We start from the raw sequence: 114,296 nt of genomic DNA on the forward strand, positions 1-114,296 counted from the left end.
CTACAGTGCCACCACCGCCTGGTTCTTCTACAGTGCCACCACCGCCTGGTTCTTCTACAGTGCCACCACCGCCTGGTTCTTCTACAGTGCCACCATCGCCTGGTTCTTCTACAGTGCCACCACCGCCTGGTTCTTCTACAGTGCCACCACCGCCTGGTTCTTCTACAGTGCCACCACCGCCTGGTTCTTCTACAGTGCCACCACCGCCTGGTTCTTCTACAGTGCCACCACCGCCTGGTTCTTCTACAGTGCCACCACCGCCCGGTTCTGGCGCTAAATCGTTATCAGCGATCGCCACTGTCACGCCCGGAATCGCGATCGCACTATACTTACTATCAGCACTCTGGGCCGTATGAGAAATACTGGCTGTATGATTTCCTTCAACAACCGCATCGTCTTTCGCCGTTACAGTCACTGGTTTCGCCACATTCCAGTTAGTAGAGTCAAAAGTAACATCAGCGATCGCATTAATTTGATTGCCATTGCCGAAACTAATCGTCACTGGCGCACTCGGCACAGAAGTTAGTTGAACGCTGTAACTGCCATTGGCACCACCTTCGGTAGCAGTTGTACTCGTTGGTGAAATAGTCACACCTGCGGCATCGTTGTCAGCAATCGTGGCAGTCACAGGAGAAAGCGTCAGGTTGTTATACTTGGTATCGGTGCTGGCAGAAGTGTGAGCGATCATACCCGTGTGCGTGCCTTCGGCTTTGCTGTCGTCGGTAGCGGTGACAGTGACAGTTTTGGCAACATTCCAGTTAGTGCTGTCAAAGGTCATTGTCCCGATCGCATTTATTTCACTTCCGGCATTAAAGTTAATGGTAACAGGGGCGATCGGCTCCGACCTTAACTTAAGCTCATAACTGCCATTCGCACCGCCTTCTGTAGCAGTTGTTTGCGTGGGAGAAATGCTGACACCTGCTGTCTCGTTGTCGGTAATAGCTACATTTACATCCTGAATAGCCGTGCCGGTATACTTAGTGTCGGTACTGATAACAGTGTGAGCGATCGTGCCGCTGTGCGTGCCTTCGGCTTTGCTGTCGTCGGTAGCAGTGACAGTGACAGTTTTGGCAACATCCCAATTCGTGCTGTCAAAGATAACAGGCGCGATCGTATTTATTTCACTTCCGGCATTAAAGTTAATGGTAACAGGGGCGATCGGCTGAGACGTTAACTCGATCGCATAACTGCCCGCCGCGCCGCCTTCAGTAGCAGTTGTTGCCGTGGGAGTAATAGAAATACCAGCGGTATCATTGTCCTTATTGGTAATGCTAATATCCGCTACATCTTTGTTGCTGTAATTCGCATCTGTACTAACAGTAGCCGCCGTGACTATTTTGTAGTCAATATCGCCGTCAACAATGCTATCGTTAACCCCTGTTACTGTCACTGGCTGCGGTGTATTCCAGTTAGCAGGAGTGAAATTTAAACTATTAGTCGAAACTGTTCCTTCGGCAATATTGTCACTGATCAAACCGATAGTCACATCAGCAGTCGGCTGAGTATTTAGAACCACAGTAAAGTTAGCCTTGGTGCCATCTTCACCAGTAGTTAATCCCGCCGTCGGATTCACCGTAATTCCCGGAGTTTCATTGTCACTGTTGGTGACGGCGACATCATCAGGATCGAGGTTTTTGTAATTAACATCGGTACTCACAGCAACAGCCGTGACTATTTTGTAAGCTTGAGGGCCATCAGCTACCAAATCGTCAACACCACTCACCGTTATTGTTTGTTCACCGTAGTTAGCGGGAGTAAAAGTTAAGCTATTAGGAGAAACTGTTCCCTCTGCTGGATTGGAACTACTCAAATCGATGGTAACGTCAGCAGTTGGTGCAGCGTTTAATTTGACAGTAAACTCTGCCTTTCCCCCAGCTTCGGTTGTTGATATTGCTTTTGGACTGACAGTGATGCCGGCAGTATCATCATTAGTAATAGTTGTGGTAGCGGTAGCCGTCGCAATAGTCGGTGCGCCACCCGGTGAAACTGAATTTGATAAAGTAATGGCAACAGTTTCATCCGGTTCTATATTGCCATCTCCCAACACATCCAAAGTAATAGTCTTGGATGTTTCTCCCGCAGCAAAACTGATTTTGCCAGTAGCAGCAGTTGCGCCAGAAGTGCCGCCGATATTGTTGTAATCAGTGTCGTTTGTCGCAGTTCCAGTAATGGCATAATCTACGGTACTCCAAAGTTCCGTGCTACCGCTGCGAGTAATAGTAAATGTCGCAGGAGTTTTGCCAGTATTGCCTTCGGTAATGGTAGGATTGTCGGCGACAATTGAGTAAGAACTATTCCTGTCCAATATAGCCACTTTCACTTGACTCGTACCGCCGGGAACACCGCCTGTAATCGCACCAAAATTGAGAACTAACTGTTCGTTACTGTCAACGATATTGTCAGCTTTAATAGTGACACCAATATTTTGGGTGAGAGTAGTAGTGCCTGCTGAGAAAGTAAGGGATGTGGTTGAAAGAGTGTAGTCTGCACCTTGAGTAGCAGTGCTGCTGGTATCGATGACAATGGGTACATTTAAATCACTTAAGGGAGTGCCACCGCTGATAGTAACCGGGACATCAATTATTGTGTCGGTTGTGCCTTCATTGACGTTGTAAGTGTTGCCTATTTTGGGAGGAACGAAGGATACTGTAGTGGGTGTATTCAGCAGCACCGAAATGTTACCTGAACCGTTGTTCGCTACTGCCAAATCGGGGAGAGTGTCAGCATTAAAGTTGCCTGAAATAAGGGAAATTGGACTTGTCCCTGCAGCAAAGTTAATGGGTGAACTAAAACCGCCATTGCCGTTGCCTACTAAAATTGCAGCGCCGCTGGTTCCTGTAACTGCTAAGTCAAGTCTGCCATCTCCGCTAAAGTCTTTCACCACAATGCCGTTAAGCCCTGCCCCTGCGTTAACAGTAGTGGCCGGGCCAAAGCCACCAGTGCCATTTCCCAATAGAATTGACACACTGTTAGAACCGCCGTTAGCTGTGGCTAAGTCGAGGAAATTGTCTCCGTTAAAGTCCCCAGTGGCGATCGAATTTGGAGTTGGTACAGCCCCAACATTAGGAGCTGCACTAAATCCACCCGTACCATTTCCTAACAGAATTGAGACATTATTAGAGAAGCTGTTGCCAACCGCTAAGTCGGGGAAACTGTCAGCGTTAAAGTTGCCTACAACAATGGAACCAGGAATGGCACCAACATTGAAATTAGTGGCAGCCCCAAAGCTGCCAGCACCATTTCCCAACAAAATTGAGACGCTACCAGAAGCACCTTGAGGGTTAGCGTTTACCACTGCTAAATCGAGGAAAGTGTCGGCGTTAAAGTTCGCGACAGCTATTGAAAGGGGAGTATTACCCACATTGAAATCATTACCTACATAGAAGCCACCAGTACCATTTGCTAACAGAATTGAGATATTACTACTATTTACTACTGCTAAGTCGGGGAAATTATCATTGTTAAACAGTCCCGATGTGACGTAACCCGGACTTGAACCTACGGCAAAATTGGTAGCTGTGCCAAAACCCCCTGTGCCATTCCCTAACAAAATTGAAACGTTGTCGTCATTCTGGTTGCTTATTACCAAGTCGGGGAAAGTATCAGCGTTGAAATCTCCTACATTAATACGTCCGGGACCTGACCCTGCGCCAAAATTTGTAGCTGCACCAAAACTATTCAAAACATACTCGTAAGCTGCTAATACTTTGGCTTCAAATACTAGCGGCGTTTCTATTTCCCCAGTTCTGACTTCCAGTTCCCAGTCCCCACCCTTTGCTACACTTCCCGTGAGGTTTTGGGAAGCCGCAACCGACGCCCCGGTTAACTCACTCAAGCGTTTGACAAATGCTTTACCTGTCTTGCCTGCTGCTACACAGCACCCGTACAGCAGGATATTAGGTCGAGTGTCGCCGATTGAGTAGGTTCGTTGCGAAAACCACTGCTGTAGAGAATCCCGATCGCACTCTATATCATCTAAACTAAAGCGAACGTCGCCGAGTTGCAAGCTACCCGGAGCACCGTGAGAAACAATGTGAATGCTGTCAATATTGGTACGAAGAGCTAAAATTTGAGTAATTTGGTCGATCGCATCCCGGTTCCCATCCAAAACGACTACTTCCGTACCCGGTTTTACCCCAGCGACTAAACTTTGATAATTTTCTACTTGAGTGTCGATAAAGGCGATCGCATTTGGTGAAACTTGATTATTTAAATTTGGCATACTGCACCTACTAATAGCTAAAAAAAAGACAATGATTCCCCTGTTTCGCGAATTACATCGGAAACACTTTCTCAAGGTTGTAGTAACAATAACTGTTTTTTGAGAAAATCTATATAAAGTTTTCTTTATAAACCCCTATTTAATTAAAGTTTTGATAAAGTTGGGGAATTTTATTAAAAAATATTGCGGATGAGCGATATCGAGGTGGAGAATATGACACAAAAACCGTTCAATAGCAAGTGTGATTAGACTGAAATATTAAGAGCGGGATTTTTGATACAGATGTGCGATGGGATTCCGCCGTTAGTTTCAACCCCTGGCGGATTTTCGGGCAAGGGTGGGGGCGGGTTTACGAGATAATTGGTTTTAGGCAATTATTTTTGGTAAAACCCGCCCCTAAAACTTATTTCCTACCATCTTTAGGGGGGATTCCCTACGGGATAGCTTCGCTTCACGTACTTACTTTAAAGTCCGATAGAATAAGTGCTTGAACCCACATCTTTCTTAAAGCAATCCGAAATTAACCGCACTAATATTGCTAGCAGAAACACTACTGAGAGAAGCTAAAATCTCCCCTGTTTGGGCAAACCGAATTAAAGTTGAACCGCTATCTTCGGCAATTGCCAATTGCGAGAAACTCAACCCGTTACCCAATACTAACAAGTCTTGACCGACTTCAAAGTCATCAATTGTATCAATACCAGAATTGGTAGAGAGTAAGAATTTATCATTGCCTACATCCCCTACTAAGGTATCCTCGCCCAAATCGCCGCTGAGGAAATCGTTACCCTGACCTCCTAGCAGAATATCATTGCCTTGACCGCCGTAGAGGGTATCGTCGGCTTTTTCACCAATTAGGATATCTTCACCTCGATTGCCAGAAAGGAAGTCACTGCTGACACCACCAGTCAAAGTATCAAAACCTTTTCCGCCATAAAGCGTATCGTCCCCAATTCCACCATCTGTTAAGTCGTTCCCCTGATTGCCATTCATCCAATCATTCCCATCAAGGCTAAACAACAGGTCATTCCCTTTTTTACCGCGCAATATATCATCGCTAGCGCTGCCCATGAGGGTATCATCGCCATCGGTGCTTTCGGTAGTATTTTCCCCATCTTTAACGAATTCAATACCGCTTTCTGGGAATGGTTCATCGGGTGTAGATGGTGTGCTAGACTCATCAGTATCTAAGGTATTGCGGACTGTGGGATTGTTAGCTGTTGCCGACTGAATTTTGGTATTTAGAGATGCACCAGTATTTTCGGAAATCGCCGACTGAATCGTTTTATTTCCGGCTGCGACTTGCAGTAAATCTTGGGCTACTTCTCCTTGTGCGACTTTTTGTATGCGGGCGATTTCTGTCGCGGCATCTGAGGGCGAGGAATTGCTGGAGGCGATCGCACCAATTCGCTGATTTCCCTCGGCAATAATAGAGGCAACATCCGAAGCAATACTAGATACTTGCGGTACTTGCAGTTGGCTTGTCGCCGACTCAATAATGGCCTGCAATTGCGTTGAATTGCTTAAATCGACAGTGCCAGATTTAATTTGATTGGCAACGGCGGAAATTACGCGATCGGCAATCTCATTTTTCGCGGTATTTGAAGCACCGCTAATTAAATCAGTTATCAAAACAATGGTGTTTTGTAGCTGAGCGTGTGCTGCATAAACCGCCAAACCGTTCGGGTCGTTTTGAGTAATTGCCTGTAGCGGATCGTAGCTAGTCAAGTCAATTCCTGACGACACTCCCAGTGCAGATTTTACTTGAATTTGCGCCTGATTAGGGTCAGTACCTTGCTCGATTAACTCGGTCAATAGGGTAGTTAACGGAGTGACGACAGTAGCATCTGGTGTGGCAAATAGGGGCGTTTGCTGTGGCAAATAAGTAGAGGTATTGATGCCATCTATCAGTACAATTTTGCCTTCATCCGGTTCAAGGTCGCCGCTATTATTTTTGTCGAATTGGTCAAGAGAGACATCTAAGTCAAAGCTGCCCTCTGCGTTAGTAATTGAAAACGGTTCGTTTTCATCTTGGATTCCATTAAAGTTGGCATCGAAGAAGACTGTCGCCCCGGCCATGTAACCGTTAATTGCTTTGCCCCTAGTGCTAGAACTCGGCCCTAAACTAAACTTAGCTAACTCAAATGTGGCAAAGCTCTTATCGTAGACTTTTTTGTAATCTAATCCGCAGGGATAAGGTAGGTTGAATTCAGGGGTGATGGTTTTGCGACCGAACGGCGTCCAAACTTTTACTGCTGGAATAGTTTTCTTACAGATTTTCACTGAAATTGACTTAACTTCAGCACCCAAAAAAGCATTGACTTTTCCTGTTACATCAAACAGTTGCGAGGGTTTGCTGATGCGGGAAGTAATTTCCGATGTTCGGATTTTGCCGTCACCGCCTTTTTTGGGCTGAAATTCTCCAATATCTATCAAATCGATGCCGACTTTTCCTTGAATTCCACCTTTGACATAACCGGAGACAATTTTCGCGTCTATCCCAGCACCCACCGCAATACTAGCGTCAAGTGTGAGTTCGTCAACATCTCGTCCTGTGCCGTCAGCATTTTCGCGATCGCTTACATAGAATCCATCCAAAACTTTGCCAGCAGAACCCGCAGCAAAATTCGAGTTTTTCCACTGGTTTAATCCGTAGGTGTCGTACCCAAATCCTAGATGAGCTGAAGCACTAAACTTGCCTTCAAGTAAACCATTGATGGGCCCCCATATCGGAAAATCTTTCCGAATATTAAAGTTAAATCCCAGTTTGGGCATCTGATAGGTGAATACCGGAACATCCGGTTTACCTATCAGCAATTGAATCGCGGTTTGCGGTTTGGTCAAGAGTGGCACATCAAAGCCATCAATGTCTTGTAAAGCATTTAAAAATTCCTTGACCTTGCCATTTGTTTTGGAGTTAATTTGTTGCTTAGCGGTTTGCTGTACAGCAGTTTTTGCCACTGGGGAAGCATTCTGAAGATTAGCACTTTGAGCGGTAACATCTATATTCCCCAGAGTGTAGGAACCCAAGTCGATTTTATCGGGAGAGTTTGCTATTTGGTTTGCCAAATTAACAACTTTATCAACCTTGGCAACCGCATCTAAAAAGCGAGTATCGATATCGCGACCAGAGATTTTTGCTGCCAGTTCTAGTACGCTAACTTTGCCATCCTTATTTTTATCAAACGGCCCCGCTATCCCTAGTTTAGACAGTAACTTGGTGTCGGCATTCAGCAAGTTGATAACTGGTCGAAATGGTTTAATGACATCGGAAATTTTACCAATCACTGGTTTGGCAAAGTTGTTTACAAATGTCCCCAAATCTAGTTGCATATTGTTAAATGCAACTGCGGGCTTTTGCGGCCCGGTTAATTGACCGTTAGCGTAATTTAGGATCGGCCAATTAACTGCTAAGTCGAAGTTATAGGAGGGGAAGGCAGCATTGCCGTTGATGCTGGTCTTTGCGGTGAGACCGAGATTGGCATTGCTCTTTAAGTTGGCATTGAATAAGTCTTTGAACTGATAGTTACCTTGCAGTTCTGGCAGGGTGAGGCGAGAGCCATCATTGGGCCCACCAAGATTGTCTAAGTCCTTCAGCTTGACTTCGAGGTTGGCATCGACTTTAGTCGGTTTTTTGGGATCGTTGGCGAGGTCTACTTGGAAAAAGCCTAAGTTGCCTTTTGCCTTGAATTGGTCATTTAGGCCGAAGTCAATGTTGGCGGTTAACTTGGTTTTGTCAGTATCTATGTAACAGCCGAAATCTTTACTAACACCAACTCCTAGGGACAAGTTGTAGTTGTATTTTGATTTGGCTTTCCCATCTACATCTAAGCTTAATGCCGGTACTCCTAAGTTTTTAGAGAGATTGATGTCGGGAAACTGATATTGTTTGCCAAGGGTAATTAGCAACGTGTTTTCATCAGGTGTCGAATTCCCAGTTAGAGCGACTGTGAAATCTGGCCCAAGTGCTGTGCGGATGCTACTTTCTAACTGACTGATACTTTGATTTGCCCCATTTTTAACTGCATCGACTAGCTTAGTCTTGAAGTTGCTAATAAAATCTGGGGAAATGTTCTTCAGTGGGCCGACAATGGGTAGGTTAACTGCCTGTAATTGGTTGTCAAGAATTTTCTGAAGTTTATCCAATCCAGCTTCTACGCCGCACCAATTCTTCTGTGTGTCGATCGTACCAGCAGTTGGCGGTGGTGTCGGTGTCGGCGTCGGAGTGCCAGTTGTCGGCGTTGGCGTCGGAGTGACTGGTGTCGGTGTCGGTGTGACGGGTGTCGGTGTCGGTGTCGGTGTGACTGGTGTCGGTGTCGGTGTGACTGGTGTCGGTGTCGGTGTCGGAGTGACTGGTGTCGGTGTCGGAGTGACTGGTGTCGGCGTTGGTGTCGGAGTGACGGGTGTCGGTGTCGGAGTGACGGGTGTCGGCGTTGGTGTCGGAGTGACGGGTGTCGGTGTCGGAGTGACGGGTGTCGGCGTTGGCGGTGCTACATCGTTATCAGTAATCGCCACTGTCACGCCCGGAATCGGGATCGCACTATACTTACTATCAGCACTAGCAGCCGTATGAGAAATACTGCCTGTGTGCGGCCCTTCCACAACCGCATCGTCTGTAGCCGTGACTGTGACTGGTTGCGCCACATTCCAGTTAGTCGTGTCGAAGGTAATCGGTGCGATCGCATTTATTTGATCGCCATTGGCAAAACTAATCGTCACAGGGGCGATCGGCTGCGACATTAATTTGATGCCATAACTGCCATTCGCACCGCCTTCTGTAGCAGTTGTTTCCGTAGGAGTAATAGAAACACCAGCCGTATCATTGTCCTTATTGGTAATGCTAACATCCGCTACATCTCGGTTGCTGTAATTGGCATCGGTACTAACAGCAGCCCCCGTAACAATTTTGTAGTCAATATCGCCCTCAGCAATGCTATCCTCAACCCCTGTTACTGTCACCGGCTGCGGTGTATTCCAGTTAGCCGGAGTGAAAGTTAAACTATTAGTCGAAACTGTTCCCTTGGCAACATTATCCGTGTTCAAACCGATAGTCACATCAGCAGTTGGCTGAGTATTCAGAACCACAGTAAAGTTAGCCTTAGTGCCATCTTCACCCGTAGTTAATCCCGCCGTCGGATTCACCGTAATTCCCGGAGTTTCATTGTCACTGTTGGTGACGGTGATATCATCAGGATCGACGTTATTGTAATTAGGATCGGTGCTGACAGCAGCAGCCGTGACAATTTTGTAAGGTAGAGGGCCATCAGCTACTAAATCGTCAACACCACTCACTGTTATTGGTTGCGGTTGATCGTAGTTAGCAGAAGTGAAAGTTAATCTATTAGTTGAAACAGTTCCTTCGGCAACATTGTCACTGCTCAAATCGATCGCAACATCAGCAGTGGGTTGAGAGTTGAGTTTGACAGTGAAGGTACCAGTGCCACCGACTTCACTTGTAGTTAATGCTGTTGGGTTAATAGTAAAGCCAGCTTTGTCATCATTAGTAATAGTTGTGGTAGCGGTAGCAGTGGTAATTGTCGGTGTTACGCCTGGGCCTGTGGGACTTGAAATGGTGACGGCTATGGTTTCGTCGGGTTCAACTAGGGTGTCGCCTAATACATCGAGAGTAATGCTTTTGGATGTTTCATCGGCGGCAAAATTAATTGTGCCAGTAGCAGCAGTTGCCCCTGAAGTGCCGCCAATATTGTTGTAATCGCTGACGTTTGTAGCTGTTCCTCCTATTGCATAATTGACGCTACTTGCCCCGCCTGTGTTGCCGCTGCGAGTCGCAGTGAAAGTCAGAGGTTTTGTGCCGCTATTACCTTCAGAAATGCTTGCAATATCGGCGGCTACAGCGTAAGAAACACTACCGTTAGCAGCAATAGTTAATGTTGTTTGTTTTGTTGTACCTGCAATGCCTCCGGTGATTGGGCCAAAGTTGAGGATTGCGGTTTCGGCGTTTTCAGGGAGATTGTCGGGTTTTATCGTGACTGCAATATTCTGGGTGAGTGCGGCACCTGTTGCACCTGCGGGGAAAGTAACAGTAGTAGGCGAAAAGGTGTAGTCTGAATTTTGGATGGCTGTGCTGCTGGGGTCGATGACAATTGGTACTGTTAAAGCAGCGTCAGGAGTGCCGCTGATAGTAACGGGAATATTGACTACTGTATCTGCGGTTCCTTCTATTGCACTGTAAGTTGCAGCCCCAAAATTTACCGCCGGGGATGTATTCAGCAGAATTGAGGTGTTTTGACCGCCAAAGTTCGCCGTAGCTAAATCAGATAAGCCATCTTTGTTAAAATCGCCGACAACAATACCTTGGGGATTGGTTCCCACAATAAAATTAGTGGCAGTCCCAAAGCTGCCATTGCCACTTCCAAACAAGACGGAGACATCGTTCGATGTATTGTTGGCTGTGGCTAAATCGACTTTTCCATCTGCATTGAAGTCACCACTAGCAATAGCAAGGGGTTGTGTTCCAACGCTAAAGTTGGTAGCTCCACTAAAGCTTCCAGTGCCATCTCCTAACAGTATTGATACGTTATTTGAGGTTTCATTGCTGGTTGCTAAGTCAGGATTGTTGTCCCCGTTAAAGTCTCCTACAGCAATGTATTTAGGGCTATTTCCAACGGTAAAGTTAGTGGCAGCGCCGAAAGTGCCATTAGCATTCTGCAACAGGATTGATACGCTGTTATTATAACCAACGTTCGCTGTCGCTAAGTCAGACTTGCCATCTTTGTTAAAGTCGCCGACAAGCACAAAATAGGGATTTGAATAATAATCTGACCCCAAGCTCAAATTAGTGACTGCGCCAAAACTACCATTACCATTACCCGGCAAGATGGAGACGTTGTTAGAGGTTTGATTGACTGTAGCTAAATCTAAATTGCCATCCCCGTTGAAGTCTCCCACAGCGACGCTAGCGGGACCTAACACCCCACCAAAGTAGGTGGCTGCACCAAAAGTGCCATCGCCATTTCCTAACAGGAGAGAAACGTCGTTAGTAGAAGAATTGGCCGTAACCAAGTCAGAATTACCGTCTTTGTTAAAGTCGCCTACAGCGACAGACCAGGTAGTGAGAGCGCTTGGCGGACTCGTGTTAAGATTAGTGGCAGCGCCAAATTGGCCAGTGCCATCTCCCAATGCGATCGAGACGTTGCGATTCTCTCCAGTGGTGGCAAAGGCTAGGTCAAGATTGCCGTCTTTGTTAAAGTCCGCAGTGGCAACTTTACGGAGACTGTAGGTTATGGGAAAATTAGTCGCAGCACCAAAAGTAGACAGAACATACTCGTAACCCGCTAATACTTCGGCTTCAAATACCAGCGGCGTTTCTATTTCCCCGGTTCTGACTTCCAGTTCCCAGTCCCCGCCCTTTGCTACACTTCCCGTAAGATTTTTGGAAGCGGCAACTCTTGCCCCGGTTAACTCACTCAAGCGTTTGACAAATGCTTTACCTGTCTCGCCTGCTGCTACGGAACACCCGTATAGGAGGATATTAGGTCGATTTTTGCTCCTTGAGTCGGTTTGTGGCGAAAACCATTGCTGTAGATCCTGCCGATCGCACTCTATATCATCTAAACTAAAGCGAACGTCGCCGAGTTGCAAGCTACCCGGAGCACCGTGAGAAACGATGTGAATGCTGTCAATATTAGTACGAAGAGCTAAAATATCAGTAATTTGGTCGATCGCATCCCGATTCCCATCCAAAACGATTACTTCCGTACCCGGTTTTACCCCGGCAATCAAACTTTGATAATCTTCAACTTGAGTGTCGATAAAGGCGATCGCACTTGATGAAACTTGATTATTTAAATTTGGCATAATACACCTACTAATAGCTAAAAAAAGACAAAGATTCCCCTGTTTCGCGACTTGCGTCCGAAACACTTTCTGAAGGTTGTAGTAACAATAACTGTTTTTTGAGAAAATCTATATAAAGTTTTCTTTATAAACCCCTATTTAATTAAAGTTTTGATAAAGTTGGGGAATTTTATTAAGTAATATTGCGGAGGAGCTAAGGCGAGGTGGATATGGTAACACAAAAAGCATTCAATCGCAAGTGTAATGATAATGAAATATTAAGAGGGGGATTTTTGATATATGTGCGATCGGAGCGGCTTTACTGTATTATGGGTTTTAGGCAATTATTGTTGGTAAAACCCGCCGCTACGAGTTATCCGTGACAATCTTTAGGGGCGATTCCCTACGGGATAGCTTCGCTTCACGTACTTACCTCAAACTCCCATCTATCCCCGCTAAAATTTGCTCAGCTTGCCCGCACAAAGCAGCGTGACAGTAACCGTTACTCGCCAACAATCCCCCCCACTGACTCACATCTCCCCGGTTATATTGCAAAGTAGAACCGTCAAAACGAGTAAATTGGCCGCCCGCTTCCGTCAAAATTAATTCCGGTGCCGCTAAATCCCAATCTTTCGGTGCAGACTTTCCCGAAAGCGCAATATAAACATCAGCCTTTTGTTCGACAATTGTCGCAATTTTACAGCCGATACTGCCGACAGCTATTTGATTTTGACAAGGCAGTTTTTGTAACAATTGATTAAAGCGATCGCCCCGGTGACTGCGACTGGTTACTATAGATAAATCTGCCACTATATTTCGCGCCGAAACCTGCAATTTTACCGCAGAACCGTTCCGACTTTCCATAAAAGCGCCCGCCTCGCGGATTGCGTAATAAATCTTTTGCTGTTGGGGCCAAGCCACAACTGCTAATACCGGTCTTCCCTCGAACGCTAAAGCAATGTGAACTGCAAATTCACCTGTCCTGTCAATAAAATCTCGCGTTCCATCTAAAGGGTCAATAATCCAAACCCAACTTTGAGGTAAGGGAACTTGACCGTTTTTTTCTAAATAAGATTTGTAAGTTTCTTCGGTGAGATACCCAAATTCTGCATTCCCTAAAGCCGACTGCAATTCGTCGAGAATGTAAGAATTGACAGCGACATCGGCGGCGGTGACGGGGCCATCTTTTTTTTCTTGGATATCGAGGTTAGGAGTGTTGGAATCCTGCCGATAATAGGATTGTAGGATATCTGATGCACTCCAGGCGATCGATCGGGCAATTTCGCTGATTTCTTCGAGAGTTTTCATGAATTTCTTGTTTATGAACCGCAGATGAACGCCGATTAACGCAGATTTTTGTAGGGCGGTGTCCCCGTGCCCGCCCCTGGAAACCATACATTAGCAATTACCAATTAATATGAGGATATTTCCATTCATAATAATTAGGAAACACAAAATTAGTAAACGAAACCGAAATACTAACCTCCAATGATTTTACATGATGCCACCAACCGACAGGAATAAAGATAGCTTCTCCCGGTTCCAAAATTACTTCAATAATTTTCGCATCTCTGTAAAGCGGGTATTTGTCATAATCGGGATTTTCGCCGTCCACTTTGCTGAAAACACCGACGTGATTATAAAGCAGAGGTGTTTGTTGCGGAGAAATCAATTTAATTAGTTTGCGACCCGACACTTGAGCTAAAATTAAATTAACTGGGTCATGGTGGAGTGGTGTAATCGTGCCTTTCGGGCCGAACCAAAAGAAAACTCTGCCTTTTGTATCCGTTGGATTTAGGTATTCTGGAAAAATTTCAATGTCGTTGAATAGGGGTTTAAATTCCTCTCTTTCCAGAGTTTGGTTGTTAGCAACCATGTAGTAGTCGTTGCTAGGCCCGCCCTTGACCACCATCTCTACATATTTGCGGAACAAAACAATTTTTTTGTGGTTTTCTATCTTAATTTCGTAATTCGGGTCAGAGTTCCGGTTGGCTTGAATTTGTACCTCTGCATCGCCATATTTTTCTTGCAAATACTCCGGCGTCCACAACTGCAATGCTTTCCAGTTGTGCATGATATTGGTAATAATTACTGGAGTATTTTTGGCGTAGTAATTTTCAAGAAAATACTCTCTGGAAAGGCTGCTTTTACGTTCGATTGTGCCAAATTTGGAAGACAATGCGGCTAATTGATTGCTAATCCTAAGATGCGATTCTAATTTCTGCAATAACTGGACGTACTGACTACCTGCTTGAAAATAGGGATGAGATGATATTTCCCTAACTTCTGCGGTGGCTGTTTCTGCATCTATGCCGGTATTTATTAGTGCTTGAATAATTTCTGCGTCGGGTTGATTTAATAATTTGTTAGCCGCCACCCACTGTTTCATATTGTCGGGGATTTCTTGTTTGCTTGGGGTGAGTAGATTGGGCAAGTTTTGTGTCAGCCATTCTAGGTTAACTTGCTGTTGTTCTGTTAGGGTAATCCGCAAAGGGGGAAGGGTGATAGTTAGAGGTTGGGTGTCAGGCATGATTCGGGTATGTTGTTTTGGGAGTGTTTTGTGTGACTTTAACTTGTCTTACTAATATAGCAATTTGGTTAAGGAACCGCGAAGGCGCAAAGGGCGCGAAGGAAGAGAAGAGAGAAGTTCACAAATTTTGTCGAGGTTGCTGTCAGGATTTTAACTTAACAGGTGTTGCTAGTTCAACTTTTCTAGCTGGGAGGGGTTTTCCCCGGATACTTTGGTTAATTTTTAATTAAAATTAACCCTTATTCATCCAGCCGCGGGTTCCGAAGTTTTTGCAGGAATGGGAAGCGATTTTAGCTGCTGCAGTGAGAGTATCTGTAAAGTTGTTATTTTGCAAAATGTAGTGACAGAAAGCGCCGTGAAAGATGTCGCCTGCGCCTAAAGTGTCTGTGGCTTGAATTTGAGGTACTTGTATAGTGCCGTAACTGCCATTGCTGAGGTATAAAATTGATTTTTCGCCGCGCGTGATGGCAATATGGGAAATTCCGGCTGCTGACAGGTAAGCAAAGACTTGTTCGGAATTGTCGCAGTTGGGCGGATGAAAATTCTCGGAACATACAGCCCATTCAACGAAAGGCAATATTTCCTCTAATCCGGGTTTCCAACTGCCGCCGTCGAGGACAATGGGAATGTTTTTCGAGTGGGCAAGTTGAGCAATTTCTTTGCTGGCTGCGATTTGATGTCCGTCAAGCAGTACCATACTAACTGATGTTAAAATATCCTGGTTAATTGTTTGACTGTCAACTTGCGATTTCGTAGCATTGATGGAAATTACCGATCGATCGCCCGTTGCTTCAGTTACAATAATCGAGGAAACTGGCGGCGAGTGCGATCGCCCGGGTTCCAAATCAATTATCCTGACATTATACTCCGCTAAGTCTGCACGAATTAATTGGGCGATCGCATGAGTGCCCAAAACCCCAGCCCATATCGCCGCATTCCCCAAATAGCTAAAAGTGACCGCAGCATTCGCCGCCGGCCCGCCCGCAGCAATGGTACAATCAGAAGCAACAACTTTCTGATTTTCACCCGGAGGCTTCTCGGCCAAATAAACTAAATCTAAAGTCGCCAATCCCAAAAACAATCCCGTTTTCATATCTTCTTAAATGTGTGGCATGGGCGTCCCGCCCGTGCTTTATCTGCGATTAAAAACTTCAAAATATCAAAATGCAAGCAAATCCCAATACAGGAACACTTTACCTCGTAGGAACCCCGATCGGCAACCTCGAAGACATGACATTTCGCGGCATCCGAATCTTGCAAACAGTAGACTTCATCGCCGCCGAAGATACCCGCCATACAGGCAAACTTTTGCACCATTTTCAAATCAAAACTCCCCAAATCAGCTATCACGAACACAACCAACACCAGCGACTCCCCGAATTAATCGACAAACTGCTATTAGGGAAGAGTATTGCCCTCGTTACCGATGCTGGAATGCCGGGAATTTCTGACCCGGGTTCCGAGTTAGTCAAAGCTTGCGCCGATGCTAATATTAACATTATTCCGATTCCCGGCCCGACCGCCTGCATAGTTGGTATAACTGCATCGGGATTACCCACTGAGAGATTTGTATTTGAAGGTTTCTTACCCGTGAAAGGTCAAGAACGCCAACAAAGTTTAGAAGCTTTGCAAATAGAATCCCGCACTATAATATTATACGAATCTCCCCACCGATTGCGGCAAACTTTACAAGATTTAGCAAATAGTTTGGGAAGCGACAGACAGATTGTGCTGGCGAGGGAATTGACGAAAATGCACGAAGAGTTTTGGCGTGGTAGTATAGAAAGTGCGATCGCACTTTACACCAATCGCGAACCCCAGGGAGAATTTACCCTCGTAATTGCCGGCATCCAAACAGCAGCCCCAATATTTTCCGAAGACGCCATTAAAGCAGAATTGCAAACATTAATTGCACAAGGCATAAGTCGTTCCCAAGCCAGCCGTCAACTAGCGCAACAAACATCCCTCCCCCGTCGCCAAATCTACCAACTCGCCCTCACAATAGGCGACAATGAATCAGTAGAACAACCCGTCGATGACTTGTGAATAACTCTCTTCTCTTCTCCTCTGCGGTCTCTGCGGCCTCTGCGGTTAAATAAAAAAAGCTAGATACTCACACTCAGAATTATATGGTACGCGGAAACTACGATCGACAAAAGCCGTATTTACGAAACCCCCACATTAACAAACCAATCGCCGAAATTTATGCAGACTTAGACGCCTTTACCTGGGAAATATTTGAAGACCAACCCCACCGCTTCGATACCGTCAGTTTCTACGTCTTGCTTCCCCCGCTGTTTTACGAAGGACGTTTCATCAAAGGAATTTATTTCAGCGAAGCAGTCGAACTCATCAACAAACTATTTCCCCAACTTTCCTCAGTATTTTTATCCTTCGCCTATTCCCCCGGAATCTCCTATTCCTGGGCCCCCATAGCTGACGCCTACTCTAGTTTATACAAAAACTCGCAGCGGGATAAATGGTTTCGCGAAACTTATCCAGAGCGCGCTCACAAACCAATCATACCACTGCAAGACACCGACTTCATCAACGAATACTTAATTTCCCCGCGCAACGTCCCCGCCAAAGACATAGACTTGCTAGCCGTCGCCCGAATTTCCGAAGAAAAAAATTTGCCAATCATAGCCAAAGCCTTAAAAGTTTACCGCCAAAAATATCCGCAAAAACCGATTAAATTAACAGTCGTCACCGGCCACGAATTTGATGCTAGCAACCTGAAAACTCTCGACCAGTACGCCTTACAAGAATGGCAACAAGTGGAGGAAATTTTAGGCAATCCCTCCGACTACATTAACTTAGTGCCGAGAGTAGACTACTACAGCGAAATCCCCACATATTATTCGCGAGCCCAAGCATTCGTCCTCGGTTCCCTCCTCGAAGGAAAAAACCGGGGCATTACCGAAGCCATGAGTTGCAACGTACCAGTAATTTGTTTTGAAGAATTCAACCAATACGCCAGAGGAAACTCGCCAGTTTTCCCCGAAGGTGCGGGTCTTTACGCCAAGTTTGACCCGGAATCTCTCGCAGATACTATATATACAGTATTGGAAAATCAAACACAATTCAAACCCCGATATCAGTATTTAAAGCATTGCGGGCGCAAGAACTTTTTCAATACTTGTATAGACAGTTTTCCTTACTATCAGCACAATATTCCCGGCTACAAGCCCGGAGATGCAATTAACAATTTGTGGCTGGATTTAGCAGTTCAACAAAATTATCAAGTTAGTTTGAATAGCTTTTTGTACGGAGGTTCTCCCTTGTCTCATATTCGCGGGACAAATGCGATTCAGCACAATCTAGGTCAGTTAACAAAATTTTTATGATAATTGGAAATTAATTAACAGGATTTATGCAAAATCTGCGTTAAAAGACCCTTTTACCATTACCAATTACCCATTACCAACGTGTATCTCACTTGTTTAGTCGCGGATTAAAAGCCCAGTCTGCTTCAGGTTTGTAAACCGAATTTAGTATCACCCAGCTTACCCTGCTCCTATTAACAATAATTAACATTTTCTATGTTTATACTGATACACTAGAAGTTGTAAACTAAATGTGTACTTATATTCAGTATAAACATGAAAGCATCAGAAACCAGTCTACGCAATTTATTAGAAGGTACTAAGCAATTTCAAATCCCCCTTTTTCAACGACCTTATTCTTGGACAGAAGAGAAATGGGAGACGCTCTGGGAAGATTTGATGAAACTTTATAATGATGAAGTAGAAGGTTCGTATTTTTTAGGAGCTATTGTCACTCAATCAATAGCTGGAACAGCAGATGGCATATCTCCTTATCTAGTAATTGATGGGCAGCAACGTCTGATTACTCTCACTATTTTATTGGCTGCTATGTGGGATCATTTAATAAGAGAAAAAAAGACAGAAGTTGCTCAAGAATTATACAATCTCTATTTAATTAACAATATAAAAAAGGCGAAGAATTTTATAAAATTTTACCGACTCAAGAAGATAGAGAGGCTTACCAAAGTATTCTCCAAGATAAAAAACCCAAAAAAGAAGGATTAACGAAAAAAGATCAGATATATGCCTCTTATACGTTTTTTAAAAAGCAGCTTAAAAAGCCTAGTAAAGATGAAGATATTACACTCGATATACCCAAATTTAAGGCCGTCATTTTAGAGCGCTTAATTCTAGTCAATATCACTTCTGATGATAAAGACAACCCCTATCTGATTTTTGAAAGCTTAAACTATAAGGGACAAGAATTAACCCAAGCTGACTTAGTTCGCAACTATATTTTCATGCAATTGCCTCGTGAGAGACAAGAAGAAATATACAAGAAGGAATGGTTGCCTCTTCAAGATAAGTTCAAGGCTAATATGGCCCCAAAAGAATATGCAGGTGAGCTGACAACTGCATTTTGGTTTTATTTGCGTAAAGACGGCACATCAGTTGGGGAAAAAGAAGTTTATAAAGAAATTAAAAATGTTTTTGACCGTGAGAAAAATGATAGTGAAGTTAAGTTGAAAGAACTTGTCCAATTCGCTAATTACTACCAATGCTTAAAGTTTGATAATAATGAGCGTGAAGAGAGTCTGCAACGTTGGTTCGAGCGATTGCTCCGTTTAGACTTCACTACTTGTCATATTTTTCTACTCAACGTTTACCATCGCTATGAACAGAAAGAACTTTCTCTTGAAAACTTTGAAAAAATTCTACGTTACTTAGAATCTTATTTTGTGCGTCGTTGGTTTGCTAAGGTTCCCACAAGAAGCTTAGGCAATGTATTTAATAATTTGTACCGTGAAGTCAAGGCAGCAAATCCTGATGATTTGGTGGAGGGACTGCGGAAAGTTCTGGGTCGATACGAAAAAACCAAAATCTGGCCTTCAGATGAAGAGTTTCGCAAAGGTATTCTCAATACCCCTGTTTATGCCCCCAGGGGTTCTAACGACCGAGTTAAACTTATCCTGGAAAGTTTAACTGATTCACTTAGCAAGGAGCAGGTAAATAAGCAAAATCTAACCATAGAACACATTATGCCCCAAAATTTAAAAAACTCCCAGTGGCCATCCATGCTAGGTGCAAATTCTGCTGAGGTACACAAGCAGTTTTTACATACTTTGGGAAATCTTACCTTAACAGGGTACAATACAGAAATTGGAAACAAACCCTTTGATGAAAAGAAATCCATTTACCTAGAATCTAATGTTTCCCTGAATAAATACTTTCAGGAGATAACAATTTGGAATGCTCAGGCAATTAAAGAACGTGCTCAGAAGCTAGCCGACATAGCAATCCAAGTTTGGCCGCGATAGGGATGTCGATATTTATCAAAGATTTTAGTCTTAGGTTGACACTAATGGTCGCATTTGAGCCCCGCGATTAGAATTACAGCTAAAATCGACAATCCTTACAACTTTACCAGAGATTCTCAATGGTAAAACTAAAAAGTATGTTAATTTCATAAGGTCGAAATATCGCCAAAAATCTTACTTGCCAAAATTCTAGCCAAATTCACAGGAACAGCATTGCCGACCATTTTGTATCCATCAGCAATATACTTGTACTTAAAAATAAACTCATCCGGGAAAGTCTGAACTCTCGCACACTCTCGCACAGAAAGCCGACGGTAGGGCTGAGGCGAATTGGGGTCAAAAATGCGTTTGTCTTTGCCAACCAAAATCATTTTACTAGCTTGAGGATGGAGAGGCGCGTGTCTGCCGCTTGCCTGAATTGTAAAAGAAGGTTCTGACCAACTTCGGACTCGATTGCGCGACAGATAAATGCTGGAAAACCCCAAATCCGCACATTCGTGATTTGGGACAGAATCGTGATAATTATCTAATTTAGCCTTAACTGACATTGGCGCGATCGCCTGCAAATCAAAAATCGCATCTTTCAGCGTCAAAACATCGGTTCCAGGTTCGGGAAACTCAAAACCCAAACCCAGAGTTTCCCGATAGCCAACAACAATCACCCTTTGCCTATCTTGCGGAACCCCAAAATTTCTAGCATTCAACAACTTGTACGAAACCCGATAGCCGATGTCCTCAAACTGCGATAATATATAAGTAAAAGCATCCTTGTTTCTGGGAGCTAAGATTCCGCTAACATTCTCAGCTAAAAAAAACAAAGGCTGCTTGTCTCGCACAATTCTGATATACTCCCAGAAAAGTTGACCCCGACTGTCATCAATCCCTCGTTTCGCCCCTGCTTCACTCCAACTTTGACAAGGAGGCCCGCCGATTATCCCAATACAGTTGGGAATTTCATCAGAATTAATTTTTCTGAGATCTCTGCGATCTAAAATGGTTTCAGGATGATTGAAATTATACGTATCCCAAATAGACTTATCATATTCATTCGCCCAAACCGGATTAAACCCAGCTAAGCGGAAACCCAAATCCAACCCGCCACAACCAGAAAACAGAGAAATAATATCCAAAGCCACCTTTTTTCACCCGCAATAAATACACTAAATCAATTATAAACCTCTCTTTTCTTAGATATATCTCTCTTTCTTCTCTCACTCTGCGCCCTCTGCGCCCTCTGCGGTTAATAAAAAAAATCTAATTCACACACAAACAGAATTTATCATCCTCAATGAATGCAGAATCCATCCTCCAATCTTACCAACATTTCGGCGTCCATCTCGGCTTAGAAAGAATTCACCAACTTCTCCAAAAACTAGACAACCCCCACCAACAAATACCCATTATCCACATTGCTGGCACCAATGGCAAAGGTTCCGTTTGCGCTTATCTCTCTTCCGTACTAACCGAAGCAGGCTATCGAGTCGGGCGCTACACATCGCCGCACTTAATCGATTGGACAGAAAGAATTTGCATCAACCAAAAACCGATTTCCCCAACAGAATTGCAACAGTGTCTAGAACGAGTTGTCGCCGCCACCCAAAACAATACCGAAACTCCAACTCAATTTGAAATAATCACCGCAGCAGCTTGGCTGTATTTCGCAGAACAAAAAACAGACATCGCAGTCATAGAAACTGGATTGGGCGGTAGATTAGACGCGACTAACGTTTGCGAAACACCTCTCGCTAGCGTCATCACTTCTATCAGTCTCGAACACTGGCAAATACTCGGCCCCACCGTCGCAGATATTGCTGGGGAAAAAGCGGGAATTCTTAAAGCAAAATGTCCGGCAGTTATCGGAGAATTGCCAGAATCCGCTAGAATAGTAGTAGAAAAACGCATTCAAGAATTAGACTGTCCGGCAACTTGGGTAAAACCAGCAATAGATTTAGGACAAGGATTCGCAGAATATCAGTTTAATCAAAATGCGGATAAAATAAAATATCAATTGCCACTGCTGGGAAAAATTCAACTAATGAATTCAGCAATTGCGATCGCAACTTTGCAAACTCTCCAAAACCAAGGATGGCAAATTTCCCCAACCGCCCTCGAAAACGGTATCGCCAAAACCCAATGGCCCGGAAGACTCCAGCAGACAACTTGGAAAAACCGCAATATATTAATTGACGGCGCGCACAACCCCGCCGCAGCGATCGCCCTGCGTGAATATGTCGATAATCTTAAAAGTTCCCAACCGATTAACTGGGTAATCGGCATTCTTGCGACTAAAGACTGCGACGATATTTTGAAAGCATTACTCAAAAAGGGCGATCGACTTTACTTAGTACCCGTACCCGATCAAAACTCATCATCCCCCGCAGAATTAGCCGCCCTAGCTCAAATTATCTGCCCCGAATTAACTCTCTGTCAAGCCTTCCCCGACTTAACAACAGCCTTAGATGCTGCTGTTACAGGTGACAACCTAACAATCCTTTGCGGTTCTCTTTATCTCGTCGGCTATTTTCTGCAACAACAATCCCAAGCTTAAACGAATCACAATTGTGTTTCTTCCTCCGTAAAGATAGGAGGCCACAATTCCGAAACGGGCAATTCCCAACCGGGAAAAAGTTCTGCTACTGTTAAGATATCGCCATTTCCTAAAACAGTCGGTTCACCTGTAGAGCGATAAATAGTTACTGTTTCTTCATCAGGATCTATCAGAATTCCGACGATCGCACCCAATTCTATAAACTTCAAAACCTTGGTTTCTATAAGCTTAATGCGATCGCTCTGAGATTTAATCTCAACCACCAAATCCGGGACAAGTTCTCCAAAATAACGCGGACTTTGGCGCAAGCGGGCGGCCCGCACAAAAGAAACATCCGGTGCTTTGACATTCGTATCCGGCATGATGAAACCGCCTGCGGAGTCAAAGACTCTCCCCAAGCGACGGGGATAAACCCAGTTACCCAGCAAGCGAATCAAAATACTGCTGATTTCACTGGATACGATGTCTGATGGGCCCACAATTGAAAGTCTCCCGTCTTCTAATTCAATTTTGTAATCTAAACCCGCTTCGGAAAAAAGGGTTTGAACTTGGTTTAAATCTTTGAGTGTCATCGCTGGCATAAGAATTTTCTCCTATTCCGATCTGAGCTTTGATTTTAACACGAGTCAAATTTCTGAATATTTGAGGAATTCAGGCTATATTCCTACAAATCATCAATCACGCTGCATTGAGAAAGGCGATCGCACGGGATAAATAAACCCGGTTTCTGGGATGAGCGATCGTTCTTATCAACAAACATTTATCTCTAAAATAGTCGAGATTAACTTATCCAGACTTCTCCTCCGACTCCGCCTTGTGAAGAGGCGGTAATTTCATCATTCGATAATAATTTAAAAGGTTATATAGGGGCTTATATATGGCGGCACAGATTCCCATTATTTAATAATACGTCAACTGACCAAAAAAAGCAAGGGGCGAGAGCAAAAAAAATCCCGCCCCTGCTTAAATTCAAAACTACCTTTGATCCCAAGCCTTAGCCGCATCAGCCACAGCTTGGTCTACCGACTTTTCCTCCAACATTGCCGCCTGCAAATTGTCATAAATCGCCTTTTGCAACTTCTTAACATCCTTGAGAGGCGGAATCAATAGCTCGGCGGAAGTCAACCCAGAAGCACTAACAACCCGAGCTCGATCGGCTGCAGGAGCATCAGTAGGAACGCTCTTAAAATAACCGTCCTGCAAAGCCTCAACCGTAGAAGGCAAAACATTAGCAGCCTTAGCAAAAGCCAACTGATTTTGAGAATTAGTTACGTACAAAGCAAACTTGACAGCATCATCAGGGCGCTTGCTGTCGCGAGGCACAACCAAATTCATCACCGCCACAGTCTTCTTGCCGGTTTCCCCTGTAATTTGAGGCGCAGCAGCCGAAACAGCACCAATACTCGGAGCATTCTCAGCAATCGCCTTCAAAAACTGAGGCCCGGAAGCTAACAAAGTAGTTTCCCCAGCTTGATAAAGCTCGATCGCCCTACGATGTCCCTGCACCAAAACATCCTGCGGCAAAAGTCCGTTCTTGTACAAATCCACCCAATACTGAAAAACAGCTTTGCCCTTAGCAGTATTAAAAGCCGCCTTGCCTTTAGCGTCAACCAAAGGCACACCCATTTGCACGAAAGATTGCAAAACTTCCGCCGAATCTTCCGGCACAAAAGTCACAAAAAAAGCAAACTTACCAGTCTTCTCCTTCACCTGCTTCGCAACCTGTGCCAACTCGGCATAAGTAGCAGGAGGCTTAGCAATTCCCGCCTTCTTCAACAACTCCGTATTGTAAATTGTCACCCCAGTCGTGAGATACCAAGGAATGCCAAAAGTCTTGCCGTCGAGTACACTAGCTTTCCAGATATTTGGGAGATAGAGCTCACGAACTTGCTGCGGAATTCGAGAATCCAAATCCAGCCAAGCATTGCGTCCAGCCAACAGCGAAGCAAAATCGGGATTCAGGTTCACCACATCCGGCGCAGTTTTCGCAGAAACAGCCCCCAAAATCTTGCTTTCCATAGCCGACCAAGGAACGTCCACCCAGCGCACCTTCACCCCCGGATTTTGGGCTTCAAAACCGGCGATCGTCTTGTTGAAATACTCAGTAAACTGAGGTTGAAGCTGCATAGTCCAGAACTCGATTTCCTGCGTATTATTTGCCTGGGAATTCACAGCCGGCTTGCTGCAACTCACCACCGCAGCCAGCAGCAGTCCCACCAGCCCAAAAACAGCAAACAGTTGCCAAGATTTACGTTTCATAGAATAAAATTTGAGAGTTATGGGAACCGTTAGACAAAAAAGCGTGAAGCGAAGCTATCTTCCCGCAGGGGTTCCCGTTCCCCGTAGGGTAGGCTAGGGAATCGCCCGAATCAAGCGCGATGAGTCAGTAACAAAGTTTTGTACCTGGGCACGGCGAGCGAGATAGTCGGTTTTTCTGCAGAATCGGCAGGTTTTCGGTCGATCGAGCTGGAATTTATTGACATTCGCAGCAGAATAGCTATTGTCAAGTAAATTGGATAGCATAAAATCGGAACTAGCGATCGCGCAACACAGACGGAGCTGCGTAGCTACGGCGGGATACCGAGATTACAGCACTCTGGCGGCAGTTGGAAACCAACCCTCCGACACCGGGCGCGCTGAATCAGGCTGGCCAACTACAAAAGAAAAAAATAGCAATTATCGGCGACCCAATCACATGGTTAACTTTTTCAAAGGTCTACTTTCCCAACGCCAGCCAGGAATCGGGCTCGAAATAGCCCCAGACCGCATCAACATCATTCAGCTCGAAAAGAAAGCTCAGGCATTAAAATTAGGCATCCTAGCCTCAATAGAAGTTCCAGAAGACTATATACAAGAAGGACAAATAGTCGATCCGCCGGGAATGGCAGAACTAATACGTACCGTCCTCGCCGAAAACAAAATCAAAGCCAAGCGAGTAGCCACAGCCATTCCTGGCCGTGAAGCCGTCATCCGCCTCATCCCAGTTCCAGCAGAGCTCAACGAAGAAGAACTGCGGGATTACATGAATGCAGAAGCAGGACTTTACTTGCCGTTTCCCAGAGAAGACGCCGACGTAGACTATCAAAAAATAGGCCTATTTGTAGATGACGACGGAGTAGAAAAAGTGCAAGTCGTGTTAGTAGCAACCCGGAGAGAAGTTACCGATACATACATCGAAACCTTCAAAGAAGCCGGACTGATTATAGATGTACTAGAAGTAACCAGTTTTGCCCTAATCCGCACCCTCAAAGACCAACTGCAACAATTTTCCTCCCAAGAAGCCGCAGTTCTCACCGCCATAGAATTTGACAGCACCGAGTTAGCTATAGTAGTGGACGGCATACCTCAGTTCAACCGTACCATCCCGATCGGCACCTACCAAATCCAGACCGCCCTCAACCAAGCCATGAACCTACCGCCAACCAGAGACACCAGCGAACTGCAAGGCATGACCCTGCCCGTCACAGATACCATGGGCGCATCGGGAGACGCCAATCCCGGCACAAATGCGATGATAAAAGTATTGGGAGAACTAGCAGACGAACTGCGCCGCTCAGTAGACTTTTACCTCAACCAGAGCGAAGAACTCGAAGTAGCGCAACTGCTGCTAGCAGGCCCTGGAGCTGCGATCGGCAAACTAGACGAATTTTTTATGCAAAGATTAAGCTTGCCCGCATCTCAAGTCGATCCCATCGAAACCCTAGGACTCGAAATCAGCCAAGAAATTACCCCAGAACAGCGAGCAGGTTTAGGAGTCGCCCTAGGTTTAGGACTAAGGGAGGTTATGTGACCTAACAGTTTTAGATGAGAGAAAAACCGATTTGAGAATTTTAGGTAAAAACCCCTTCCAAAAGAAGAAGGCAGAAAGCAGAAGGTAGAATATTACAGGTAGAAGGTAGAAGGTAAAAGGTAGAATATATCTGAGGTAGAAGCAGCCCCTTCCTTCAGTAGAAGGCAAAAAGTTGTTTCTTTCTTCCCTAAATAAATCCTTCACTTGTACCAGCAATCTTGGGCTCTGTCAAAAATCTAAAATTTCCCATTTAAATCTATAGCAACAGCCAAGACTGTGAGGACATTCTTAATTGCTCAAACATAAGCGGTAAATCACTTTTTCCTTCTTCCTTGTCTGTTTTACCTTCTACCTTGTGCCTTCTACCTTATGCTATAAAATCGAGTGAAGCCATGTACAGCCTAGATATTAATTTTCTCAACGACCGTCCGGACTACAAACCCGTTGCAACCAAAAGTCCAGCTAAAAAAAGTTCCGGTGGAGTCAAAGACCAACTGCCCATATATGGAGCGGTGCTGTTTGCCCTTGGCATCAACGCCGCAGTCATGGGAGCCTGGTGGTGGGCGACTAACGAAAATACCAACTTGGCCACACAACAAGCAGCCATCGACCAAGAACTGGCAACGTTAAATACTCAAGCCAACACCATCAAAGCCATCAACGCCGAAACCGACCAAGTTACCGCCGAATACAAAGCATTAGCCGGAGTATTCGACCAAATTAAACCTTGGTCGGCGATGCTGCAAGACCTGAGTGCCCGTACTCCGGCGGGAGTGCAAATTGGCAAAATCGAGCAAATCGACCCGAGTCCCTCCCCCGTTGCAGCAGCACCCCCACCCCCTGCAGCAACTCCCGCCGCCTCCCCAGGGGCGAGTCCGTCTCCAGCCAGCCCCGCCCCTGCTGCTGCTCCCGTCCCCGTCGTCCCGCAGCAGCCAGCAAAAGTACAAATTTCAGGAATAGCCAGTACCTTTGCTCAAGTTAACGACTTTATGCTGCTAATCCAGCGCTCTCCTTTCTTCCTTAACACCGATACCAAACTGATAGCGGCCACATTAAAAAACAACCCCGCACAATTACAAGTGCGTAACCAAAACGCAGCACCACCAGAACTTCCCAAACTGCGACCAGTGGTGGAATATAAAATTGAAACGACGCTCAGCCCGACGGGGGCCTCCGAGTTGCTCTCCGAACTGCGAAGCAAGCAAGCAGACGGGCTCGCAATACGGATAGAAACACTTCAAGAAAAAGGAGTGCTAGAACCACAAAAACCAGAGGTGAAAAAACCATGACATCAGCAGAGTTTATTCAGAGCGGAAAAGCAGAAGAAACAGGGGATCAGGAAATATTCGGCATTAAGCTGACACCCCAAGTCCAAGCAATCGGCATCGCGGTTCTCGGCCTCGTCATTGCCGGCGGCCTCGGCTACCAGTTCGTACTGCCCGAATTCCAAAAAAAGGGCGACTTCGAGCAAAAACTTAGCGAAAGCAAGCAAACGCAAGTGCAATTGCAAACTCAAATTCAAAAAAAGGCAGAAGCAGAAGCAAAGCAAGAAGAAGCAAAACAGCGCCGGGCCAACGTGACGGCAATGTTTGCCAGCGACGCCAGCGCCAACACGCTTTTGCTTGACATGACCCAACTGGTTAATAGAATCAACGCCGGCGTGCAAGGAGATGACCTCAAGGCTAAAATTACCAAGTTTGAGCCGGATATGCCCCCAGCGGCAGCAACCGCCGCGCCGGGAGCTCCAGACCCTGATATTCTGGCCGATACCTCCTTCGGGCCGTCCCTGGCTGGCAAGCTCAGACGCAAAAAATTCAAGGTAGAGTTTGAAGGCACTTTCGCTCAAACCCGCAATTTTATGCGTAACTTGGAGTTGATGCAGTCGCTGTTGGTAGTTAGGAATTTGAAATCTGAATTGCTAGCATCAAATCAGCCAATTGAAGTTGATTTTTTGAAAGGGAAAATAGTTCCTGTGGAGCAGCCACCAACTAAAATTAAAACTGCTTTTGACTTGCACGCGCTGCTGCCGTTAAAGCAAGAAGAAAAACCGCCAACTCCGGCTCCGAGTCCTGCTGCTAAGTAGCGGTAGTTGGGCGGATAGATATTAGCTATTGTTCCCAAATGGCTCTTTCACAAGAAGTCAGAAGGCAGAAGTTTGAAATGGAAAGATTGAAGGTAGAAGTCAAAAAAGTATGAAGGTCAGAAAAAGATTTTTTAGATGGCAATCAAAAATTGGCTCTAAAATCTAATTTCTTCTAATACCAGTTTCAAAAAGTAATGGAACTGTATAGCAATCCTTGCAGGAGTCGTAATTTTTTTCCCCTACCCCAACCCTCCCATTTGTAAGAGGGGGAGTAAGAAATCCACAAATGATGCGAGGATTGCTGTAGGATAGCTTCTAACCCTTATGTCATCTGTTATTCCCAATCGAAAATTAAAAATCGAAAAGGGCATAACTTCTTCCTTTAAAAAGGCTCGAAGCGAGAATATTTTAGTCAGTTTAGCAGCTAGCGACAAAAGACTGCGAACAACAAATAACAAAGTGTAGTGGAGGAGAGAACGTGAAACAGCATCTACGGTTAAGTGGAGGACTCTTATGCAGTGTTGCAGGAGTTCTGATCGCCCAAGCCCCCGTCTTGGCATTGCCGACTCAGGTCACAGGAGTGCAAGTAAGTCAAGGTAATAATGGCGTAAATATTGTTCTGGCGACAGAAAAGGGCGATCGCCCGCAAGTTTTCGCCATCAATAACGGCAATACTTACCAAGCCACAATTATCAACACCCAGCTCCGCTTGCCACAAGGCAACAGCTTCCGTCAAGATAACCCCGCTCCGGGAATTTCTTCAGTAGAAATCAGCCAGGTAGAGGCTAACAGCATCCGCGTTGTGGTAGCCGGCACCAACGGAGTTCCCAACGGACAAATTGTGCCGGGACAAGGCCAAAGCATCGTCCTTAGCGTTGCCGGACAGGGTGGTACAGCACAGTCTGCCCAAACTCCACCCCCGCCGCCTCCGGGACTGCCACTGAGCCAAACAGCTCCCCCCCCGGCTCCCCAAGTCCGCACCTCGCAAAACCCAGGCGTGCTGCTGCCAAATCCCGAAGTTACTGTTACCAGGAACGATCGCCCGCCCCTCCCTAGCGAAATACAATCCCAGACAAATCAGGCTGCGCCTTTCCAACCGCGGGCAGTTGCTCCGCCCTTGGGAGATATCGCAGTGTCTAACATCGCCCCCGGCGCGGGAAATATTGAACTGAGTTCGGGAGAACGCATCCCCCGCTTGGTATTGCGGGATGCCCCAGTCCGAGACGTTTTAGCTCTGCTGGCCCGCGCTGCTGGCTTGAACATTGCTTTTACAGGTGGCGGGGCCCCTGCTCAACCGGGCCAGCCCGCAGTGCCTGGTCAGCCGGGAGCCTCCGGCTCAGATGAAGGGCCGAAGATTTCTTTGGACATCGAAAATGAGTCGGTGCAAGATGTCTTTAATTACGTGCTGCGGCTCAGCGGGTTGCAAGCTAACCGCCAAGGGCGGACGATTTTTGTAGGGACTAGCTTGCCGATCGACTCGCGCAATATTATCATTCGGACTTTGCGGCTCAATCAAGTTCGGTCTACGGATGCGGCTAACTTTTTGAGCGCTCAAGGGGCGGAAACTCAACTGCCGATTACTCGGGTGACGATTCAAAGCGTGGGCCAGGGAAATGCGGCGCGGGATGTGGAAATTAGGGAACCTGACATTAAGGCGATCGGCGCTAGGGAAGGCACGGGGCCGCTGTTGCTGAGGGGACTGTCGGTGCTGGCGGATTCTCGGCTCAATTCCATCACTTTGGTGGGAGACCCGCGCAAAGTTGACATGGCTGTGGCTTTCTTGACACAGCTAGATTTGCGCCGCCGTCAAGTCGCTGTCAACGTCAAGGTGATCGATATCAACTTGTTGGGAAATAACGACACTAGGAGCAGTTTCTCTTTCGGAATTAATAACAATTTCTTTGTCAATGACAATGGGGCGGCAAGTCTCAATTTTGGCGGCATCAATCCGCCCAATACAACGCAGCTCGATCAGAGCTTGACCGGTAGGCCGATCATCGGCAACCCTTTAGCAGACCTGGAGCCTTTCTACGATGCGAACGGCCGGCGTATCGTGCCGTTTACAGGTCAAGGTCTCGAAGGCCCCGCCAAAGGTGTGTTCCTCCAGCCGACAGCCCCAGTTACTAATGACCCTACGCGAGTTGGAATTACTGATTACGAGCCGGGATCGAGGACAGGCTCAGGAATTGCAGAGTTCGCCCTGTTCCCGGCGTTCCAGTATCCGAGGAGGTTCCTGTCGGCTTTGCGGGCAACTATTCAGAGCCAGAATGCCAAAATCCTGACCGATCCGACTCTGGTGGTTCAAGAAGGAGAAACGGCGAATGTGAATATTACTGATGAAGTGATTACTAACATCACGTCCGACACCGAGACTACCGGAAATACAAGTACCACAACGGTGACGGCAGTCAAAGATAGGGCGGGTTTGCAGTTGGGGGTGGCGATTGATCGAATTGACGACAACGGTTTTGTCTCTCTGCGGGTGAACCCGATTATCAGGACACCCGGCACCACTCAAAACCTTTCGACTGGCCCGAGCACCAATACTATCACTCTGCTGGGCGAGCGTTCGTTGCAATCCGGGCTAATTCGCCTGCGGGACGGTCAGACTTTGATTGTTTCGGGGATTATCCGAGACGAAGAACGGACTACAGCGAACAAGATTCCGATTTTGGGAGATTTGCCGATTATCGGTTCGCTGTTCAGGAGAACCAATAAGACCAACCAGCGGGCGGAGTTGATTGTATTGCTGACTCCGCAGATTTTGGATGATAGCGATCGATCGAACTTTGGCTACCAAAACAACATCAGTCCCGACGCCCGCCAACTGTTGCAGCGCAGTCAGCCCGTCCAGCCGAGACAGTAGGAACGAAGGAAAAATGCCTTGCTGTCAACTTTCCACGCTCTTTCCCCTGAGTCCGACAGTCCGACAGTCCGACAGTCCGACAGGGGTTGAAACCCCTGCCTCAAAGCTAAAGTCCTCTAAAAGAGGACTAAAGAACTGATTAGTCCTCTGCAAGACGACTATAAATCACTCTTTCAGTCGTCTTCAGACGACTTCAGCTATGAGACAGGGACTTCAGCCCCTGGCGGGTTTCGGGAGAATGAAACAGCCCTGGCCCACGGGGAAAAGAAAGGGGAAAGAAAGAAGGAAGAAGGAAAAAACTTTTCCTTTAGCCCTTGACAAATTACATTTTATTCCTTCTATTTCTATTTTTTTTTCGATCGGAAATCCACCGAGGCGAGAAATCTTGTCTCCAAGGTGGTATTTTTTTACCTAAATTTTGGGATTAATTACAAAAATTAGCAAGTTCCATATAAATTAAAGGTTCCACCGATCCATAACGGTCGGCAAGACTTTAGAATAATGCAGTGAAAATTAGATGCTGTGGGGTTTTCAGCAGTTAGAAACAAAAATTCCTTCTCTGACCAATTACCCTAGGGTAATTGGTATTCAGCAGGAGTTGTGATTCGGGGAAGCGGACGGGAGCAATCGGGAACCACCCAAACCTCCCAATCCACACCTCAATCCAGTTGATAACTCACAGCTAATAGTTGAACTAACTCTGTTTAACGTAATTTTGCAAATCGAGAAGGACTTCGCAATGAACAAAGGTGAATTGGTTGATGCAGTGGCGGAAAAGGCTAGCGTGACGAAAAAACAGGCAGATGCTGTTTTGAGTGCGGCCCTGGAAGCAATCATGGAAGCTGTCTCCGATGGCGACAAGGTGACGCTGGTCGGTTTTGGCTCGTTTGAGTCGCGGGAACGCAAGGCCCGTGAAGGTCGCAATCCCAAAACTGGTGACAAGATGGAAATCCCGGCAACCAGAGTTCCTGCATTTTCCGCAGGGAAGTTGTTTAAGGACAGAGTTGCACCGCCGAAAAACGCAGAATAGCTGTCGAACTGAGTCTTGATTAGACCTTTACACGGTGGGAATTTAGCTTGGGCAGCCGCACTGGCAGGCTGCCCTGCCTCTGCTATTGTCGATTTTTCTGCGAGTATCAGTCCTTTGGGCCCTCCTGAGTCGGCCTTGAATGCGATTCAAGCTCACTTGAGCAGTCTGACGGCTTACCCAGACCCGGATTATGGAGAGCTCAGGACTGCTTTGGGTGAGGCTTTGAATGTTGACCGGGATTGGATTTTGCCAGGGAATGGTTCGGCGGAATTGTTGACTTGGGCGGCTTGGGATTTGTCGAAGCTGGAGGCGACTTATTTGGTGACTCCGGCTTTTGGCGATTACTCGCGGGCTCTTTCGGCTTTCGGCGCGCAGGTGCTGAAATCTCCTTTGGATCTTAAATCTTGCACCATTGTCAAGAACGGCCAAGATGCCCATTCCACAAGAGATGAATTTTCTTGTGGAACAGGCATGATGCCTGTTCCTAAACAACTAATTGAGAATAGTGCCACATCTGAGTTGGATCTGAAATCGTTGGACGTTGGGGCAGGAAGCCGGTTAGTAACGGATGATTTGTCGGTTTCTAACCGTTCCCTTGTATCCCCTTCTTTTCGTATCCCAGTTCCTCTTGGTCTCTATGCCGCCTCTCGACGAGGTTTGCTACTGAACAACCCGCACAATCCTACGGGTTTGCTGTTTGCTAGGGAGGCGATTTTGCCTTATGTGAAGCAGTTAGGTATGGTGGTGGTGGATGAGGCCTTTATGGACTTTCTACCGCCTTCTGAGCAGGAAACTTTGATCGATGCTGTTGAGGAGTTTCCGAATTTGGTGATTTTACGATCGCTCACTAAATTCTATTCTCTGCCGGGACTGCGGTTGGGCTGCGCGATCGCCCATCCCGATATTCTGCGCCGGTGGCAGTTGCAGCGCGATCCTTGGCCTGTGAATGCTTTGGCTGCTGCTGCTGCTGCTGCTGTGGTGCGAGATACTGTTTTTGAGCGGCAAACCTGGGATTGGCTGCCTGTTGCTCGCCGAGAGCTATTTGAGGGTTTGGCTAATTTACCGGGTTTGCAACCTTTTGCAGGGGCGGCTAATTTCTTGTTGGTTGAGTCGTCGATGTCGGTTTCTTTGATTCAAAAAAGTCTCTTGGAACGACACCGGATTTTGATTCGGGATTGTTTGAGTTTTCCTGAGTTGGGCGATCGGTTTTTTCGGGTAGCTGTGCGCTCCAGGGCGGACAATCTGCGGCTGATTGCTGGACTTACGGATGTTATTCGTTAGTTGACGGTTAACGGTTGACGGTTGACGGTTGACGGTTGACTGTTAACAACCCATAAAAGTTGACAAACCGATTTTATTGATCGTTTGAGCGGACATCCCCAAGAAACCCGGTTTCTATGATATAGCAATCCTTGCAGGAGTCGTAAATTTTTTACCCCACCCCAACCCTCCCCTTATCAAGGGGAGGGAGTAAGAAATTCACAAATGATTTAGGATCGCTAAAAATCTTGGGTTTTGCAGCGAAGTATCTAGGAAGAAACCGGGTTTCTGACCCCGCGCGCCGATCCTCCTAAACTACTAACTAATGACTAAGCTGTCGCGCATTTAAATTGCATATTCAAGGCGGGCGGGACGCCCACCCCACAAGACTTTGATTGTTTTTTGACAGACAATTTAAAAGCAGAACAGCTTACTAACTAATGACTACTGACTACTGACTACTGACTACTGACTTCTTTATTTATGCTTGACTATGATTTAGTGATTATTGGTGGAACTCCGGCCGGACGTTATGCTGCTTTGACTGCAACTAATTTCCCGGCCCGCGTTGCTTTGGTGGAACCGCTAAGTAATTCCCAAGATTTGCCGACTGGGGGGAAAGATTCGATCGACCTTGGTTTGAGATACAGCCAAACTTTGAGGGAGGCTGCTCGTTTTGCTCAGCAGATCAGCCGCCAGCAGTTGGGGGTGCGCTGGGAAGTCGCCAATTCCTCCATGCCGATCAAATTGGGGTTTGACGGGGTTCTCAAGTGGGCCGAGGGTGTTGTTTCTAATTTGTCAGAAATTGATTCTCTCGGCCTTTTGGCTGCTCGGGGGGTCGATGTTATTTTTGGCAACGGCGAGTTTGTTGCGAAACCGGATTTGGCTTTTGTTGTCGGCGGGCGAAAATTGCGATCGCTTTGTTATTTGCTAGCTTGTCCAACTCTGCCGGCGATTCCCAATATTGAAGGACTTTCGTCTGCTGGCTTTTTTACTTCGGAAACTGTTGGGGAATTAGCAAAACTTCCCCAGTTGCCTAAAAGTTTGGCTGTAATTGGCGCAGATCCCAGCGGTGTCGAAGTGGCTCAGACTTTTGCTCGGCTGGGGGTTGCTGTCACTTTGGTAGTGAAAAGTTCGCACATTTTGGCTAAAGAAGACCGAGAGGCTGCTGGGTTGGTTCAAGCTGCAATGGAAGCTGAAGGAGTGCGGATTCTGACTGCTACTGAGGTGACTCAAGCGAGGGTGATTGATGGTAAAAAGTGGATTCAAGCTGGGCCAAGGGCGATCGAAGCTGAGGAGATTTTTCTGGCCGCCGGTAGAGGACACAATTTTTCCTCATTAAATCTCGAAGAGGCTAAGGTTAAATTCAGCGATCGGGGCGTGATTTTAAATGAAAAGCTGCAAACAACTAATCATCGCATTTACGCGATCGGCGATGTTGCTGGGGGTTATCCGTTCCCTCACATCGCTAATTACGAAGCTGCCGTTGCTGTGAAAAATGCTTTGTTTTTGCCAATGTTTCAAATAGATTATCGCGGGATTCCTTGGGCGATTTTTTCTGACCCGCAATTGGCGAGGGTTGGCTTGACTGAAGCGCAAGCAAGGCGCCGTTTTGGAGATGATATGATTGTTTGTAGGGAATATTTCAAGAATGTTGAAAGAGCTCAAATGTCGGGGGATACCACTGGTTTTTGTAAGATTGTCGGGCGTCGCAACGGGGAGATGTTGGGAGCGAGTATTGTCGGGCCGCAAGCTGCTGAGTTGATTCACGCGATCGCTTTGGCTGTGCGTCACGGGATGAAGGTTGAGGCGATCGCCCAACTTCCTTATATTTGGTCGAGTTTTTCGGCCATTAACGGTCAAACTGCTGCTGTTTGGGAGTCGCAGCGCTTGGGCAGCAATACTTTTTCGCGCAATTTATGGGAGAATTTGTTTCACTGGCGCAGGTATTGGAACTAAAAAAATCACAGGGGTAATGGGTAATTCGTAATTGTAAGTATGTGAGTGGCAAAATATAATTAACTTGGGCTAGTTCCATAGTCTACTTCTGAAATTCGGCATTTAATGCCTGATTCACTTATTAGAGTGGGGCAGCTTGTTGTGGCATCTGGACAAATAATTCGGCTGGCGATTCCAGGAATCCCAAGTTATCCCAAATCTGAGGCCAAAACTCAATTTATTCTGGGGGGAGAGTTAATCATGCTCCGCCATAATTGTACTAATGACATTAAATTATAACCTAAACTAGACTTGAAATTTAATAGGCGATCGCATACAAACAAGCATCGGTGTCAAAAATACTCTTAAGTACCTGATTAGCCTCTTAAATTCCTCTTCTATCAACTGCTGTTCTTCAATCAGCCTTAGCCTCTTTCATTTTCTACTTAGTTTTAACTCAAGTATCAACAGCTCGCTCTTCCATGAAAACTTCAACTATTTTTTTAAACTCGTGTTTTCATAATTTGAGCCACAAAGTATATTAAGAAAAATGTAATTCACTGAATACCAGAGTAGAGCGAGCGAAAATAGTAGATAGTAACTCTCAGAAGCTTCAGACTTTACAGAAGCAGTAGGAATACGTAGATATGGTTAGCATAAAAAATTTTTTTCTAGGATATCACATTAACGAACAAATATACGCAGGCACTCGAACTCTAGTGTATCGCGGCCTTCGGTGTTCAAATGGGCAACCCGTAGTGATCAAACTGCTGCGAAATGACTTTCCTCGCTTCCACGAGCTGGTTCACTTCCGCAACCAGTACGTCATTGCTAAAAACTTAGAGATCCCCGGCAGTGTCAAGGCATACAGCCTGGAGACTTACCATAACCACTATGCTCTGGTGATGGAAGACTTTGGCGGAATTTCCTTATGTAGCTACCTCGCTAGTCTAGCAGAAGCTAGCCAGGAACCCCTAAAAGGCTTGCCCGTTAGCGAGTTTCTGCCTATTGCGATTCAAATCGCCAACTCCCTCGACGGACTTTATCGCCACCACGTCATCCATAAAGACCTCAAACCTGCCAACATTCTGATTAACCCCACCAGCAAACAAGTCAAGCTGATTGACTTCAGCATCGCTTCCCTACTACCGCGCGAAACCCAAGAAATTCAAAATCCCAACGTGCTCGAAGGCACCTTACCTTACATATCTCCCGAACAAACTGGGCGAATGAACCGAGGCATTGATTACCGCACAGATTTCTACTCGCTGGGAGTCACATTCTACGAATTACTAACAGGAAAGTTACCATTCCAAACAGACGATCCAATGGATTTGGTACACTGCCACCTCGCCAAACAGCCCCTCCCAGCATCAAGTGTAAACCATAGCGTTCCATTGGTGCTGTCTGAGATTGTCGGCAAACTGATGGCAAAGAATGCTGAAGCTCGCTATCAAAGCGCCCTAGGACTCAAGTTTGATTTGGAAACGTGTTTATTCCAGTGGAAAGAAACAGGGAGGCTAACTAACTTTAAAATAGGGGAGCGAGATTTGTGCGATCGCTTCATCATCCCAGAAAAATTATACGGTAGAGAAACCGAAGTATTCTCCCTGCTATCGGCCTTCGAGCGCGTGAGTGCCGGCAGCACCGAAATGATTCTCGTTGCGGGTTTCTCCGGCATTGGTAAAACCGCTGTTGTCAACGAAGTTCACAAACCAATTGTGAGACAGCGTGGCTACTTCATCAAAGGCAAATTCGACCAATTTGCGCGCAGCCAGCCATTCTCAGCTTTTGTACAAGCTTTTCGCGATTTAATGGGACAATTGCTCTCGGAAAGCGATGCTAAAGTTGAGGAGTGGAAGACTCAAATCCTGGCAGCATTGGGCGAGAATGCTCAGGTAATCGTTGAGGTAATTCCCGAACTAGAGCGGATTATTGGCTCGCCACCCCCGGCACCAGAACTCGTCGCCAGTGCTGCCCAAAATCGCTTCAATCGGTTATTCGAGAACTTCATCTCTATCTTTGCCACTAAAGAACATCCCCTCGTTATTTTCTTAGACGACTTGCAATGGGTAGACTCAGCCTCATTGAAGTTGATTCAACTCCTGATGAGCGATCGCGATCGGCGCTATCTCTTTTTAATTGGAGCGTATCGAGATAACGAAGTTTTTCCTGCACACCCTTTGATGGTGACATTAGCCGACATTCAAACAACCGGAGCTACGGTAAACACCATTATTCTAGATCCCCTTGAGCGCTTCGATTTGAATTCTCTGATTGCCGATACCTTAGCTTGTTCTACAGCCTTGGCTCAGCCTTTGACAGAACTCGTTTATCAGAAAACCCAAGGCAATCCTTTTTTCAGCACACAATTCCTCAAATCTTTGCATGAAGATGGGATAGTTGAATTTAATTTTGACGCTCGGTATTGGCAGTGCGATATTGCTAGAGTGCGAACCTTGGCGCTAACGGATGATGTAGTAGAATTCATGGCACTTCAGTTGCGAAAGTTGCCAACCAGGACACAGGAAGTTTTAAAGTTAGCTGCTTGTATTGGCAATCAGTTCGATTTAGCTACCTTAGCAATTGTTGATGAAAATTCACCAACAGAAACAGCAACAGCTTTGTGGAAAGCATTGCAAGAAGGGTTGATTTTACCAGTTAGCGATGTTTATAAATTTTATCAAGAAGGTGGTAACAGTTTATCAAGAGAAATCATTGGAGAAAAATCCGAGCAATCACCAGTTAACAATGACCAATTAGTTAAATACAAATTTTTCCACGATCGCGTCCAACAAGCAGCCTATTCCCTCATTCCTGAAGACCAAAAGCGCTCTACTCACTTAAAAATCGGTCAACTGCTGTTAAAGAATACGCCCGAAGCCGATCGAGAAGAAAGAATGTTTGATATTGCCAACCACTTGAATGTGGGAGTAAATCTAATTACCCACGAGCTAGATAGGGAGCAATTAGCACGGTTAAATCTGGTTGCCGGAAAGAAAGCTAAAGCTGCTACTGCCTATTCTGCTGCGGTTGAATATTTAAATATTGGCACAGAATTACTGGCAGTAAATAGTTGGGAGAATCAATACGAACTAACATTAGCGCTGCATACCGAAGCAGCAGAAGCGGCATATCTGTGCGGTGACTTTGACCGGATGGAGACATTAGCATCACTCGTGGAAAGTTGCGCCAAAACGCTACTGGACAAAGTGAAGGTATATGAAGTACAGATAGAAGCTTATATGGCGCAAAATAAGCTACAGGAAGCGCTGAATACAGGGTTGCCAGTCTTACAGCAGTTGGGGGTAGAGTTTCCCTCCGAGCCAAATTTCTCTGATATTGGACAGGCACTAGGAGAAACCGCGTCAATTTTGAGCGGAAAGGGAACTGAGGACTTAATTGATCTCCCTCTGATGACAGATCCTCAACAACTAGCAACTATAACGATTCTCTCAAGCCTATTTTCTCCTGCCTACATAGCGCTGCCGCCACTCGTGCCTTTGGTAGTTTGCAAACAGGTCAATTTATCTGTCCAATATGGCAATGCTTCTTTGTCTCCCTATGCTTTTGCCATATATAGTTTTCTTCTCTGTGGGATGGGAGATATTGAGCGGGGCTATCAATTAGGTGAACTTGCTGTACGTCTAGTGTCAAAATTAAATGCCAAAGAAATCCAAGCGAAGACATCCGCAATGGTGCATTCTGGTATTCAACCTTGGAAAGAACACCTCAGAAATACCTTACAACCTTTGCTGTCAGATTATTTTTGTGGGCTGGAAACCGGAGAGTTAGAATTTGCTGGCTATGCTATCTATGAATATAGTTATTATTCGTATTTTATTGGCAAGCAACTAACGCAACTCGAACGAGAGATAGCAAGCTACGCAGATGCAGTTAGTAAAATTCACCAAGAAGCAGCACTTTCTTATCAAAAAATTTGTTGGCAAGCCGTTTTGAACTTAATAGGAATATCACCAGATCCATGCCATTTAAAGGGAGAAGCCTATCAGGAAGAGACAATGTTACAACTGTATCATCAAACCAATAACTACCTGGGGATTCATTACTTATACTTGCACAAACTTGTGCTTTGTTATCTGTTTGAAAATTACCCAGAAGCCTTGAAAAACATGGCTCAAATTGAAAGTTATTTGAGCGCCGCTTCAGGGCAGATAACTGTTGCCATCTTCTATTTCTACGATTCTCTAGTGAGGTTGGCGGTATATTCTGACACTCCAGAGTCAGAGCAACAGGAACTTCTTGACAGAGTACAAGCTAATCAAGAAAAAATGCAAAAATGGGCACATCATGCCCCCATGAATCATCTGCATAAATTCTATCTAGTAGAGGCAGAACGGCATCGGGTTTTAAACCAAAAAATAGAAGCGATCGAGATGTATGACAAGGCGATCGCCCTCGCAAAAGAAAACGAATACCTCAACGAGGAAGCTCTAGCTCACGAACTCGCTGCTAAATTCTATTTAGCATGGGGTAAAGAAAAAATCGCCAAACCCTATTTAATTGATGCTTACTATGCTTACGCTCGTTGGGGAGCAAAAGCAAAGATTGACCATCTAGAACAGCGTTATCCCCAATTGCTTGCTGTGATCCTGCAACAGGAGCGAACTCGCCACAATCCGAGCGAAACAATTCACACCTCCACCGATAGTGAATCATCCGTATCTAACACGAATAGAACAATTATCGGTAGCACCAGCAGTTGGGGCTTAGTAGATTTGCCGACAGTGATCAAAGCTTCTCAAGCTCTATCGAGCGAAATTAAACTCGATCAATTGCTCACTACCCTCATGCAAGTGGTGGTAAAGAATGCCGGAGCACAAACCGGAGCATTAATTTTGAATGAAGAGGGAAACTGGAGGATAAACGTCCACTGCACCAACCGTCAAGACTGCCTTCTGCAATCAATGCCGGTTGAGGAGAGCGAAGTAATTCCTCTGACCCTGATCAACTACGTCAAACGTACAAAGGAAACCCTGATTTTTGATGATGCTAGCAATCAACCAAGATTTGCATCTGACCCCTACATAATCCACCACCAACCTCAAAGCCTGCTGTGCACTCCGATCAGCGAGCGAGGGAAAATGATGGGGATTTTGTATTTGGAAAATAATTTAGCAACAGGGGCATTCACGGGCGATCGCGTCGCCATCCTCAACATCCTGTGCTCGCAAGCAGCAATTTCCTTACAAAACGCCCGACTGTATCAACAATCCCAGGAATATGCCCAAAAACTAGAGCTTTATCTCAGCGATCTCAAACAGATGCAGTTGCAATTGGTACAGGGTGAGAAAATGTCGGCTCTGGGAAATTTAGTCGCAGGTGTAGCCCACGAAATTAACAATCCCGTAGGCTTTATCGCCGGCAACTTGCAACCTGCTCAAGAATACGTGGGGGATTTATTCAATTTGATTGATTTGTATCAAGAAAAATTTCCCAATCCGGGAGTGGAAATTGAAGCAGAAATTGAGGATATGGACTTAGAGTATTTGCGAGAAGATTTGCCCAAATTGATTGGCTCAATGCAGGAAGGAGTCGAGCGCATCCGCAATATCAGTACGAGTCTGAGAACATTTTCTAGAGCAGATAGCGATCGACCAGTTGCTTTCAATATTCACGATGGACTTGAAAGCACTCTGCTAATTCTCAAGCACCGTTTAAAAGCCAGCGAGTTCCGCCCTGCCATTGAAGTTGTGAGAGAGTATGGTAACTTACCCCTAGTGAAATGCTTTCCCGGACAGTTAAACCAGGTATTTATGAATGTGCTGGCTAATGCCATTGACGCTCTGGAGGAGTCCAATAAGGGGCGGAGTTTTAGTGAAATTAAAGCTCTACCTAATCAAATTACGGTTCAAACTGCTCTGAGCGAATCCAACAATCAGGTTTTGATACGCATTAAGGATAATGGAGTGGGGATGTCGGCAGAAGTCCAGGAAAACATCTTTAACCACTTATTCACCACCAAGTCTGTAGGTCAAGGAACAGGATTAGGATTGTCGATCGCCCATCAAATTGTTGTGGAAAAACATGGAGGTACATTAGTGGTGAATTCTTCTTTGGACCAGGGTTCAGAGTTTGTGATTTCTATTCCGGCGTGAGCATTTCGTAGTAGGTCTTTAGCGAAATTAGTGCTGCCTCGCAATTACAAACCACGTTATTAGAAGAAACAGGAAACTGGGCACGGGGAACGAGCAACAGGCTAGGGGTTTTCGTGCTAGGAGCTAGCGACTCGGGACTAGGGAAACAAAGAATCTAGACTAATTCCCCCATCCTCCGCCCGCACCTTATTCGTGATTGAGACAGCGGTTTGCAACCGCCTGCTTTACCAACTCTCTTCCCTTTTTTGTGCCCGGTTTTGAGTTAAGAATTCCCTTGAGATTTTCAGCCTCTACCTTACCGAAATGAAAGCAGCTATCATGCTAATCAGATTGTGGAGTTAAATTTCATAATATAATCAGGTGCGCGCACCCTACCTAGGTTAATAAGGTGCGCGCTTGACGCTGAGATGTACGAAGAGGGTGGGATTTGAACCCACGTTAGAGTTGCCTTTAAAATAGATTTCGAGACAATTTTAGAAATACTTTTGTCTTGACCGATCGCCCGCTTGATGGGGTGGAGTTAAAGCAAAAAGTGGTATATACCGAAGTGGTTTATATACCACTCATATATACCACTGCCTATAAAACTGCACATTGGGCTAAAGAAGCGGATAGCATCAAAGCCTTGTGGAGTAAGGAATGTACGGAGAGGGTGGGATTTGAACCCACGTTAGAGTTACCCCTAAAGTAGATTTCGAGTCTACCGCATTCAACCGCTCTGCCACCTCTCCAATTGATTTGAGATGTGAGCTAAAAGTATTTTACCGCACAGTGTGCCAGATTGTAAATCTTTATAAAAAAGAAGTTTGATTTTCTTCAGATTCCAGAGTGGTCTTAAATCCCCCTGCTGGAGTCCACTGGAGGGCTCCGTCGCGGCCTGTCCAGAATATCTGGGCTTTGCTTTGGCGCAGTTGGGCTGCGGTTTCTGGGTCTATTTCGTTAGCAGAGGCGATCGCCACTTGTGGCCCCACTGCGCTTAATAACTCAGCCGTCAGGGCTTTTCCTGACCACCACAGCACTTGAGCCGGCTTCAAGGTTCCCGTTGCTGCCAATTTTTTTTGCACTTCCGGTGTCATTTCACCGACGAGCAACCAAGTTCGATTTCCCACCAGGAATTCTACCACCGGAATCTCCGCATTCACGAACTGCAACCGCGTCGAACCCAGATCAACTGTACTGTTAGTTTCTAAAGGAAAGTAAACGCCTTGGCGAGATTGCACAGCCGTCATAAATTCCTGATTGTTGCCACGGTGAATTTGTTTGGGAGCGTTGTTATCATAAAATGTTTTAATTGGCAAGCGTTCTAGTAATTTTCCCCAACCACCGCTCAAACCTAAATGACCGTGAGAGGCGATCGCAAAATTCACAGAATTAACTCCTTGCTGCTGCAAAAAAGGCAACACTGTAAACCTTACGGTATTTTCATCACCGCTATTAATTAGCGCCACTTTTCCCCTATCTTGAATTACTAAAACAGGTTCGCCAGATGTCGCCAGCAAAGTAACTTGAAATAAAGATGATTGAACGTGCCAAGCTGGCAAAACTATGATACTTATTCCCGCCACCAGCGCCAGCGGCAAAATCCAAGCCGCAGAAAAAACCGGCAGCGCAATAACTCTGCTTTTCCCCTTCTTCCCTTTCCCTTTTTCCTGGTTTTTCCCTCTGACTGCTTCCGGCTTCCGTCTTTTTTCTTCCTTCCTTCTTCTATCCTTTACATCCGTTACATCCGTTACAGAATCCGTTGCCGAACTTCCCCCAATCCAAACCCAGCAAATTAAACTGTAAAGCGCTATTAGCTGAAACACCGATACTTGACCGACAGCTACCGAATTACCGGGTAATTGCGAGAAATATTGGGCGATCGCAATTAACCCCTTTGCCGGATAGTCCAGCAGTTGTGCTAAAACACTGCCAGCGGGCGGAAAAATCAATCCAGCTACAGCGCTAACCATCCCCCCAATACTCAAAATCCACAGCAAAGGAGCCGCAATAATATTGACTAAAATGCTGTAAGGTGATACCACACTAAAAACGTAAAGTAACAGCGGCAATACCCAAACTGAAGCGGCGATCGGAACCACAAGAATCGAAGCGATCGCGGGTGGCATCCAGTCCAACTTTGCCATCAGTGGCGGCGTGGTCACGATTAACCCCAAAGTCGCCAAAAAACTCAGTTGAAAACCTAAATCCCAAATCCACAAAGGGTTAACCAGCAATAAAATAGTAGCAGCGATTAACAGCAATCCCAGCGGCTTAACTTGGCGGCTCAGCACCAAAGCAAATAGTGTTCCAAATCCCATCAAAGCGGCGCGGCATACTGATGGTTCAAAGCCAGTTAGCCCCACAAGCAAAAATAAAGCACCGACGCCAAAGCTAAATTGTAATTGTTTGGAAAAACGCCTGGTTAAAGCTAGAACTAAAGCCAAAACCATCGAAACTTGAGTGCCGGAAGCTGCGATCGCGTGGGCTAATCCAGCCTGCACAAAATAGTCGCGGATGTTGTAAGGTAAATCTACTGCTTGTTTGCCGAGGGCGATCGCACTGATTAAGGGCCCTTCGGGAACATTTAACTGCGATAGTTGCGATCGCACGATCCGCTGCCGCATCGCTTGAATTTTCGATGGCTGCATCCCGCTGGGCTCCAAGAAAGCAGCCGTTTGGCTGTTAACTCGATTTACATCGGCGATCGCATTTTCTCTCCTCCAGTCGATTTGACGGCCTTTGAGCCCTACAAAAGCCCCTTCTCTGGCTAAATATGCTTGAAAATTAAAAGCCCCTGGATTCGACGGTGGCTGCGGTTTGTACAAGGAGCCCACAACTGCGATCGTATTGTCGGCGTACAAACCCGTTGCTTGCAGCAGAGGCAGTGTAACGTAGAGTTTGCCGGATACTGGGCGGTTGACAACTGCTCCTCCCTCGCCGCCGTTGATTTCGCTAACTAAATCTGTTTCTAGCCAAAATTGCGATCGTCCCGATCGAGTCAATCGAGGCGTACTGACAACTCTACCGCGAACTGTCACTGCCACTTCTTGAGTGTTCCCGCCAGCCGGAATCAGTTTGCTGATGTCATCTATTGCCGGTTGGGGCGATCGAACTGCAAAATAAACACTAGCTAGAAATGCCAGCAAACCCGCAACTGCCCACACCCATTTCGCTCTCGGCAGCATCTCCAACAAACTCAACTCTTCCCTCGCATCTAAGGGTTCTTCCAGAGCATTTTCTTTTTGTCGGCTGCGTCTTTTCTTAGTAATTTTGACAGAAGTTTTAGTAAAATTTCGCAACAATTTCGGCAGGGCGATCGCCACCGCTATTCCCAAAGCAAGTATCGCGTATCTACCCCAAGGAACCGCTGTAGAAATCAATCCCAAAATGTATGCAAGACAGAAGATGACACCCGTTGCTTGATTCATTAATTAATTAGCAATTTAGAGGGGGAATATTTCAGGGAAAACTATGCGGAACTTAGGCACTCCTTACCAAAGAAACCGGGTTTTTCAACCGGGATAAATGGCTAAAAGCCGTGTATTTCGATAAAAAACCTGGTTTTTGGCTACCGATGCGTAAGTTATGGCAAAATTTCTTTCCTTACATTCTTTCCCTTCCCGTTCCCCTTCCTCTTCCTCTTCTAAATAGACAGCCCCAATTTTAAACCGAAAGCCGCGTGCAGCACCATAAGTGCAAGGGCCGTCGTGCCTAAATAAGCGTGAACCGCGCGCAGTGCCAGCTTATTGCCTCCAAAACCAGTCAGCGAAATCAAGCTGCCAACAGCCAGCAAAACCAGCACTGCCGAACCCGTCCAAAAATGCGGACTTTCCATGACTGGCTGGTGCTGCATCACCAGCGACAGCAAGCCGCCTGTATAGCCCAAAGCTAGAAACAGAAACATCCACGGTGCAAGCTTGCGGTGATCCGAGCGACTTTTGAGTGCGACATCTTTATCGGCGGCCAAACGTCCCTGCCATCCCGTATACCCGACAAAACTGCCCATCGCCACAACCACTATTCCCATCATTACAGGGTGTCCCCAATGGGTAATTGGTTCGGGAATTCCCAGACTGCGAAATTGACTGGCGATGGGTTCTAGTAGTTCGCTTAAATTTACCATTTGATGCAGACTCCAAACTGGGCGATAAATATTTTAGGACTAATCATTAAAGTATTATAAAATTAGTTTAGCAAGTGCGAGCTTACACTTCCAAGAGCCGTTTAACCTAAAAGCCAAACATTGGCTAGAAGCCTAGATATACGCAAAACTTAGCCGGCCCAAGCCGGCTGTGAGATGTTTTACAGCAGTGATGCTGCTTCAAGTTAATTATTAGCCTGATAGGCTAAATCTAAGAGCAAAAATAAACGCCATTCGCCCGCACATCACACCCCGTGGGCTGCCTTTTGCCCAATCTTCACAGCCTCATCCTCACTCTGGATGTTAAATTTTACCTGCCTGCTTAAAGTTAATTTCAATTCCTTGACTTTTGAATGCCAAAGTGAGAAATTAACATCGCAGCCGACGAGCCGTCGCACTTCTCAATTTTGCTAATCGCTCTCAAGGGAGAATCAACTGCTGAAAAAAACTAGAGGTTCCAAGTTTGAGACTTCTGGCATAAAGTATGCCGTCTGCCCAGGCTCACTTCGATCGACTGAGCGCTAAACCGTCTGAAGGTACCCTGATAGCACCCTTGTCTGTTGAGCAGCCATCGCTGTGCACCTAAATGAACCCTCTCAACTAACTCGCTGGGGATTCGGTTTTAGCAGACAAGCAGCCACTTTCGTTGTCGCCTTCCTCGGAACCGTGCAATCGCTACACTCACTGGGCCGTCGCTAAAGTAGCTTCCGAAGGTTGGATTTGATACTTTACGAGATTTGCCAGTTCTTGTAACTGATTAATCGCTTCTGCACCTTCTAGTTTCATGAGTTCGCGGTCGTCCCGCATCTCAGTCCAAGTGATACCGTAATCTGACACTAAAAATCGAATCAGATGGTTGTCCGTCAAACTGACCATAAATGAGGCACTGTTCATCTGACCCCCGCAAGTGTAGCAGGATGCCAGATAACCCCGATGCTCTAGCACGATCGCTAAAGCTTGGAGGTTCATTACCAAATCTTGAACGAATTTACGGTGTTGTTCTGCAAGTCTCAGAAACACAGTTCTCCTCCTATCACCACACCGTGTATTTTACATCCCATTTAATAATTTCTTAATAAGTGGGTCTTTAGGTGCTGGTTCAGTATACGTTTAGTATGCTCAAAAAAAATCGGATTAGCGACCTCTTCAGCCTACCTATACTAGATTAACCGAGTTGTGCTCGAAACGAAGTATCAGCAGCGACATTCAGCCAAAACAGGCTCTCGCGGGGGACTCCAGCCGGAAAATTTGCCTGCTGTCAGAGCTGATTCAGCCGTCAGAGACCCCAAAGATACAAATAACTAATGATAGTAATGAAATTAGTTAAGTATAAGAGTTCAATCGCCCTGGGGATACTCCTCCCAAAGCGTCGTCGTCTGCCGCAAGCTCCGAAAATCGCCATTCCCCAAAATCAAGTGATCCAGTAGCGGAATCGACAAAAACTGCGCTCCCGCCAGCAACTGCCGCGTCAAAGCAATATCCTCCGGGCTTGGTTCCACAATCCCGGAGGGGTGATTGTGCGAGATAATCGCCCGCGTCGCCCCCTGGCGGATCACCTCGCGAAAAATATCCCGTGGGTGAGCCAAAGTTTCCGTTGCTGTGCCGATCGTAATTACCTGAGTTCCCAGCAGCCGATTTTTCACATCTAGCAGCACCACAGCAAAACGTTCCTGAGACTGCCACATCAAATCCTGACTCAGGGCATCAGCCGCCGCTTGCGGAGAGTCAACCACAGCCATTTCCGGCGGCCGCGACTGAAATACCCGCTTCCCCAACTCCACCGCAGCCAAAATCGAAGTCGCCTTAGCAGGGCCAATCCCGTGAATCTGCGTCAACTCCTGCACGCTAATGGTGCGTAGCACAGCCAGAGCATCACGTTGGTGCAAACTCAACTGATTTAAAATATACTGTCCGAGCCCGACGGCGGAAAGTTTGCCGGGTCCCTGACCAGTACCCAGGAGAATCGCAATCAATTCCGCAGTCGCCAAACTTTTTGGGCCGCCGGCCATCAACCGTTCCCGTGGCCGTTCACTCGTTGGCAAATCGACAATTCTCAAGCTGTAAGTCATAGCTGCACCCGCACCGCAAGCTCAACAATTAGACAATTTTAGCCGATCGATTTGCGTTCTTCAATTCGTACAATCACCCAAAAAAGCCTCGATCGTTAACCGAGGCTGTTGGCAGATAAAATCTAAGGCAACGTTTCACAAGCGATCGAGTCTCGATCTCGATCGAGCTTAAACGGATCGCCCGGATATGCCTCTAACACTCGCTGCGCTTCGGCTTGAGTCGCAAAGTCAGAACAGTTGCAATCCGAGTTAACGCAACTCGGAAAATCGGCACTTTTAACCTTCTCTTTAGAAGACTCATAAATAACTTTCTTGGTATCTTCCTTTGGCTGCTGTGCATCAAGAGCAATCTCTGCGGTTCGCTCAACAGATTTGGCTGAAGATGGCAATTTGCGATCGGACTCTGGTTTGGCAAGTGCAGGTGTGGCAGTAGAAATGGCAGGTTTCGGTTTTGGTGTCGGCGTTTTCACAGTTTCCGGCTTGGATGTCGGCACTGCCGAAAGCAGTGACGGCTTAGCGGTTTGAGAGGATACTAGCGGATCGCTTGGGGCCGGAAGCGCCACTGAAACTTCCTGAGACGGAGGGGGCGCGGTGACGCCAACAAGCACAAACGAAGCCGCCATCAACCCGCCGTACATCGCGATCGATCGCTTGCGGGTTGGTGCGCCCACCCATTTCGGATTAACAATACCTAGAAAGAAGGCAGGGATAGACAAGAGAAAGCTTAAGAGGAAAAAATTAAACATCGTGACTTTTACCAGTAAAAATAGAGAAGTAATCCAGGACGCAGAAACCGGGTTTCTTTTACCAAAATCAGAGGTGAAGCACGAAGGATATCTGTTTAAACAACCCGATTTCTTTAATTTCTGTGCGTAAGTCCTGAGAAGTTAACTTGCTTATTTATCCGCCGGCCAACTCACAAATCCCTATGATTTACGAAGTAAACTAGAACGTTGGAGAGCCAACCCTGGTGCAACCGGGTTTCTTAGTCAGTCCTGGGCACACTAAAAGACCAAAAACCCGGTTTCTGCGTCAATATTTATTCAAAAAGCGACGAGTTGTGGAAAAAACCTGTTTTTTTGCATAAGTCCTGTTAGGGTTTTTCTCCTTACTAAAGCCACGATTTTTCCCTACAGTTTGCGATCGCACTCCGACACCTATAAACCGGGATTTTTAATTGCAGTAAATGAGTAGAACCAAGTATTTTTCTTAAAAAACTAAGTTTCTCGCCCCAACCGGGCGTAAGTCCTGGTAAAATTTCTTGTAATGGTGTCAAAAAAGTGAAATGCATACCCAGCTACCTTCAGCGCAAAGGTGCGCTTACCCTAAATTCTGGCCATTCAGTTGAGGCCAGCAGCCCCGATGAAACTGGTTGTGGCGCCTTAGGTGCTGTAACCCCAAGCAAAACGAATGAAGCTGCCATCAAGCCGCCGTACAAGGCAGTTGATCGCTTGCGAGTTCCCAGTCCCACCCATTGAGGATTTAGCAGACCCAGACAAAAAGCCGGTGTGGAAAACATGAAAGTTAATACAAACAAGCTGGACATCACACACCTCCGACTAGCGAATTGCAGCGATTAATTACTTTTATCTCCAATTAATAGCTCACAAATCCGCTTAAAAAAGTGGTAATTTAGGATTTATAACTTGAGAATTATTGATGTTTATCAAACAATAATAAAATTTTAAAAATCTCTTACTTTAGGTAGTTGTTAAAAAAAAAAGAGCTTTCTAGAGAAGCCAAAAATTTAGCTTAAAATAGACACTAAATTCCTTACTCAAAATATGAAAGTCCGCTTTAATGTAGTGCGCCAAAATCAAAACGAGGCTCCTCGGGTTCACACTTACACCCTAGATGTGGAAGAGAGCAATACCATCCTAGACTGCCTCAACAGTATTAAGTGGGAACAGGACGGCACTTTAGCTTTTCGCAAAAATTGTCGCAATACAATTTGCGGCAGTTGTTCTATGCGAATTAACGGTCGCTCAGCATTAGCTTGCAAAGAAAATGTAGCCAGCGAACTGGCAAGACTGCAAAAAATAGCTGCTTCCAGCTCAGCAGAAATGCCTACTGATTTCATCCCAGAAATCACCGTCGCCCCAATGGGAAATATGCCGGTCATTAAAGATTTGGTTGTTGACATGAGCAGTTTTTGGGACAACCTAGAAGCAGTTGAACCCTATGTCAGCACCGCCTCGCGAGCAATTCCAGAACGCGAATTTCTGCAAACTCCAGAAGAGCGATCGAAACTCGACCAAACCGGCAACTGCATCCTCTGCGGTGCGTGCTATTCTGAGTGCAACGCCCGCGAAGTCAACCCGGAATTTGTCGGCCCCCACGCCCTCGCCAAAGCTTACCGCACGATCACCGACTCCCGCGACAGCGAAACCGAAAATCGGATCGAAAAATACAACGAAGGCACCGCAGGTGTCTGGGGATGCACCCGCTGTTACTACTGCAACTCGGTTTGTCCGATGGAAGTTGCGCCGATGGATCAAATTGGTAAGATTAAACAAGAGATTCTCGATCGCAAAGATGATCAAGCCAGTCGATCGATCCGCCACCGCAAAGTCTTAATCGATCTGGTCAAAGAAGGCGGCTGGATAGATGAGCGCAAGTTTGGGATCGAAGTAGTAGGAAACTACTTCCGCGACGTTAAAGGTTTGCTGAGTCTGGGCCCGTTGGGTTTGAGAATGATCGCTCGCGGCAAGTTCCCGCTGTTTTTTGAACCTTCTGAAGGTACCGAAACCGTGCGAAATCTGATCGAATCGGTTCAAAGTTTAGAAAAGTCGGCAGATTAGCGATCGGCTGTCCTTTTCCTGGTAAATTACAAGTTGTGCGATCGCAAAGCTTCCCAAAATTCATCACTCAAAACACGAAACTCAAAACTTTTAAATGACTGCTAAAACTCCTCCATCCCCAAAACCGACAACCCCAAATACCCCAAAACCAGAACCAGCCTTTGGATGGAATGCCTACGCCGAACAAATCAACGGACGATTTGCGATGGTGGGGTTCGTGGGACTTTTGCTGCTAGAATTCTTCACCCGCCAGGATTTTTTTACCTGGCTGGGCCTGCGTTAAATTAATCAAAATCAATTAAAAATGGAAGCTGAAAATTTATCGATATTTCAGCTTCCATTTAATTCTTAAGAGTTATTTAAAATAAAGTTTATCAAATTAGAAGTACAAAATTATAACATATATAGTTGCATACAAACATATAATTTTCCCAAGTTAATAGTAGTTGCTTGTAGTGCGATCGTCCTTGAATTATAGGGACACGGCATTGCCGTGCCCTGACTGCCAAGTTTCGTTCAAACTAATTTCCAGTTGTTTCACGGACGGTCAAACTGTACTTGCCTCTACCTTTTGGAGGCGGCTCGTAAGCATTGACAATGACGCGATAGCGACCATTCGCAGACAAGGTAACAGAAATCTCTGAATTGGAATTTTGCTGCGTTGCATCATCATTTTCTCCAAGTAGCTCGCCCTGGGAGTTGAAAATAGCGAGATAAGTATCAAACTCGGTACTTTCTACGGTAATAATCACTTTCTGACCCTGAGTGCCTTCAAAGGTATACTCGTCGTACAAACTGCTGTCTGAGGGCAGTACAGAAGACTTAGCAGGGCTGAGTTCTCCGTTTTGCTCTAAAATGATTTTAGATGAACCCGCATCAGGACTCGGCCGAGGTTCTACAGTAGGGCTCTGAGTTGGCGAACTTTGTGGTGATGGCGACGGGTTGGGACTTGCTTGAGCTAAAACACCCTTTTCAGCAGGCTTCCCATCAGTTAAATTTTGAGGAAATTCTGCTGAAATGAGGGTGGAACTACTGTTAGCAACTCCACCTAAATTTGAAACTGGCGGCGAGACAGTCGGCTTGCCAGAAAAAGTAGCTACCAGAGCAATTGGCGCGATCGCCCACAATCTAACTTGACGCATGAATTACCTCGGTTTGCAACGAAGAAGGAAGGAAGAAGTCAGTAGTCAGTAGTCAGTAGTCAGTAGTCAGTAGTCATGAGTTATTTGTTAGGTGCTACCCATGCCCAATGCCCCATACTTCGACTTCGCTCAGCACAAGTGCTCAATGCCCAATGCCCAATGCCCAATGCCCAATTTTCAACGGACTGTTAGAGTATAACGACCCCGGCCCGCAGCATCGTAAGCATTGACAATTACGCGATAGCGACCCGTAGCGGGCAAAGTAACGGTCAGAAACGCATTTTTAGTCGAATCGCTCTCATCGTCATTTTCTGCCACTAATCGGCCGTTAGGGTCAAAGATGGCCACATAGGGATCGAAATCTGTACTTTCGAGGGAAATGGCTACAGACTGACCCGATCGACCTTCAAAAGTATACTCTCGATACAGACTGTTGTCAGACGGCAATACTGGGCCGCCTGGGACTAAAGCGCCTTCTTCTTGCAAAATCGCCCGAGAAGGCGCGGTAGGAGCACTCGCTTTCAGTTCTAACGTATAAGCCCCTGACTGCTTAGCTTGGTAGGAATTTGCAACTAACGTGTAAGTCCCGTCTGCTGGCAGCCTGACTGTAATTCTGGCGTCTTTACTGCCTGCCCCGTCATCGTCTTGGGCGATTTCGCGCTGGTTGGGCCCGAGCAAAATTAAATAAGGGTCAATTTCTTGACTTTTCATTTCTATTGTGATTTGCTGGCCCGCTTTTCCCTCAAACGAGTAGAGGTCAAAAAAGCTGTTGTCGGTGGGCAGAACGCTAGACTTCTCGGTGAGGAGACCGCTAACGGCGGGCCCGTTTAACGCAACTTTTTGAGGTGATTTGTTGCCACCAAAGGGCGATCGGGCTTGAGCCACGCGGGGAGCCCGCCCTTCTCGCACTGCTGTCAGGAAAGCGGGTAATTTGTCTGCGGAAATTGCAAAACCGATACCGATATTACCTCCACCCCGACCGCGAGTAAAAATAGAAGTATTGACGCCGATTAATTCTCCTGAACTATTTAGCAGCGGGCCTCCTGAATTGCCGGGATTGATGGCGGCGTCGGTTTGAATTAAGCCCCGCTGCTGGTCGATGCGGCTGACGATTCCGACTGTAAAAGTACCTTGAAATTGACCGAATGGATTGCCGATCGCAAATGCTTGTTGCCCGACTTTTATCGAACCGGGACGGGCTAAAGGAATTGTGGGCAAATTGTTTTGATTGCGAATCTTAACCACGGCTAAGTCTAGACCTTCTTCCCCGAATCCGACCACATCGGCGACAAGTTTTCTGCCGTCTGACAAAATGATATTGACGGTACCGCCTGCCGAAACAACGTGGGCGTTGGTTAACACCATGCCGTCGGGGCTGATAATTGTGCCACTGCCGTTAGATTTATCTGTATCGACTGTAACAACGGCCGGACTAGCCTTTTCGTAGACTCGAATATTGGTTTGTTCTTCGACAGTTTGGGCGATCGCACCCTGGGAATGCACCGAGTTAAATTCCGTTAAATCTGTTGATTGCCGCACAGGGGATGTCGTAACAACCGCAGTAGCGCTGGTTGCAACCCCAACCGTTAAAATTCCCGATACTGCTAAACTTAGAAGTTTGAAATTCATGGCGATCGATTATTATTTAGCGATCGGTAGCTAGGAATTAGGTTTGGTGGCTAACCGCTAACTACCTTTTCTAATTATTTTAAGACTTGCACCACGGTCGTGACATTCCTCACGCCGGTTCTCCAACTCGGGAATCTGAATCAGCAGCTAAATACTTAAAATTAGCTTGTCGTACCGCAGCATCCTCATTGCCGTAGAAAAAAGACAGCAAAGCAAAGCGCTGGCCGCTAATCACTGGCGTCGCTTCATGCAGCAAAGAACACGAAAAAATAATCGCCGTGCCACAATCGCCTTTATAACCGTGCGGCGCGTACTCTGGAAACCGTAAAAATCCCCCCGTGTACTCTCCCACATTCAAGTTTAGCGTCATCGCAAACCTGCGGTGCAGGGTAGCTTTGCTAGTGTTGTCGCGGTGTGGGCGAAAATAACCGCCGCTGTCAGCATCGTAACAACCTATCAAGTACCGTTCAAACCTGGTAATTGTAAACTGAAAAGCTTTTTCTACTTCCGGCCGCACCCGGCGCAAAATAATCGAATTCAATCGCTGCTGTAACTTCGGGTCTTCAATAAAGAAATCTCGGCGCTTCTTGAAATTCTCGTCGTGAATGCCAAGAGTTTTCCCCTCCACTTGCCTCATAAAGCCGGAAGGACTGCCACCGTGAGTTTTGTACATATCGATTAAACTGCGGCAAGAGGCTTTGTCCAAAACATTAGGAATTACCAACACCGGGGCGTGGCGAGTGGCTGATCGGGCTTCCTCAATTGGGGGCAAACTTTTGAGAAAATCTAATACTTGCTGGGCGTGTTGGTGCGGTTCGCCCATCGGCAAAATATTAATTACCTGAAGGTTTTCGTTGAGTACAAAAGTTTGGGGTGAATAGTGAACTCCGGCAACTCCATTTTCTTCGACCTCTCGGAAAACACCGTACTGCTGACTGACTTTTTTGTCTAAGTCCCAGAAAAATATGAATGACGGAGCAATTGTTGTTGGTCTGTTTTGTTCTTTGTCTGCTGGGTCAACGCTCACTCCAAACCTGGGTACTTGCAAGCTTTGGAATTCTTCTGAAAGCTCTTGAAACCTTTTGAGGATAACTTGGATTTGTTCAAAAGCTGCGCTGGCAAAGAAAAACAGCACGACTCGCCGACCGCCAACAGTAGGGAAATGAAATAAGGGGTTATTTGTAGAAGGAACGGAAAACCAGGGAGCCGGATCTCCTATTTCGAGTAATGGCATCTTGCTGATTTAAGATTTGGGATTTTATATTTAGATTATGATGCGGTCGATTAGTTCCACAGATTCGGTAGGTTAAAAAATGTTTTGAAAAAAAAATTAGCTTTTATATCATTTCCGGTTACACCGGAATGATGTTGACTGTTGACTGTTGACTCAAATTTACTATTCCGATGCTAACGGATTTGATATTAGTTGTGTATCTCTGTTTGTCTGGGATTTCACCCTCGCACTTTACAGTCTTTTTAATCACTTTCATATCTGAGAATAAGTAGATGGGCATCAATAAACGCAATTTATTTTTTTGCCTGCGGGCACGAGAAATGTTTAGTTTCACCCATCTACTTAGTGTTTGCCTATTTGTCGAAACTGGGGGAATTATCCGGTTGGTCTTCCGGGTATTCTACAGGTCGATACTCCACGTAATCTGACGGGGGTGCTTCCACGTCGCGGTTGCTGGGGCGAGACCTGGATGATTCCGTAGGACGGGGTTTTTTGGTTCTCGGCGGCGTATCGGAACTGCGGTTTTCCGAAGCTGGGGGGCGACTGCTGCGGCTGCGGGTCGGTCTTTCTTCGGGGGTGTCTGACACGTCCCAGTTGTCAGACTCTTGGGCAGGCGGGGCTTCTGGGCGAGAGGGACGTTTGCGCGAGGATCGATCGGGCGAGTCGGGCCTGGAGGTGTTAACGCTGCCGTTGCGATTCGAGGGGCGGCGGCGGGGTTCGTCGTCGTAGGCTTCCCGAGAGGAACGGTAGTCTTGGCTGCCTCTAATCCGGGGACGCTGCGGATAGTCTTCCTCTGGTTCTAGCTGTTCCATTTCGGAATCATAGCCGTCGTAACCGTAGGCGTTGCTGACCGGTCGGTCTTCATCTACGTATTGGGCGCGACTTTTGGCTTGGGCTGTGGTCGCTCCTCGCAGCTTGATGCTTTCTGTTGCAAAAAATATGGCGGTACCGCTGAGCAGAAATTGACCGAATGCCAGAATTGGGTCAAGCCGCCACCCTTGAAATAACAGAATACCGCCGCACAGCAGGCCGACTGCTGCAAAAAAAATATCGTGGTCTCGGGCTAGTTTGGGACGCCACGATCGCAGAAAATACAGTCCTGCCCCTGCTACTGCTAGGATAATCCCTAACAGGCTGCTCCAGTTCAATCCTAAATTGACCATTAGCCTATCTCCTATGTCTTTCCTATGTTAGCGAGTTAGATTTTACATCTATCATTAAGTCTGTCAGCCCGACTGTGCTTTCTGGGGCAGCGTCCGGTCAGGGTTTCAGCTTGGGAAGTGAGTATAATAATGAGTTTAACGGGAAAAAACCTCAGCTTGGCAGTCAACTGAAGGTTTTGCCTTGACAGTTGCTGGCAGCCGAGGTTTCTCGAATCGGGGAAATGCCCGACTTGTAGCCCACAATTGACTTGCAGCGCCGGACTTAGAAACCCGCTGACTTTTTAGGTGCGCTTGATTTTGTCTTTTTGGCTGATGAAGATCAGGGCGATCGTTGCTGGAATCACTACCACTGTCACGCCCACCAGCAGGCTGTACAAAAAGTTCGCGAGAGAAGGAGTCATAGATTCAAAGCCTTTGTTACAACAATTTGATTTTTATTAATTTTATACTTTCGATCGCACCTGTGAAACGGTTAAAATTATGAACAGCAGACTTAACAAAACTTAAAATTTCGAGATAAGACCCATGACTGGTATTACCGTTGCAAGTTGGATTCTGGGCTCTGTCCTAGTCGTGATGACTTTGCTGTTTATTTTTCGGATCGTCCTGACTTGGTATCCCGAGGTGAACCTGAGCAAGTTGCCGTTGAGTCTGATTGCTTGGCCGACGGAACCTTTTTTAGCCGTAACTAGAAAGATTGTACCGCCGATCGGCGGCGTGGACATTACGCCGATTATTTGGGTGGGTATCTGTAGCTTGCTGCGAGAAATGATTCTCGGTCAGCAAGGGCTACTGACGATGATGATGTAGAAGTTGGCGGTTGACTGTTGACTGTTGACTGTTGGCGGTTGACTGCCAACTGCCAACTGCCAACTGACTAATGACCGTTTTGGTTCAAGAACTGTTCGACGAAATTCGTGTAAACTTCGCCGTTGAGAAACTCGGGGGAATCGAGAATTTTTTGGTGGAAGCTGAGGGTGGTAGGAACGCCGGTGATGGCGCATTCCCGCAATGCCCGTTTCATCCTGCGGATGGCTGTCGGTCGATCGCGCCCCCATACAATTACTTTACCGATTAAAGAATCGTAGTAAGCGGGTATTTCGTAATCGGTATAGACGTGAGAGTCCATCCGCACGCCGGGGCCACCGGGAGGCAAATAACCGCTGATTATGCCGGGGTGGGGTCGGAAATTGCGATCGGGATCTTCAGCATTGATGCGGCACTCGATCGCGTGACCGTTGAGAACTACTTGGTTTTGCTTGATTTGCAGTTTTTCTCCTTGGGCGATGCGGATTTGTTCGGCAATCAAATCGAGGCCTGTAATCATCTCGGTGACGGGATGTTCTACTTGGATGCGGGTGTTCATTTCCATGAAGTAGAACTTGCCCGATTTGTCAAGCAAAAATTCGACTGTGCCGGCACCTGTGTAGTTGATGGATTTGGCAGCGGCAATGGCGGCGTGACCCATTTGATCTCGCAGTTTCTGGCTGAGGGCAGGGCTGGGGGCTTCTTCGAGGAGTTTCTGGTGTCGGCGCTGAATCGAACAATCTCTCTCGCCGAGGTGGATGACGTTACCGTAGTTGTCGGCGAGGATTTGGATTTCGATGTGCCGGGGTTTTTCGATGAATTTTTCGAGGTAAAGTCCGGGGTTGCCGAAGGCTGCATCGGCTTCGCCTTGGGCTGCTGAGAATAGTTTGGGGAGTTCGGATGCTTCTCTAACTAGCCTCATCCCGCGGCCACCACCGCCGGCTGTGGCTTTGATCATCACAGGATAGCCGATGTCGCGGGCGATCGACAAAGCTTCGCGATCGTCCGCCAGCAATCCCTCGCTACCGGGAACAGTGGGGACTTTCACCCGCTGCATCGTTTCTTTGGCGGTGGATTTGTCGCCCATCGCCCGCATCGCCGCAGGAGAAGGGCCGATGAAGGTAATTTGATGGTCGGCGCAGATTTCCGCAAATCGGGCGTTTTCGGCGAGGAAGCCGTAACCGGGGTGAATGGCTGCGGCGTTGCGCGTCAGGGCGGCCGCGATGATGTTGGGGATGTTTAAATAGCTTTTGCTGCTGGTGGGGGGGCCGATGCAAACGGCTTCGTCTGCCAACTGGACGTGCAAGGCGTGTTTATCTACGGTGGAGTGAACGGCGACCGTGGCAATCCCCATTTCCTCGCAGGTCCGCAATATGCGGAGAGCTATTTCTCCCCGATTAGCGATTAAAATTTTCGAGAACCCCATCTTCGCTGCTTAATTCACTCAATATTCTGTACAATAATGCCTTTCGGTATGTTCTGGATAATCGTTTTCCAGAAATTGTTCACAAAAATTTATTTTACATTTTGCTGGTAGTGGTGCTATGATTGTAAATCGGCGGTGCAAAAGGGCAAGTCACCAGTTAAATGTCAGGAACCTCAACCTGTGAATGTTTAACTCGTAACGCAAAAATCCCGGAGATTGCCAGAAAGAGCGGATGTGGCGGAATTGGTATACGCGCACGCTTGAGGTGCGTGTGGCATTATGTCCTTGCGAGTTCGAGTCTCGCCATCCGCATTGAATATGTAAAACAACTGTTGACGGTTTTTGCTGTCGGCAGTTGTTTTGTATTTGATGGGTGGGTAGAAACGGGGTTTTTGGGAGATACTTTGTTATATCAATTCCGGTTGCACCGGAATGACTGTTGACTGTTGACTGTTGACGGGCGGGTCGAAAAACTGAAGGGTTGAGTGTTAACTGTTGACTCGATTTTATTATTCCGATGCAACCGGAAACGATATTACAGTGGGAAGATTTGGGAAAAAACCGGCTTTCTTTGTCCTTGAGTTGCTTTGTCCTCTTCCAGGAGGCATTGTCAGGTTCCTCGCCACTCAGTGTCTAGGAGGTGACATTGCTTTCTCCAGTCGAGGAAGCCTTGGATGTCGGTGTCTCGCATCCAGATTTGGGGCTGGTTTAATGACAGCGCGAATTTACCTGGCTGGTGGGAGAGGTTTTCATAGGTTTTGATCGTTAAAAGCGAGTTGCCATTGCTTGTTGTTTTGGTAAAGATTACCTAACTTAGATAAAGTTTCTGTAAGTTTTTGAGGGAAATCCTCACGAGTTCTGATAGTTAAAGCATTTTTATAACACTTTGTCGCCAGTTCGATATTCTCTGCTTTCTATCCCCTAATTCTTTCAGAGTAGGCTGTGGCTAGATTATTTTGCGTCTGATCCCATTGTTCGGGAAAGGCTTCGCGGGTGTAGACGGTTAATGCAGCAGTGAAATATGCGATCGCCAGTTCGATATTCTCTGCTTTGTCTCCCCTGATTCTCTTACGGTAGGCTTCTCCCAGATTATTTTGCGTGCCGGCCCAATATTCGGGAAAAGCATCACGGGTGAGGACGGATAATGCAGCAGTGTAAGATGCGATCGCCAGTTCGATATTCTCTGCTTTATCTGCCCTGATTCTGTTACTGTAGGCATTTGCCAGATTATTTTGCGTCATAGCCCATTTTTCGGGAAAGGCCTCGCGGGTGCGGACGGTTAATGCAGCAGTGTAAGATGCGATCGCCATTTCGATATTCTCTGCTTTATCTCCCCTAATTCTGTTACTGTAGGCTGCTGCCAGATTATTTTGCGTCGCAGCCCAATCTTGGGGAAAGGCATCGCGGGTGTAGACGGTTAATGCAGCAGTGAAATATGCGATCGCCAGTTCGATATTCTCTGCTTTCTCTCCCCTAATTCTGTCACAGTAGGCTGTTGCTAGATTATTTTGCGTCATAGCCCATTTTTCGGGAAAGGCCTCGCGGGTGCGGACGGATAATGCAGCAGTGAAATATGCGATCGCCAGCTCGATATTGTCAGCTTTTTCTCCCCTAATTCTGTTACGGTAGGCTGTTGCTAGATTATTTTGCGTCGCAGCCCAATCTTGGGGAAAGGCATCGCGGGTGTAGACGGTTAATGCAGCAGTGAAATATGCGATCGCCAGTTCGATATTCTCTGCTTTCTCTCCCCTAATTCTGTCACAGTAGGCTGTTGCTAGATTATTTTGCGTCATAGCCCATTTTTCGGGAAAGGCCTCGCGGGTGCGGACGGTTAATGCAGCAGTGTAAGATGCGATCGCCAGTTCGATATTCTCTGCTTTGTCTCCCCTGATTCTCTTACGGTAGGCTTCTCCCAGATTATTTTGCGTCTGGGCCCAATATTCGGGAAAAGCATCACGGGTGAAGACGGATAATGCAGCAGTGTAAGATGCGATCGCATTTTCGATATTCTGTGCTTTATCTCCCCTGATTCTGTTACTGTAGGCAATTCCCAGATTATTTTGCGTCATAGCCCATTTTTCGGGAAAGGCCTCGCGGGTGCGGACAGTTAATGCAGCAGTGCAAGATGCGATCGCCAGTTCGATATTCTCTGCTTTCTCTCCCCTGATTCTGTTACGGTAGGCTTCTCCCAGATTATTTTGCGTCGCAGCCCAATTTTCGGGAAAGGCATCGCGGGTGTAGACGGTTAATGCAGCAGTGTAAGATGCGATCGCAACTTCGATATTATCAGCCCTCTCTCCCCTGATTCTGTAAGTGTAGGCAATTGCCAGATTATTTTGCGTCATAGCCCAATATTCGGGAAAGGCTTCGGGGGTGTAGACGGACAATGCAGCAGTGCAAGATGCGATCGCCATTTCGATATTCTCTGCTTTCTCTCCCCTAATTCTGTATAAGTAGGCATTTGCTAGATTATTTTGCGTCGCTGCCCAATTTTCGGGAAAGGCATCGCGGGTGTAGACGGTTAATGCAGCAGTGAAATATGCAATCGCCTGTTCCAAGTTATTCGCACGATCGCCTTGACGATATTGTTGGTAAAGATTCCCCAGTCGCCCCAAAGCAGCCGCCTCTCGTAGGCGATCTTTCAAATTCCTAGCAATTTCTAAAGACTGCTGATAGGGATCAAATACCCGTTCCCACAATCCTAAGTCACGGTAAATATCACCTAACTGTAACAAAGTGTCAGATTGCGCCTGGCGTAAGTTCAATTTTTCTTGTAAGGCAAGTGACTTGTCAAAGAAATGAATTGCCCGATCGATCTCCTGTGAATAATCCTGTGCTTGGCGCGTCTTTACCCGATTTGCATAAGCATTAGCAACTCGATTGTATATGGTTGCTAATGCAGGAGTTTCCCTAGCTTGTTTCTCCAGATTTTCAACCTGTTCTAACAGTTCATCTAGGGGTAAACTCACTCTTCTCTCTGGTTCAATCAGCAGAGAACTTTCCCCAGTGGTGTTAACCACATCGGTTTCTGGCACCGCAGGCGACACAAATCGAAATACGCCACTCCGCCAACTCCAAAAATCCCGCGCTTCCAGACTCAAGCGACTCAGAATATTTGGTGTTACCCAAAGTACGATCGGAAAAGGAAACTCCCGCAACCCCTCCCGCGTCCACTGCAAATAGCCGAAAAAACGCCTTAACTCGGACTTAGGGTTAGAGTCAGCTTGTGACACACTATCCCTCAAAGCCTCCGTTCCCGTTACAGTAATTGCGGCTGATGCGTGGGGCGCTTTTAACTCTGGGCGTGAGTTGACAAGTTGCTCCAACGCCGCTCTCAGGCTAGGTTCTTTTTGATTCAAAACCGCGCGATAACAGGGGATATGGGGAGCAAGTTCTGCCTCGTAACGATTAATAATCTGGGTTTGAAAATCTCCCGGTTTACAGGAGGCAATCAACACTGAAAATACACCTTGACTTGCTTCAATTAAAGAGACAAGGCCATCGTAACTATCCTCATTGATCGATTGCTCGTCCGCGATCTCACTGTTGAGCATTTACCCCTCCGCTCCAATTAGTCCGCGCCGCTGCAATATTTCCTGAACTACTGGATGGACTCCAAACCACAAATCGTCGTTGCGATATTCTAAGATGTAGAGCGTGTGCAATAAATCTAGGAAATCCTGATCCATCCCATCTTCGGGTAAATAATTTTGGTAGACCTCCACTAGAATTTTATACCTGTTTTTTCCCAGGGGTTCTGTTAAATCAATCCGATATTCTTTAATAGCGTTTTTCAAAACCTCACACGTAATTATCAAATCTTGCTTCTCTGGTGTGCGGCGTAACTGCATCAAACATAACCCACAGCACTGACTAGCCAAACGAATAAATTCTCGCACTGCACCGCCACTTTTGACGATCATCATCTGAGTTGCTTCCGGTTCAATCAACTGCTTGGGGATTCGCTTGTAAAGAATTTCCTCAAATACTTTTACCGCTTCTGGGACAGGAGAGGCATTTGGAACTCTATCTTCTCCACGCGGAAACAACTTTGTCGCCCACATGGATTGAATCTTATTATTAGTGGCATTCTGAATAATTCCTCGTAACGACAGATCTCGTGTCGCTGCCATTGGAATTGTATAAATAATCCGAAATTGAGGCTGAAATAACGCACTAATATTATTTCGATAAACACGATCGACAATCTCTAGGTCGAGTTTATCAAGATCGTCAATCACGACCATAATTTCTTGTCCGCACCCCGCTTGAATCGCACTAGCGATCTCGTTAATCCGATCCACCAAGTCGGAAATACGTCTCGAAAACTCAATCGTAATTTCCTCACGAATCACAGAGTTGGCTTTCAAAGTTGCTTTCAACTTGGCAAAGAATTTCACAAACAAAGCATTTACACCAGCTTCTCCACTCGTTTCTAGCTCAAGGCTAGAATCAACTGAACTTCCCTCTGTTCGAGTATGTTTACTAAACCACTGATAAAAAGATTTTTTTGTTTTAGAACCGATTCTGATATGGCGTTCTTCTGCTGCTTCCATAAGCTTTACTGCCATAGCAAACAAAATGTTGACATGATTCACATCTGACATCTCAACCACGTCAGAGATTGAAAAGAACACTACAAAGTAGCGATTCTGCGTGTTTTGGCGAAATTGACCCAGCAATGTCGATTTGCCTGACCCAAGATGCCCCGTAAAAATGATTTTGTTATTGTCAGGTGAGCAATCTTCAACCAAATGATCCAATTCTTCTAAAATCTCTGTGCCATATTCCACATGGAATTTATTCAGTTGCTCCGGGGTGATCAAAGGAAGTAACTGAAGATTCTGGAAGGCTGTTTGGAAGGATTCCAGCCGGTTGTTGGTCATAGGGAATATATATGGACTATAACTCTTAGTTTATCACGATGCCCTGTAAGCTCACCCCTCTACTGCTAATTCTTGGCTTTTCCTTTCCCGTCTCTGCCAACTGTGCCGTTACTTTCTTGCAAACTTGCACAAACCCCAAATCCAGCAACTCTAAATTATCCTGTAAAATCTGCGCTTCCTCACCGTTGGGGCAATTCAGCAGGGTGTCAATTAATTGCAGATAGGCTTGAGCGCGGTTTTCTTCTATTGTGGGGAGTTGTCAGTAACACCGATGTTTATTTTACCATGATTCGATGAGTGGCCAGAAACCGGGTTTTTTCGAGAATATTTGGTTACAGGCGAAGAGATGGGAAAAAACCCGGTTTCTTCGATCGTGCGAGTAGCCAGAAACCTCGGTTAGCCCGATAGTCCGCCAGGGATTTCAACCCCTGTCTCATAGCAAAAGTCCTCTGAAGAGGACTAAAGAGTTTTTCATTTTTATCTCGGATTTTCAGTCGGTTGAAACCGACTTTCGCTATTAGCCAGGGGTTGAAACCCCTGGCGGTTGTGGCAACACCACTAGAGTACAAGCAACATAGGAAAAAACCGGGTTTCTTCTAATTTTGCGCTAATTCTGGCGGCCGCCCCATCAAGCCTGTCATCAGCCGCAAAGCTAAAAACCTCACTGGGGGAATTGTCCGCAAACACCACAATCCGAAGCGGCGAAATGCTACAATTGGCAGCCAAGTATTGGAAAATAATCTGTCTAGAAAATCGGTAAATCCTAACACGATTAAATTCTCTTTTTTGCGCCAGTTGTGATACCGTTTCAATACTCGCAAATCGCCGATATCTTCGCCTTTTTGGTGCGCTTGCTGCAAGATTTGGGCGATCGCCCCTGCGTCTCGAAGGCCCATATTTAATCCCTGGCCGCCGACGGGATGGCAGCAGTGGGCCGCGTCGCCAATTAGTGCTAATCTGGGCAAAACGTAGCGATCGCTCTGCATTAACTGCACGGGAAACAAAAAGCGATCGCTCTCCAATTCCAAACGCCCTAAAAGCCCGCCCGTGCGCTGTTCCAACAAAGTCAAAAACTCTGTTTCATCCATTTGTTGCAAAGCTTTTGCTTCCGCGTGGGGTGCTGTCCAAACTACTTGACAGCGGTTCCCAGGTAATGGTAAGACTCCCATCGGGCCGCTCGGCCAAAAGCGCTCAAAAGCGATATCGTTGTGCGGTTTTTCTGCTTTAATAGTGATAGCAACGCAGGATTGCCAGTATTTCCAGCCGCGAGTGCTGATGTTGGCTTCGGTGCGGATGCGCGATCGCGAACCGTCGGCGGCGACTAATAATTTGGTGCGAATTGTGCGAGTTTCGCCGTTTTGTTTGACTTCTATTTCGGCGCAATGAGTTAAATATTTTACCTCGACTACTTCCGCCGGACAAATCCAACTAAAATTCGGATTTTTTGCCAAACATTCCTGCAAAGCTGACAGCATTACTCGGTGCTCGCCAACGTAACCTAAAGCTGTTTTTGGTACTGGCAATTTGCCTGTATTTCCCAAGTCGGGGCGGTGGAATTCGACGACGCCGGGATAGTCGCCGTCGCAGAGGCTAATTTGCTCGAAGGTGGTGATTTGGGGCAAGATTTGCTGCCACACGCCGATACCTTCTAAGATCATTCCTGATAGCAGCGTGATTGCATAGGCTTGTTTTTTGGCTGCGGCGACTGCGGGGAGTTGGGTTTCAATTATTGCTATTTTTAAGCCGGAATCTTTTAAGGCGCTGGCTAAGGTGGCCCCGACTATGCCGCCTCCGACGATGGCTATGTCAAAGTCAAGTGTCGGTGTTTGCGTGGAGGCTGTGGTTGGAGAAAGTTGGTTTACAGGCATTTTCAAGGGATTTTGTCAAAGTTAATTGGATTGTTACTTTTTTATTGTAAAGAATTATTTCGATTTAGGGCGATCGAGCGAGGGAGACGGGAGATGGGGAGACGGGGAGATGAGGAGAAATTTATGATTAATGACAAGCATCAACGATCAACTGCCCACTATCAACTGCCAACTGCCAACTGTTAACTGTCAACTGTCAACTGTCAACTGTCAACTGTCTAATGACTCATGACCATTTCCTTTGTGTTTTCGGCAGCCAGCGCTGATACTTCCTGGCAAATGGGAATCTCGATGACAAACTCTGCACCTTCCCCGGGTGTGGAAATACACTGCAATTTGCCTCGGTGTTTTTCAACTATAATCTGATAGCTGATTGACAGTCCCAAGCCTGTGCCTTTGCCGACGGGTTTAGTCGTAAAAAATGGGTCGAACAACTTGCCAATGACTTCTTGATGGATTCCCATCCCGTTGTCGGCAATGCGAATTGTTACTGTGTCTGAATTGGCAATCGTGCTAATCCGAATTCTGTTGTGGTGAGCATATATTTCTTTTGAAGAATGAGTGCTGTTGTACTCTTCGAGGGCGTCGATCGCATTTCCTAAAAGATTCATAAATACTTGATTTAGCTGACCTACATAGCACTCGACTGGTGGAAAATCCCCGTATTCTTTGATAATCTCAATCGCTGGACGAAGTACATTAGCTTTGATCCGGTGCTGCAAAATTAGCAAAGTGCTTTCGATTCCTTCGTGAATATCTACTCGCTTCATCTGCGATTCGTCGAGTCTGGAAAAGTTGCGTAAGGATACAACTAAGTCGCGGATGCGATCGGCTCCTACTTTCATTGATTCCAAAATCTTCGTAAAGTCTTCCATTAAGTAATCAACTTCAATATCTTCGGCTGCTTCTACAATTTCTGGGACGGGATTTGGGTATTTTTCCTGGTAAAGGTGGAGCAAACCAAGCAAGTCCGTGGCGTATTCCTTGGCGTGGGTAATGTTGCCGTAGATGAAGTTAATCGGATTGTTAATTTCGTGGGCGACGCCGGCGACTAGCTGCCCAAGAGAAGAGATTTTTTCGGTTTGGATTAGTTGAGTTTGAGCTTGGTGCAACTCGTGGACAGCTTTTTCGAGCTCGGCTGCTTGCGATCGATACTGTCCCTCGGACTGCTTGAGTGCTTCCAAAACTTGGACTCGATCGCTAATGTCGGTGTGAGTTCCCACCCACTCGCGAATGCTGCCGTCTGCTGCCAAAAGAGGGACGCCCCGGACCCAGAAGTGTCTGTAGCTGCCGTCTGCTGCCCGCAACCGATGCTCGACTTCGTAGAGACTTTTTGTTTCTATGGCCCCCATCCAAGCTTGAATTGTGCGATCGCGGTCTTCTGGGTGCACTGCTTCTATCCAGTTGTCCTTCTCTTTCCAACTCATGCCCGTATAAGCTATCCAATCAGGCTGAGGCTTGTCGAAGATTCCACTAGGGTTGGTCGTCCAAACCATCTGTGCGGTAGCCATTGCCAGCGATCGATATCTTTCCTCGCTCAGACGCACAGATTCTTCGGCTTCTCGGCTGGCTGTCACGTCGCGCAAAATAGCTGTGAATATGATTTCGCCTGCAACTTCGAGTTGGGAAATAGAAGCTTCGGCGGGAAATTCCGTACCGTCTCGGCGGCGGGCGAAAATTTCTTTGCGGTTGCCCATGTTTCGGGCTTGTTTAACGTCGCCGAAATTGCTGACGAGGAGACTGTGAAGGGTGGCAAAAGCTTCGGGCAACAGCAGACTAAGGGATTGCCCGATCGCCTCAGCAGCCGTCCACCCGAAAATCTTTTCTGCACCTTGGTTGAACAAGATAATTTTTTGCTCAGCATCCACGGAAATAATCGCGTCGTCGGCAATTTCTACAATGCCGGCGAAACGAGCTTGAGACAGTTGCAGGGCTTTTTCAGCTTGTTTGCGATCGCTGATGTCGCGGGCGATCGTCGAAATGTATGCGAGTTTGCCGTCCGGTGCGGAGTGGGAGATGATAACTTGGCTGATGGGAATTTCGAGTCCGGTTCCTGACACGAAGGCCGTTTCTCCACTCCAAGAGCCCTCGGAAACAGCGGTGGCGATCGCTTGTTTCAAAGTGCTGTAGTCTGACCCTGCCGTGAATTCTAGAACTTGTCGCTTGGATATATCTTCGTTTTCGCCTATACCCACCATTTTTCTGCCGGCTTTGTTAATGTAAATGGCGCGTCCTTCGAGGTTGTAAGTACCTACAAAATCGGGGGTTGCTTCCAGAATTGCTGCCAGACTTCTGTTGGCGATTTCGGCTTTTTTGCTTTCAGTAATATCCCGCGCGATGGTAACTATACCGCTAATCTTGCCTAACCCGTCCCGGTAAGCACTTTTTGTAGAAAGAAATGTCCGCAAATTTCCTTTAACTGGCAGCTCTTCTTCGATGGCTTCCGTTGTTCCCGCTGCCATAATTGGGCGATCAGTTTTCCTAATATTGCCCGCGATTTCCGGCGGAAATAACTCGCTGTCATCTCTGCCGATAATGTCGTCTACAGACTTGCCAATTATACTGGCTCCCGCAGCATTAAGCATTAAGTAACGACCCTGAATATCTTTGACAAATAGGGCTGCGGGCGTACTGTTGATGACTGCCATCAACAGGTTGTAGTTTTTTTGAAGCGCCTGCTTTGTTGTTTGAGAGTCGAAAATTTGCTGCTGCAATTGCTCGTTGGTGATTTGCAGTTGGATAGTCCGTTTCTCAACTTGATTTTCTAAGTCTAATTTAGCTTTCCTCAGTCCCAGTTCCGCTCGATAGCGCTTCCGGTCTGCGCTGCAGAGAGTTTTGGCATTCTGCCAAATCAGAACTGTAAAAATAATCACGTTCAATACGCTTAATAGCGATATCCCTACCTCCGGCGTGTAGGCTTGTAACCGATCTCCCAATAGGATGAAATAACCGACTAAAGGCGGGATAATGATTGCCCGTGGCAACAAGCGCCTGGCCATGATGCCGCCCGCGCGATCGCTCGTCATTACTGCTATCAATCCTCGCTCTGGACTGGCAAATAAAATGCCAAAGCTCAGCAACATAAATGCTGCGGAGGTGTGCAAAGCCATCCCTGTATTATTGCCAATTTGGTAAAATAAAGCTTTGTCGTAGAAATAGCCTATCAAACCCGTAAATGCAATTAACAATGCTGAACAGCTTAAGATTTGAATTCGCAGGTATTTAGGCCGACGTTCTGACAGCAGCAGCAGCGCTGTTCCCAGGAATAAAAAAGCAGCAGCAGTATTCGGCGCCATGCGTCCGGGTGTTCCGGTAATTGTCAATGTGTAACTTTCTTTAAATAGCAGTTGGTCGATGCCTAAGTCTAAATTAAAGCTATATTGAACTAGGGTTAATAGGCTAATTAATATAATTAAAAATGAGGATACTAAAATTAAATTTTTGTATTTTTTTTGAGGCTTTCTTGCTGTTAATTTGGCGCGCCGGATCTGTTGGATGAATAGAGAAAACCCGCCCAAAATAAAGCAGACCGCAGTATTGGCTTTCATCGTCACGAGTCCGGGCAGAATGCTTTTTAAGAGTTGCAGATCGAATATCCAACCCAAAATGACTGTACAGCCGATCGCCATTACTGCAATACTCGCTTTTTTGGAAAAAGACTCGACAGCAGCCATTCGGGTTGAGGGCCTTTGCAGTTGTTGTGCTCGTTCAAAAACTTCCAATTTCTCGATCCCTCTAATTATTTGGTTTCTACGTATCTAAGGTAACAATAAACACTCTAGCGATAGTGTTGCCTACTATACAAAGCTGCTTAAGATTTTCTCAAAGCTGCTAATCATAAAATATGAATTATTTTATCTAACTTTAGAGAGATCGTCAAATAAAGGTTTAAGGCTCTTATGTAGAAGGCATTCGGCAGAATTGACTAATTTTTTTATGTGTAAATTTTAATAAAAAATTCCTTGTTCCTTGTTCGTTGTCCCTTCGATTTCGGAAATTGGCGGCCGATTCATCGGCAAGACGGAGTGTTTTTACTCAGTACATCGAGGGCTAATGGTAGCGGATGAATCACTGTGCAACAAGATCACTCGCATTGTAAACTGGCTGCTGTGGCTGTGGGAAATGTGGCACAACAGAGAAGACTCGGCGCTTGAAACCGCTACTAAAAAAACAAAGTCCCAGCAGAGAGGGACTAAAGAGGGGATATTCAAGTCGGATTTGGTAACTGTCAACTGACAACTGACAACTGACAACTGACAACAGTCAACTAACTCCCAAGTTTTGAAGTGCTTCCAAAGCTTCGGTTGCTGAGGGGTAACGCTGGGGGAAAGCGTACAGCACCATCTGGTCTAAAACGCGAGCCAACTCCGGGGTGACAGTTGCATTTTTCTGCCAGATGAGATTCCCTAAATTATCAACTCTGAGTTGTTTCGGGCGCATTCCTGTCAAGGCTTGAATCCCCATAAGCCCGACAGCATAGATGTCGCTGCACAATTTCGGGGAACCGATGGCTTGTTCAGGGGGAATATAGTCTTGCTGAGTACCGCCACGCGATTTCGTTTGACCGATGCTGTTTTGTGAAGTGTTGATTTCTTTAACGGCCCCAAAGTCAATTAATACCATTTTGTTATCAGATGTGCGCCTGATTAAGTTTTGAGGGTGAACGTCGCGGTGAATTACATCTTGTTTGTGAACAAAAACAAGCACTTCCAAGATATCTTTCAACAAAGCGATAACCTGATGCTCTTCCCAGGGTTGACCTTCGATTAGTTCTTGATACAAGGGTTGCCCTTCGATGAATTGATAGACTAAATAAAAATATCCATCTTCTTCAAAACGAGCTAACAATTCTGGTATCCGATCGTGTTGACCCAATCGATATAAAACCCGCGTTTCTCGATCGAATAACTGGCTGGTTCTCTCAGACTGGCTTTTCAGGCGCTTGACGAGGCACAAAGGTCGATCGGGCAAATTTTCATCTTCAGCCAGATAGGTATCGCTGTACTCGGTGTTCACCAAATGTTCTCTAATTCGGTAACGCATCCGCAGCAGCTTTTGCAACATGGGATCGACAGAATTAGCTGGTTGTGTGCCTTTTTGTACAGCTCTCATGATGCAGTCCCAAAGATTTGCTCCGACTACTCTTTCTTCTTGTCCAATAATTTCTGCTTGCTTCAGTACCTTGGTGAGGTCTTTCCACAAGTTATAGCCAACATACCGCCCCAGGTAGCCCACTGTGTACCCGCGGGCGATCGGATCGTTTTGCTGAATTTCTTGGTACGTCAAACCCCCTACAACGCCTCGAATTATCGACTGTTGCAACCGACTCAGGTGTTTTTCCGTTTGTTCGTATACCAGATTGTCCAAAAAAATTATTGCTTCTTCTACCGTCATAGTTTCATGGCTTAAGTTAGTTGTGCAGCAGCAACACATTTGGTTTTTATATTTCTGTTATAGACGGTTGGGTTAAAATTTACTAGGTTTTTTGATTCGTGAAATATATCTTGATAAATATGACTTTTATGAATCAAGATTGTGAATTATATGAAATTCATTTACTTGACAAATGGTTGATGTGTTAAGTTGAATAGACTGATTTTTATCAGAGAAAAGCTTAGAGATATAGCAATCATCGCATCATTTGTGAATTTCTTACGGACTCCCAGCGGGTTCGGGGAGGGTTGGGGTGGAGTAAAAAATTTACGACTCCTGCAAGGATTGCTATATAAAGGTTATTTAAGCCGACATGATAAGCTGTGGTGCATTGAGATGGGAATTATCGGGCGGGCGCTCCTGCCCACCCGACAATAGTTTAAAGAAACAAGATAGTAAAAATTAGATTCGCGCCTGCTTATTAACAGTTAACTGTTAGCCGTTAACTGTTAACTGTTAATTCTTAATCTTGTTCACATAGCCCCACAAACTGTAATCGCGACTCAGCCAACCCCGGAAAAAAACCATCTGAGTCGGATCTTCTTGCACCCTTTTGTAGCGGTAAATAATTCGTTCATTAATCATTTGCAGCGCGGTATTTCTGTTATTTGCCCCTTTCAGCGCTTCCTTGGTGCGCGGGTCAAAAACTCCCGTTTGCGGCAATCCTAATGCTTGCTGAAGAAAGGTAATTGAGTTATTAATACCGAAATTAACGGCGGTGTCAAACATGACGATCGCCAAAGCCGGCTGCATCGTTCCCGATAGGCTCGAATCCCAGTAATATTTATAAATTTCTAGGAGCTCTGCTTCCGACATCTGCGTCACGTCAAGGGGCGGAAGCCCACGACTGTAGCGGTAGGCGTTGTATTCCGTTTGCAAGACGCCCCGATAAGTTCTGCCGCCCTTATCGGCAGGGTGATTGCTGAATCCGCCCTCAAAATATAGGGTGAAATAAAGAGCAGTTTGAAATAATTTCTGCCGAAAGCTGGCTGTCTGCTGCTGCTGTGCGAAAGTCTTTTGGGCAAAGGGTAAGGGGATTGCTAAGGTTAACAAGAGTATCCCCAGCAGAAGGTTTGGTTTCCACTTGATGTTATGTTGGCGCTGTGTCGCTTGCTTGTCGCTCATAAATTCTCTGTGACGATCGCCCGTAATTCCGCTAAAACTGCTACTCTGCAAAATAATATAGATTCAACCTTTAACTTGATAGCACAGATAGGCCGCAAAATGAATTCCGATTTTCGCAACCAATCCGAAACACCCCAATTTGAAGATGCTGCATCCCTGACAGTTGTTGCAGAAACCTATTACTCTCAAGGCAATTTAGCAGCAGCCGTCGCAGCTTGTCGCCGAGCTCTGGAATTGCAACCGGATTGGGCGGCGGCTTACGTGACAATGGGCAATGTGCAGCAAGCAAGCGGCCAAATTGAGGAAGCGATGCGGTTTTATTCCGAGGCGATCGCTCTGAATCCGGATTTTGCTGAGGCTTATGCTAATTTGGGCAGTATGCTCTACAAACAAGGGCATTTGGTGGAGGCGGTTGTCAATTACGAAAAGGCGATCGAACTTAAACCAAATTTGGCTGCTGCTTACTGGAATTTGGCAGGGGCACTGAAGCAGCAGGGGCAGCAGGATGCAGCGGTAGCATACGAGCAAAAAGCTCTCGAACTCAATCCCCACCTTGCTCAGGTAGATTTTCACTTAAATTTAGGAGATAAATTAGCGCGACAAGGGAAGTTAGATGAGGCGGTGGCTGCATGGCAGCAGGCGATCGCATTCAAACCCGATTTAGCCGAAGCATACTGTCAAATTGGCCGAGTTTTGCGCCACCAGGGTCAATTTAAAGACGCAATACCCAACCTTCAAAAAGCTCTACAAATTAAACCCGATTTTATTGGGGCTCACCAACATTTGTGCGACATCCTCAGAGATACTAGCGATTTAGCTGCCGCGCGGCAAGCCGTGCACCACTACAGCCAAATGTGTGCAGAAACCGATCCAATTATGACCGCGATTTACTTCATCAGCACCTATCAAGTGTCGGGATTAAATCAAATTGCGGGCGATCGATTTTTAGAGCTAGAGTCGTACTTAGAGCAAAACTTAGAAACCGCTAGCCCGGTGGAAATTAAATCGCTTTATGCAAACTTGTTATTCAGCACGCCCTATTTGCGAGATGACTTGGCGGCCAACTCAAAACTTTACAGATTAATTGCCAAAAAGTATATCGACCAATGTATTAAACCTAATTTTTCTCAACCCGCAAATTACAGCTTCAAACCAACGGTTCCATCCAGCAAGTTAAAAATCGGCTTTTTGTCCAATCACTTTAGCCGCCATTCTGTAGGTTGGTGCAGCGCGGACATCATTCGCCAAGTGTCCGACATCACACCCAATCTGTATTTGTACGCTTCGGAAAAAATTATTCCTGACGCTCTCACTAAGCAATTTGAAACTTGGGGAAAACTCACTTTTCCGACCACCTACCCGAACGGACTTGCCAATTCCGCAGAAATTATCGACCAAATTCAGCAAGATGAATTGGATGTTTTAGTTGATTTAGATTCTCTCAGCGTACCAGTTCACGCTGACATTCTCTACCAAAAACCCGCACCAGTTTGTGTTTCTTGGCTGGGATTTGACGCCCCTTACATATCGCCGGAAAATTACTTTCTTACAGACTGGCACTCGCACCCTGCAGCCAGGGAAAAATATTATGACGAGCAGCTAATTAGGATGCCTGATTCCTTTGTCGCGGTGTCCGGTTTTCAGAGATATGGAGTCGATCCCGTTGCATTGAGAAGATCGCATCGGATCGGTTTGGATCAGATAGTTTACCTGTGCGTCGCTCCCGGCAGAAAATTCAATAGCGAGTTGGTAAAAGCACAAATTGCGATTCTCAAAGAAGTGCCGAACAGTATCTTAATTCACAAAGCTTTAGGCGATGCTGCCGTGTTTGAGGCTGCATATCACCAAGCTTGCGAAGCTGAGAAAGTGAGCAAGCACCGAATTAAGTTTTTGCCGAGGTTTGCTACTGAGGAAGAACACAGAATTATCTATTTGCTGGCAGATGTTTTGTTAGATTCTTATCCTTACAACGGAGGAACTCAAACTTTAGAGGCTTTGTGGTCTAATTTGCCGGTGGTGACTCGCACAGGAGAGCAATTTTTGTCGAGAATGGGTTATTCGTTTTTGCAGACTTTGGGAATTGAAACAGGCGTGGCTTTGTCTTGGTCGGAATATGTGGAAGTGGGTGTAAAATTGGGCAAAGATCGTGAATTGAGAAATGCAATTAAAGCACAGTTGGTGAAATCTAAAGATCCAGCCAATTTGTCGCCGCTGTGGAATCCGAAAAAGTTTGCTGGTGATATGTATGCGGTGTTTGAAAAACTTTGTAAAATAGGATAAATGCTGGCTAGTGACTGCTGACTAATGACAAGCGAATTTCTTGATGGTACCCGCCACGTGATTTATCCGTGGAATCAATCCAAAATCTCAAATCTAAAATCCTCACGCCCCCGAATTTATCCGTGGGGTCAATCCAAAATCTCAAATCTCAAATCTCAAATCGAATGACTGCTGACTAATGACTAATAACTGATGACTAATGACTTCTACACAGCCAACTATTAAGTTTTTGAAACAGCCGACTTCGGAAGCTTGGGTGCAACAGGCGATCGCCCATTTGGATACCATCTTATTAGACCATTCTCACTGCGAGCGGAAAGCGGCGGGAGTAGCGTTAAATTTAATGTTTCGCTACCCAGCAAGGGAAAAATTGGTGAGGATGCTAACGGCGATCGCCCGCGAAGAATTAGAGCATTTCGAGCAAGTCAACCAGCGGTTAGAAAAGCGCAGCATCGCTTTGGGCCCTTTGGCCGCACCTCCCTACGGTGCCGGTTTGTCCGCCCAAATTCGCAAGCAGGAACCGGAGAGACTTTTGGATTCTTTGTTAGTTTCTGGTTTGATAGAAGCGCGCAGTCACGAACGGTTGGGGCTGCTGGGCGATCGCTGTCCCGACGCGGAATTAGCTAAGTTTTACCGCAGTTTGATGGCTTCGGAAGCGCGCCATTACGGGGTATATTGGATTTTGGCAACAACTTATTTCGATCGGGATATTGTGATGCAGAGGTTGGAGGAATTATCATTAGTAGAGAGCGAGTTGCTGGCAAGTCTTCATCCCGAACCGAGAATTCACAGTTAAAAGCTAGGTGCATTTAAAAACTGTAAAAAAAAATTAGTAAGTTTACAGTTGCTAAAGTCAACAAATAAATATTAAGTTGCAACCACCCATGAAAACCCAACATCTGGATTTTTTAATTCGTTCCTGGGAAACGCGCGATCGCGCTGAGGCGTTCTATTTAATTAGGGATGTTTTAGCAGAGTACGGTTTAAAATGCGAACCTCACGGGGCAGATCGAGATGTCTATGATGTAGAACTACATTATCATAATCAAGGCGGCGAATTTTGGGTAGTTGAACGGCAGGATAAAATAGTGGGTACAGCGGCTTACTATCCGATTGAGCGCGGAAATAATGCTGTGGAAATTCGCAAAATGTATATTTTGCCCGCAGCAAGGAGACAGGGTTTGGGGAAATTTTTACTGCAAGAATTGGAAAGTAAAATTATCGCTCGCGGCTTTGAGGAAATCTGGATTGAAACTGCTAGTATTCTCAAGGAAGCTGTTAAAATGTACGAAAATAGCGGATATCTACCGACAACGGGTGTGGAGACGCCAAGGTGCGATCGGGTTTACGTAAAATATCTAGGTATAAAAAATATATAATAAGGTTGGGTTTCTGTAAACAATGATTAATTTACTCAGTTTCAATCCACAACAGCAAAGAGTTGTTTGGCGAGGCATTTCTGCCTTAATCTTCTGCCTTACTTTTGTACTGATTGGTTATTTTGTCATAGCGCTGCCCCTACCGCCCTTCAGTACCGCAGAGTCGCGCCTAATCTTCGCCCTTCGCTGCCAAATTTTTCCGGTACTGATGTTATTTGCCGGCATAGTGGCAGTTGGTAATGGTAGATTTAGCAGCCCAGCCATCAACCCTTTAGCGAATGCCGAATCAGAAGCAATGCGGATTCATTTGCGTTATCTGAGCAACACTCTAGAGCAATTTGTGCTGTTTTTTGTAGGCAGTTTAATCCTTTCTACCTTTTTAGATACTTACAGCATCAAGCTGATTCCAATTTTGGCAATTTTGTTTGTTTTGGGAAGAATGGCGTTTTGGATAGGCTATCTCAAAGAGCCGATAGAACGAGCTTTTGGCCTGGGAGTTACTCTGTATCCTACTATTGCCGTACTATTTTATGATGCGTACCGCGTACTATTTTTCAATAGCTGAGGGATTTGAGATTTTTTTGAAATAAGACTTATGCTTTGATTAGTCCTGTGAAACCATAAAATTAGGATAAAAACAAATGACTATCCTCACCAACAACTCTCCATCTCAAAATCATGCTACCAACAAAGTTTTAGACGGCCCTAAAGATAATAGATTTGTTCAGACAGTGCGGGGGATTTTAAATCCTCTGTATTATTTAGAACGAAACTATAAAAGCTACGGTGACATTTTTACCAGCAAATTCAGCAATTTTCCGCCCCAGGTAATTATTAGCAATCCTCAAGCTATTCAAGAAATTTTTACAGCGGATTCCAAACTTTTTGAATCCGGTACGGGAAACCAGATAGCGCTACCTTTAGTAGGCCCCAATTCGTTATTGTTGTTAGATGGCGATCGACATTTGCAGCAGCGCAAACTTTTAATGCCACCTTTTCACGGTGAACGCATGAAAGCTTACGGACAAATCATCCGCAATACCACCGAAAAAGTAATTAATAATTGGACTCCAGGTAACTCGGTTATCGCGCAATCAACTATGCAGGAGATTTCCTTGGAAGTGATTTTGCACGCGGTGTTTGGGCTGAGCGAAGGAGAACGCTACCAGCAAATCCAGCAACTTCTTGTTAAGATGTTAAATTTTTTTAGCAATCCTTTGAGTGCGACATTTTTGTTTGTGAAGTCGTTGCAACAAGATTTAGGTGCTTGGAGTCCTTGGGGAGGATTTGTGCGACAAAGACAGCGTTTAGATGAACTGCTTTATCAAGAAATTCGCGATCGCAAAACTCTATCTCAACCATTGGGAGAAGACATCCTGAGCTTGTTAATTTCAGCTCGTGACGAAGCGGGACAGCCGATGAGTGACGTTGAATTGCGGGATGAATTAATGACAATCTTATTCGCAGGACACGAAACTACAGCCACAGCTTTAGCCTGGGCTTTGTATTGGATTCACTACCTCCCAGAAGTCCGCGAAAAACTGCTGCAAGAACTCAATTCTATTGATTTGAAAAATTCCGATCCGGCGGAAATAACGAAACTCCCGTATTTGAATGCTGTCTGTTGCGAAACGCTGCGGATTTATCCGATCGTATTTTTTGCATTTCCGCGCATTCTGCAAGCTCCGATGCAGTTAATGGGTTATAATCTTCCCAAAGGAATGATAGTTTCTTCCTGTATTTATTTGGTTCATCACCGTCCTGATATTTACCCGGAACCAAATTGTTTTAAACCAGAACGTTTTCTCGAACGTCAATTTTCGCCTTACGAATATTTGCCGTTTGGAGGAGGAAACCGCCGCTGTATTGGGGCGGCATTTGCCATGTTTGAAATGAAGTTAGTATTGGCGAAAGTGCTGTCACGATACTCTTTAGAACTTACAGAAAATAGTCCCGTGGTGCCAGTACGTCGCGGTTTGACAATGGCACCCGCTGGTGGTGTGCATCTGACGGTAAAGAATCGGATTTGAATCATATCAAATCCGATCGCTCGATCGGATTTGATATGATACCGATACAACGGGTTTTAATTTAATTTTTGCTGCAGAGGAATCTCGATCGCAAATTCGGAACCTTCTCCCAATACAGAATTGCAAGAAAGCTTGCCGCCGTGTTTTTCTACTATAATAGAGTGCGAAATCGCCAATCCTAATCCAGTACCTTTGCCAATGGGTTTAGTAGTGAAAAACGGGTCAAACAAGCGCTTTTGCACATCTTCGCTCATGCCGGGGCCACTGTCAGCTATCCATATCGCAACGCTGTTATTTTCGGTTACTTGGGTGCGAATCGTAATTGCGAGATTTTTGGCGGTGCGATTGGATTCCTTCATCTCCATTTCCAATGCGTCTAGCGCATTGCTCAACAAATTCATAAATACTTGATTTAACTGACCGGGATAACATTCAACTAAAGGCAAATTACCGTATTCTTTAATCACATTAATTGTCTGGTGATCGGCTTTATGTTTCAGGCGGTTTTGCAAAATTAGCAGCGTGCTTTCAATACCTTCGTGAATGTCAACTTGTTTTTTTTCGGCTTCGTCAAGTCTTGAAAAAGTTCGCAGGCTCAAAACTATGTCGCGGATGCGATCGGCTCCGACTTTCATAGATGCTAAAATTTTTGGTAAATCTTCAATGAGATAATCAATTTCAAAGTCATCCCTTGCATCTACAATTCTTGCGCTAGGCTGCGGGTATTCCTTCTGGTAAAGTTGCAGCATTTTTAGCAAGTTTTGAGTGTATTCGCTGGTGTAGCTGAGATTCCCGTAGATAAAATTAACTGGGTTGTTAATTTCGTGGGCGACACCTGCTACTAACTGTCCCAAACTTGACATTTTTTCACTTTGAATTAATTGAGTTTGGGTACGTTTTAGTTCGTGCAAAGTTTCTTCTAGCTGTTGAGTTTGAGCTTGAGCTAGTCGGGCCGCTTTGCGGGTTTGGGTGTACAGTTCAGCGTGGTCGATCGCGATCGCAATTTGAGCGACCACCGCTTGCATCAGTTCGACTTCCGAGTCGCTCCAATTTCGCATGGACACAGCCTCATAGCAGGTAATTGCCCCAATATCGCCTGAAGCAGTTTGAACTGGCAGCGACAGCACTGAGTTAATTTTTAAGGCCTGGAAATTTTCGCGCACTTCTAAATCTTCAAAAGTGCTGACATCATCAATTCGCAGGATGTGTCGCTGCAAAATCTGTGGCAGGGCGACACTAGATTGATCCTCTACAGAATAAGTACCGAGCAAACTCGGCAAAGCTTCATTCTTCGCTTCGCAAACTATTTCCCAAACCGGAGGATTGCGGTTTGGGCGATACCAAGTGAACAGGCACCAATCTATGTGCATCAAATTGCGAATTTTTTGAACTGCGGTTTCTAAAATTGTGTCTAAATCTAAAGATGTGCGAATCTGGTTGGCAATTTGATTGAGCAGTTGTTGTCGTCTTGCTTGCTGTCTGAGGGCTTGTTCCGATCGCACTAATGTTTCTTCTGCAAGTTTGCGATCGGTTAAATCTTGGACGACTGCTTGGATCATTCTTTCATTTCCAACCTCGATGATTGTCAGCACGACTTCTGCGGGAAAATCACTACCGTCTAAGCGCTGGTGAACCCAATCAAAACGGTGGTTTCCCCGCTCAAAAGCGATCGCTATCATTTCGTTAACCAAGCTCAAAGAATCTTTGCCGTTGGGTTGGAAAGGAGGCGAGAGTGTGCCAGGGTTTTGGCAGTACAACTGTTGCGGGGTAGTACAGCCGAATAGTTTTAGGGTGGCTGTGTTAGCATCGGTGATGGCATTGTCACATAGCATAAAAACAGGCAAACTGGTTAATTCGTAGAGCGATCGAAATTTGGCTTCCGACTGCTGCAATGCGGCTTCTGTTTGCTTGCGATCGGTAATATCAGCAACCATTGCCAAAGCGCCCACATAGCGTCCCTGTTTGTCGGCCAAGGAATTAGTAGAAACCATCGCCCACAAGTCCCTGCCGTCTCGGCGACGGAACTTAAAATCGAGCTGTTCGCGAATTCCTTCACGGCGGCGGTCGAGACTGATTTGTGCGATCGCCATGCCTTCTGCATCCATGAAAGCAAATAGCGACTCCCCGATCATTTCCTCTGGGCTGCAGCAGAGCAGATCGGCCATTTTTTGGTTGACAAAAGTAGTTTTACCCTCCGCATCTATGATCCAAATTCCTTCGTCCGCTGTCTCGACAATGCACCTGTATTTTTCCTCGCTTTCTCTGAGCGCTTCTTCTGCTAATTGGCGAGCCGTAATGTTTTGAGTCATTAGCAATCCGCCGATAATTTCTTGCCGTTCGTTTCTGACTGGCAAAGCATAACCGAGGTAAACGCGATCGCTGTAAAAAAATTCTGTAACAACTGTTTCTCCTGCCAGTGCTGCCCGATAAGTTGGCTCGATATCAGTACAAACATCTGGCTCGAATACTTCCCAGATAGTCTTGCCTTCCATCAATTCTTTGGCAAGCCCCACTGCTGCTAATTCTGTACCTTCTACCAGCGTGTAGCGCAGTTCTGGATCGAACAACATCACCGCACCGTTAGGAAAGTTGCTTGCCATAGTGCGGTAAAGCTGTTCGCTTTTTTGCAGCGCAGCTTCTGCTTGTTTGCGATCGCTAATGTCAACTACAACTGCACCGATGCCGATCGCCTCACCATCTTTGTCTAGCAAGGGAAAATAAGAGCCTGTCAGGTGTCGGACAAACCCCGGCTTTCTTGGATTGTCACCACTGATCTCGATATTAATTAGGGGTTGTTTCGTCCTCAAAATTTCTGCGTACAAAGGCTCTATTATTGGAGCCATATTCGGCAATATTTCGCGTACATTCTTGCCAATGTGTTCTGCTGGACTCAGGCAATTTATTTCTGCTAGAAATTGATTAATTTGCACATACCGCAGTTGGGAGTCCAAAATGCAAAGTCCCGCCGGCGCCTCCTTCAAAAAGGCATCAAATAGTGCTTGTCTCTGTGCTAATTCTTGTTCTAAAGCTTTGCAAACGCTCAGATCTGTTAAAGATCCCATCATCCCCACAACTTCTCCCCTTTTGTCTTTCAATAGCGACAGCATCAGGTTCGAGGAAAATTTTTCTCCTGATTTACGGCGTGTTATAACTTCAATTTCATGCTCGCCTTTTTCTTGTAGCGGCTTGATGACTTGCTCTAACAAAAATTCTTGCTGTTCGGGCGGGTAAATTAGAGAAATGTGCTGTCCGATAGCCTCAGTTGCTTGATAGCCGTATAACTTTTGGCAGGCTTGATTCCAAATGGTGATCGAGCCGTCCATATCGGTAGAAACTACCGCCTCATGAATTTGGTCAATGATTTGACTTTGGAGACGTAATTTTTCTTGAGTTTGCTCCAGTTCGGAGATTTTTTCTGCGAGTAGTTTCTGAGTTTTTTCTAGTTCGGCAGTCTGCTTTGTCAGCAATTTTTCTAGATGTGAATTGCTGTGTGGCGATGCTGATTCCAGCGGATCGCTATTTTGATCCCGATTATTAAAGATTTCTTCAACACTTAGCCAAATCGCGGACAGTCCCTCTGTTTCAATTGCCCGCTCGGAAACTCGCACGGGTACGAGATGCTGGTTTTTATGTTTGTATGCTGCTTCGCACAGGTGCGTGTGGCTATTTTTTGCTTGACATTCTAGATATTTTTCTGGGCGCGCGCACTGTGTTTGCTGAATTTCCCAGTAGTTGAGGTGGAGAGTTTCTGCAACTGTGCGGCCGATAATACTTGCAAAAGCTGGATTTACGTCGAGAAAAGTCCCGTCCGTCCGGCACAATGCCAGCCCTATCGGGCACAGTTCTAACAATTGGCAACGGGAGCGATTGCGCTTGGCTTTTCCTAACTGGCTTTGCATCTGACCTAGCTGGACTTGGTTTATTTAATTATATCTTTATTATCTTGTTTATTGCTGTGAGTTTTATCCTTAATTAAAAAAGAGGGAAAAAGGAAGTTCGCCAACGATCCCTCTACGGGATTTAACAAATGTAACGGATGGATGCTGAGGTTGGAGGGAAGAAGGAAGAGGTTGGAGGTTGGAGGTTCGAGGGCAGTTTGGCAACGATCACGCGATCGGGATTTAACGGATGGATGTTGAGGAAAAAGACAGGATGGGAAAACAAAAATGAGTAATAATCAACGGGAAGGAGGAAAGAGGGAATGAGAAGAAACCAGAAAAATCACAAAAGAAGAAGTATAAAACTGGTACAAAAACCATTAATTTATACATGGTATCTTCCCTCCAACCTTCTTCCTTCTTCCCTCCAACCTTCTCCCTTCTTCCTTCTTCCGACGGACATCGGACGGACATCCGTTACATCCGTTACATCCGTTACATCCGTCGAGCGAATCCGTTGCCGAACTTCCGTCAATTAATCGCGGGCAATACCTTCGGATCGGGCGGCCAACTGCACTGCACCGGCGACAGCAATGGCAACTCTTTCATCAAAAACCGACGGTATAATGTGCTCTTTGTCAAGCTGAGAAGGACTGACTAAAGAGGCGATCGCATAAGCTGCTTCCAAGTACATAGTGGGCGTAATCGTGGCAGCTTTGCAGTCCAAAGCGCCTCGAAATATCCCCGGAAATGCCAAAACATTGTTAATTTGATTCGGGTAATCGCTGCGTCCGGTTGCTATGATCGCCGCATCTTCCATAATTAATTCTGGCTGAATTTCGGGAATGGGATTTGCCATTGCAAAAACAATGGGATTTTCGGCCATCGAACGCACCATCGATCGGGTGACTACGCCGGGGGCGCTGACTCCTAAAAATACATCGGCACCGGCGATCGCATCTTCCAAAGTACCGCTCGAAGCCACGGCAAATTCTAGTTTTTCTGGGTTCATATCCGTGCGGTCTTGGGAGAGGACGCCTTTGGAGTCGCACATGATGATATTTTGGGCACCTGCTTTACGCAGCAAGCGGGCGATCGCGACTCCGGCCGCACCGGCTCCGTTAATCACGATACACACTTCTGCGATGGTTTTTTTGACGATTTTCAAGGCATTAATTAATGCTGCCAAACTGACAATTGCAGTGCCGTGCTGGTCATCATGAAAAATCGGAATATCTAAAGTTTCCCGCAATCTTGCTTCGATTTCAAAGCAGCGGGGAGAAGAAATATCTTCGAGGTTAACGCCACCAAAAACCGGGGCGATATTCTGCACTGTGCGAATAATTTCGTCGGTATCTTGGGTGTTCAAACAGATAGGAAAGGCGTCAATCCCAGCAAATTCTTTAAATAGCATGGCTTTGCCTTCCATGACTGGCAGTGCGGCGGCAGGGCCGAGGTTTCCCAGTCCCAAAACTGCGCTACCGTCGGTAACAATGGCAACAGTATTTTGTTTGATTGTGAGGTTATAAACTTGTTGCGGGTCATTGGCGATCGCAGTGCAGATGCGGCCGACTCCAGGGGTGTATGCCATTGCCAAATCTGACTGGCGTTTGAGGGAAATTTTGCTAACTACGCTGATTTTTCCGCCGCGGTGCAAGTTGAAAGTGCGATCGTACACATCGATCACTTTGATATCCGGCAGCGCTTTCACTGCTTGCAATATTTCTTCGTTGTGTTCGAGGCTGTAAGCATCGACGGTGATATCGCGAATTGTAGTGGCGCGGGTTTGCTCGATCAAGTCGATTTGGCCGAAGTTGCCGCCGACAGATGCGATCGCGCTGGTGACGCTTGCCAGCATTCCCGGCCGGTTCGGCAGAGCAACCCGAATTGTTAAACTAAAGCTGGGGTTCGGTGTCAGTTTTACCATGATGCCTTGATTTCAGATTTGAGAATTTCAATCTTAGATTTTATCCCCAATGTTAGGCATAAAATTTAATAATTCAAATTTTCAACTGAAATTTTTAACAAATTCTATGAGCTTGTGGTACGAGCGCTCTGCACTGCCAGGGGTGTCGCTGGAAAACTAATCTTTTTTTGAGTAAATCTGTGCTTTGTTTCTAGCTGGTGACTCTCCCACAAACAGCCTATTTTCTGTCAATTTTCCAGCGAACCGCGAATATGAAGCGCGGGGGTAAAAACCGGGTTTCTGAGGTCAAAGTGCGGAACTCTTATCTATTTTTGAGAATATTTCTGCTTATCCTGAACATCAGCAGATATTTCCCAAAAATCTATTTTCTAGCGATACCGCCTAATTCCTGCTGCTGTCTTTTGAAGTGAGACACCCAGGAGAGTTGATGCGGCTTTTTGGTGGCCTTTATTGGGAATGTAAAAAGTAGATGCACGGCTGTTTGAGCCGGCAGGTGAAAATCTGAGCGACTGACAAGCGGGTCTTTGATATATATTTTGTCTGGTTTAACACTTGCCAAAGATTGCGAGTGCAACCTTGCAAACGCTCTAAATTACCTGCACGCTGTGCCCGATAATTCCAGGGACTGTAACTAACAGACAATCTACCCCGCCCCACCACGGGCACAGCTTGGGCCGAACCGTGTTGAGTTGCTGGTTGCTAAGTGTCAATTTTACCGATCGGCCGCAGCATCGGCCCATATAATTGTAAAGAATTTGCAAGCCAGACAATCTGGGGGAACTTTTTCTAAGTCTTGCATATCTACTGGTTGCTCTGCTTCGCTGCCGGGGGGAACTATGCACAGGGCAACTTGTCCGACTCCAGCCATGAGTTCGGCAACTCGCTCCAAAATACTGTCCATTTTTTCCATTAGTTGCTCTGCTGCATCGAGACTCGGCGCGATGATGAAAAAGGTTTTGACTCCATCGGGACAAGGGGCAAAGCCAAGCGTACACTCTCGTAATAGTGCTTGGGTGGAGAGACTGAAACCGTCGTAGAAGCGAGCGATTACTGCTTGATAAAAGGCTTGGGTCAGAGAGCGATCGCCAAAAATAGGTTGAGATAACATAACTACTTCCTTTCGTAGGATTTTTGGGAGCATTGAAAAAATTTTAACATACCTTAATGTAAGCGATTTAACAAAATTATCTAGCGATCGAGATCATTGGCTAGATGTGATAATTTTTAATTTGTGTAGCGATCGCAACTGTGATAAAATGTACTGTGTGTTAGCGCTGCAAGTGATTTTGATCCGCTCAGCAGGTCAAAGCTAAGTACAAAATTTCTTAGTAGGTGGGGAGAGGGCCAGAGGGCCAGAGGGAGAGCGTCGGATGGGGAAATTACCTAAGTAGTAAGAGTATTATTGGCAAAAAGTGCTTAATCTAGAGTTTAAAATAAACATCCAATCAAAATATTAAACATGAACTCGATCGCCCAACAGTTAAAAGCAAAATTTGAAAAAGCATTCACCGCGGCATTCGGCGAAAGTTATGCAGGTGCAGATCCAATGCTAGCCGCCGCCAGCAATCCCAACTTTGGGGACTTTCAGTGCAACGCGGCGATGAGTTTGGGAAAAAAGTTAGGAAAGCCCCCACGGGCGATCGCCTCGACAATCATCGAAAACCTAGATATTACCGACATCTGCGAAACCCCAGAAATCGCCGGGCCCGGTTTTATCAATTTGAAGCTGAAACCGGCTTATTTGGAAGCGCAAATTAGTGCGATCGCCGGCGACTCGCGTTTGGGGATTGAACCCGCGAAAACGCCTCAGACAATTGCGATCGACTTTTCGAGTCCGAATATAGCCAAAGAAATGCACGTCGGACACTTGCGATCGACAATCATCGGAGATGCGATCGCCCGTACCCTCGAATTCCAAGGCCACGACGTACTCAGAATCAACCACATCGGCGACTGGGGCACCCAATTCGGGATGCTGATCGCATACTTGCGCGAAGTTCACCCCGAAGCCCTCACAACTGCTGACGCCCTAGACTTAGGAGATTTAGTCGCATTTTACCGCCAAGCAAAACAGCGCTTTGACGCAGACGAAACCTTCAAAGAAACCGCCCGCCAAGAAGTAGTAAAACTGCAAGCAGGCGCCGAAGACACCCGCCGCGCTTGGAAATTGCTGTGCGATCAATCCCGCCGCGAATTTCAAGTAATATACGACTTGCTCGATATCAAATTAACCGAACGCGGCGAATCGTTTTACAATCCATTATTGCCCGCAGTAGTCGAAGATTTAACCAATCTAGGTTTGCTAGTAGAAAGTGACGGCGCGAAATGCGTTTTTGTAGACGGTTTCACCAATAAAGAAGGAGAACCTCTCCCGCTAATCGTCCAGAAAACCGACGGAGGCTACAACTACGCCACAACAGATTTAGCAGCAGTGCGCTACCGGATACAAAAAGACAATGCAAAGCGCATAATTTACGTCACAGATTCGGGACAAGCAAACCACTTTGCCCAAGTATTTGCAGTTGCGAGAAAAGCTGGTTGGATTCCCGAAGATGTTGAAATTGTCCACATTCCCTTCGGTTTGGTATTGGGAGAAGACGGCAAAAAACTCAAAACTCGTTCTGGGGAAACAGTGCGGTTGCAGGATTTGTTAGATGAGGCGATCGTCCGCACGCGCCAAGATTTAGAAGAGAGATTAAAAGTCGAAGAAAGACAAGAAACTGAAGAATTCATTGCTAACGTATCTCGAACAGTTGGTTTGAGTGCCGTTAAGTATGCCGATTTAAGTCAAAATCGCGCCAGCAACTATGTATTTAGTTACGACAAAATGCTCGCATTGCAAGGAAACACCGCTCCTTATATGCTGTATGCTTACGTGCGCGTGCAGGGAATTCGCCGCAAAGGTGAGATTAATTTTGATAACTTAGATGCTGGTGCGAAAGTGATTTTTCAGTCTGATGCAGAGTTGGTTTTAGCCAAACATTTATTGCAGTTGAGTGAAGTGATAAATGCGGTTGAGGGCGATTTGTTGCCGAATCGAATTTGTCAGTATTTGTTTGAATTGAGTCAAAAATTCAATCAATTTTTTGAGCAATGTCCGGTTTTGAAAGCTGAGGAACCGTTGCGGACTTCGCGGTTGATTTTGTGCGATTTGACGGCGAGGACTTTGAAGTTGGGTTTGGAATTATTGGGGATTCAGGTTTTAGAAAGAATGTGATATAAAGTTTGTAGCTGTAGGGTGCGTGAGAGCAATAAATATTTGAATCTAGATGATGAGACTGTTTGCAATCACCCACCGCCCCAAGTCTTGAACAATACCGATGCAACCGGAAATAAGATAATTTTAACCGCTGATAAACGCTGATAAACGCTAATGAAAGAGGAGGGGATAGGGCGAGAATTTATGCCCAAGTTTCCTCTACTTTTAACATTTCTGATGTCATTGCTTTTACTTTTTTTGAGATTGGGATTTAGTTAATTGTAGCGTATCTCTAAAATCGAGCATTTACGGCTTTTTGTTAAGAATCAAGCTATCCAGAATACCTTTAAACATTGTTACCACAATTTGGCGATCGTTATCTCTGACAAAAATATCGTAATTGGGACTTGAGTTAATTTCAATTAACCAATATGCTCCTTTTGTATCTAGCGCGATGTCAAACCCAGCATAATTAATCGCCATTTCGGCAAAAACAGGTTTAACAAAATCTTCAATCTCAGACATGAGAGTGGGGTTAATTATATGTTTTGCTTTTGCACCTTCCCAGTGCAGCGGGCTTAAATTCCCCGCAAATTTAGCCTGAGATTTGTCTTTCTCGTACAGTAAAACTAGCTTTTCTTTGCAGAATACAGCCCGATATTCGCGGGCAATTCCGATGTATTCTTGAGCTAGCGCCACATAGTCATAATCTTTACTGTTGATGTTAAATATAATTTCTAGGGCTTCTTTAATTTGCTCTATAGTTTTACACAAAAAAACATTGTTGCCACCAGCACCGCGATTTCTTTTGAGAATCACCGGAAAAGAATAATTTTTGTTTACTTCTAAAACTATTGATTCAATATCTGGGAAACTCAAATACTTTTTATACTTCTCCTCGCAGTAAGGCGAGACAAAACCGAGAGTTCTGGGAGTATTTATTTGGCCGTTTAATAGTTGATAAGTATATTCTTTGTCTTTAAAAATCTCTGCTACTGATGCGCTGTTAAATGGCGTCATGTAATTGACAAAATAATATTCTTCGCCGCCCTCTTTGAGTCTAATCAAGTTTTGGGAAGGATGCAGGATTTCGTAAGGGATATTTAATTCCTCGCAAGCTGCCAGCAGGATTTCAATATTGGTTAGCATAAAATTTAACTTAATTAGAAATTAATTTTAAAGATTTGAGATTCGAGAAGTCGCAATCCTCAAATCTCAAATTCGAGTTCCCTCTTATCCAAACAACCGCTGCTGCCCGTTTGCGGCATCTTTCCCGGCATAAATCTCGCGCGTTCCCTTGGGAATATATATCCAATCGAATTCTTGCAAGCGGTTTGTCAAATTGGAAATGCTCACTCCCAACTCATCTCTCATTTTGTATAAATGCGACCACTTTGTTAAATCGCGTCCCTGTCTTTTTTCTTCCAAAATACACCGAGGCATCAACAAACAGCTTGCAAAATATTGCGCTTGCCATTCGATCGACAAAACCTTATTATCAGCACTCGCACCCCGACAAACAAACGGTTCCTCGACATCCTGGGCTGCTTTTCCTTCATTGCCCAAGTTTAATTCCAACTGTTCCACAGTGCCGTCTGCTTCGTCTTGATTGACGTGTAGCACCCAGTGGCCGATTTCGTGGGCGATCGTCGATTCGATGAAACCCGGCGGTTTTTCGAGAATCTGTTCGTTGATTTCGATTAACCGCTGCTGCGGCAAAATCCTCGCCGCGATCGCACCTTCTTCATCCGGGTCAATGCACTCCCAAACTACGCCCAAATCCAGAAAATCAGCAACCGTTGTCGCATCAAAAGGCCATCTCGGAGCAAAATTTTGCGTTTTCTGCATCTGCATCAAGATGTCATTTGCCAAACGCTCGATCGTTTCTTTGGGGTAGAAGCAATACGGCTTAAAAATACTCACTATGAGGGGCCTCTCTTACGCTTCAAAAGATTGTTTGAGCCAATCTGGATTTTCTTGCATCCGGCGGAAAAGAGCCTGCATTTCCTTCGGATTCTGCTTCAGCAGCGCTTCGTACTGCTGCGGCAGTCTCCCCGCCAGGAAAATCAATTCCTCTTCGTTTATGTCGAGATTCCGCGCTAGCGATCGGATTACGTCCTCTTTTGGCGCATAATCCGCTCGATCGTTCTCCAACTTCGACAAATAAGTAAAGTCCACACTTAGCATAGCTGCTAGCTCACGTTGTGAGTAAGCTTTGTCCTTGCGAGCTTGACGGATCAGTCTTCCAAATGTTTGTTCCACGGTTTTTTGCCTCCTGACAAGCATTCTAGCCTGTTTTGATGAAAAGTTCAACAAAATACTTGACGGGAAAATCAACCCGCGCTACCATGAGGTTAGTTGACGGTTTAATCAACCAATAGAGCCGGACTGGTGGGGTTAAAAGTGCAAACTAGCCTAGCTCACACGCTACATATAGCGTCGTCAACTGTAGAGGAGTGAGAAGCGCTGGGCGTCAAAACGCTTGTACGCAGCAAATAAGGAGGAGCAGATCGCAAATGCTGAGAACCTGGACAGACACGCATTACAAGCTCGAAGACGATGACTGGCTATACATCGCCACCCACGAAGAACAAAGCTCAGCCTCACTGGTTTGTCCCGGCTACGCGCGGGATGGCGAAGGCTTCAGCATCCACTTCACCCCAGCGCACCTAGAAACATTAGAGCATTTGCTCGCCGCGCTGCGGATTATCAAAGCTCAACAAGAGGCGATGCTTGAGTATACCTATCCAGAACCAAAAGCAACAACACATCTCATTAGGTAATGGAAGGAAGAAGGAAGAAGGAAGAAGGAAGAAGGAAGAAAAATAATTCGATTGTTGTGAGTTCCCAATTTCTAATTACCGATTCCTAATTGTCAGAACATAAATCAATAACTAAGGAAAAACGAACAATGACTACTAAAACACAAGAAAGACCTACATTTTCAGTATTTGGTGCCAAACCGAGCAATGCTTTGCTAGTACCAGAAATCCCGATCGCAGTGCGTAACAATTGCCAAAGTGGCCAATGGGCGATCGGCGATACAGACTACGGTTCTAAGTGTTCCATGACAATCCTCAAATTCTCCAAATTCTTCGGTTCCCTCGGTCAAACTTCGCACACACTTTGGGGTCAACTGTGGTTTGTCGCAGAAAGTGGCGAATTGCCGCAAGGAGTTGTCATGGTGACATACATCAAAAACCGCAGCTTGAACGATTTTAACCGTTTGGTAGCATCAGTTCAATCTCGCGGCGTAGAACCTGCAACCGGAATTTTTGTTCCCGAATTTGTCAAGCATTCCGGTCAGAAACCAGACGACAGCGGAGTAGTAAAACCGATCAACTACTACAGCTTGAAATGGTCTTGGAACGAGCGGAAAGATTGGGCGGTTATCGACCAAGCAGCAGCAGTTTTGTCCGATTCTAGCAATCAATCGCGGATGATTGACTTAGAAGGAACAAAAGCTATGGTGTGTTTAGATAACCTGCCGGCGCAGCAAGTTGCCTGCTTGATGGCTGCTCACGCTGGCGGTGAAAGCGATGCTATTGCTTTGAATTCCAACGGCGGTATGTCGCTACCGCCAGCGGAAGACCAATTAACTGCTGACTTGTTCTAATTTTGTTGTAAGGCGCGATTAAATCGCGCCTTTACCATAACTGTTACAACAGAGTGAAATGAAGAAATTAACCAAGCTGAAAACCAAACCAAATCTGCAAGAAAGTCGTTTGAAAGAGAATCTTGAGCTGCTCGATCAAATTCGGACAGATGCAGTTAACGACATCGACAGTCTCACCGAAGATTTCCAGCACATGACTTTAGTAGCCGAATCAGTTCAGCGAAATTACCGAGCTTTGTTAGCCGAAAATCAATTGTTAAAAGGCGCACTTTTGAGTATAATTTATGAGTGCGGCTGCTCGGAAGGAAATCGGTGCGATCGCTGCTGGAAACTTCTCAAAACTCTAGCCAGTGGCAATCCCGAAGAAAAACCCGATGCAGCCAGAAAATACCGTTCCATTCTCAGCCAACTCCGCAACTTAGAATAACTGAGAAAGTCTCACTCAAAAGTGTCGAAAAGTTATAATCAGGAGAAGCAAACATTATGACAATAGCAACTGCCAAGGATAGCAAAGCCCAAATTTTGCAAAACTTTCAGCAGATTTTAGCCGACAAAAAAAAGATCGAATCCAAAGTCGAAACCAAAGAACAGTCAGCCGAAAAAGCCAAAAACAAACAACTCCTCGAAGTCGCTTCCACCTACACAATTGACAGCATCGTCAAAGGCTTGGCTGACTTGCAATTAGATTTTGGCAGTACCATCAGCGGACTTTCCGAAAAACTGAAGGCGGAATCTTCCAAATTAGACGAATTAAAACGCGCGATCGAAATTGAAGCCGAACAATTGCAAGAGTTGCAGCAAATCAGAATTGTAGCAGACGCCCTCCACATTTTAACTCAAGAGCACCGAGAAAAATTGACCCTGCTCGAACAAAACGCTGCTAACCAACGCGAAATTATCGAAAAAGACACGACCCAAAAACGCAAGATTTGGGAAAAAGAACAAGAAGAATTTGAGGCAGCAGTTCAAGAACAAACTGCACTCCTCACTAAAAAGCGCCAGGAAGAAACAGCCGATTATCAATACGAATTACAGCGCAGCCGCAAAATCGAAACCGACGAATACGAAGAAACGAAGCGTAAACTAGAACGGCATTTGCAAGAATCTACCCGCGAAAAAGAAAAAAATTGGGTGGAACGGGAAAAAGTCCTCAGCGACAATCAAGCGGAGTTTGAAGAGAATCAAAGAAAAGCCGCCGGATTTGAAGAAGAACTCAAACAGGCTTATGTCAAAGCCAAAGAAGAAGCAATTCAAGAAGTTTCCCGCGAAGCTAAAGTCAAGGCAGATTTAGTGGAGAAAGAGTGGGAAGGCACTAAGCAAGGATATGAATTGAAAGTGCAATCTCTACAGCAGACAATTGGGCGGCAAACCGAACAAATCGCCGAAATTTCCGCGCAACTGCAAGCCACGATGAAGCAAGCGCAAGATTTGGCAATGAAAGCTTTTGCCAGCAAAGCTTAAAACCCAGTAAGGGGTGCAATGCCCACCTTACGAAAAAATGACAGAAATTTTCCACGCTATTAAGAAATGAAAAGTCATGAACAAAAAAGTTAGCGACAAAAGCACCAAGGCTGAAATCTTAGAAGCGTACAAGGAAGCAGCGCAAGAAAAAGCGCAGTTAGAATTGCAAATCCAACAGCTAAACGCTTCCCAAAAGCAAATATCAGTCCCCGAAAAACCTATTGTGGAAGCACCAAAACCAATGGCTTTAACTCAAAATCCACAAAAAATGCAGTCCACAATTGATAATTTGATTTTGCTGCAATTTAGCTTTGGTGGCGCTGTCAGCGAGTTGTCTGAAAAATTAACTTCCGAAGCTGCTAAAGTCGAAGAATTGCGGCGCACTGTGGGCGAGGAAATTCAACAACTGCAAGAGTTGCACAGTTTAGAAGATGTTGCAGAAGATACGCTGGACACTTTAATTCAACAGTACGAAGAAAGCGCGAAAACTTTTGCTGGTGAACTCAGCGAACAGCGCGAAACTGTTGAACAGGAATTGTTGGAACGCCGCCAAGCTTGGGAAAAAGAGCAGGAACTCCACAAATTGGCGATTCAAGAACGCAATGAGCATGAGCAAAAAGCTCGCGAGCGGGATGAAGAATTGTATGATTATGATTTGAATCTTCAGCGAAATCTGGACATCGAAGAATACCAACAGCGCCAGAAAACACTGTATCAAGAAATCGAAGAGTTTCAGCAAGAACAGGAGAAACAGTGGGCGGAACGCGAAAAATCTATTGCGGAACGGGAAAAACTTTATGCTGAGGTGAAGGCGAAGGTAGAAGCTTTCCCGAAAGAACTGGAAGCTAATATCAAGAACGGGAAAGATAACGGTCGCAATATTGGCAATTATCAAGCTAAAGTTAAGGCTGATATGTGGGCTAAAGATGTTGAAGGGCAAAAGCAAAATTATGAACTGCAAATTCAAGGGATGTTGCAGACAATTCAAAATCAAGATGAGCGCATTGCTAGCTTGTCGAAACAACTGGATTCTGCTTTGAAACAGGTTCAAGATTTGGCGGTGAAGGCGATTGAGGGCTCATCGAATTTGAGTTCTTTCCAAGCAGTGAGGGAAATTGCGATCGAACAAGCGAAGACTCAGCAGAAAAATAAGTAGATATAACTCGGCGGTTGAAACCGGGGCTACACAAACCAAGTAGATAAGAGTCGGCGCTTGAAACCGCTCAAAAGTCAAACTCTCGTCAGCGGAGGCGGAGTGGGAGAAGTAAGGTGCGGCCCGGCGCACCTTACGCTATTTTGAGAAAAAACTAGCTTTCCTTAGTGGAGTTTTCCAACTGTCTACTCCCACCCAGTCTTCCTTGAGCCTTAAACCCTATCTACAGCGTTCTAATTTTTAGTAAAAAGCCCGATCGCACTGTTCACTTATCGAAACTGTCCCTTCCTCTCCTGACCGCTTCACTCACCCTATCTATTCTTTAAGTTAATGAACCAAAAGATATATTTGACTTAGAGGCACTATGCAGAAACAAATCATACGCCAAAAAGATACTAATGCTTGGATACTTCAGTGCTGGGTTTCTTTTATTCTTGCCATTTCCGCAACTACTGTAGGTATCATTTATTTACAAGTAGACCCCTGGCAGAAAGCTTTTATGGGTATGGGTTTAACTTTTTCAATCGGCTCGTCTTTTACTTTAGCAAAAACCATTCGGGATAACAACGAGGCATCAACATTAACTGCCAGAATTGACGAAGCTAGAGTTGAGAAAATTCTCGCTGAGCACCATCCTCTCAAATAAATTAATTATAGAATGTATATAAAAACAGCCCGCGCGGGCTGTTTTCGTTGTTTGAGCCACAGGTTTCAAGCTGCGGATGGGAATTGGGGATTTCAATGGCTACCTTTGAACTGACGATCGCGCAACTTATTCTTTTGGCGCTGGCGAATACCGGCCTTAACTGTCGCCATATCCACCGGAAAACCAACGACAGGCATCACCTGATCCTTGCGTTCTTCTTCCAGATTCTTGAGTTCGGTGTAATCAACCCAGTGAATGCAATTCACCGGACAAGTGTCGATCGCCTCAGCAATCAACTCTTCAGAATCCCCGTCTTGTCGAACCACGCGCGATCGACCGTAATCCGGTTCAATATAAAAAGTATTGCGAGCAACGTGAGCACAGTGCTTGCAGCCAATGCATGTAATCTCATCAACATAGACACCTTTTTGGCGCAACACCCCGCCCAACTCCGGTTCCAAACCAGAGCGATCGGGCGCATCCCGCAAAAATCCCCCCAACTCCGGCTCTAAACCAGAGCGATCAATTGCTGTATCTATTCCGAGTCCAGAAAGCTCAGACATTTAGACCCCCACAATAGTAAATAAGTCCGCGAAAGCGGACTTTGATGAGACAAGATTGCAAAAATCTCGAAAAATTATTAAGCGCACCAGCGTTGCACCACCAAGCGGAGCGAACCGTCTTGATTTTGCTTTTGCTCAGAAATTTGGAAACCCTGCTTAGCGCTTTCATTCACCACAGTATGGTAAGCGTAGCGCTGAGTCACCTTATTCAGAAAACGGTCTACAGACCAAGCTTGCTGCCAAAACTGCAAGTCAGCCACCAATTCATACTCAGTCCCGTTCCAGCTAAAACCTACGTCGTAGCCATTTTGTTGCTCAATTACGACCTCAGCGGTGCTGGTTAGGCCGCGATAGCCACGCACCTCAGTCGGGCCCGACTTCCAGTCGATACCCAAGTCAGTTAAAGCAGCTTCCAAAGAATTCAAATTGCGGATCTGGGTCTTAATTTGGCTAAAATGTGACATGGTGGTTCCAAAAAAATTTAAGTGAACTCAACAAAAAAATTACCAATCGCTAAAAGCCACTTGGGCTGTCGCTTCGGCTGACTGATGCAGCGCTTGCGTGAAATATTCAGATGTTGACTCTTGATGAAGCACCACGCCGAGCTGAGCTTCAATTGCAGCCGTTACCTCAGCGCAGGAAGCACCGACAATGCCGGTGACTGTTTCCTGTACGCGGCCATCTGGATAGATCACAAACTCTAGTGTTTCCATAATCCGGGCTGACTGAATAGGAATAGTGAGACCAGACACCGACACCAGCAAGCCAGGGACGATGCCTCCTGAAGTAGCTTCTTGAGAGTTGGCTGACTGACAAAGCGCTATATCAATTTTGACGAATTGATAGGTTTTGAGTCACAACTTAACAGAACTTATTAATATGTAGAAGCAATACATCAGTTGTATGTAAAGTTTCGCGTAGATCGTGACAGCAGTCAAGTCAGTCTATTTGATGAGATTTGAGATTGGAGAGTCAGGAAGAAGGAAGAGGGGATGAACCGCAGAGGGCGCAGAGGGCGCAGAGGGAAGAAGGCAGAAGGTAAAAGGCAGAAGGCAAAACGAAAAAGTATAAATTCCCCCACTCCCTCTCTAATTCCCTCTGGGATCTAAAACGTCTCGCAGGCCATCGCCCAAAAGGTTGAAACCAAGAACAGTCAAGGTAATCAGCAAACCTGGAAACACGATCGTCCAAGGAGAAGAAAGAGCGTATCCGCCCTTAAAAGCATCAGAAAGCATCGTCCCCAACTCAGGAACCGGCGGCTGTGCGCCCAAACCCAAAAAACCCAAACCAGCAGCTTCTAGTGTCGCCGTACCAGTCGAAAGAGTTGCTTGTACAACTAGAGGCGCCAGACTTCCCGGCAAAATGTGGCGAAAAATAATCCGCAAGTCGCTGGCGCCCAAGGCCTTGACAGCCAAAACAAATTCTTGTTCCCGCAGAGACAGCACCATACTGCGAGTTAAGCGGATGTAAATCGGAATTTGCACGAGGCTGACAGCGATAATTACACTTTGCAGGCTCGGCCCGGTGACCGTAACAACGCCGATCGCCAGTAAAATCGAAGGAAAAGCTAGCAAAATATCCGCCAAAGTGCCGATCGCAATTTCCAGCAACCCCCGAAAATACCCGGCCACCAGCCCCAAAAGCGCTCCCAAAATTAAACCCACACCCACAGAAACCAGGCTGACGAGTAAAGATATTCCCAATCCGTGCCACACCCGCACTAACAAATCTCGCCCCAAACCGTCGGTGCCCAACCAATGCTTAGCGCTAGGAGCCACTAAGCGCGACAAATAATCTCGATCAACCGCCGGATCGTAAGGAGCAAGTACGGGGGCTAACAGTGCCAATATCATCAGCGCTACAGTCAAAATTAAGCCGATTTTCCCCGAAGTTGATCGCCAAAATCGTTGAAAAGCTGCTTGTGGAAATACTAAGTTGTTATTCAATCTTCGATTTTCCATCGAATGCTGTCACCAAAAAAACTGAGGACTTGGGCAACTATTAGGATAAATTAACGATCGCGCTCGCAGAAATACGTTAACAGGACTTGCTCTAGGGAGACGAAAAACTCGGTGCGTGCATTACCCTCCATACCCAAAGTCGCATTTTTTGCCCCAAATGCCCAATGCCTGAGCTCTTCCTTAAAGACCCTTTAAGATATAGAGAACAAGATAAATTTAAAAGCCAAATGACATCAACCCTGCTCAAAACCTCAGCCCGATCGCCCCTCAACGCCCCAACAATCCGCCATTTCCCCAACGGCCTCACCGTTATAGCCGAACACTTGCCGGTTGATGCTGTTAACCTCAGCGTGTGGCTCAATTTAGGCTCAGCCGTCGAACCCGACAACATTAACGGCATGGCTCACTTTTTAGAACACATGATTTTTAAGGGAACTCCGAGCATTCCCAGTGGCGAATTTGAGCGCGCGATCGAGCAGCGCGGCGCTGTCACCAATGCAGCCACCAGCCAAGATTACACTAACTATTACATCACCACAGCTCCTAAAGATTTTGCCGAACTAGCTCCCCTGCAAGTCGATGTGTTGCTCAACGCCAGCATTCCCGACGACGCCTTTGATCGCGAACGGCTGGTAGTCTTAGAAGAAATTAGACGATCGGAAGATAATCCCCGCCGCCGCACCTATCAGCGATCGATGGAATTAGCGTTTGAAGTTTTGCCCTACAAGCGACCGGTACTCGGCCCGACTGCGGTAATCGAACAGTTGACAGCCCAACAAATGCGGGATTTCCACAGCAGCAGATATCACCCAGGGGCCATGACAGCCGTAGCTGTCGGCAATTTGCCTGTCGAGCAACTAATAGAAATTGTCGCAGACAGTTTTGCAGCAAAAAGTACAGCACAAAACAACAAAATAAATGTGCCTGCTGTCGGCAAATTTCACCCAGAACCCCAACTCCTGAACTACGGCCAAGAATCGCCGTTTACAGAAACAGTCCGCCGCGAATTTGTAGACTCTGCCCTTCAGCAAGCCCGATTGATCGTGATGTGGCGAGTGCCAGGTTTCATGGAAATGTCCGAAACTTATGCCCTGGACGTTTTGGCGACAATATTGGGTCACGGCCGCACAACTCGCTTAGTTCAGGATTTGCGCGAAGAAAAAGGGCTAGTGTCGTCAATTTCAGTCAGCAACATGACTCAGCGACTCGGTGGCATCTTCTCGATTTCCGCTCAACTACCGACAGAAAACTTGGCAGCAGTGGAAGCTGCGATCGTCCAACACATCCGCACTCTCCAAACCGAACTGGTGACAGATGCCGAAATTTCCCGCATCCGCACTCAAGTAGCAAATCGGTTTATCTTTGGTAACGAAACTCCGAGCGATCGAGCAAGTTTGTACGGTTACTATCAGTCGATGGTAGGAGATATCGCTCCCGCCCTCAACTATGCCGCCTGCATCCAAGCTCAGACTGCCGAGGATCTCCGAGAAGCCGCCGTCAAATATCTCTCTCCCGACGCAATGGGTGTTGTGGTAATTCGCCCCGACGAAGCATAAATCTGACTTCGCCTCAACAGGGGAATTCTGCCATCCCTCTGCTTTTGAGCCATCCAACTGCCTTCGCCATTCGGCAGAAACAATGTCAAGGCGCACCAGGGATTTTTAGTCAATAGTGCGTGAAATTCGATCGGCCCGCGCCTTGAAGGTTTTGTATCAAATAATTAATATGAAGCCTTTAAGGTACGTGCGATCGGCAAAATTACCGTAATTTGATGAGACGATAAACAGGGAATTATTGACGAGCCAGCAATTTAGTCTAGGGAAACCGGGTTTATCGGCGATCGTAATTCTAAAATCTAAAATCTAAAATCTAAAATCTAAAATCGGTTGATCGGCAAAATTACCGTAATTTTATGAGACGATAAACTGGGAATTATTGAGGAGCAAGCAATTTAGTCTAGGGAAACCGGATTGATCGGCATCGTAATTCTAAAATCTAAAATCTAAAATCTAAAATCGATTGACAGGGGCACGGACGCAAGCATGAAATTACAAAACTTTCTCAACTCAAACATTAGGTACGATGCCAAAGCAATCGCTGCAGACGACGAACTCAGTGCCCAAATTCAAAGCCGCCTCATTGACCTGGGTTTACTGAAGCCTCCCGTAGACGGAATTTTTGGCCCTCTCTCTACCGCCACCCTCCACCGATTTCAAACTCTGATGAAGTGCGGCGAAGCGGGTTTTTTGGGAGCAGTCACAGCCAAAAAGCTGATTGAAACCAAACCAGAGGAGATTCCCACACATCCCCTGATCCTGAAAACGCTCAGAGACACTATTTTTAAATCAAAACCGCTGGCGTCTTCTCAACTTCAGGACTCGGAAAAACAAGTAATACCAGCCGGAAAAGAGTTTGAAATCTTGGCTTTTGCCCCGGCTCGCGGTCACATCAGAGTTGCTCTCCGCAACGAGTCTTTCAAAGATTCAGGAATTTGGTATGTTTTCGGAGCACACGCTCAAGTTACTCAAGACAGCGTTCTGTTTTATCCCAAACCGAATCCCCCAACAGTCAGGCTTGGCATTCCTTATCTATCGCAACTGGATAACTTGAATAATCCTACAGGTTCTTGCAATGTAACTTCAATAGCGATGTGTCTGGACTTTTTGAGAGTGCCGCGGCGCAAACAAACCGGGCAATATGAAGATGAACTTTACGAATATGCGATCGCCAAAGGTTACAGTCGCTGGGACCCCTACGATTTAGCAAAGATTGTTAGAGATTACGGCGCTCAAGATTTCTTTACCGAGAATGCAACTATTGATGACGTTCAAGATTGGCTCGCCACCGGAAATCCTGCTGTCATCCACGGATACTTTACGTCTTTCGGTCACATTATAGTTGCATCAGGCTACGACAGCGAGGGATTCTTCGTCCACGATCCCTATGGTGAGTGGTTAGGAAGTGGCTACGATACAAGTGTCAGCGGTGCCTACTTGCACTATCCCTATCGCTTAATCCGCAGCGTGTGTATGCCTGACGGGAATTTTTGGGTTCATTTTATCTCTAAGTAATTGGGAATGGGGAATGGGGAATTGGGAATTGAAAATTAGCCTTGTTACTACTGACTAATGATACTAAATCCGGGTTCATTAACTTCTTTATCACTAAGCGGTTGAAACCGCTACCAACGCGAGCACACAAAGGAATTCCGGGCAACGCGAGACTAAGAGATCAAGAGAGTATTTAACCCTGATTTGATATCACAACAGTCAACAGTCAACAGTCAACTAACTATTAATTTTCATGCTCAAATCCAGCCAAGTCGATCGCGTAATCGGAGCACTGGTAGAAATATAGTCAACTCCGGTTTCGGCTACACTTCTAATTGTTTCTAAAGTAACATTGCCGGAAGCTTCTATTTTTACCGGATCACTCTTTTGGCGAATTATGGCGACAGCCTGCCGCATCAAATCAAAGGACATATTATCTAACATGATAATATCGGCTTTGTGCTGCAAAGCTGTTTCTACTTCGGCGAGAGTTTCGGTTTCGACTTCGATCGTCAGCGGATAGGGGATAGAATTGCGAATTAGGGCGATCGCCTCTGCAATTCCTCCAGCCGCCGCAATGTGATTGTCTTTAATCATCACCGCGTCATCTAATCCCATCCGGTGATTGCAAGCACCGCCGACTTGAGTTGCGTATTTTTCCAACAATCTCAACCCCGGCGTTGTCTTGCGCGTATCCACTAATTGCACTGGCAAATCGGCAATTCTGTCAACATATTTCTGAGTTAAAGTAGCGATGCCGCTCAAACGCATTGCCAAGTTTAATGCTACTCTTTCTCCGGTTAGCAGCGCCTCGAAATTGCCGGAAATCTCGGCGATTACTTCTTCTTTTTCGCACAGTTTCCCTTCCGGTACTTGGGGGATGAAACTGAGGCTGCTATCTAAAAGTTTAAATGTGCGATCGGCAATTGGCAATCCGGCTATGACTCCAGCTTCTTTGACAATCCATTTAGCCTTACCCTGGATGCTGTTTGCGGGAAATAAGGCCGATGTTGTGCGATCGCCCCTACCGATATCTTCTAGTAGCCAGTTGTGCAATAGGGAGTCTAAAACTATCCAAGGCGGTAATATTGCTGTCATGTTTTTGTCAGTTGTTATATCAAGATCATATCTACTAGGAAGAATAGTCGATCGGGGGATTTTAGGCAAGTTGCAAAATAATGAGGGTGTCAGTGCGATCGCAATTTGGGAGGCGGGGGCGATCGGGCTAGATCATGGGGTATTCTGTTGCTGATATTTGGTGTTGGTGCTTTAATGGAGTTGATGGGTATCGATCGCAAGTAGAAACCATGATACAGCCAGTAATTTTAGAAAAATTAGCAGAACTTCCTGAGCCTCTTCAGACAGAAGTGCTTTATTATGAAGTTGTGAGTCGGAGCGGTGTGCTCGCACTCGTAAATTTGTAGCGTGTATAAGTTTACGTAATTTCGCTGAGGCTTTATCCTAAAATTTTATTACAATTAGGTAGGACAAGTTATGTAGCAGCCAGTATCAGGAGTTACAGATGAACAATCAAAATTTATCTCCAGGACAAGCAAATTTAAAACTTGCACTTTGGAATGCAGAAGCTGAGTCAATAAAAAGTAGTGAAGTATACGCGCAACTTCAAGAGCTTGGGCTTCCCAAAGAATTTATCAGTCGATTGCATGAGCTAATTACCTTTACAAAAAAGGTTGGAGGTAAAGTTTTTGCTGTTGGAAAAATTGTGCTGCTAAAAATTCTTAAGTTCGTTAAGGCTCATCCATTTTTAGTAGTCGGTGCTGGGATAGGTGCTGTAGTTGGGGCTGCTATTGCAGGTTTAATAACTTCAATACCATTTTTAGGGCAAGTTTTAGTTCCGGTGGCAGCAGCATTGGGAATAACTGTTACTGTAATGGGTGCAGTGGTTGGGCATAGACTAGACAAACAATTTCCAAACGTGGGTGAAGATGTTGGTGAAATTGTTCAACATTTCTTTTCTCTGTTTGCAGACGTATTCAATACTGTATTTCGTAACGTTATTACTGCTTAATCTCCAACCTGAAATTACTGAGATTTAATAATGTCTAACAAGCAAGAATTGACGAAAGAACAACTGCTCAAACTAATTGAAGAACTAAAGAATAATCCGAGTGATGGAGTGGGACTTATTGCTGATGCTGGAGTGACTGCATTAGGCGCTGGTGGAGCAGGAGCAGCAGCAGCAATTTTAGGGTCAACCACAGCTTCCATACCTATTTTCACAGCCGTAACAGGTCTTGGTATGCTTGTAGCTGCTCCTGCTGCCCTCGTTGCGGGTGCTGCTGTAGTTGGCGGAGCCACTGTATATGGTGTATCGAGATTCATCAAAGATGGTGGCTTTCATGAAGGTAAACGCAAGCAGTTATTGAATGAGTATGAAGAACAGTTAAGAGAAGTTGAAGCTAAAGAGAGACGGTCTAACTTTGATGAGCAGGATAAGACAAGATTTTATTTGGTGCTGAAAGAAGCAGTCACCAATAATTTAATTAGTCCTGACGATGCTCATCAATTGGTGCAATCGTTAGAAAATGGTCATATTTCCCTTAGTGAAGTCTATGAACTTTTAGAGCAACTTTTTTCAGATAGCCCAATAACTCAACCTATAAAAGTAGTTATTGCTTGTCCAAATTGTTCTCAAAAGCTACGCGCTCCAAGTAATTTAGGACAACTGAATTTAAGCTGTCCCAAATGCAAGCATAGTTGGTCCTGTGTTCCCAAGTAATATTTCGAGCGAGCAAAGGTTACTAGCCGCGGCTCACCTTTGCCGTTAGAAAACTAGGAAAGATGCGATCGCCCACTGTTGACTGCTAAGATTAAGGGCGATCGCTTGTTATGATTGTATTAAAATAAAAACGACTGGAATGGGCAATTATTATGACTATTCCTAATATTACGATCGTCCTTATTGCAGCCACTTCCAGAATCATTCTTGCCAGAAGTCAGTGACTTCCTCGACTTTGTGATGCACAAGCACCAAAATAGAATAGCTGAACCCCAACTCCCAGACGATATTGCCAAAGCTTGGGCAAAATGGTTCGAGGAAGTCGATCGCTTGGAAGTAATGACTAATGAGCCTGAGAGCGAATATCAGCAAGTCCTACTCAACAAGTATCGGCAATAAGGTTTAGAGCTATGATCCTATGCGATGCAGGAGTTTTACAACGAGGAATGGTTGGGTTTAAAATGAAGAGGCTATCAACCTATCCCGTATGAGTGAAACCCTCTACATTGAAACCAGCATCTTGGGCTACCTCACAGCTCGATCGACCAAAAACCTAATCCTGGCTGCCAATATCGAGGTCACAAAAGATTGGTGGGAGTATCGCCGCAGTGCTTTCACACTGTACATCTCACAGGCTGTCCTAAACGAGGTAGCACAAGGAGACGCAGAGATTGCGGTTCAACCTATGGAACTCCTTCGCGGTGTTCCATTGCTGGAATGAGATCGAGCTGTCCGAGACTTAGCCGCACAATTTCTTGCACGCAGCAATCTTCCCCCTAAAGCACATATCGATGCAATTCACATTGCAGCAGCAACCGTTCACGGTTTGGATTACCTGTTAACCTGGAACTGCAAGCATATCGCAAACGCTCAAATCCAGGGAAAACTTGCAGAAATCAGCTTTGATTGCGGGTACGAATTACCGATTCTTTGTACGCCTTATGAATTACTAGGAAATTAATTTATGCTGACAGATGAAATCGTAGAAGAAATTCACAAAATTCGTGAAGAGTATGCCAAGTCTTTCAATTATGACTTCTTGGACGCAATATTTGCCGACTTGGAGAAGAAACAAGCTGAAAGTGGCAGAGAAGTTGTGAAATTGCCGCCAAAGCGCCTTCTAGCAGGGCGTTGGAGCAGACGGGGCAAAAATAGTATGTGAAAATATTATGTGAAAATATTATGTGAAAATATTATGTGAAAAAACTAAAGCCCTTTTCCGTTGTTGCGGGAAAAGAGCTTTAATTTATTATTAACCTGGCACTGAGCTATTTTACCGGGCAGTGACCCGCCGAGTATCTTCGCCATAGCAACGTTTAACAACCGAGTTCGGGATGGATCGGAGTGGTTCCATTACATCATAAGCACCAGGAAAGCTTTGAAAACTTTTAATCCTGTGTCTGCGTTCAGTTTGATGCGCTGCATCTCTTTTGCTCGACTTAATTACCTTATCAAGTTTTCCCCTGTCTGTCAACCCCAAAGTCAAAACTTTTTTTCGATCGCCCGAAACAGCTCGAATTATTTGGGTTTCAGGCCGGGTTTGTGAGTTAAAGACCGATCGACCTTTCACTCACAAATCCAAAAAAGTCGCCTCGACACCCTACTCTCTGCGAATCTTCCCGTCCTTCACAAACCACGCCACAACCTGCTTAACTGTTAATTGTTCGATCGCCCCTCCCGATTCTGTCGCAATTTGCCTCTCATGCCGCAAAGACGCAATTACCAAATTCGTAAAAAAGTTTTCCTTCCTCGCATCAAGTTCGATCGACCACAAATCTGCTGCTGGCCCAGAATATTGAGATTTCTACAAAGGGCCCTAGACGAGCTTTTGTGTAGATGAGTAATAATTCACCAAAAAACTAAAGCCCTTTTCCGTTGTTGCGGGAAAAGAGCTTTAATTTATTATTAACCTGGCACTGAGCTATTTTACCGGGCAGTGACCCGCCGAGTATCTTCGCCATAGCAACGTTTAACAACCGAGTTCGGGATGGATCGGAGTGGTTCCATTACATCATAAGCACCAGGAAAGCTTTGAAAACTTTTAATCCTGTGTCTGCGTTTTGTTTGATGCGCTGCATCTCTTTCGCTCGACTTAATTACTGTATCAAGTTTGCCTTTGTCTGTCAACCCCTTTATCAAAACTTTTTTTCGAGCGCCCGAAACCGCCCCCAATAGCCGAGTTTGACGTATTATTTGCCAGTGTTGCCGATCGACCTTTAACTCACAAGTCCAAAAAAGCCGCCTCGGTTCCCTGTTCTGTGGGAATCTTCCCGTCCTTCACAAACCACGCCACAACCTGCTTAACTGTTAATTGTTCGATCGCCCTTTCGGCTTCTGTCGCAATTTGCCTCAAAGGCAGCAAAGACGCCACCACCAAATTCGTAAAAAAGTTTTCCAAAGTAGCATCAAGTTCGAGCGACCCAAAATCTGCTGCTGGCCCAGAATATTTAGATTTCTACAAAACTGGCACCAAAGACATCTCTAACAATTCTTGTGGGGAGTATAGTTTAGGCATCCTGTGGCCCAAGACTTGCTGTTGTGTAGATGCCTAATCACTCACCAAAAAACTAAAGCCCTTTTCCGTTGTTGCGGGAAAAGAGCTTTAATTTATTATTAACCTGGCACTGAGCTATTTTACCGGGCAGTGACCCGCCGAGTATCTTCGCCATAGCAACGTTTAACAACCGAGTTCGGGATGGATCGGAGTGGTTCCATTACATCATAAGCACCAGGAAAGCTTTGAAAACTTTTAATCCTGTGTCTGCGTTCAGTTTGATGCGCTGCATCTCTTTCGCTCGACTTAATTACCTTATCAAGTTTTCCTTTGTCTGTCAACCCCTTTATCAAAACTTTTTTTCGAGCGCCCGAAACAGCCCCCAATAGCCGAGTTTGACGTATTATTGGCCAGATGGGCCGATCGACCTTTAACTCACAAGTCCAAAAACGCCGCCTCGGTTCCCTGTTCTCTGCGAATCTTCCCGTCCTTCTCAAACCACGCCACGACCTGCTTAACTGTTAATTGTTCGATCGCCCCTCCCGATTCTGTCGCAATTTGCCTCAAAGGCCGCAAAGACGCAATTACCAAATTCGTAAAAAAGTTTTCAAAACTCGCATCAAGTTCGAGCGACCCTTTAATACTCTCATCATTCTTAATCCAATCCATCACCTGCCCATTAGTCACCTCAGCCACCGGCAAACCCCTCTCCTCAGAAATTTGCTTGAGCACCCTCAAAGCATAAATTGCCAGCCGTGCCGAAAACTTCTCCTTCGACGACAGCAGCGCCATATCAACTTCGGCACACTCTTCCGGCTTTAAAAAATCTGCTAGCGGTTCCATATATTAAAAATTGGTAATTGCTAATCGGTAATTGGTAATCCCTGACATCCGTGACATCCGTTACACTCATCCGTTGCCGAACTTTCATCCGTGACATCCGTGACATCCGTTAGAAAATCCGTTGCCGAACTTCTTCATTCTTCTTTGCAATCAAATAACCGCAGCGGTGTTCCCCATCAATAATCCAGTGAGTCCGCTCTACAATGCAATCCGGCAAAACCGCTGCAAACATTTCCAACTCATTACCGCAGACACTCGGAAAAGTTTCAGCAACATTAGAAATCGCGCAGTTGTGTTCCATCAACACAAATCGATCGCCCAAACCCGCGCGATCGCACATCCCAACCTCTACCGATTCTACAGGATAACACTCAGCCATATAACCTTCAGCCCTGCGGAGTTCCATTAGCTTAGTCACCCGCTCTTCCAGCGAACCCGCACCCACCAGCCGCCGATACTCCGTCGCCTTGCGCTGCCACTGTTTTCGCAGGATAGTAATCACTTGCTCGCGGCCGACGGTTTCCGCCAAAGTATCCAAGAAAGAGACTGCAAAATCGCCGTAACGATTCGGGAATCGATCGCGCCCCAAACTGGTAAGCTCATAAATGTGCTGCGGCCGCCCCATCCCAGCCTGAACCGACTGATACTGAATCAGCCCCTCCGCTTCCAAATCCTTCAAGTGACGGCGAATTGCCTGCGGGCTGATATCCAAAGACTCCGCCAACTCAATAGCCGTCCCCTGCCCCACCTTGAGCAAATATTGCAGGATGTCTTGTTTCGTGGAAGTCTGCTGAGTAGTCTCCATCATCTTCACAAAAAATTATTAATTTGACTTTGACAATATCACTATTGTTAATGTAGCTTAAAATATAGTAAAGCAACCAAATTGTTGTTTAACTTCCCAGAGCAGTCCAGCAGAACTCGCTCAAGCCCAGACAGGCATTGCCCAGTCTGCCATCCAGAGAGCATTATCTAGAACACTGAACACGCAAAATAATGAGTTCTACCACAGTCAAAACCTTAGTCAACCAGCCCTACAAATACGGTTTCGTCACCGACATCGAGTCAGACACCATCCCCCGCGGCTTGAGCGAAGATGTAGTCCGCCTGATTTCCGCCAAGAAAAACGAACCGGAATTCATGCTGCAATTCCGCCTCAAAGCATACCGCAAGTGGCTGACAATGACCGAGCCCACCTGGCCCCACGTCCACTATCCCGCGATCGACTACCAACAAATTATCTACTATTCCGCGCCCAAACAAAAGCCCAAAAAGCTCAACAGTTTGGATGAAGTTGATCCGACACTCCTAGAAACCTTCGAGAAACTCGGCATTCCCCTCTCCGAACAAAAACGGCTGGGAAATGTCGCCGTCGATGCCGTTTTCGACAGCGTTTCAATTGCCACAACATTTAGAGAAAAGTTAGCCAAAGATGGCGTTATTTTCTGTTCCATTTCTGAAGCCGTCAAAGATTATCCCGAATTAATAGAAAAATATCTCGGCAGCGTCGTACCAGTCGGCGATAACTTTTTCGCAGCCCTCAACTCCGCCGTATTCAGCGACGGTTCCTTCGTTTACATTCCCAAAGGCGTCAAATGTCCGATGGAATTGTCCACCTATTTCCGCATCAACAACGGAGATTCCGGCCAGTTCGAGCGCACCTTAATTGTCGCAGAAGAAAACAGTTCTGTGTCTTACCTCGAAGGCTGTACCGCCCCCATGTTTGACACCAACCAACTGCACGCCGCCGTCGTGGAATTGGTAACAATGGACAATGCCGACATCAAATATTCCACAGTGCAAAACTGGTACGCTGGCGACGCCAACGGCAAAGGCGGCATTTACAACTTCGTGACTAAGCGCGGTTTGTGTCAGGGAGTAAATTCTAAGATTTCTTGGACACAAGTAGAAACTGGTTCCGCGATTACTTGGAAATATCCCAGTTGCGTGTTAGTCGGCGACAACTCGGTAGGCGAATTCTACTCGGTAGCGCTGACAAACAACAAACAGCAAGCTGACACCGGCACCAAAATGATCCACGTTGGTAAAAACACTCGCAGCACGATTATTTCTAAGGGAATTTCTGCGGGTAATTCATCCAACAGCTATCGCGGTTTGGTGAAAATGGGGCCGAATGCTAAAGGCTCTCGCAATTACTCTCAGTGCGATTCCATGTTGATTGGCGACAACGCTCAAGCGAATACTTTCCCTTATATTCAAGTGCAGAACCATACTGCTAAAGTGGAACATGAAGCTTCTACTTCTAAGATTGGGGAAGAGCAATTGTTCTTCTTCGCACAGCGGGGAATTTCCGCAGAAAATGCTATTTCGATGATGATTAGCGGTTTCTGTAAAGATGTTTTCAATCAGTTACCGATGGAATTTGCGGCGGAAGCTGATAAGCTGTTGAGTTTGAAACTCGAAGGAAGTGTCGGATAATTTTCGCGGGCAAGAAACCCTTCCAGGCCGAGTCCATTGGTGACAACTTAAGCCCACCGTCCGCCAGGGAATGAATTCCCTGGCTAATAGCTAAAGTCCTCTAAAGAGGACTAATGAGTTTAAAAATTTTCTTCTCAGTCCTCTTCAGAGGACTTAAGCTTTGAGACAGGGAATTCATTCCCTGGCGGACTATCGGTTTAACCTTAAATTGTCACCAATGGGTACAGCCTAGGAACGAGAAGAACGAGAAGAAAAAACTGTAAAGTGCATTGAGGAAAAGGAAAAAAATAGATGATTGTTGAAAATAGTCAAGTGGTGCTATCCGTCCGCGATTTAACTGCGAATGTGGAAGATACCCAAATCCTTAAGGGTTTGAATCTGGAAATTAAATCGGGTGAAATTCACGCGATTATGGGCCCGAACGGTTCGGGAAAAAGCACTTTATCCAAAATATTAGCTGGTCATCCTGCTTATACGGTAACGGGCGGAGAAGTTACTTTTTTGGGTCAAAATTTGCTGGAATTACCGCCGGAAGAACGTTCTCTGGCTGGCGTATTCCTAGCTTTCCAATATCCTTTAGAAATTCCCGGCGTTAGCAATCTGGATTTCTTGCGCGTGGCTTACAATTCTCACCGCAAACATCGCGGCTTGGAAGAATTGGATGCTTTTGATTTCCAAGATTTAATCGAGGAAAAGCTAGATATTGTCAAGATGAATGATTCTTTTTTAGGCCGCAGCGTAAATGAGGGTTTTTCCGGTGGCGAGAAAAAGCGGAATGAAATTTTACAAATGGCGTTGTTGGAACCGAAATTAGCTATTTTGGACGAGACTGATTCGGGTTTGGATATCGATGCTCTCAAGATTGTCGCCGGCGGTGTGAATCATTTGTCAAATGCTGAAAATTCGATGTTGGTGATTACTCACTATCAGCGGTTGTTGAATTACATTATTCCTGATTTTATTCACGTCATGGAAGCCGGCCGAATTATCTTGACTGGCCCGAAAGAGTTGGCGCTGGAATTGGAAGAGCGCGGTTATGACTGGGTTGTGGAAGAGGAAGCAGCAGGAGTAGGCGCGCGATGATGAATACGCAAGTTGCTAGTAGGGAAATGTTTTTGACTGATTTGGTGAATCAGTGCGGCAAGTTGGAGGCTGCTAATAGCAAAAGTGCGGCCTACGGGTTGCAGGATTTGCGGGATGCGGCGACTGAATACGTGCTTGCTTCGAGTTTTCCGACGGTGAGGGATGAGGAATGGCGCTTTACTGATTTGTCGTCGGTGTTGCAAATTCCTTTTCATATACCCCAGAGCAATCAGTCAAAAGTTAAGCTGGCTGATATCATTATGCCAGTGAAAAATCGGGATGATTTACCATTAAGATTGGTATTTGTCAACGGTTTTTATGCACCGGATTTATCAACGGTGAATTTGCCGAATTTGCCGTTAGCGGAGCCCTCGAAGAGGATCGACTTTTACGCAGGTAATCTATCCAATGTACCCGAAAAATATCAAGGGCGCATCAGCGATGTTTTGAGCAAGCACAGACAGCAAACCGAGGTGTTTACGGCGCTGAATACTGCGGGTTTGGCTGATTCTGCGGTGGTGTTCGTGCCGGCCAATATGTCGATCGACCTTCCGATTCACTTGCTGTTCCTGACAGCACCAGGTACATCTCCCACCATCTGCCAGCCGCACTGCTTAGTCATAGCTGAGCCTGGAAGCAATGTGACGCTGGTTGAGGATTACACAACTATCGGAAATGTCGCTGCATTTACGAATGCTGTAACCGATGTTATGGTCGGCGAAAATGCTACTGTGAATCACGTTCGGCTTCAGCGGGAAGGTGGGGAAGTTGTTCATATCGGCAAAAGTGCGATCGAGCAATCTCGTAATAGCCGTTATACTTGCCATGCTATCAGCTTGGGAGGCAAAATATCGCGGCACAATTTAGAAGTATTTCAGCGCGGCGAAGCCACTGAAACAACTCTAAATGGTTTAACCGTAGCCTTTGGTGAACAGTTATCAGACACTCACAGTGTAATCGATTTCAATCACCCTCACGGTACAAGCCGCCAATTGCACAAGTGCATTATCGGTAACAAAGCTCGCGCTGTATTTAACGGCAAAGTTTTCGTTCGCAAAGCCGCACAATTGACAGATGCCGGACAGTTAAGCCGGAATTTGTTGCTGTCGCCGAGAGCTCGCGTAGATACCAAACCGCAGTTAGAAATTGTCGCCGACAACGTTAAATGTTCCCACGGTGCAACTGTCAGTCAATTAGAAGATGATGAACTTTTCTACTTGCAAAGTCGCGGTTTGGATTTAGAAAGAAGTCGCTATTTGCTAATCGATGCTTTCGCGGCGGAAATGCTCAATCAATTACCGATTCTGGGCGTGGCAAAAATGCTTTCTACCTGTGTGGCTATCCAAGGATAACTCATAAAGATGAGGACACAGAGGACACAGCAGTGCTGTGTCCCTACAACATCTTGCACCATTTATAACAGCCTGTAGGGGCGGGTTTCACGAATAATAATTGCCTAAAACCAACAATCTCGTAAACCCGCCCCCACCCAACGACAAATCACTAACTTCAAAAAATATGACACTTATTCAAGAAAAAACACTTGCCTCAAAAGTTCGTGGCGACTTCCCAATTTTGAATGAAAAAGTAAATGGTAAACCGCTAGTTTATTTAGACAATGCAGCTACCTCTCAAAAACCCCTAGCTGTACTCAACGCTTGGCGTGATTACTACGGACAATATAATGCAAACGTGCACCGCGGCGCTCACACTCTCAGCGCCAAAGCCACTGATGCTTACGAAGGTGCTAGAGACAAAGTTGCGGAGTTTGTAAATGCGGCATCGCGGCAAGAAATTGTTTACACTCGCAACGCCACCGAAGCGATTAATTTGGTTGCTTATTCTTGGGGTTTGAGCAATCTGCAAGCCGGAGACGAAATTATCCTGTCGGTGATGGAACACCACAGCAATCTCGTTCCCTGGCAAATGATTGCTCAAAGAACCGGTGCGGTGCTGAAGTTTGTCGAGTTAACGGAAACTAACGAGTTTGATTTGGAACAGTTTAAAACCCTGATTTCCCATAAAACAAAATTGGTGTCAACCGTTCACGTTTCTAATACTTTGGGCTGCATCAGTCCAGTAAAAGAAATCTGCAAAATTGCCCACACTTACGGTGCAAGAGTTTTAATAGATGCTTGCCAAAGCGTGCCGCACATGATAGTAGATGTGCAAGCAATAGATTGCGATTGGCTGGTTGCTTCCGGTCACAAAATGTGCGCTCCGACTGGCATCGGTTTTCTGTACGGTAAACTGGACTTGCTGAGAGAAATGCCTCCGTTTTTCGGCGGTGGCGAGATGATTGCTGACGTGTTTCTCGATTATTCCACCTATGCCGATTTGCCGCACAAATTTGAAGCCGGAACGCCTGCAATCGGCGAGGCGATCGCCCTTGGTGCAGCAATCGATTATCTTAGTAACATTGGCATGGATAAGATTCACGCTTGCGAAGCTGAATTGACTGCTTATATGTTCCAACAATTGCGGCAAATTCCCGAAATCAAAATTTACGGCCCGCAACCAGACAGCAACGGCGAAGGTAGGGCAGCTTTGGCGGCATTTACTGCGGGAGAAATTCACCCTCAAGACTTGTCTACCATGTTAGATCAGGAGGGAGTCGCCATTCGTTCCGGGCATCACTGCACGCAAGCTTTGCACCGCTATTTGAATATTTCATCTACTGCGCGGGCGAGTTTGTATTTTTACAATACTCGCGAGGAGATTGATGTGTTTGTGAAAGCGTTGAAAGAGACGATAGACTTTTTTGCTGGGATTATGGGATAAGTTAATTAGTGCTTGAAATGGCTTTTTTTGAACCGCAGATGTCGGCAGATGAACACGGATGAACGCAGATGAAGAAAAAATCTAAATCTGTCAACATCGCTCTTTCTTCATCCGCGTTCATCCGCGTCTATCCGCCTGCATCTGCGGTAAAGAAAAAGAGCGATCGCCCAACTAAAAATCCCTAATCTCAGGATGAACAAATTGATAACCAGCCGCCTTAATCTTTTGATTCGACACCCTAGCATTATAAGGCCGCACGCTAGGGCTTCCATCCCAAGAAACTTTAGGCAAATTATTAGCTTCAAAAATGCGATCGAGCAATTCACCACTGGATAGCGACACATCCCCGACTAAATTGTAAATTCCCTGCAATCGATTTTCCAAAGCAAAGGTTAACCCCCCAACAATATCATCCCGATGCACCCAATTAGTAGCATCTTCCCCCCTACCGGGACGAGTGCTACCAGCCCAGCCTCCAAAGATTTTAACTAATTCTCGCCCAGGCCCATAAATTCCTCCCAAACGGAGAATGCAGACTTGAAGATTGGGGCTAGATGCTGCTAATAAAACCCGTTCTGTTTCTGCGAGAATTTCACCATTTGGATTAGCCGGTGCGACGGGTGATTCTTCATTTACCAATTCACCTTGGCGATCACCATACACAGAATAAGTACCCGTATAAATTACCTGCTTGATTGTCGGTATCTGCTTTAAAACCGATACTAAAGTTGTCGCAGTATCTAAATAACTTTCCCGATAAGCCTGAGAATTTGGAGCACCCACGCACAGCATAACAGCATCTTGTTCTTGCAATACAGCCGTCATGGCATCTTTGTCACTTCCTTTGAGCACGGCTACCCGCTGCGCGACCCCCTCCAACTCAACTACTCGCGTCGCCGTGGTAGTTGTCGCCGTCACGGTACAATCAGATTTGCCGCGTAAATGTTTGGCTGTCGCAGTACCCACATAGCCGCAGCCGACGATCGCAACTTTCATAAAAAATTCTCCTTTGTTTCATGCTGTCTAAAATTATTGCCGGTTTCTGAAATCATGGCGCGCTGAGTTTTGTGGTAAAATGCAAAGCGTCCTTATCAATCGGAGTAGCATCATGTCCGAGAGAGATATTTTTGCCACATCCTCAGAAAGCGAACTTTTAGCTTTTTATGGTTCTTTGTTTGCGCTCGCAGCCGCCGATGGTTCCGTTGATATTGACGAACTAGATTTGTTGTTTAAAACCATAAATTTAGACAAGTTTTCTGACTCCGCAAAAACTCAAATCCAATCCTACACAGCCAGTCCCCCATCACTCAGCGACTGTTTGCAAACACTCAGCAAGTCAGAAGAAGCGCTGCGTTTGGGAGTCATGTATTTTTTAATTAACATTGTTGGGGCAAATAAGACGCTGCATCCTGCAGAAAGCGAGGCGATCCAATCCGCCAAAAAACTGCTGGCGGTTTCTGACTTGCAAATCCAAGCCATGCAGGAATTTATCGCAGACCTGAAACAAATACGAGAGGCCGCGCCCAATAAAAATCAGGCATCAGCCTCCTTCAATTCTGCTGTTTCTCAGCTCAAAAATAAGGGCATTCCTCTCGATTTGATCGACCGAAAAGGAACCACAACAAACCTCAGCCACCCCAAAATTAACTATTCCGATGAAAGTTTTTGGACTAAACTTAAAAACTTTGCTTTAACCGCAGGAAGAGAAGTAGTTGAAAAAGCTTTGATTCTATACTATACGGCTCAGAACCCAAAGGTGCCTGCTTGGGCAAAAGGAGTTGTAGTTGGAGCTTTGACCTATTTTATATCTCCTGTCGATGCCATTCCCGATATATTAGTCGGCATCGGATTTACAGACGATTTGGGAGTATTGCTGGCGGCAATAGCTACTGTTTCAGTATACATTAATGCTGATACTAAAGAACAAGCCAAACAAAAAATGAAAGATTGGTTTGGTCAATAATATTATGTCCGGTTGAGCGTTTTGTGGTGTCGGCATCAGACTAATATAATCTGAATAATAAGCTGTTTTTAATAGATCAAATAAAGGACACTGCGCTGCCGTGTCCCTACATAATATCTGTAATTCACTCAACTGAAAACTTGATAATTATGGATTCTCAGTCTTTAATCGGCTTACCATCTCGATTGACAATACGGCTTTCACCATCCTTAGCCGTGACATTTTCATAAACCCCTTCATCCCGCTTCACGTACTTGCTGAAACCCGAATTTTTATAATCGGTGTCGGATGTCGGCTTCATCAACCTCGGAGCGCTCAGCAGTCGGCGTACCGGAGCATCTGGGGGAGTGTCACCGGGCTCGCACTTAGCCAACTCGCACAGTTGGGCCCAAGTCGAAACTTCCAGGTTCATGCTGTGCCAAACTTCTAACTGCTGGTTGTTTTCGGGACACAAATAATCGTATACAGGCATACTAAGAATCTCGTTTGCAACTACTAAAATTACTAATTGCACGGTTATTGAGAATATTATAGCTCAACATTACTAAGAATTCAAGCCCAACAATCAAACTTTACTATTTTTAACGGTTGTTGAAACCATAAATCAGCTATATTATTAACCCTGTGTGCTTGCTCCCGGATGCGATCGAGACAAAGCCCAAAAGTACGCTACCCTGAAATCTTCTGACTCGATCGCACGATCGCACGATCGACGGTTAGCAAATGCCCGCAAGACTTCCCTCAATGCCGTCACAGGATTGATCATCATTTTCAGACTGTACGCCAATCACACATTCTAAGTTTCAATTTTATTTATTTACTCACCAGCGAGGATTTACCGATGAGCGATTTCAAAGTTACGCCAGAAGTAGAGCTGAACACAGCTCAAATGTTGGAGCGATACCAACTGCAAGATGAAACAACTCTGCGGCGTTGGGCAAAACTGCACGGCATTAACAGCACTCGTGGTTTCTTCTATCCCAGTGAAGTAGATTTGATGGATCACGCTCACCACCATCTCTACAATTTGGGAATGAGCATTGCGGATTACCAAAGTCTTTTAGATCGGCGCCGCAGCCATTCCCAGACACCGGGCGACCAAAATAAAACAGTAGCAAGTCAAGTTGCTGACGAAGCATACGATGCCATAGAAACGCTAACCGATCAGTATGCTGAAGCTATTGATTTAATGGGAGAACGTATAGCAGACCATTTCATCGATGAACTCGATTTATCTGTGATGAGGCACCTTTCTAAAAAAGTGCAAGACCGGCGCACTCTCAACGGTCAAACCAAAAAGCCTAACCGTTTTCTCCAAGTGATTAAAGCCGTGTTGCAACCGAGCAGCGAAAATACGCTTCTGGTTCCGAAAAAAGAGGATGACTCTAGTTTAGAATTAGAACAACATCACCGCCTCGGCTAGTAGCCGATTTTTTTGAAAGACTAAGAGACTTTTTGTTCAATTTACTGGTAAATTTTACTAAAAAGCAGACTCGATCCCTCCCCTTGTCAAGGGGAGGAAGCAAGAGTCACATTTTTTATACAGCAAATTCCATGTAAATGTGGTACACTACATTCAGTACATCAGCAGAAAAAATGAAAGCTTATTCGATCGA

The 114,296-nt window shown here is 45.8% G+C and carries 85 protein-coding genes, 2 tRNA genes, 3 rRNA genes and 2 pseudogenes; 44 read left to right on the plus strand and 48 right to left on the minus strand.

Translation table 11 applies throughout. The features are described from left to right. The 5 genes from QUA90_RS09025 to QUA90_RS09045 all read right to left on the minus strand — a co-directional run. Positions 1-4,222 (minus strand): DUF4347 domain-containing protein (locus QUA90_RS09025; protein WP_333445036.1); only part of this gene is annotated, 4,222 nt, incomplete at its 3' end. A 504-nt stretch (positions 4,223-4,726) separates the two neighbouring features. Next, the gene (locus QUA90_RS09030; protein WP_333445038.1) at positions 4,727-12,040 is read right to left on the minus strand and encodes a DUF4347 domain-containing protein; all 7,314 of its coding nucleotides are present in this window, start codon (positions 12,038-12,040) and stop codon (positions 4,727-4,729) included. 408 nt (positions 12,041-12,448) lie between these two features. Continuing rightward, complete coding sequence (locus QUA90_RS09035) at positions 12,449-13,327, minus strand: inositol monophosphatase family protein (RefSeq protein WP_333327014.1); 879 nt, start codon at positions 13,325-13,327, stop codon at positions 12,449-12,451. Positions 13,328-13,424: 97 nt separating this feature from the next. After that, positions 13,425-14,549, minus strand: coding sequence for a cupin-like domain-containing protein (locus QUA90_RS09040; protein ID WP_333383935.1), 1,125 nt, complete (start codon positions 14,547-14,549; stop codon positions 13,425-13,427). 232 nt (positions 14,550-14,781) lie between these two features. After that, positions 14,782-15,642 carry a sugar kinase gene (locus QUA90_RS09045; protein WP_333445040.1) on the minus strand — a complete coding sequence of 287 codons (861 nt, stop codon included), beginning with the start codon at positions 15,640-15,642 and terminating at the stop codon, positions 14,782-14,784. Between the two features lie 71 nt (positions 15,643-15,713). On the opposite strand from QUA90_RS09045, the gene rsmI reads away from it, so the two are divergent. From rsmI to QUA90_RS09065, 5 genes and pseudogenes are all read left to right on the plus strand, one after another. Beyond that, positions 15,714-16,595: a 16S rRNA (cytidine(1402)-2'-O)-methyltransferase gene (gene rsmI / locus QUA90_RS09050; RefSeq protein ID WP_333445042.1), complete on the plus strand. Its 882-nt coding sequence runs from the start codon at positions 15,714-15,716 to the stop codon at positions 16,593-16,595. Between the two features lie 83 nt (positions 16,596-16,678). Beyond that, positions 16,679-17,896 carry a glycosyltransferase gene (locus tag QUA90_RS09055; protein WP_333383930.1) on the plus strand — a complete coding sequence of 406 codons (1,218 nt, stop codon included), beginning with the start codon at positions 16,679-16,681 and terminating at the stop codon, positions 17,894-17,896. 255 nt (positions 17,897-18,151) lie between these two features. After that, positions 18,152-18,601 carry a DUF262 domain-containing protein gene (locus QUA90_RS09060; RefSeq protein ID WP_333445044.1) on the plus strand — a complete coding sequence of 150 codons (450 nt, stop codon included), beginning with the start codon at positions 18,152-18,154 and terminating at the stop codon, positions 18,599-18,601. Further along, positions 18,526-18,777: pseudogene (locus tag QUA90_RS30420) on the plus strand (hypothetical protein); the annotation flags it as partial. The gene QUA90_RS09060 and the pseudogene QUA90_RS30420, both read left to right, overlap by 76 nt. Positions 18,778-18,837: 60 nt before the next feature. Further along, positions 18,838-19,854 (plus strand): HNH endonuclease family protein, encoded by a 1,017-nt coding sequence (locus QUA90_RS09065; RefSeq protein WP_333445046.1) that lies wholly within the window; start codon positions 18,838-18,840, stop codon positions 19,852-19,854. A gap of 146 nt (positions 19,855-20,000) precedes the next feature. On the opposite strand, the gene QUA90_RS09070 is transcribed toward QUA90_RS09065, so the two are convergent. After that, positions 20,001-20,990: a DNA cytosine methyltransferase gene (locus QUA90_RS09070; protein ID WP_445300096.1), complete on the minus strand. Its 990-nt coding sequence runs from the start codon at positions 20,988-20,990 to the stop codon at positions 20,001-20,003. Positions 20,991-21,142: 152 nt separating this feature from the next. On the opposite strand from QUA90_RS09070, the gene QUA90_RS09075 reads away from it, so the two are divergent. Beyond that, positions 21,143-22,402: a folylpolyglutamate synthase/dihydrofolate synthase family protein gene (locus tag QUA90_RS09075; RefSeq protein WP_333445050.1), complete on the plus strand. Its 1,260-nt coding sequence runs from the start codon at positions 21,143-21,145 to the stop codon at positions 22,400-22,402. A gap of 5 nt (positions 22,403-22,407) precedes the next feature. Here QUA90_RS09075 and QUA90_RS09080 read toward each other — a convergent pair whose 3' ends face one another. Together QUA90_RS09080 and QUA90_RS09085 are read right to left on the minus strand one after the other, a co-directional pair. Continuing rightward, positions 22,408-22,983: a Uma2 family endonuclease gene (locus tag QUA90_RS09080; protein WP_333327028.1), complete on the minus strand. Its 576-nt coding sequence runs from the start codon at positions 22,981-22,983 to the stop codon at positions 22,408-22,410. 394 nt (positions 22,984-23,377) lie between these two features. Continuing rightward, a complete protein-coding gene (locus tag QUA90_RS09085; RefSeq protein ID WP_333445052.1) occupies positions 23,378-24,661 on the minus strand; it encodes a sugar ABC transporter substrate-binding protein in 1,284 nt (427 codons plus the stop codon). A gap of 436 nt (positions 24,662-25,097) precedes the next feature. On the opposite strand from QUA90_RS09085, the gene pilM reads away from it, so the two are divergent. The 8 genes from pilM (at position 25,098) to QUA90_RS09125 (ending at position 41,488) form a co-directional block, all read left to right on the plus strand. Next, entirely contained in the window at positions 25,098-26,192 is a 1,095-nt protein-coding gene (gene pilM, locus QUA90_RS09090) for a type IV pilus assembly protein PilM (RefSeq protein ID WP_333327141.1), read from the plus strand. A gap of 392 nt (positions 26,193-26,584) precedes the next feature. Next, entirely contained in the window at positions 26,585-27,481 is an 897-nt protein-coding gene (locus QUA90_RS09095; RefSeq protein ID WP_333445054.1) for a PilN domain-containing protein, read from the plus strand. Continuing rightward, the gene (locus QUA90_RS09100; protein WP_333445056.1) at positions 27,478-28,275 is read left to right on the plus strand and encodes a pilus assembly protein PilO; all 798 of its coding nucleotides are present in this window, start codon (positions 27,478-27,480) and stop codon (positions 28,273-28,275) included. Before QUA90_RS09095 ends, QUA90_RS09100 begins: the two co-directional genes overlap by 4 nt. 478 nt (positions 28,276-28,753) lie before the next feature. Continuing rightward, positions 28,754-31,141, plus strand: coding sequence for an AMIN domain-containing protein (locus tag QUA90_RS09105; protein WP_333383909.1), 2,388 nt, complete (start codon positions 28,754-28,756; stop codon positions 31,139-31,141). Positions 31,142-31,880: 739 nt separating this feature from the next. Further along, positions 31,881-32,171, plus strand: a complete 291-nt coding sequence (locus QUA90_RS09110; RefSeq protein WP_006634837.1) for an HU family DNA-binding protein — start codon at positions 31,881-31,883, stop codon at positions 32,169-32,171. Between the two features lie 15 nt (positions 32,172-32,186). Further along, positions 32,187-33,452 carry a threonine-phosphate decarboxylase gene (locus QUA90_RS09115; protein ID WP_333445058.1) on the plus strand — a complete coding sequence of 422 codons (1,266 nt, stop codon included), beginning with the start codon at positions 32,187-32,189 and terminating at the stop codon, positions 33,450-33,452. 462 nt (positions 33,453-33,914) lie between these two features. Continuing rightward, entirely contained in the window at positions 33,915-35,390 is a 1,476-nt protein-coding gene (locus QUA90_RS09120; RefSeq protein ID WP_333445060.1) for an NAD(P)/FAD-dependent oxidoreductase, read from the plus strand. Positions 35,391-36,016: 626 nt separating this feature from the next. Further along, a complete protein-coding gene (locus QUA90_RS09125; protein WP_333445062.1) occupies positions 36,017-41,488 on the plus strand; it encodes an AAA family ATPase in 5,472 nt (1,823 codons plus the stop codon). 644 nt (positions 41,489-42,132) lie between these two features. Here QUA90_RS09125 and QUA90_RS09130 read toward each other — a convergent pair. The 6 genes from QUA90_RS09130 to QUA90_RS09155 form a co-directional block, all read right to left on the minus strand. Then, positions 42,133-42,219: transfer RNA gene (locus tag QUA90_RS09130), tRNA-Ser, on the minus strand. Between the two features lie 60 nt (positions 42,220-42,279). Further along, positions 42,280-44,898: a ComEC/Rec2 family competence protein gene (locus QUA90_RS09135; RefSeq protein ID WP_333445064.1), complete on the minus strand. Its 2,619-nt coding sequence runs from the start codon at positions 44,896-44,898 to the stop codon at positions 42,280-42,282. A 215-nt stretch (positions 44,899-45,113) separates the two neighbouring features. Beyond that, positions 45,114-45,593 carry a DUF4079 domain-containing protein gene (locus QUA90_RS09140; protein ID WP_333044165.1) on the minus strand — a complete coding sequence of 160 codons (480 nt, stop codon included), beginning with the start codon at positions 45,591-45,593 and terminating at the stop codon, positions 45,114-45,116. A 699-nt stretch (positions 45,594-46,292) separates the two neighbouring features. Beyond that, on the minus strand, positions 46,293-46,631 hold the full coding sequence (locus tag QUA90_RS09145) for a DUF1815 family protein (protein ID WP_015176985.1): 339 nt from the start codon (positions 46,629-46,631) through the stop codon (positions 46,293-46,295). Between the two features lie 317 nt (positions 46,632-46,948). Further along, positions 46,949-47,680 (minus strand): RadC family protein, encoded by a 732-nt coding sequence (gene radC, locus QUA90_RS09150; RefSeq protein ID WP_333213130.1) that lies wholly within the window; start codon positions 47,678-47,680, stop codon positions 46,949-46,951. A gap of 122 nt (positions 47,681-47,802) precedes the next feature. Beyond that, positions 47,803-48,396 carry an excalibur calcium-binding domain-containing protein gene (locus QUA90_RS09155; RefSeq protein WP_333445066.1) on the minus strand — a complete coding sequence of 198 codons (594 nt, stop codon included), beginning with the start codon at positions 48,394-48,396 and terminating at the stop codon, positions 47,803-47,805. Between the two features lie 1,068 nt (positions 48,397-49,464). On the opposite strand from QUA90_RS09155, the gene QUA90_RS09160 reads away from it, so the two are divergent. Both QUA90_RS09160 and QUA90_RS09165 read left to right on the plus strand, forming a co-directional pair. Beyond that, a complete protein-coding gene (locus QUA90_RS09160; RefSeq protein WP_333327052.1) occupies positions 49,465-50,481 on the plus strand; it encodes a succinate dehydrogenase/fumarate reductase iron-sulfur subunit in 1,017 nt (338 codons plus the stop codon). A 94-nt stretch (positions 50,482-50,575) separates the two neighbouring features. Continuing rightward, the gene (locus QUA90_RS09165) at positions 50,576-50,764 is read left to right on the plus strand and encodes a chlorophyll a/b-binding protein (RefSeq protein WP_333051883.1); all 189 of its coding nucleotides are present in this window, start codon (positions 50,576-50,578) and stop codon (positions 50,762-50,764) included. A gap of 238 nt (positions 50,765-51,002) precedes the next feature. On the opposite strand, the gene QUA90_RS09170 is transcribed toward QUA90_RS09165, so the two are convergent. From QUA90_RS09170 to psbX, 5 genes are all read right to left on the minus strand, one after another. Continuing rightward, positions 51,003-51,623, minus strand: a complete 621-nt coding sequence (locus QUA90_RS09170) for a pre-peptidase C-terminal domain-containing protein (protein ID WP_333383896.1) — start codon at positions 51,621-51,623, stop codon at positions 51,003-51,005. A 177-nt stretch (positions 51,624-51,800) separates the two neighbouring features. Beyond that, the gene (locus tag QUA90_RS09175; RefSeq protein WP_333445068.1) at positions 51,801-53,252 is read right to left on the minus strand and encodes a trypsin-like peptidase domain-containing protein; all 1,452 of its coding nucleotides are present in this window, start codon (positions 53,250-53,252) and stop codon (positions 51,801-51,803) included. Between the two features lie 109 nt (positions 53,253-53,361). After that, positions 53,362-54,486: a redoxin domain-containing protein gene (locus tag QUA90_RS09180; RefSeq protein ID WP_333383893.1), complete on the minus strand. Its 1,125-nt coding sequence runs from the start codon at positions 54,484-54,486 to the stop codon at positions 53,362-53,364. 353 nt (positions 54,487-54,839) lie between these two features. After that, entirely contained in the window at positions 54,840-55,649 is an 810-nt protein-coding gene (locus QUA90_RS09185) for a Ycf66 family protein (RefSeq protein WP_333445070.1), read from the minus strand. A gap of 281 nt (positions 55,650-55,930) precedes the next feature. Continuing rightward, the gene (psbX, locus tag QUA90_RS09190; protein WP_333041933.1) at positions 55,931-56,050 is read right to left on the minus strand and encodes a photosystem II reaction center X protein; all 120 of its coding nucleotides are present in this window, start codon (positions 56,048-56,050) and stop codon (positions 55,931-55,933) included. Between the two features lie 124 nt (positions 56,051-56,174). Here psbX and QUA90_RS09195 point away from each other — a divergent pair, with 124 nt between their 5' ends. Beyond that, on the plus strand, positions 56,175-56,459 hold the full coding sequence (locus QUA90_RS09195; RefSeq protein WP_006634856.1) for a YggT family protein: 285 nt from the start codon (positions 56,175-56,177) through the stop codon (positions 56,457-56,459). Between the two features lie 67 nt (positions 56,460-56,526). On the opposite strand, the gene accC is transcribed toward QUA90_RS09195, so the two are convergent. After that, a complete protein-coding gene (gene accC / locus QUA90_RS09200; protein WP_333445072.1) occupies positions 56,527-57,882 on the minus strand; it encodes an acetyl-CoA carboxylase biotin carboxylase subunit in 1,356 nt (451 codons plus the stop codon). 228 nt (positions 57,883-58,110) lie between these two features. Here accC and QUA90_RS09205 point away from each other — a divergent pair. Beyond that, a tRNA-Leu gene (locus QUA90_RS09205) sits at positions 58,111-58,194 on the plus strand. 602 nt (positions 58,195-58,796) lie between these two features. Here QUA90_RS09205 and QUA90_RS09210 read toward each other — a convergent pair. The 6 genes from QUA90_RS09210 to QUA90_RS09235 all read right to left on the minus strand — a co-directional run bounded on the left by QUA90_RS09210 (position 58,797) and on the right by QUA90_RS09235 (position 71,194). Continuing rightward, the gene (locus tag QUA90_RS09210; protein WP_333445074.1) at positions 58,797-61,436 is read right to left on the minus strand and encodes a tetratricopeptide repeat protein; all 2,640 of its coding nucleotides are present in this window, start codon (positions 61,434-61,436) and stop codon (positions 58,797-58,799) included. Continuing rightward, entirely contained in the window at positions 61,437-62,768 is a 1,332-nt protein-coding gene (locus QUA90_RS09215) for a P-loop NTPase fold protein (RefSeq protein ID WP_333445076.1), read from the minus strand. 596 nt (positions 62,769-63,364) lie between these two features. Continuing rightward, the gene (locus QUA90_RS09220) at positions 63,365-64,636 is read right to left on the minus strand and encodes an FAD-dependent hydroxylase (protein ID WP_333445078.1); all 1,272 of its coding nucleotides are present in this window, start codon (positions 64,634-64,636) and stop codon (positions 63,365-63,367) included. 218 nt (positions 64,637-64,854) lie between these two features. Beyond that, positions 64,855-68,358, minus strand: coding sequence for a PAS domain S-box protein (locus QUA90_RS09225; protein ID WP_333445081.1), 3,504 nt, complete (start codon positions 68,356-68,358; stop codon positions 64,855-64,857). 541 nt (positions 68,359-68,899) lie between these two features. Next, positions 68,900-70,030 (minus strand): serine/threonine-protein kinase, encoded by a 1,131-nt coding sequence (locus QUA90_RS09230; RefSeq protein WP_333445083.1) that lies wholly within the window; start codon positions 70,028-70,030, stop codon positions 68,900-68,902. A 495-nt stretch (positions 70,031-70,525) separates the two neighbouring features. Continuing rightward, a complete protein-coding gene (locus tag QUA90_RS09235; RefSeq protein ID WP_333445085.1) occupies positions 70,526-71,194 on the minus strand; it encodes a glycosyl hydrolase 108 family protein in 669 nt (222 codons plus the stop codon). Positions 71,195-71,293: 99 nt separating this feature from the next. Here QUA90_RS09235 and QUA90_RS09240 point away from each other — a divergent pair, with 99 nt between their 5' ends. The 5 genes from QUA90_RS09240 (at position 71,294) to QUA90_RS09260 (ending at position 76,883) form a co-directional block, all read left to right on the plus strand. Next, positions 71,294-73,474, plus strand: a complete 2,181-nt coding sequence (locus tag QUA90_RS09240) for a tetratricopeptide repeat protein (protein WP_333445088.1) — start codon at positions 71,294-71,296, stop codon at positions 73,472-73,474. A gap of 199 nt (positions 73,475-73,673) precedes the next feature. Beyond that, positions 73,674-74,270: a tRNA isopentenyl-2-thiomethyl-A-37 hydroxylase MiaE gene (locus tag QUA90_RS09245; RefSeq protein WP_333327090.1), complete on the plus strand. Its 597-nt coding sequence runs from the start codon at positions 73,674-73,676 to the stop codon at positions 74,268-74,270. A gap of 88 nt (positions 74,271-74,358) precedes the next feature. Then, entirely contained in the window at positions 74,359-74,853 is a 495-nt protein-coding gene (locus QUA90_RS09250; protein WP_333445090.1) for a GNAT family N-acetyltransferase, read from the plus strand. Positions 74,854-74,875: 22 nt separating this feature from the next. Next, a complete protein-coding gene (locus QUA90_RS09255) occupies positions 74,876-75,418 on the plus strand; it encodes an MAPEG family protein (RefSeq protein WP_333445092.1) in 543 nt (180 codons plus the stop codon). Positions 75,419-75,494: 76 nt separating this feature from the next. Next, on the plus strand, positions 75,495-76,883 hold the full coding sequence (locus tag QUA90_RS09260) for a cytochrome P450 (protein WP_333445094.1): 1,389 nt from the start codon (positions 75,495-75,497) through the stop codon (positions 76,881-76,883). Between the two features lie 56 nt (positions 76,884-76,939). Here QUA90_RS09260 and QUA90_RS09265 read toward each other — a convergent pair whose 3' ends face one another. The 4 genes from QUA90_RS09265 to QUA90_RS09280 form a co-directional block, all read right to left on the minus strand. Next, the gene (locus QUA90_RS09265; RefSeq protein WP_333445097.1) at positions 76,940-80,782 is read right to left on the minus strand and encodes a PAS domain S-box protein; all 3,843 of its coding nucleotides are present in this window, start codon (positions 80,780-80,782) and stop codon (positions 76,940-76,942) included. A 364-nt stretch (positions 80,783-81,146) separates the two neighbouring features. Then, positions 81,147-81,296: a hypothetical protein gene (locus QUA90_RS09270; protein ID WP_333327100.1), complete on the minus strand. Its 150-nt coding sequence runs from the start codon at positions 81,294-81,296 to the stop codon at positions 81,147-81,149. Beyond that, entirely contained in the window at positions 81,297-82,688 is a 1,392-nt protein-coding gene (locus tag QUA90_RS09275) for a malic enzyme-like NAD(P)-binding protein (RefSeq protein WP_333327102.1), read from the minus strand. A gap of 712 nt (positions 82,689-83,400) precedes the next feature. Then, positions 83,401-83,796, minus strand: coding sequence for a hypothetical protein (locus QUA90_RS09280; protein WP_333327104.1), 396 nt, complete (start codon positions 83,794-83,796; stop codon positions 83,401-83,403). A 351-nt stretch (positions 83,797-84,147) separates the two neighbouring features. On the opposite strand from QUA90_RS09280, the gene argS reads away from it, so the two are divergent. Continuing rightward, on the plus strand, positions 84,148-85,905 hold the full coding sequence (gene argS / locus QUA90_RS09285; protein WP_333445099.1) for an arginine--tRNA ligase: 1,758 nt from the start codon (positions 84,148-84,150) through the stop codon (positions 85,903-85,905). 288 nt (positions 85,906-86,193) lie between these two features. Here argS and QUA90_RS09290 read toward each other — a convergent pair whose 3' ends face one another. From QUA90_RS09290 to QUA90_RS09300, 3 genes are all read right to left on the minus strand, one after another. Beyond that, entirely contained in the window at positions 86,194-87,036 is an 843-nt protein-coding gene (locus QUA90_RS09290) for a YheC/YheD family protein (RefSeq protein WP_333383852.1), read from the minus strand. A gap of 84 nt (positions 87,037-87,120) precedes the next feature. After that, positions 87,121-87,810 (minus strand): ImmA/IrrE family metallo-endopeptidase, encoded by a 690-nt coding sequence (locus QUA90_RS09295; protein WP_333383850.1) that lies wholly within the window; start codon positions 87,808-87,810, stop codon positions 87,121-87,123. Positions 87,811-87,825: 15 nt separating this feature from the next. Next, on the minus strand, positions 87,826-88,149 hold the full coding sequence (locus tag QUA90_RS09300) for a helix-turn-helix domain-containing protein (RefSeq protein WP_265234660.1): 324 nt from the start codon (positions 88,147-88,149) through the stop codon (positions 87,826-87,828). Between the two features lie 254 nt (positions 88,150-88,403). On the opposite strand from QUA90_RS09300, the gene QUA90_RS09305 reads away from it, so the two are divergent. The 6 genes from QUA90_RS09305 (at position 88,404) to QUA90_RS09330 (ending at position 92,763) form a co-directional block, all read left to right on the plus strand. Beyond that, a complete protein-coding gene (locus QUA90_RS09305; protein ID WP_006634886.1) occupies positions 88,404-88,670 on the plus strand; it encodes a hypothetical protein in 267 nt (88 codons plus the stop codon). A 128-nt stretch (positions 88,671-88,798) separates the two neighbouring features. Continuing rightward, positions 88,799-89,503: a hypothetical protein gene (locus tag QUA90_RS09310; RefSeq protein WP_333327112.1), complete on the plus strand. Its 705-nt coding sequence runs from the start codon at positions 88,799-88,801 to the stop codon at positions 89,501-89,503. A gap of 58 nt (positions 89,504-89,561) precedes the next feature. Next, positions 89,562-89,930, plus strand: coding sequence for a hypothetical protein (locus tag QUA90_RS09315; RefSeq protein ID WP_333445101.1), 369 nt, complete (start codon positions 89,562-89,564; stop codon positions 89,928-89,930). Positions 89,931-89,986: 56 nt separating this feature from the next. Further along, positions 89,987-90,964: a hypothetical protein gene (locus tag QUA90_RS09320; protein ID WP_333327116.1), complete on the plus strand. Its 978-nt coding sequence runs from the start codon at positions 89,987-89,989 to the stop codon at positions 90,962-90,964. A 76-nt stretch (positions 90,965-91,040) separates the two neighbouring features. After that, a complete protein-coding gene (locus QUA90_RS09325) occupies positions 91,041-92,120 on the plus strand; it encodes a hypothetical protein (protein WP_333445103.1) in 1,080 nt (359 codons plus the stop codon). Positions 92,121-92,481: 361 nt separating this feature from the next. Further along, the gene (locus tag QUA90_RS09330) at positions 92,482-92,763 is read left to right on the plus strand and encodes a YiaA/YiaB family inner membrane protein (protein ID WP_333422481.1); all 282 of its coding nucleotides are present in this window, start codon (positions 92,482-92,484) and stop codon (positions 92,761-92,763) included. A 92-nt stretch (positions 92,764-92,855) separates the two neighbouring features. On the opposite strand, the gene QUA90_RS09335 is transcribed toward QUA90_RS09330, so the two are convergent. The 4 genes from QUA90_RS09335 to QUA90_RS09350 all read right to left on the minus strand — a co-directional run bounded on the left by QUA90_RS09335 (position 92,856) and on the right by QUA90_RS09350 (position 95,272). Beyond that, on the minus strand, positions 92,856-93,326 hold the full coding sequence (locus tag QUA90_RS09335; RefSeq protein WP_333327121.1) for a ferredoxin: 471 nt from the start codon (positions 93,324-93,326) through the stop codon (positions 92,856-92,858). A gap of 77 nt (positions 93,327-93,403) precedes the next feature. Continuing rightward, complete coding sequence (locus tag QUA90_RS09340) at positions 93,404-93,790, minus strand: DUF1257 domain-containing protein (RefSeq protein WP_333445105.1); 387 nt, start codon at positions 93,788-93,790, stop codon at positions 93,404-93,406. Positions 93,791-93,829: 39 nt separating this feature from the next. Next, positions 93,830-94,039 carry a DUF2997 domain-containing protein gene (locus QUA90_RS09345; protein WP_015176940.1) on the minus strand — a complete coding sequence of 70 codons (210 nt, stop codon included), beginning with the start codon at positions 94,037-94,039 and terminating at the stop codon, positions 93,830-93,832. A 375-nt stretch (positions 94,040-94,414) separates the two neighbouring features. Continuing rightward, positions 94,415-95,272, minus strand: a complete 858-nt coding sequence (locus tag QUA90_RS09350) for an ABC transporter permease (protein WP_333445107.1) — start codon at positions 95,270-95,272, stop codon at positions 94,415-94,417. A gap of 242 nt (positions 95,273-95,514) precedes the next feature. Here QUA90_RS09350 and QUA90_RS09355 point away from each other — a divergent pair, with 242 nt between their 5' ends. Next, positions 95,515-96,843: a pitrilysin family protein gene (locus QUA90_RS09355; protein ID WP_333445109.1), complete on the plus strand. Its 1,329-nt coding sequence runs from the start codon at positions 95,515-95,517 to the stop codon at positions 96,841-96,843. A gap of 486 nt (positions 96,844-97,329) precedes the next feature. Then, on the plus strand, positions 97,330-98,358 hold the full coding sequence (locus tag QUA90_RS09360; protein WP_333445111.1) for a C39 family peptidase: 1,029 nt from the start codon (positions 97,330-97,332) through the stop codon (positions 98,356-98,358). Positions 98,359-98,574: 216 nt separating this feature from the next. Here QUA90_RS09360 and nadC read toward each other — a convergent pair whose 3' ends face one another. After that, positions 98,575-99,435, minus strand: a complete 861-nt coding sequence (gene nadC, locus QUA90_RS09365; protein ID WP_333445113.1) for a carboxylating nicotinate-nucleotide diphosphorylase — start codon at positions 99,433-99,435, stop codon at positions 98,575-98,577. A 134-nt stretch (positions 99,436-99,569) separates the two neighbouring features. On the opposite strand from nadC, the gene QUA90_RS09370 reads away from it, so the two are divergent. The 6 genes and pseudogenes from QUA90_RS09370 to QUA90_RS09395 all read left to right on the plus strand — a co-directional run bounded on the left by QUA90_RS09370 (position 99,570) and on the right by QUA90_RS09395 (position 102,239). After that, a complete protein-coding gene (locus tag QUA90_RS09370; RefSeq protein WP_333445115.1) occupies positions 99,570-99,761 on the plus strand; it encodes a hypothetical protein in 192 nt (63 codons plus the stop codon). A gap of 98 nt (positions 99,762-99,859) precedes the next feature. Continuing rightward, positions 99,860-100,366 (plus strand): hypothetical protein, encoded by a 507-nt coding sequence (locus QUA90_RS09375; protein ID WP_333445116.1) that lies wholly within the window; start codon positions 99,860-99,862, stop codon positions 100,364-100,366. Between the two features lie 30 nt (positions 100,367-100,396). Continuing rightward, positions 100,397-101,077: a hypothetical protein gene (locus QUA90_RS09380; RefSeq protein WP_333445118.1), complete on the plus strand. Its 681-nt coding sequence runs from the start codon at positions 100,397-100,399 to the stop codon at positions 101,075-101,077. Between the two features lie 207 nt (positions 101,078-101,284). Beyond that, entirely contained in the window at positions 101,285-101,476 is a 192-nt protein-coding gene (locus QUA90_RS09385; protein ID WP_333445120.1) for a hypothetical protein, read from the plus strand. A gap of 88 nt (positions 101,477-101,564) precedes the next feature. Next, positions 101,565-102,038: pseudogene (locus QUA90_RS09390) on the plus strand (type II toxin-antitoxin system VapC family toxin). Positions 102,039-102,041: 3 nt separating this feature from the next. Further along, positions 102,042-102,239, plus strand: coding sequence for a hypothetical protein (locus tag QUA90_RS09395; RefSeq protein WP_333383819.1), 198 nt, complete (start codon positions 102,042-102,044; stop codon positions 102,237-102,239). Between the two features lie 93 nt (positions 102,240-102,332). Here QUA90_RS09395 and rrf (QUA90_RS09400) read toward each other — a convergent pair. From rrf (QUA90_RS09400) to sufR, 7 genes are all read right to left on the minus strand, one after another. After that, a 5S ribosomal RNA gene (gene rrf, locus QUA90_RS09400) occupies positions 102,333-102,449 on the minus strand. Positions 102,450-102,677: 228 nt separating this feature from the next. Next, positions 102,678-102,851, minus strand: a complete 174-nt coding sequence (locus QUA90_RS09405) for a hypothetical protein (protein ID WP_333383816.1) — start codon at positions 102,849-102,851, stop codon at positions 102,678-102,680. A gap of 134 nt (positions 102,852-102,985) precedes the next feature. Continuing rightward, a 5S ribosomal RNA gene (gene rrf, locus QUA90_RS09410) occupies positions 102,986-103,102 on the minus strand. Positions 103,103-103,298: 196 nt separating this feature from the next. Beyond that, on the minus strand, positions 103,299-103,475 hold the full coding sequence (locus tag QUA90_RS09415) for a hypothetical protein (protein ID WP_333383814.1): 177 nt from the start codon (positions 103,473-103,475) through the stop codon (positions 103,299-103,301). 218 nt (positions 103,476-103,693) lie between these two features. Further along, positions 103,694-103,810 (minus strand): 5S ribosomal RNA (rrf, locus tag QUA90_RS09420). A 196-nt stretch (positions 103,811-104,006) separates the two neighbouring features. Next, positions 104,007-104,414, minus strand: a complete 408-nt coding sequence (locus tag QUA90_RS09425; RefSeq protein WP_333445123.1) for a hypothetical protein — start codon at positions 104,412-104,414, stop codon at positions 104,007-104,009. 109 nt (positions 104,415-104,523) lie between these two features. Beyond that, positions 104,524-105,222 (minus strand): iron-sulfur cluster biosynthesis transcriptional regulator SufR, encoded by a 699-nt coding sequence (sufR, locus tag QUA90_RS09430; RefSeq protein ID WP_333323290.1) that lies wholly within the window; start codon positions 105,220-105,222, stop codon positions 104,524-104,526. A 188-nt stretch (positions 105,223-105,410) separates the two neighbouring features. Between sufR and sufB the strand changes: the two genes are divergently transcribed. The 4 genes from sufB (at position 105,411) to QUA90_RS09450 (ending at position 110,717) form a co-directional block, all read left to right on the plus strand. Further along, positions 105,411-106,853 (plus strand): Fe-S cluster assembly protein SufB, encoded by a 1,443-nt coding sequence (gene sufB / locus QUA90_RS09435; protein ID WP_333445125.1) that lies wholly within the window; start codon positions 105,411-105,413, stop codon positions 106,851-106,853. A gap of 291 nt (positions 106,854-107,144) precedes the next feature. After that, on the plus strand, positions 107,145-107,936 hold the full coding sequence (sufC, locus tag QUA90_RS09440) for a Fe-S cluster assembly ATPase SufC (RefSeq protein ID WP_333445127.1): 792 nt from the start codon (positions 107,145-107,147) through the stop codon (positions 107,934-107,936). After that, on the plus strand, positions 107,933-109,288 hold the full coding sequence (gene sufD, locus QUA90_RS09445) for a Fe-S cluster assembly protein SufD (protein ID WP_333445129.1): 1,356 nt from the start codon (positions 107,933-107,935) through the stop codon (positions 109,286-109,288). Before sufC ends, sufD begins: the two co-directional genes overlap by 4 nt. A 166-nt stretch (positions 109,289-109,454) precedes the next feature. Next, positions 109,455-110,717 (plus strand): SufS family cysteine desulfurase, encoded by a 1,263-nt coding sequence (locus QUA90_RS09450; RefSeq protein WP_333445131.1) that lies wholly within the window; start codon positions 109,455-109,457, stop codon positions 110,715-110,717. Positions 110,718-110,888: 171 nt separating this feature from the next. On the opposite strand, the gene QUA90_RS09455 is transcribed toward QUA90_RS09450, so the two are convergent. Next, positions 110,889-111,713 (minus strand): NAD-dependent epimerase/dehydratase family protein, encoded by an 825-nt coding sequence (locus QUA90_RS09455; protein ID WP_333445133.1) that lies wholly within the window; start codon positions 111,711-111,713, stop codon positions 110,889-110,891. Between the two features lie 112 nt (positions 111,714-111,825). Here QUA90_RS09455 and QUA90_RS09460 point away from each other — a divergent pair, with 112 nt between their 5' ends. After that, positions 111,826-112,680: a DUF1232 domain-containing protein gene (locus QUA90_RS09460; protein WP_333445135.1), complete on the plus strand. Its 855-nt coding sequence runs from the start codon at positions 111,826-111,828 to the stop codon at positions 112,678-112,680. Positions 112,681-112,837: 157 nt separating this feature from the next. On the opposite strand, the gene QUA90_RS09465 is transcribed toward QUA90_RS09460, so the two are convergent. Continuing rightward, the gene (locus QUA90_RS09465; RefSeq protein ID WP_333323301.1) at positions 112,838-113,152 is read right to left on the minus strand and encodes a zinc ribbon domain-containing protein; all 315 of its coding nucleotides are present in this window, start codon (positions 113,150-113,152) and stop codon (positions 112,838-112,840) included. Between the two features lie 144 nt (positions 113,153-113,296). Beyond that, positions 113,297-113,449 (minus strand): hypothetical protein, encoded by a 153-nt coding sequence (locus tag QUA90_RS09470; protein WP_333383803.1) that lies wholly within the window; start codon positions 113,447-113,449, stop codon positions 113,297-113,299. A 72-nt stretch (positions 113,450-113,521) separates the two neighbouring features. Between QUA90_RS09470 and QUA90_RS09475 the strand changes: the two genes are divergently transcribed. Continuing rightward, complete coding sequence (locus QUA90_RS09475; RefSeq protein WP_333084571.1) at positions 113,522-114,103, plus strand: hypothetical protein; 582 nt, start codon at positions 113,522-113,524, stop codon at positions 114,101-114,103. The last annotated feature ends 193 nt before the right edge of the window (positions 114,104-114,296 follow it).

Source organism: Microcoleus sp. D3_18_C4 (genome assembly GCF_036702355.1).
GTDB lineage: Bacteria > Cyanobacteriota > Cyanobacteriia > Cyanobacteriales > Microcoleaceae > Microcoleus.

Bases quoted from the DNA above. Each gene is read 5' to 3' on its own strand.
- QUA90_RS09245 (WP_333327090.1), top strand. From the start codon at position 73,674: ATGACTTCTACACAGCCAACTATTAAGTTTTTGAAACAGCCGACTTCG.
- QUA90_RS09100 (WP_333445056.1), top strand. From the start codon at position 27,478: ATGACATCAGCAGAGTTTATTCAGAGCGGAAAAGCAGAAGAAACAGGG.
- QUA90_RS09255 (WP_333445092.1), top strand. From the start codon at position 74,876: ATGATTAATTTACTCAGTTTCAATCCACAACAGCAAAGAGTTGTTTGG.
- QUA90_RS09240 (WP_333445088.1), top strand. From the start codon at position 71,294: ATGAATTCCGATTTTCGCAACCAATCCGAAACACCCCAATTTGAAGAT.
- QUA90_RS09325 (WP_333445103.1), top strand. From the start codon at position 91,041: ATGAACAAAAAAGTTAGCGACAAAAGCACCAAGGCTGAAATCTTAGAA.
- rsmI (WP_333445042.1), top strand. From the start codon at position 15,714: ATGCAAGCAAATCCCAATACAGGAACACTTTACCTCGTAGGAACCCCG.
- QUA90_RS09180 (WP_333383893.1), bottom strand. From the start codon at position 54,486: ATGCCATTACTCGAAATAGGAGATCCGGCTCCCTGGTTTTCCGTTCCT.
- QUA90_RS09265 (WP_333445097.1), bottom strand. From the start codon at position 80,782: ATGCAAAGCCAGTTAGGAAAAGCCAAGCGCAATCGCTCCCGTTGCCAA.
- QUA90_RS09370 (WP_333445115.1), top strand. From the start codon at position 99,570: ATGGGGTATTCTGTTGCTGATATTTGGTGTTGGTGCTTTAATGGAGTT.
- QUA90_RS09060 (WP_333445044.1), top strand. From the start codon at position 18,152: ATGAAAGCATCAGAAACCAGTCTACGCAATTTATTAGAAGGTACTAAG.
- QUA90_RS09065 (WP_333445046.1), top strand. From the start codon at position 18,838: ATGCAATTGCCTCGTGAGAGACAAGAAGAAATATACAAGAAGGAATGG.
- QUA90_RS09220 (WP_333445078.1), bottom strand. From the start codon at position 64,636: ATGCCTGTAAACCAACTTTCTCCAACCACAGCCTCCACGCAAACACCG.
- QUA90_RS09135 (WP_333445064.1), bottom strand. From the start codon at position 44,898: ATGAATCAAGCAACGGGTGTCATCTTCTGTCTTGCATACATTTTGGGA.
- QUA90_RS09045 (WP_333445040.1), bottom strand. From the start codon at position 15,642: ATGAAAACGGGATTGTTTTTGGGATTGGCGACTTTAGATTTAGTTTAT.
- QUA90_RS09230 (WP_333445083.1), bottom strand. From the start codon at position 70,030: ATGACGGTAGAAGAAGCAATAATTTTTTTGGACAATCTGGTATACGAA.
- QUA90_RS09345 (WP_015176940.1), bottom strand. From the start codon at position 94,039: ATGGAAACACTAGAGTTTGTGATCTATCCAGATGGCCGCGTACAGGAA.
- QUA90_RS09275 (WP_333327102.1), bottom strand. From the start codon at position 82,688: ATGGTAAAACTGACACCGAACCCCAGCTTTAGTTTAACAATTCGGGTT.
- radC (WP_333213130.1), bottom strand. From the start codon at position 47,680: ATGACTTACAGCTTGAGAATTGTCGATTTGCCAACGAGTGAACGGCCA.
- QUA90_RS09195 (WP_006634856.1), top strand. From the start codon at position 56,175: ATGACTGGTATTACCGTTGCAAGTTGGATTCTGGGCTCTGTCCTAGTC.
- QUA90_RS09460 (WP_333445135.1), top strand. From the start codon at position 111,826: ATGTCCGAGAGAGATATTTTTGCCACATCCTCAGAAAGCGAACTTTTA.
- QUA90_RS09380 (WP_333445118.1), top strand. From the start codon at position 100,397: ATGTCTAACAAGCAAGAATTGACGAAAGAACAACTGCTCAAACTAATT.
- pilM (WP_333327141.1), top strand. From the start codon at position 25,098: ATGGTTAACTTTTTCAAAGGTCTACTTTCCCAACGCCAGCCAGGAATC.
- QUA90_RS09165 (WP_333051883.1), top strand. From the start codon at position 50,576: ATGACTGCTAAAACTCCTCCATCCCCAAAACCGACAACCCCAAATACC.
- QUA90_RS09470 (WP_333383803.1), bottom strand. From the start codon at position 113,449: ATGATGATCAATCCTGTGACGGCATTGAGGGAAGTCTTGCGGGCATTT.
- QUA90_RS09030 (WP_333445038.1), bottom strand. From the start codon at position 12,040: ATGCCAAATTTAAATAATCAAGTTTCATCAAGTGCGATCGCCTTTATC.
- sufD (WP_333445129.1), top strand. From the start codon at position 107,933: ATGATGAATACGCAAGTTGCTAGTAGGGAAATGTTTTTGACTGATTTG.
- accC (WP_333445072.1), bottom strand. From the start codon at position 57,882: ATGGGGTTCTCGAAAATTTTAATCGCTAATCGGGGAGAAATAGCTCTC.
- QUA90_RS09455 (WP_333445133.1), bottom strand. From the start codon at position 111,713: ATGAAAGTTGCGATCGTCGGCTGCGGCTATGTGGGTACTGCGACAGCC.
- QUA90_RS09040 (WP_333383935.1), bottom strand. From the start codon at position 14,549: ATGCCTGACACCCAACCTCTAACTATCACCCTTCCCCCTTTGCGGATT.
- QUA90_RS09475 (WP_333084571.1), top strand. From the start codon at position 113,522: ATGAGCGATTTCAAAGTTACGCCAGAAGTAGAGCTGAACACAGCTCAA.
- QUA90_RS09450 (WP_333445131.1), top strand. From the start codon at position 109,455: ATGACACTTATTCAAGAAAAAACACTTGCCTCAAAAGTTCGTGGCGAC.
- QUA90_RS09185 (WP_333445070.1), bottom strand. From the start codon at position 55,649: ATGGTCAATTTAGGATTGAACTGGAGCAGCCTGTTAGGGATTATCCTA.
- QUA90_RS09375 (WP_333445116.1), top strand. From the start codon at position 99,860: ATGAACAATCAAAATTTATCTCCAGGACAAGCAAATTTAAAACTTGCA.
- QUA90_RS09175 (WP_333445068.1), bottom strand. From the start codon at position 53,252: ATGAATTTCAAACTTCTAAGTTTAGCAGTATCGGGAATTTTAACGGTT.
- QUA90_RS09340 (WP_333445105.1), bottom strand. From the start codon at position 93,790: ATGTCACATTTTAGCCAAATTAAGACCCAGATCCGCAATTTGAATTCT.
- QUA90_RS09215 (WP_333445076.1), bottom strand. From the start codon at position 62,768: ATGACCAACAACCGGCTGGAATCCTTCCAAACAGCCTTCCAGAATCTT.
- QUA90_RS09425 (WP_333445123.1), bottom strand. From the start codon at position 104,414: ATGGAACCGCTAGCAGATTTTTTAAAGCCGGAAGAGTGTGCCGAAGTT.
- QUA90_RS09085 (WP_333445052.1), bottom strand. From the start codon at position 24,661: ATGAAACGTAAATCTTGGCAACTGTTTGCTGTTTTTGGGCTGGTGGGA.
- QUA90_RS09235 (WP_333445085.1), bottom strand. From the start codon at position 71,194: ATGAGCGACAAGCAAGCGACACAGCGCCAACATAACATCAAGTGGAAA.
- sufB (WP_333445125.1), top strand. From the start codon at position 105,411: ATGAGTTCTACCACAGTCAAAACCTTAGTCAACCAGCCCTACAAATAC.
- QUA90_RS09320 (WP_333327116.1), top strand. From the start codon at position 89,987: ATGACAATAGCAACTGCCAAGGATAGCAAAGCCCAAATTTTGCAAAAC.
- QUA90_RS09140 (WP_333044165.1), bottom strand. From the start codon at position 45,593: ATGGTAAATTTAAGCGAACTACTAGAACCCATCGCCAGTCAATTTCGC.
- QUA90_RS09290 (WP_333383852.1), bottom strand. From the start codon at position 87,036: ATGCTAACCAATATTGAAATCCTGCTGGCAGCTTGCGAGGAATTAAAT.
- QUA90_RS09125 (WP_333445062.1), top strand. From the start codon at position 36,017: ATGGTTAGCATAAAAAATTTTTTTCTAGGATATCACATTAACGAACAA.
- QUA90_RS09110 (WP_006634837.1), top strand. From the start codon at position 31,881: ATGAACAAAGGTGAATTGGTTGATGCAGTGGCGGAAAAGGCTAGCGTG.
- QUA90_RS09305 (WP_006634886.1), top strand. From the start codon at position 88,404: ATGCTGAGAACCTGGACAGACACGCATTACAAGCTCGAAGACGATGAC.
- QUA90_RS09170 (WP_333383896.1), bottom strand. From the start codon at position 51,623: ATGCGTCAAGTTAGATTGTGGGCGATCGCGCCAATTGCTCTGGTAGCT.
- sufC (WP_333445127.1), top strand. From the start codon at position 107,145: ATGATTGTTGAAAATAGTCAAGTGGTGCTATCCGTCCGCGATTTAACT.
- QUA90_RS09335 (WP_333327121.1), bottom strand. From the start codon at position 93,326: ATGTCTGAGCTTTCTGGACTCGGAATAGATACAGCAATTGATCGCTCT.
- QUA90_RS09035 (WP_333327014.1), bottom strand. From the start codon at position 13,327: ATGAAAACTCTCGAAGAAATCAGCGAAATTGCCCGATCGATCGCCTGG.
- argS (WP_333445099.1), top strand. From the start codon at position 84,148: ATGAACTCGATCGCCCAACAGTTAAAAGCAAAATTTGAAAAAGCATTC.
- QUA90_RS09395 (WP_333383819.1), top strand. From the start codon at position 102,042: ATGCTGACAGATGAAATCGTAGAAGAAATTCACAAAATTCGTGAAGAG.
- nadC (WP_333445113.1), bottom strand. From the start codon at position 99,435: ATGACAGCAATATTACCGCCTTGGATAGTTTTAGACTCCCTATTGCAC.
- QUA90_RS09310 (WP_333327112.1), top strand. From the start codon at position 88,799: ATGACTACTAAAACACAAGAAAGACCTACATTTTCAGTATTTGGTGCC.
- QUA90_RS09250 (WP_333445090.1), top strand. From the start codon at position 74,359: ATGAAAACCCAACATCTGGATTTTTTAATTCGTTCCTGGGAAACGCGC.
- QUA90_RS09075 (WP_333445050.1), top strand. From the start codon at position 21,143: ATGAATGCAGAATCCATCCTCCAATCTTACCAACATTTCGGCGTCCAT.
- QUA90_RS09080 (WP_333327028.1), bottom strand. From the start codon at position 22,983: ATGCCAGCGATGACACTCAAAGATTTAAACCAAGTTCAAACCCTTTTT.
- sufR (WP_333323290.1), bottom strand. From the start codon at position 105,222: ATGATGGAGACTACTCAGCAGACTTCCACGAAACAAGACATCCTGCAA.
- QUA90_RS09260 (WP_333445094.1), top strand. From the start codon at position 75,495: ATGACTATCCTCACCAACAACTCTCCATCTCAAAATCATGCTACCAAC.
- QUA90_RS09465 (WP_333323301.1), bottom strand. From the start codon at position 113,152: ATGCCTGTATACGATTATTTGTGTCCCGAAAACAACCAGCAGTTAGAA.
- psbX (WP_333041933.1), bottom strand. From the start codon at position 56,050: ATGACTCCTTCTCTCGCGAACTTTTTGTACAGCCTGCTGGTGGGCGTG.
- QUA90_RS09160 (WP_333327052.1), top strand. From the start codon at position 49,465: ATGAAAGTCCGCTTTAATGTAGTGCGCCAAAATCAAAACGAGGCTCCT.
- QUA90_RS09315 (WP_333445101.1), top strand. From the start codon at position 89,562: ATGAAGAAATTAACCAAGCTGAAAACCAAACCAAATCTGCAAGAAAGT.
- QUA90_RS09095 (WP_333445054.1), top strand. From the start codon at position 26,585: ATGTACAGCCTAGATATTAATTTTCTCAACGACCGTCCGGACTACAAA.
- QUA90_RS09055 (WP_333383930.1), top strand. From the start codon at position 16,679: ATGGTACGCGGAAACTACGATCGACAAAAGCCGTATTTACGAAACCCC.
- QUA90_RS09355 (WP_333445109.1), top strand. From the start codon at position 95,515: ATGACATCAACCCTGCTCAAAACCTCAGCCCGATCGCCCCTCAACGCC.
- QUA90_RS09210 (WP_333445074.1), bottom strand. From the start codon at position 61,436: ATGCTCAACAGTGAGATCGCGGACGAGCAATCGATCAATGAGGATAGT.
- QUA90_RS09330 (WP_333422481.1), top strand. From the start codon at position 92,482: ATGCAGAAACAAATCATACGCCAAAAAGATACTAATGCTTGGATACTT.
- QUA90_RS09280 (WP_333327104.1), bottom strand. From the start codon at position 83,796: ATGTTATCTCAACCTATTTTTGGCGATCGCTCTCTGACCCAAGCCTTT.
- QUA90_RS09120 (WP_333445060.1), top strand. From the start codon at position 33,915: ATGCTTGACTATGATTTAGTGATTATTGGTGGAACTCCGGCCGGACGT.
- QUA90_RS09360 (WP_333445111.1), top strand. From the start codon at position 97,330: ATGAAATTACAAAACTTTCTCAACTCAAACATTAGGTACGATGCCAAA.